Origin of the sequence: Bacillus cereus group sp. N11 (assembly GCF_016483605.1) — a bacterium.
GTDB classification, from domain to species: Bacteria; Bacillota; Bacilli; order Bacillales; family Bacillaceae_G; genus Bacillus_A; species Bacillus_A toyonensis.
Window position 1 is genome coordinate 1 of record NZ_JAEHBN010000001.1, and the last position, 115343, is coordinate 115343.

The window sequence follows — 115343 nt, forward strand, 5'->3', positions numbered from 1 at the left end:
ATTGTTTTCATTTACTAAAATTAAAAAGGATTGCAGAATGTTGGGAACCCTAAAGGGTTTCCCAACACTCTGAAAAGGAATACTCTTTTTAAGAGTATTCCTTTTTGTATAGCTAAAAAAGATCTTATTTATTTTTATTGCAGTTACATCCTTTTTTCTTTACATAGCCTTGCTCGGCTAAATCTCTTTGTGATTGGGAATTGGAAGATTGAGAATTCGAAGACTGAGAGGATGTGGATGAACTACTATTTTTATTATGAGAGTAGTTTTTTCGATAGTTATAATTACTCATAGTACTATCACCTCCAATTAAATATATAACTATTATATGTATGTACTCTATTAATTGTTACGATAAAAAATCTCCTAGGTATTTTCCAAGGAGATAAATAATTGTTTTTTAATGAGATAAATTAATATCCCCAGTAAAGAGGGAAATAATATGAATCTTGGTAATATAAATTTTGTTGTGGATTAGGAGGCTGAGTTCCGCGGTTCTGATTACAGTTTGCTGGAGGACCAATTACTGTAGTAGATTGAATAGGGGATACCGCTTGTTTCCATTGTTGTTCATTGAGGCAATAAGTATGAGCCATCATATTGGCTGGAGTTAATCTTAAAATATCAGAACCAAAAATAACTTCTGGGGTTGGGGCATCGAAAATAGCTAATAAATGAGTATTATCCGCTGAAGCGATCTCGTAATGCCACCATGCTTGTGGAATGTTGGCAACTTGCCCTGGTTTAATCGGTAAGTTTAATATTTGATTTGTAAATGGATTAAGTAAAGAAACAACAGCAGATCCTGAAATGCAGTAAACAAGTTCAGCTGCATTTTGATGAATATGTGGTTCTACAACATTGCCTGTACTTAAATAAATATCTAGTAAAGAAGTGTTTTCTAAAGTATTTAATTGTTTTATGCCAAGTACGTTTATATAGTTTTGGGTATCTTTCTTAAAAAAATTACTTTTACTTACATCATGAGTGAAATTGGTTGAAGGAGAGGTGTAGTCAATATTGGAAGTCAATTGTATTACCTGCCTTTCTATTGGAAAGTATGGATACAAATTTAGGATATGTGCCTAGTGTTAGTTATGTGCATTTGTTTGTATCGTAATACATTCACTTATTTTATAAAGAATATAGCCTGTACTTCTTATTTCTCATAACGTTAATATGGATAAAAATTAGGGTGAACGAACGAAAGGCGGAATTCGTGATGTTAGGTAAGGAGTAAAAATATTAAAGTATATTTTAATGGTTACGTTATATGAAAAGACCAATGCCTTTTAGAAAGGAATTGGTCTTGTATTTAAGATAGGTTATTGCTGAATAATTAATTGTGCTTTAGCGGTATAGGCGTAATTTAGCCACAATAATGCCAAGTTTTGTTTTAAACCAAAATGGATTTATATGACGTCAAAATGAGATACCTTTGTTTTAAGTGGAACAGGTATGCCATTTACTTTTGCTTGTTTCATGTTATGTGAAAGTCTTGGAAATGCAGAGAAAGTAGAATCAATAATTGTAGCACCATCTGGTAAATAAATGGGTTGTAAATCTGAAGTATAAGCCGTTATGATATTTTCAAATAGTTCATACGATACTAGATTGTGGAAAGCGATCGGATCTGTAGTTAATAAATTGTTATTAAAATGGCTATTTTCAAGTGCTATATTGTCTTCGAAATCGTTTATAGTTGGTTTGTATAATTGATGAATCATTCCAAGGGTTTTATAGCAATCTAGCATACTTGTAGTGGTGATACATGATACGTTTTGAGATTCTTGTAGTTGTGAGTAGGCAGAGTAAATGGGGCTGAGTTCATAACTTATTTCAATAGAATAAATCCCGTTTAAAATTGTTTTAAATATGTAAAAAATAAAGGTGTTGAGATTAAACTATATTCGTATTCTCATTCATACTTTTGATTGATGGAAAAAAGTAATGAAAATGTTAATTTTAAATTACATCAATCATTTATAAGGAGTGAATGTTTATGTCATTTAGTGAAATGATTAGAAATGAAGTGCTCAGCTGGACGGGTGTTTCTGAAAAACCGCATCGATTTGGTGGTATTGAAATAAATTATGGTAAGAAGGAACTTGGTCATCTTCATGGTGATAAATTAGTTGATTTACCGTTTCCGAAGTTAAAGCGAGATGAATTAGTAAACCAAGGATTAGTGAAAGCACATCACATATTACCTGAATCAGGATGGATAAGTTATTATATAAAGAGTGAAGAGGATATTCCATTTGCAATTGAGTTATTTCGAATGCAATATGACCGAATAAAAAATAATGAAAGTAAGTAGATAAATAAAAATGTATTTTCATGTCACATCCCTCCTTAATCGTTCGTCTTGTATGTAGAACGATAAGGAGGGATTTTATTATGAAGAAATTTGATGTAGCAATTGTTGGTGGTGGGCTTGCTGGATTAACAGCATCTATATATTTAGCGAAAGCTGGAAAGAAAGTGATTGTATTAGAAAAGTCCAGTCGATTTGGTGGTCGAGGGATGACTATAAATAAAAATGGGATCTGCATGAATCTTGGTGCACATGCCTTATATAGAGGAGGAGCAGCATTTTTAACTTTTAATGAGCTCGGTATGAATCTTCCGGGTGGAATACCAACTACAAAAGCACATGGAATATGGAAAGGGGATATATTCACTATCCCAACAGATTTTCGCTCTATTTTATCAACGCCACTACTTTCGTGGTCTGCAAAAGTACAATTCTCACGTTTTATGATTCGTTTAGGGAATTTAGATGTAGGAGAAGTTCCAAAAATGAGCCTAACTGCATGGGCGGAAAATGAAATAAAAGATCCAATGGTTCGCAATATATTTTATGCCCTATGCCGAACAACAACATATACGTTTGCTCCTACAATACAATTAGCTTCTTCAGTACTAAAGCAAATACAACTATCTATGAAAGAAGGTGTACTTTATGTAGATGGTGGTTGGGAGACGATTATAACAAAATTAAGAGATATAGCCAATAATGTCGGGGTGCAATTTTTGGCTAAAAAGCATGTTTTGGAAATAGAGCATGATGAAGATAAACAAAGAATACATTGTTTTGACGATGAGGTATTTGAAGTAGGTACAGTCATCGTGACGACTCCACCGAAAGAGGCTTGTAAAATAATAAAAGGGACAGAAGGAACAAGTTTGCATAGATGGAGTGAACAATCGGTACTGGTTACCGCTGCTGCATTAGATATTGGTTTGAGACGATTACCCAATCCTACACATCAATTTGCATTAGGGTTAGATCAACCTATATTTTTCACGAATCAATCAAGAGCAGCTAAATTAAGTGAAGATGGATCCATTGCAGTGAGTCTAATTAAGTACCATAATCCTGTGCTAGAGATGAATCATATTCATGAAGATAAAGAACAGTTAGAAAGTGCGATGGAGTTGTTACATCCAAATTGGAAAAGAGAAGTTGTTGCGCAGCAATATTTACCGAAAATAACAGTAGCATATGATTTTCCTCATATTGAACGAGTTGAAACTCCAGGTCCTAATATCCCTGAAATGCCAGGTGTTTACGTTGCAGGTGATTGGACTGGGCAGGATGAATTATTAGCTGATGCTGCAGTAGCAAGCGGAAAACGTGCAGCGTTACACATTTTAAAGCAATTAGAAAGTGAAGGTGTTCATCATGGAAACGGAGCAATTATATGAAGCATATCAGCCATTATTATTTTCGTTAGCATATAGAATCCTTGGGAGTGTTATGGATGCTGAGGATATCGTTCAGGATGTATTTATCTCGCTTGATAATATAGAGGATATACAGTCTATCGAAAATATGAAAGCATATTTGTGTAAGATGGCGACAAATCGTTCAATCGATAAATTACGTTCGGCAGCGCATAAACGTAACGTGTACGTGGGGATGTGGTTACCAGAGCCACTTGTAGAAGAGAGTGATGAGCCATCAGAGTCATTTGTAATAAAAGAATCCCTTTCCACAGCATATTTATTACTTTTACAACAACTGTCTGAAGTGGAAAGGATTGTTTTCATATTAAGAGAGGTTTTCAGTTATGAATACGAAGAAATAGCTTCAATTGTTGATAAGAGTAGTGTGAACTGTAGGAAGATCTTTCAACGGGCACGAAAAAGTATTTTGGATAAACCGAAGCAATCAAAATTAAGTACGAAGAAAATGGCTGCTTATGTTGAAAAGTTTGTATCATCATTACAGTGTGGGGATGCGGAAGGCATGTTAGAAGTATTAAAAACAGATGCGATATTCAAAGCAGATGGTGGCGGTAAAGTGACAACTGCAATTCATCCGATTTATTCTGCAGATAGAATTATACGTTTATTTTTTGGAATTGCGAAAAAGTTCCCGGCAGAGTACAATGTTAATTTTAAAATGGTAAATGGTGCACCAGGAGTTATTGTTACTATAAATAATAAAGTGACTTATGTACTTTCATTTTCATTTGAGAATGAGAAAATTTCAAACATTTATATGATGGTTAATCCTGAAAAACTTATGCATTTAAATGTGAAAATATAAAATAAAGACGCATTTCAACAGAAATGCGTCTTTATTTTATTACTTTTCTAACATTTCAAGAGGTACATCTTTTTCACCGGCTACCTCAAATTTAATTTCCCCGTCTTCTTCATAAATACGTGTAATAATCGGTATTGTAATCATTAATTTTTTATGCTGCTTTCGCTTTCTTGCAGCATCTAAGCTAATCACGTTCATTGTAAGCATCCTTTCTTCGAAAAATATATAAACAAAAGAAAATGCGTCCAAAAAGGGCGCTTAATTGAATTTGAAATACCGATTCATTTAAATGGGGTTTATATAATTTAATAACTGCAATTTTAATATGAAATAATAAGAATGGAATAATTGCACGTAGAAATTAACTTTACCAAAAAACGAAACAATATGCTATAAAAAATTATAAATTTTTGTCATATAACGGGAAAAAGGTTTTCGTTTCGCATATAATGAAAAGTAGACGGGCAGCAAGAGCTTTTTCATCATATTGCTTGGAAAGGCGATGAAAAGAATGGATACGTTAAATTCATTATTATTTCAACTTGAACAATATGGAGAAGAGCATGATCAGAATAAAAAAACACGGGAAGAAAAATTACGGAATGTTTCTCGTGAAATGGGGCAATTTTTATCAGTTTTAGTAAAAGGGTGTAATGCAAAAAAAATTTTAGAAATTGGAACTTCTAATGGTTATTCTACATTGTGGTTAGCGAATGCGGTAGAAGAAACAAATGGAAATGTAACAACGGTAGAGCTTTCTTCAGAACGAGTGGGAGAGGCGCTTGTAAATTTTGAAAAGGCAAACCTATTACAAAGAATTGATGTTCATAATCAAGAAGCAGGGGCATTTTTAGATTCGCAACTCGATTATTCATTTGATTTTATTTTCCTAGATTCAGAGCGTACACAATACATGTGGTGGCTTGAGCATATAAAACGTATTTTACAACCAAAAGGATTTCTTGTTATTGATAATGCAACTTCCCATGCGAGTGAATTAGCTGATTTCATAAAAATGATTGAAGAGGATGATGTGTTTGAAACGGTGTTATTAGCGTTTCAAAAGGGAGCATTTGTAGCGCGCAAAAATAAATAGAAGTGAACGTAATATAATTATCACATTGAAAGCCGGCAAATGTCAAAAGATTGACTACAGCATGACAGAAAGAATGTAAATTATATAGATAACATACGAAGAATCCGCCTTCAGCATGTTCTTCTCTAGGTCTTAAGTCTGAGGAAAATAATGTGGATAACAGGTATACTTATACTAAGAAACAGGGAATGACTGCATAAGCAGATATTTCTTGAAAAATCGATTTCAAACAGACTGATTGTACATGAAATACGATAAATGAAATGAAAAATAGTGCATATAAATTCGCACATATAAATAAAGGAGCGATTTTGTTGACTGAACTCGAGAAAAAAGAACCCGTATCAATTGTGAAAGATAATAATGTAGGAGTAGTAGTTGATACAGTTATAAAAGATGAAGAACTTGATGAATTGAATAAAGAAGCTGATCTTTATGTACAAAAGTTAAATAGCGAGCAAAATACAGATTTATCAAAAGTATTGTCTCAGCTAGGAGATTTAGGGGATAAAGAGCAACAAGCAGCAGGACAAACGTTATCGGCGTTAAAACGTCCTGTAACAGCGATGATGAATGGGAAAAATGAAGAAATTCCAAATACATTGTTAGAGTTACGAAAAGTGGTATCAGAGCTTGATCCGAATTCATTAAAAGCAAGTGGTATGAAGAAAATAATGTTTAAAGTATTCAAAAAAAATCCACTTGAAACATATGTGCATAAATACCAATCTATAGATAAGCAAATCGAGGAGATTATTAGATCCCTTCTAATTGGCCGTGACAATTTGCAAGAAGATACGGTTGGCCTTGAAATGTTAAAAGAGCAATCGCATGATAAAATTCATGCTCTTGATAAACAAGTATACTTAGGGAAAAAACTTGCTGGGATGCTTGAAGCTGAGAAGCAAAACCCAGAGCGTCAAAGAGATATTCCATTAATAAACGATGCATTAGAAAAGATACTTGTACGTACACGTAATATGCAGCAAGCGAAAAGTGTACTATTACAATCGATTGCATCTGTAGATATCATCAAGAAAAATAATGAAAAGTTAACAGAGGCAATTCGTAATGCAATTACGATGACGCAAAACGTTGTAACAGTTTCAGCTGCTATTCAGCTAGCATTAACGAATCAACGTAAAACAATTGATGCTGTTAATGCGACAAATGAAGCAATTGAATCAATGGTATTAAGTAACTCTCAAGCATTGAAACAAAATACAGAAGAAACAACAAAGTTGCTTGAAAATCCTGCTATTAGCATGGATAAATTACGTGAATCATTCCAAAATGTATTCGCAGCGATTGAAGCTTCTGAGAAATCGTCAGAACGTATTATTGAGTCTAGTAAGAAATTTGTCATTGAATTAGACACATTTAATGATGAGATGAAGCAGAAACTCATTCAACGTCCAAGGAAATAACAGATTATTAGAGGAGGTGAAAAAATGAGTTTCATTCAAACAGTATTAGTACTATTAGGTACATTACTTTTAATCGCATTTACTGTCGTTGTTTTAGTAGTATATTTCGGACGTAAACTGTATTTTTCATGGACGAAACCATATAAGAGGGCGCAAGATTCTATAGAAAAGTTATCGAATAAATCGACACCGTTTTTACAAGAGTTTACGCAACATCCACTCTTTTATCGATGGATTCGTACAGAAGGAAAGAAAGAACAACATACATTGAATACTCTTTTCTGTACATCAAGTCAACGTACGAGAGAGCAAGTATTTTCAATGTTACCGAAAGAAAAACAGAAAAAAGTGCATGTAATGGCAAAAACAACGAAAAAGCTTACAAATGAAGATATCGATGTGGCCGCGATGAAAGTGAAAGATTTCTTAAGACAAGAAACGCAGCAAACTGTAAAACCGTCAGACCTATCGTTTTATAAATTGTATTTTTATGATCGATATCCAGATGCATTGAATACAATTCAAACGTATAAACGCTCGATAAATCCTTCATTACAAAGAACAGTTGATGATATTACAATTTCAGTATTAAATGCATTGCCGTATTATCAAGAGCAGCGTATGTTTGAACAACAACATAAACTTGAAACGTTCTTAATGAAAGATTTAACTGCGATGTTATCTTTAGTGGTGCAATTACCTCCGTCACAACGACCAGAAAAAGAAGAAGAGTTAAAAGTCTACTTGCAAAATTTCAAAAAAGAAATGGAAGTAGTAGAGCGTGATATTCGGGACTCCATTGATCATGATTTGAATGTGAAGATGAGAGCAGCGACTGAGAAGTTTAAGAATAAATAGAAAAAGCGCCTTAAAAGCTAAGTGTTTCACAGCTTTAAGGCGTTTTTTTGAGATTTTATTTTGCCTTAACGGTAGTATAACTAGAAGCAACACTTTCGTTATGCAATCGATCAACTGCAGTTACCACATACGTATACGTTTCTCCAGAAATAGTCGTTTTATCTACGTAAATTTCTCCAAGTTTTGTTTTTCTTACAGTGGTAAGTAAATGTTTTGGGTTGTGTATATCCACTTCATTTTTTCCATTCACACGGTAAATGGCGTAATAAGCAGAGTCATTATCTCTATTGTCAATTATTCCTACAGCAATACCGTCATCTCTTGGAATGGCACCTTTTAAAGTAGGTTGTTTTGGTGGATCATGATCAAGCCAAGGCATGGGCGGGATTAATGCAGGATGTATATATATGTCTTTGGAGAGTCTATCTTTTATTCCAAGTGGATTGTTATTTATATCTTTTAAACTGAAATGCATACTACCTTTTATTTGTGGATATTGATGGTTTAATGCGATTTGTTTCGGATATTCTTCTGGATTAGACCAAGCAGGGACAGAGTTGTTATTAATTTTATAAGCCGCTTGACCGATGTAAAGGTGAATCGGTTTGTTATTTGTTTCTTTTACCCACCAATCTACTAATATGTCATATGCAGCAGGTGTGAAACCGATATTCCAATATATTTGCGGTGTAATGTAATCAATGTACCCTTTTTGTATCCACTCACGTGTGTCAGCATAAAGATCATCGTAGTTTCTTTGACCTGCGGTTGTATTAGAGCCAGTTGGATCGTCAGCTATATTTCGCCATACGCCGAACGGACTAATGCCAAACTTTACGTATGATTTTTCTTGTTTTATAGCAGTATTTAAACCTTTTACGAGTTCATTTACATTATTGCGACGCCAATCTTCGATAGTTGAAAAATTTCCGTTATTATATAATTCAAATGTTTTTTGATCAGGAAATTCTTCGCCAACTACTTTATAAGGATAAAAATAATCGTCCATATGAATTGCATCAACATCATAATTTTTTACGATTTCTAAAGCGCCTTCTGTTATAAAGTTTTTCACTTCTGGAATACCAGGGTTGTAATATAGCTTCCCGCCGTAAGGTACAACCCAATCGGGATGTTGTCTTGCAGGGTGATTTTCTGATAGTCGATTTATATCAGTGTGATTCATCGTTATTCGGTATGGATTAATCCATGCGTGGAATTCTATATTTCTTTTATGTGCTTCTTCAATCATAAATGCGAGCGGGTCGTATCCAGGGTCTTTTCCTTGTGAACCTGTAATGTATTCAGACCAAGGACCGTAATTTGAAGGATAAAAAGCATCAGCGGTTGGTTTTATTTGTACAACGACTGCATTCATACCAGTGTTTTTTACATCGTCTAATAATTTTATAAATTCTTGTTTCTGCTTTTCGATAGGTAAGCCAGTTTTTGAGGGCCAATCAATATTAAGAACAGATGCTATCCATACAGCGCGTAATTCATGCTTTTTGTAAGTAGTATTTACCTCAGCATAGGTAGAGTGAGGGGAAATGAAAGAGAAAGGAGTAAACAAGATGATGATACAACACATCATTAATAAACGTTTCATAATCATTTATACGCCTCCCTATTATACGATTATTTAAAATAATATATGATGTGAGGTTGGCCTTGCAATTGAGAAAAATAAATATTGAAACATTAATTTAATAGGAAAAATATTTTTAGTGAAATTTACTTTCAGTATAACTAAATCGTTTCATGTCTTCATATGCTTGTTAGTAAAGTGAAACTTTCTTTCATTTGAAGGAAATAATTTATAAGTATAGGAGGCTTCAATAATGAAAGTTTTATTCGTTTGTTCTGGAGGAATGTCCAGCGCAATTGTTGTAAACGCTTTAAAAAAAGAAGCGGAGAAAAAAGGTGTGAGCATGGAAGTGCATGCAATTGGAACGAATGAGGTAGAGGAAGAAGTAAAGAATGGTTGGGATGTTGTAATGGTTGCACCTCAAATAAGACACCGATTTGCCTCTGTAAAAAAATTTGCAGAAGAGGAATCCATTCCGTGCGGTATTATTCCACCGCAAGCATACACACCGCTTGGTGGACCGACTTTGTTGAAAACTGTAAATGAATTAATTAGTTAGGGGGAAGCGTTATGAATAAGTTTGTCACGTTTCTTGATAAAAACTTATCTGGACCGATGGCAAGGCTTTCTGAACAGAGGCATTTACAAGCAATCCGTGATGGAGTTATTTCGGCGTTACCATTTATTATCGTAGGGAGTTTCTTTTTAATAGTAGCATTTCCACCATTACCGAAAGATAGTTTCATATCAGTATGGGCATTGAAAAATCAAACAAGTATATTAATACCATATCGGTTAACGATGTTTATTATGTCTTTATATATAGCATTTGGAATAGGATATAATTTAGCAAAAAGTTATAAGCTAGATGCTTTATCAGGAGCACAGCTTGCGGTATGTTCACTGCTATTAACGTTAACCCCTGAATTAATTGATAAAAAAGGATTTATGCTTCCGATGACAAATCTCGGAGGTCATGGATTATTTGTGACGATGATTGTTTCTATTTTATCCGTAGAGATATTAAGGTTTTGTAAGACGAAAAATGTAATGATTAAAATGCCAGAACAAGTACCGCCATCTGTATCACGTTCATTTGAAGCACTTATACCTGCTGCATTCGTTATTATTATAATGAGTCTAGTAACTGTCGTTTTTAGCATTGATTTACACCACGTTGTTGATAAATTAGCAGCACCATTAGTAAAAGCTGGTGATAGTTACTTCGGTGTAATCATTCCAGTGTTTTTAATTACATTTTTTTGGTCATTCGGAATCCATGGTGTGTCGGTTGTTGGAACTGTTGCTCGGCCATTATGGGAAGTTTACTTAGGGAAAAATGGTGAAGCAGTTGCCAGTGGAGCAGATCAGTTGCCATTCATATCACCAGAGCCGTTATATCAATGGTTTATATGGATTGGCGGTTCTGGTGCGACGTTAGGGCTTGTATTAGCTATGATTGTATTTGGTCGATCAAAATATTCGAAAGCATTATCAAGAACTTGTATTGTTCCTGGTATTTTTAATATTAATGAACCTGTTATTTTCGGATTACCGATTGTACTAAATCCAATTTTAATTATCCCGTTTATCATTACACCACTCGTAACAGCAACTGTTGCATACTCAGCAACTGCGATGGGATTTGTAACGCCAACACATATTATGCCGCCGTGGACATTACCAGCTCCAATTGGCGCGTATTTAGCCACAGGTGGGGATTGGCGCGCAGTAGTATTAGTTTTTATAAATATAGCAATATCATTTCTTATTTACCTACCATTCTTTAAAATGTATGACAAAAATATGCTTGAAATTGAAAAGAATGGTGACGGGGAATCTGTTAGTCCTTAAACTTTATACGGTTATTTTGAGTGATAGACTTTTTGTCTATCACTTCTTTCGTATTAAACTGAGAGAAGGTGTAAAGGAATGAATATAAAATTTAGTTATAAAGGTGTATTTATATTATTGTTTGGAGTAATATGTGCAAATTTACTCTTAGTACCTGTATTAAGAATGCTAAATCTATCACAAATGCATAGTATATGGCTCGTTACAAGTATTGCGGCAAGTGTTTTGCTTACGATCGTTGTTTCTTTCATTGATGGCACCTTTGTATCGAAAGGCCAGTTGTTTATTAGATTTATATTGTTTTCTGTAGGTTGTACGTTGTTTACTTACATAATTGTTTTTTAGTGAATGGGGGGCATGCATAGTATGTATATTGCAGGGATAATGTCTGGTACATCGTTAGACGGAATAGATGTAGCGCTCGTTCATATTGAAGGAAACGGTGTAGATTCTAAAGTTGAACTCATTCATTTTATTACTGTTCCGTTTTGTAAGGATATAAAAAATGAGATACAGCAGGCTTTATCAAATGATACATCTAATGTTCAATTGATATGCAGTTTGAACTTTAAGCTTGGTTTATGTTTTGCTAATGCTGTAAAGGAAATTTGTAAAAAGGCTAATTGGTCATTGGAGCGATTAGATTTAATAGGTTCTCACGGACAAACGATTTATCATCAGCCCAAGCAAGAAGGCAATTTTATTTCTTCGACATTACAAATTGGAGAACCAGCAGTTATAGCATATGAAACGGAAACAACAGTAATCTCTAATTTTCGAACGATGGATATGGCAGCAGGAGGACAAGGCGCACCACTTGTACCATATTCAGAGATTATTTTATACCAGCATCGAACTAAAAATAGGATACTGCAAAATATTGGTGGGATTGGTAATGTTACAGTCATACCAAGTAAACGAAGTAATAAAAGTGTTATTGCTTTTGATACTGGTCCAGGAAATATGGTAATTGATGAATTGTGTCAAAGATTATTTCATTTACCATATGATCGAAAGGGTGAAATTGCAAAACAGGGGGTAGTTGTAGATGAAATATTAACATACTGTATGAACCATCCATTCTTAAAAATGAAACCACCAAAATCAACAGGTAGAGAACAATTTGGAAAAGAGTTTGTGAGTGAATTATTAAAGCGATTTGAAAAGTATAGTAAAGAAAGTATATTGACGACTGTCACGATGTTTACAGCAAGTTCAATTGTTCATCATTATAAGGAGTTTATTTTTCCATTGTATGAAATTGATGAGGTAGTTCTAGGTGGAGGCGGAAGCTATAATGACACACTTGTCGAAATGATACAGAATAAATTAAGAGAAGAAAGATGCAGAATATGTATTCAAGAAGATATTGGGTATTCTTCAGCGGCGAAAGAAGCAATCGCATTTGCAGTTTTAGCAAACGAAACGTACCATCGTAATCCGAGTAATGTGCCGAGTGCTACAGGTGCTAAGGAACCGGTTGTTTTAGGGAATATAACTTTCCATACGACTAGAAGATGAAAGTAGGGCAAGTAAATGAAGTATATGATTGGAGTAGATGGTGGGGGGACGAAGACAGAAGCAATTGCATTTGATCAAGACGGAAATGAGCTTGCGAGAGGTACGAGTGGATTTGGAAATATAGTAATAAATTATGAGAATGCACTCACACATATTATAGATGCGATTAATCAATGTTGGGAACGTTTAATAAATGAGCATTGCGTTTGTATTTGTTTAGGATTAGCAGGTATAAGTGGAGCAAATACAAATGAATTAACAATACGTCTAAAAAAGAAGTACGGAACACAAATTGAAGTTTTTAATGACGCAATGATTGCACATGCAGCTGCTTTAAAAGGGAAGGAAGGAATTTTAACAATTGGCGGTACAGGTGCGATTTGCCTAGGAAAGAAAGGGACAGTATACGAGTATAGCGGTGGATGGGGACATATTTTAGGGGATGAAGGAAGCGGATATTGGATTGCATTACAAGCTTTAAAGAAAATGGCATTACAATTCGATCAAGGAGTTAGCCTTTGTCCATTAAGCTTGAATATTCAAAGGCAGTTTCAACTTTTGACACCGTCTCATATAAAAAGCCTAGTATATACTTCTTCAAAAGATAAAGTTGCAGCAATCGCACCATTAGTTATTCAGGAAGCGAGAAATGGGAATGAGGGTGCACATGAAATTATGATGCAAGCTGGTAAGGAATTAGCGAGAATTACAGTAGATGTTTATAATAAGATGCAATGTAAGTTTTCAACTCCAATTGCAGTAAGTGGTAGCATATTACGTTTAGTTCCTGAAATATATGATGTATTTAAGAAGTGCTGTGAGGAAAGGATTGAAGAACTTACATTTGTATCACAATCAGAAATGGCAGTGAAAGGAACATATTATTTAATGAAGGATGTATATTTTAAAGTGTAAATAGATAAATGAGAATTTTTGTATGATTTGTAAAAATATGATGTTAAAATGTACAAAGGGATGTAGATTGAAAAATGTACAATATACGTAGTAATTGAATAGTGTATATGTATTCCCATGTAGAAAGTGAATGATTACATGATTAATAGTATGCAGTTTTTGTATTTGGTGGCTTCTTATTTATTTGGTAACATCTTGACCGCTTATATAGTAACAAAGTTGAGACATAACGTTGATATTAGGGATGAAGGAAGCGGAAATCCTGGCGCAAGAAATATGGGGCGTGTATATGGAAAATGGTATTTCGTCGCTACATTTTTAGGTGATGCGATTAAAGGTGCAATTGTAGTTTGTATAGCAAAATATCTTTTTGAAGATGCTACATTCGTAATGTTAACATTATTGACCGTTATTATTGGACATATTTACCCAATGTTGTTTAAAGGTAAGGGCGGAAAGGGAATTTCGACATTTATCGGAGGACTCATCGCATTTGATTATTTGATAGCGCTTACCCTCATAGGTATTTTTATTGTTTTTTATTTAATATTTAAAGGATTTACAAAGCCAGGGTTAATTACAATTGCTTGTTTACCAATTTGTATGGTTTTTTATTCTTACTCTATTGGTACGACTATATTAAGTGTACTTATTATTGTGCTTATTTTATATGTAAATCGAGAATAAAGTGAACCTTTTATCCCGCTATTTGCCGGGCAGTAAGACCCCCACCTCAAAATTCAGCGGAAGCAAAGAAGTTAGGTGGGGGGCGGGCTGCCCGTAAAAGCCCGATTGGTGAAGGCTAATAATCAGTGGAGGATGAACAAAACCCTCACTGATTAAAGTTTCACTTTATAAGTGGGGGTATCTCCACTTATAATTTTTATGAATTAAACAACGAGCAATAAGTAGAGAGAAAGGGGATAGGACATGGGGATAATTTATAAAATTGCTGATCAAGCTTGGGAATTTGAAAGTATACATAAATTGAACTATAAAACATTTGTAGAAGAAATTCCGCAACATGAAGAAACGGAGGAACGTTTTCGTATAGATCGATTTCATGAAGAAAATACATATTTAATTTGTTTAGACGGTGAGAAGTTAGTAGGTATGGTCGCGGTAAGAGGAAAACGCCCATTCTCATTACATAATAAAATCTCAAATTTAGATGTATATTTAAACAAACATGGTGAAAACGTATATGAAATTCGTTTGCTTTCAGTAGAACGTGAATATAGAAATGGTAGAGCGTTGTTAGGATTAATTCGCTTTTTACATCGTTATTTGCTTCTAAATGGATATGAATTGGCACTCATTTCAGCTACAACACGTGAGCTGCCTTTATATGAGCATATGGGGTTCAAATCTTTCCATACGTTAGTTGGAACAGAAGAAGCAGCTTTTCAGCCAATGTATGTTACACCTACTATGTTCGAAGAATCGAGTGTTGGAGGTATTATGACGAAAGAATTTACGTTTTTACCTGGTCCAGTAGACATGGAAGAGAATGTTCAAAAGGCGTTTTCTACTAAGCCTATTTCGCATCGTTCTAAGTCATTTCAAGTGACAATGGACAATGTAAAGAAACGATTACTTCAAATGACAAAAGCAAAACATGTACAAATTATGTTAGGAACAGGGACGTTAGCGAATGATGCGATTGCTTTACAGATACGTTCTTTAAAAGGTAAAGGGTTAGTTTTAGCGAATGGAGAGTTTGGTAATAGATTAATTGAGCAGGCAAAACGAGCACATTTAAATTTTGATACGTATAAAAAACAAATGGGAGAGCCGTTTAAACAAATCGAATTAGAAAAAATAATTGTAAGTGGAAATTATGAATGGCTTTGGTTTGTTCATCATGAAACATCAACTGGAATGTTAAATAATTTGGACGAGCTAAATGTTTTTTGTAAAAAATATCATATGAAACTATGTGTAGATTGTATTAGTTCAATTGGAGCAATACCGATAGATTTGAAGGATGTATATTTTGCAAGTGGCGTTAGCGGGAAAGCGATTAAATCATTTACAGGACTATCTTTCGTTTTTCATAATCACAATATAGAGAAAAACGAAGCAATACCTGCGTATATGGACATTGGTATGTATGAAATGAATGACAGTATTCCATATTCTCATTCATGGAATTTAATTTACGCACTGCAAGAAGCATTGAAGAAATTTGAGGATGAAACGGCGTTTGTAAAAATAAAAGAGACATATGCTTATATGGAAGAAGCTATTACTAATATGGGTTTAAAGCTTGTTTCACCTAAAGAGCACACCGCGCAAATTATACTCACCATTCAGTTAAATGAAGGGTATTCTTCTAAAGCAGTAGGCGATGCATTAGCATTGCAAGGATACATTGTTCATTATGAGTCATCTTATTTGCAAAAAAATAATTGGATCCAAATTGCATGTTTAAATCATTATAAAGAACGTGATAGGAAGAGGATGTTGAATTGTTTGCAGGTGTATGTTACAGAAAGTCCTTTTAGCGTAAATCATTATATATAAATTTTATAAAGTTATAATTTACACTTGCTAAGCGAATAGAAGTACATGTATTGACAACAGTCTAAAAGAGAGCGAAAGCCCTCTTTTAAACTTACTTAAATGGACTACTCACAGATTGGAATACCGAGAACTCTCAAAGCTAGTGCTACTTGAAGAGTAATTTCCAATCTAGCAATTTCGATGCCAGCAACTGTGAGTACTAAAAAAGGTTGGCCGTTTACGAACACAATACAACTTTCCATATATACGCCTCCTTTCTAGTAATCTACTACAGTATATGAATAAAACTATAATACGTTATAGTCAGATTCATGAATTTTATGAAAAATAATAGATTTAACCTATGTTCACGAAATAAATGGGCTCATAGTGTCAATCATATAATAAAAAGCATCTAAAATAAGATGCTTTTTATTATATGTACGTTTTCAGCGTGACAATAAATAAAGCGAATCAATAATCAATAGAGAGGGAAAAATATTGATAAATATTTGTATGAGGTAAACTAAGAAGGTTTTAGAAAAACAAAAAGGAATTTTTATACTTGTAACATAAAAATTCTAGGGGGATGTTAATATGGAAAAAACTATGATGGTAGAAACAACAAACATGATGATGTCTATGGAAAAAATGATGTGTGAAATGAAGTGTATGAAAATGATGATGAATAACATGATGCAAATGGATGTAGAAATGGATAAGGCAATGATGGTAAAAATGAACGAATGTGATGAAATGATGAAGACAACTATGTCTATGATGAAAGCGATGAAAGAGAAATGTTGTTGAAGTAACAAAGTATAGCGTAAAATGATGCGGATTTTGCAAATTTGAATTAGAAAAGAGCCTGTATTAGTTGGTACACTAAAATAGGCTCTTTTTAAAGATTTTTCAAAAATAAATTGATTTGATAAAAAAAGAACTAAAGATTATTTTAGTTCTTTTTTCTGTTTTAACACTGTTCAAATCATTGGATTAAAAGCTATAGAAGATGGATAAGTAGTGAACAAAGACAAGTGAGAGCCTATCTTTCTTCGTTAAATGTGTGCTGAAGTAAACAAGGACTCCATTTTAATTTTACTCTTTTCACGAATTTCAGCGTCTGCATGCCTCATAACGTATTTATGCGCTACAGCAATTGCTAAAACATCATCTAATAAGCCAATACCGATAATAGCAGCTATATCTGGAATGAAATCGATTGTTAATACGTAATAGGATAAAGCAGCTAATATTATGAGTTTTGCTTTAATAGGTAACGTTTTCTTTTTCATTGTGTAAAATAAAATAATACTTTCATATACGCTGGATTTTCCAAGGTTTGCGGAGCTTTTTTTGAATTTTTTCCAAAGCGTCTGTTTCTCCATATAAACACTCCTTTTACAAAAACATATATTTTTTAAAAGGATGGACAAAGAAGTGAGGGAATAATCCATTTTATTTTTGTTTCTTAATTTATAATTCCATAAGAATAGGAAATTACCTGTTCAAAATAATATAATGTTTATGATGCAACGACCTACAGTGTTTCATTACATAGTATGGATAATAAAATTTATGTAGTCAAAAATGGTGAGGTTGCTGATATTGTAAGAAAGGCTATTTTCCATGGGCATGGATTTGATCCGGTTCATTGTTTAGGAGAAGAGAACGGCAATACTTATAGGTTAGCTTTAGAATTGGGTGACATTATGTACTATAATCTCTATCACGGCTCATGAGGTGGAATATACGTTAGATGACATCGCTCAAATGAATATATCTAAATTAGCAATAAGATACCCAGACGGATTTAATCGAGAAGCTTGTCGGAAATCTGTTAATGGGAAGTGAGACCAAGTTTGAATTTTGTACAGAAACTAAAGAAGCCCATACTTCAATTCGTGATATGTATAGTAAAATGTATGTGGATGATGCAGTTATTATTAAACATTTAATAAACGGTATGGGGGAAGGGAAATGAAGATAATAGAATTACCAATTGAATTTGAATGTAACGGGCGAAAACAATGGATTTATCCGAGCTTAATTGTATTAAACAATGAATTAACTTTAGTAGATACAGGTTATAAAAATTTTTTACCTTTAATTGAAAATGAAATTTTAAAACATGGATATGAGATGAAAAACTTAAAAAATATAATTATTACTCATTATGATGATGATCATATAGGGTCTTTATACGATTTCAAAGTGAAATATCCTCAACTTCATGTTATTGCTAGTGAAATAGAATCCAACTACATTAATGGTGAAATAAAATCAGAGAGACTAGTTCAAGCTGAAGAAATGTTAGAACATATGCCAATTGAAGAGAAAGAATTTAGTGAATGGTTTATACAACAGTTAAAAAATATAAGACATATTTCCGTCGATGAAAAAGTATATGATGGTCAAATGATTTTGAATGATAAATGTCAAATAGTAGCGACGCCAGGACATACTTCGGGGCATATTTCATTATATTTTCCGGACTTAGACTGTGTAATTACAGGGGATGCGGCCGTTCAAGATAATAATGAATTAGTAATAGCTAATCCAAATTTTTGCTTAGATATAGAAAAAGCAGAAGAGTCATTAAAAAGGATTAAAAGCCTTAAAGCCGTAAAGTATTATTGCTATCATGGAGGAAAACTCATTATATAAAATATATAAAAAAACCGATCTTTCTTATATTGAAAAGATCGGTTTTTTAATTCATAGATTCCGCAATTCTTATTAAATCAGTAACATTGTATTTTCTTTTTATGTATAGTTTGTTACCAAGGGCGATTTTATATTGAAAACCGTCCTTCTGAAAGATAAGTTCGTATGCTAAATCAAAATGAGGATTATATACTGCCTTTATATTATGTTTTAAAATGTAAAATTTAGTGCCCTTATGTAAATATTGATCTAATTTATGTTGAACTGGTGAAACAGTGATTTTAAAAATCCCATTACTATCTTTATTGTAGTATCGTAGTTCTAAGTAATCGTTATAGATGTACCCTTGAAATTCATGAATTTCGAACGGGAATTTTGTAGGAGTAAGTATATGTTTCTTACACTTCATTTCATATTTTTTTACAATAGTAGCTTCTTTCATTAGAGGATTAGTTCCATCGTAAATTTGATTAATTTGAGATATTTTATTGTTTTTTGTTATTATTTCTAAAATGTAACCGATAGTAAATTCATCATCAGTGTCTTTGAAATAGGAAATAAGAATTGTAGTATCTTCTTTTGGAGATGGTATTATTTTAATTTCATGAATAGGTTTTTCCTTTTGGAATGTAGGTAGTTCAATCCCTTCTGTTACATATGACCGCATTAATTTTTTATCATTTTGGAGTAAAGCTTGTTTAAATTCACTTATCACATTTGTTTGAGATTTCGCCATAATAATTGAGGTCGATTGAAAATATAGTAAGAACAATATACAAAATATCTTTATGAATGTATTGGTCAATTTTATCACCTTGTACCTATGTTTCCTTAACATTGAAATATATATGTATAGGAGGGGAAAAGATGAGTTTATTGCTTGATGTAATAATGGCTATAATTACATTTTATCCTCGAAATGATATGAAATTAAAACATCACATTGCAAAGTTAAGTGAATTCGAGTGGTTTCGAAAGCTACACGAAGATACAAAGTATACAAGACTAATTTGGAGTAATAGAAAAATTAAAAAGTTCATTTTGTCTACTACTAACATGGAAGTATTAATAAATTCCGAGACAAAACAAAAAGAATTTGTCCACCTAGTACATGATGAATATAAAAAAAGAAGGTAAGAATTTTTTTATTTTTCATATTTGGCGAAACAAATGGTACAATGAAAGCTAATGTGAAAAATAAGGAAAAGAAGTGGTCTATTTGAAAAACTTTTTAGAATTAGGAATTAGTGAAACTTTTAATCATACATTACGTGAAAATGGAATTACGGAAGCAACACCAATTCAGGAAAAAGCAATTCCTGTTATTATGTCAGGAAAAGATATTATTGGGCAAGCGAAAACAGGAACGGGTAAAACATTAGCATTTGTTTTACCGATTTTAGAAAAAATCGATCCAGAGTCTAGTGATGTTCAGGCATTAATTGTTGCACCAACAAGGGAACTAGCATTGCAAATTACAACTGAAATTAAAAAAATGCTTGTTCAAAGAGAAGATATTAATGTACTAGCGATTTATGGCGGGCAAGATGTAGCACAACAATTGAGAAAGTTAAAAGGTAATACACATATTGTTGTAGCAACACCAGGACGATTATTAGATCATATACGACGTGAAACAATTGATCTAAGTAATCTTTCAACGATTGTACTAGATGAAGCGGATCAAATGCTTTATTTCGGTTTCTTATATGATATTGAAGATATTTTAGATGAGACACCTGGTAGCAAACAAACGATGTTATTCTCAGCAACGATGCCAAAAGATATTAAGAAATTGGCGAAACGTTATATGGATGAGCCGCAAATGATTCAAGTACAAAGTGAAGAAGTAACGGTAGATACAATTGAACAGCGTGTCATTGAGACGACAGATCGTGCAAAGCCAGATGCACTTCGTTTTGTTATGGATCGTGATCAGCCATTTTTAGCAGTTATTTTCTGTCGTACAAAGGTTAGAGCAAGTAAGCTTTATGATAATTTAAAAGGACTAGGTTATAATTGTGCTGAACTTCATGGTGATATACCTCAAGCGAAACGTGAAAGGGTTATGAAGAGTTTCCGCGAAGCTAAAATTCAGTACTTAATCGCAACGGATGTAGCAGCTCGTGGACTTGATGTAGATGGTGTAACGCACGTATTTAACTATGATATCCCTGAAGATGTAGAAAGTTATATTCACCGCATTGGCCGAACAGGACGTGCAGGTGGATCAGGTCTTGCAATTACGTTCGTTGCAGCGAAAGATGAAAAACATTTAGAAGAAATTGAAAAAATGCTTGGTGCACCAATACAAAGAGAAATAATCGAACAACCGAAGATAAAACGTGTAGATGAAAATGGAAAACCGGTACCAAAGCCGGCTCCAAAGAAATCAGGTCAAAATCGTCAAAGAGATAGCCGTGAAGGTTCCAGACGTGATTCGAGAAATGAAAATAATCGATCATTTAATAAGCCAAGCAATAAGAAAAGTAGTACAAATCAAGGTCAGAAAAGACGTGGGCGTTAAAATATGAAGTGGTAATTGGGATGAAGAGATATATTGTTTGTTAATAGAGAAATCGATATATAATAAAAAATCCTGATACAATTATGAATGCAGAAGGAGTCACAAATTTTTGTGGCTCTTTTTGTATTTTAAGATTAGGTTGGTATGCATTTGCTCAATGAGAGTAAAGTTGATAATTTCATTTACCGTATTTTAAGTGAATTGAAAAATAAAGAAAGAATAAAATGTGGAGTTTTATTTGTCTGAATGTTCAGTAGGTTATATAATAATTTTCTGACTATTAAAATATGGATGAGTGCAAATGAAAAATGAAACGTTACACACACAAGAAGACATTTTAAAAATGCTTGATTCATTATTAAGACCTGCAGAACCATTTTGGAATGAATTTTATGCCAATAGAGAAAAGGATGTTCCGTTTTTTGAAAATATTCCAGATGAGAATCTAGTTTCGTATATACAAAAAGAGAGAGTTTCAAAAGGGAAAGTATTAGAACTTGGATGTGGTCCAGGTAGAAATGCCATTTATTTAGCGAATGAAGGATTTGATGTTACAGCAGTGGATTTATCTGCAGAAGGCATTCAGTGGGCAAAAGAGAGGGCGTTGGCAAAAGGGGTACAAATTCACTTCATTTGTGATTCAATTTTCAATTTAGAGGTTCAAAATGAATTTGATTTTATATATGATTCTGGTTGCCTTCATCATATTCCACCACATAGAAGAATGAATTATATAGAGTTAATTGATAGATATTTAAAATCAGGTGGTTATTTCGGATTAACATGTTTTGCAGCAGGTGATTTGGATGAACGAAATGGATCAGAAATAACAGATTGGGACGTATATAGAGGATGGAGTCTACAAGGTGGTCTTGCATACTCGGAAGAAAAGTTAAGAGAGATATTTAAAGAATTTGAGGTAATTGAGATTAGAAGGATGAAACAAATGAAACAACCGAATGATATGTTTGGGGAATCATTTATTTGGACAGCATTGTTTAAGAAGAAATGAAAATTAGATAATTGACAAATTCATCGTTTTTATAGACAATACATTTATAAGAATGTACGTTCGGTTTCGTTGACCGATGTATGTTTTGCATAAATACATAACAAGGGGCTGTCTCTATATGAGTAACACAAATCAAAAAATTACTACATTTTTAATGTTTGAAGGAAAAGCTGAAGAAGCGATGAATTTTTACACATCCCTATTTGATCAATCAGAAATTGTAAGTATTTCTCGCTACGATGAAAATGGACCTGGTAAAGAGGGAACTGTAATTCATGCAACTTTTACGCTAAATGGCCAAGAGTTTATGTGTATTGATAGTTATGTAAATCATAATTTTACATTCACTCCAGCTATGTCTCTTTATGTAACTTGTGAGACAGAAGAAGAAATTGAAACGGTCTTTCATAAACTAGCGCAGGATGGAGCAATTCTTATGCCTTTAGGTGCCTATCCATTTAGTAAAAAGTTTGGTTGGTTAAATGATAAGTATGGTGTGTCTTGGCAGTTAACGCTTGCTGAATAAAAAAGAAGCATCGCTTATTTGTATAATGTGTTTAGTTAAGAGTTTGAAAAATTAAATAACTTTAAAAAGCGTTCCAACTGTCAACAGGTTTGGAACGCCTTTTTTGTTGGTATATCATTTTTGAGGAATTGTTAATTAATATCGTTTATTTTAAATGAATTGAATAGTTGTCTAATTTCATGTTTATTTAGAATTTTTTTATATTTACGGTCGATTATTTGTTAAGATAAATATATACAACTAAGTATTTACTATCTGGTAGGTTAATAAAAAAAGGAATGTATAAATAGTTAATAATCTTACAATTAAATTGCAACTAGGTAGTTAGGAGGAAAAATCGCAATGGATACTACACAACAAAACAGTAATGCATGGGATAAGAAGGTGGAAGAAGGTTCTAGATACACGCAGCCTGTAAGTAGCGAGGTTATTGAGAAAAGCAAATCAGGTGAATGGGAGATTACAGTCACTACGGAAAAATCAGTTCCTAGAGAGTGGTTTCCAAAGTCATTAGATGGATTAAAGATACTTTGCTTAGCATCAGGTGGCGGACAACAAGCACCAGTTCTAGCTGCTGCTGGAGCAGATGTAACAGTTACTGATATATCTAAGAAGCAATTGGAACAAGATGAAAAGGTAGCAAAACGGGATGGTTTGAATTTGAAAACAGTACAAGGAGATATGTCAGACCTTGGTGATTTTGAGGATGAATATTTTGATATTGTTATAAATCCTGTTTCTAATTTGTTTATAAAAAATGTTCATCTTGTATGGAATGAAGTTTCTAGGGTTTTAAAGAATAAAGGTATTCTTATTGCTGGATTTACAAATCCGTTACTATGGATTTTTGATGATAACCAAGAACAAAAAGGTATTCTTGATGTTAAACATTCAATTCCTTCATCAACATTGGATTATTTACCAGAGGATGAAGTTCAAGATTACATCGATTCAAATCAAACAATAGAATATGCGCATACTTTAGAAGACCAAATCCAAGGCCAAATTGAAGCTGGTTTTGTTATAACAGGTTTTTACGAGGATGGTTTTGGTGGAACAAGGATATTAGATAAGCATATTAAAACCTTTATTGCCACTAAAGCTATAAAGTTAAAGGTTGATTAAAAATTTTAGCTAGTTACACAGGGTGTTAGTCGAAGAAGGGGTTTATAAATAGTAAAAGTTCAATATATGTCAAAAAGGATGGCACTTACCATCCTTTTTGACATATATTTTGAGTGGCAAAACAAGTTTTACAACTTTTAGCTGAACCCGTTATGATTTATAGCGATGCTTTTACTTTTTAAGAATTTTGGCTGCCGAATCTTTTTCCAAGTTTAGCTAATAATTCAGGCTGATCCCCTTGGCTCATTACAACTTCAATAAAGATAAGTCGATTCATATTAAAACTTATTTTATTTAAGACTTCTGCTAACTCTATTTCATCTTTTACTTTAAATGTGAGACTTTTTTCTTCTGATCCGAATACATTTGGCAGTTTATTATAATCCCACATTTGTATGTCATTATATGGTTGGTCTCGTCCATGAATCGCTCGTTCAACAGTATATCCGTTGTTATTAATTAAAAATATGATTGGTTTTAAATTATGACGTAACATAGTGGATAATTCTTGAACAGTTAACTGGAAAGAACCATCACCAATAATTAAAATGTTACGCCGTGTTACATTAGCGAGTTGTGTTCCTAATAGAGCGGGAAGTGTATATCCGATAGATCCCCATAACGGTTGTCCTACATATGCAGTGTTATTAGGTAGAGGGATAGCAGCACTACCAAAGAAAGGTGTTCCTTGCTCTACAATTAAGACGTCGTTTTCTTGTAAGAAATGGTACATTTGCTGCCAAAAACGTTTTTGTGTGACCATTTGTGCTTTTGGATTGAACTCTTCAGTAAAAGGTGATGATTCTAAAATAAATGGCTTAACGTCAAGAGTATCTTTATTACGATGCTCAATTGAATCACTTAAATGTTGTAAAACATCCTGCATTACAACTGGACCGTATTTTTTATCTATAATTTTCACAGTGTAGGGATGGATTTCTATAACTTGTTCTTTCGTAAAACCTTGTGTAAAGCCACCGGTAATAGTATCAGTTAATTTCACACCGATACTAATGATACAGTCAGATTCATCAACTCTTTTTCGCAAGTATGGAGGACTAACATCGCCAGTGTAAATTCCTATAAATTGAGGATGTTTTTCTCGGAATATGCCCTTTCCCATACTTAGTGATGCGATAGGGAAGCCAGTTTTTTCTACGAATTGATGTAAATCTTCTTCAGCATAAAAACGATTCACTTCAAAATCAGCTAATATAACCGGTTTTTTGGCGCTATTTATTTTTGAAATGGCATGTAGAAGCATTTTATCTAATGCGTCTTTATTACTTACTATGGGATGATTTAAGATTGGCTCCGTAGGTTTATTAATTGGTTTATTATATACATCGATCGGTAAATTAATATGAACTGGACGTTTTTCATTCCAACATGTACGTAATACACGATCAATTTCATCAGCGGCATGCTCAGGGATTAAATTTGTTTGTGCTACCGTAATTTCTCGATACATATTGGAAAAGTGATCGAACTTTCCATCACCTAATGTATGATGAACGAGTCCTCCATTTTCCATTACAGTTGTTGTTGGTGTACCGGTGATTTTTATAACTGGTACGTTTTCGGCATATGAGCCGGCAATGCCGTTTATGGCGCTCAATTCCCCGACACCAAAAGTGGTAATAAGAGCAGCGACGCCTTTTATGCGAGCATATCCATCTGCTGCATATGCCGCATTTAATTCATTACAGTTACCAATCCATTCTAAATTTTCATGTGCAATCACATCATCTAAAAAGGCAAGATTATAATCACCAGGAACACCAAATATATGCTCAATTCCTAATTCATGTAATCGATCTAATAAATATGTACTTACAGTGTATTGCGTTTTCAAGAGAATCATCTCCTAATTATTTTAGTTCGTGTAGTGAATGCTTCAATGGACTACAGAAGTTCAAGTGCGTTGATTAAAATATTCATTACTGGATTGTGGTATAATTTACATACAGGGGGAAAGTAGATGACACGACATAAAGAAGAACAGATGAATGAGGCATTGGCATTATTTTATTTTGCATATAAAACATTTACTGAAAAGCCAGATGAAATTATAAAAGAGTATGGTATACAACGAGTACATCACCGAATTTTATTTTTTATCGCACGTTTTCCAGGGATAAGTGTAAATGAGTTACTATCGCTATTAGAAATAAGTAAACAAGCTCTTCACGGACCACTGCGTCAACTTGTTGAAAAAGGACTAATTGAAAGTAATGAAGCTACTCATGATCGTCGAGTAAAACAATTATCCTTAACAGAAGAAGGTACAGATTTAGAGAAAAAACTAAGTGATGTTCAAAGAAAGCAAATGGGTGCTATTTTTTCAAAATTTGGTGAATCATGTGAAGAGAATTGGCATCAAGTTATGAACGAAATGGCAAATAGCCGTTCAGGTCATGATGCATGGATAGCGAAAAGAGAAATTCCAGTTGATCAAAAATAATGAGAAATAGGCCTTTCTTTATAGTTTGAAAAAGAAAGAATTTTATCCATGCATGTGGCAACTATGGGTAAATCATAGAGTGAATGGATAAAAAAATACATTACTAGATACTTTATACGTGTACGCGATGGAACAATAAAATTCACATTTCCGAGAGGGGAATTATAATGATAAAACTTGTACTTATTCGTCACGGACAAAGTTTATGGAACCTTGAAAATCGCTTTACTGGATGGACGGATGTAGATCTATCAGAGAATGGATTAAGTGAAGCAAGAGAAGCAGGAGCAATATTAAAGGAAAACGGTTATACTTTCGATGTTGCTTACACATCGGTATTAAAACGAGCAATCCGGACTGTATGGATTGTTCTGCATGAAATGGATCTTACTTGGGTGCCTATACATAAATCATGGAAACTAAATGAAAGGCATTATGGAGCGCTACAAGGATTGAATAAAGAAGAAACTGCAAAAAAATACGGTGAAGAACAAGTTCATATTTGGAGAAGAAGTGTCAATGTAAGACCACCGGCTCTTACTGAAGAAGATCCTAGATATGAAGCGAACGATCCGAGATATAAAACGCTCAAAAAAGGTGAATTTCCATTGACAGAATGTTTAGAGGATACGGAGAAGAGAGTGCTGGAGTATTGGCATTCAGAAATTGCATCATCATTAAAAAGTGGTGAGAAAGTAATTATTTCATCACATGGTAATACAATTCGATCGCTAGTGAAATACTTAGACAACCTTTCAAATGATGGTGTGGTTTCATTAAATATTCCAACTAGCATTCCGCTCGTTTATGAATTAGACGAAAATTTACGTCCGATTCGCCATTATTACTTAAGTATGGATGGAGAAGTACCTGAAGGGGAAATTCCGAAACATATTTCTTTTTAACATGAAAATTTGAAATGCATGCTTGTCTACATATACAATGTAGACTCATGATAAAAGACATGGCCTCCTTCTAATGTATATGCGATGTAGCTAAATTTAGAAGCTTGTCCACGTCTTTTGTCATAAAGAGAACTACTTGCGCATGTAATGATATCGTGAGTAGTTTTTGAATGGAGGGTGATGTAATTGACGATCTCTAACATTCGAATTGGCTTATTTATTTTAGCAATCGTTTTTGTAGTTCTTGTTTTCTTTTATTGGAGAAATGAAGAGTTATATGAAGAGAAAAAGCAGCGAATTCGAAAAACTTGGTATGGATTATTCATAACATCAGTCACAGTTTATTTCATGATTAAAGGAATCGATTTAACCCTCTGGAAAAACTTATTAATGTTCACTGCGATGGTCATTTTTGTTGATATTTCATTTATTTTAACACCTAATATTTCCGAAATATGGGGAGCGAAATTTAGCGATATCGGTAAAACTGTTCAATCCATAAAGCGGTCATTAATCGCTTCAAAAGCAAGAGGAGAAATATATACGAACATTATCCAAAATATTAATCCAGCAGCATTTGGGACGATGGAATGGCATACGGAAGAGGAATATACAAAAAGCTTAAACGCATTTTTAGATTCATACGGGGAAAAAATTGGAGCGAAAATTGTTGTATTTGAAGCAGCGAATGAATTAAATACGGGCTTTCGTGGTATTCGTTCTCAATTTAGTATTACAATACCTATAGAGCATATAGAGCAATTGAATGAACAAAAAGCAGTGCAAGTAGAAAACGTGGGAATTATACCAGCAAAAATAATGAATGATGTTTTTATCGTGATTGATGGGAAGAAGAATAGCCTGCAGGATCGAGATTTTGAAAATGTATATAATTTAACAATACATCATAGTTATTTTAGTAAGTAGGACAGAATTGTTTTTCTGTCCTTTTCTTCTATACATAAATTCAAAACAAAATTCGACAAAGTTGAATAAAATGGGACAATCATTCCTACACTAGCACGTAGAGGTGATTGTAGTGATAAAAGATTATGACAATGATTTTTTCAAAGAAGAAAATGAAGATACAACAGATTTCTCTTTAATCAAAGGAGATACGTTGCAGCAAGTAGAAAAGTTAGAAGAAGAATTAAAAAGAAAATGATTCGTGTACACTCTGTCTTTATTTGCTATATAATATAAATAGAAGATTGTATCTTTTTGAAAAGGGGGAGAAGAGATGGCTGAAATAAATGTACAAAAGTCTTCGTTTTTTAAAGAAAAAAAAGAAGAATCAAATACAGATTTCTCTCTTGTGAAAGGTGCATTAACGGAAAATATAAATCGGTTAGAAAAACTTATGAATAATAGCAGTTCAAAATATATACGAGTACAAAAAACAAAAGAAAATGCATAGAGCATTTTCTTTTGTTTTTTATTCCGTTATTTTCCGATTAGTTTCAAATTAGTTAACATTTAATTTTTCTTTTACTTTTCCAGGTAAATCTACTTTTTGAATTTCTACATAGGACTTCATTTCAATAGATGATATTTCATTTTTATCTGTATCATCTTGATATACATAAAGGCGTAAAAACGCATTATCATTTCATTTATGGTCCTTTTCTTTTTTTGTACTTCTAAATGTAATTTGTTTTTTTACTCCGTCTTCATCATATGCGGGTCACGTATAGTTCCGTAAGCTTCTGCCTTCTACTTTTTCGATAGCGCCTTCACCTTTTATCTGTACGTAATATACACCCTTACCAATTCTATTTAGTGATGCTCTCTCACATCCAATAGTAATGCTTGAAAATAATAAACATAGTGTCATAACAGCAAAAAGCTTTTTCATATTATTTATCTCCTTCAATTTGTTTCTTTAAAAAGTATACAACTATTGTTAAATTAGAAAAATCGATATAGATTACAACATTCTAATAATGATGTAAGAGTATAAGGTATAGAGCGCAGAAGGATTAAATTGAACTGTTCATAATAAATTTTTAATATGTTTAAAGAAAGGTAAAATAATGAATCATGGTATAATGATAAAAGACTTACATACTATTTTTTCATTTTGAGAGGAGCTTGAAAAATGTATTCTACTTTAGAAAAATTAACAAAGCACCCTGTATTTTATCATTTTGCAGAAATTTCAAAGATTCCTAGAGGATCAGGTAATGAAAAGGAAATTAGTGATTATTTAGTGGGCTTTGCAAAAGAGCGTAACTTAGAAGTGATTCAAGATGAAGCATTAAATGTCATTATTAAAAAAGATGCAACTGCTGGCTATGAGAGTGTACCAGCTATTATCATTCAAGGTCACATGGATATGGTTTGTGAAAAAAATCAAGCAACAGTACATGATTTTGAAAAAGATCCAATCGAGTTACGAATTATTGGAGACATGCTATATGCGAATCAAACAACTTTAGGTGCTGATAACGGTATTGCTGTTGCATATGCATTAGCTTTATTAGATTCAAAAGATATTCCGCATCCAGCACTTGAAGTAGTAATCACTACTGAAGAAGAAACGACAATGGGCGGAGCTTTTGCTGTTGATGCAGACCACTTTGACGGAAAGATTTTTATAAATATTGATTCTGAAGAAGATCATAAATTACTTGTAAGTAGCGCAGGTGGTGCGAAAGCAGTTGAAACAATTCCAGTAATTTGGGATGAGGCACCAGTTGATATGGATACATACCGTCTATATGTTGGTGGACTTAAGGGCGGACATTCTGGTATGGAAATTGATAAACAACGTGGGAATGCGAACAAAGTACTAGGACGAGTTTTACGTGATTTATCAATAAATATTCAATTTGATATAAGTGAGGCTCATGGCGGATTAAAAACGAATGCAATTCCACGTGAAAGTATAGCTACAATTTTATTACGTCAAGAAGATGTAGAGAAAGTTGAAGAAAAGTTAAAATCATGGACACGAGTATTACAAGAAGAAATGCGTGCTGTTGATCCAGATGTTCATGTTACACTTACAAAATTAGATGAGAAAGTAGAAAAAGTATTTGCTAAAGAAACACAAAAACAGCTTATTTCATCATTATTCTTAATTCCAAATGGCATTCAAAGTATGAGCATGGATATTAAAGGACTTGTAGAAAGTTCAACAAATTTAGGAGTTATTGAAACGCTGCAAGATGAAATTAAATTGCGAAACGAAGTAAGAAGTTCTGTAAGTAGTTTAAAACGACATATTGCCGATGAAATTAAATATATTGCTGAATTAGTTGGAGCAACATTTGAATTAGAGTCAGAATATCCGGAGTGGCCATACAATCCAAACTCACAAATTCGTAATTTGTTTGAAAAAGTACATCAAGAAAAATACAATAAAAATGTTGAAATCTTTGCTGTACATGCAGGGATTGAATGCAGTGTATTCGTTCAAAAGATGCCTGAATTAGATGCAATTTCATTCGGGCCAGATATATTCAACGTTCACACTCCAGATGAGCATATTAGTATTTCTTCTGTTGTGAACAACTGGGGATTCTTCGTTGATGTAATGCAGGGAACGAAAGAATTAGCTAAGTAATAACGATAAAATGAAAAGTAGCCTATAAAAATTTATAGGCTACTTTTTTGTATTGGAATTTATCCCGATATTTGCCGGGCAGTAAGACCCCCACCTCAACATTCAGCGAGAGCAAAGAAGTTAGGTGGGGGTCGGGCTACCTGTAAAAGCCCGATTGGTTTAACTAATAATCAGTGGGGGATGAATAAAACCCCCACTGATTAAAGTTTCACTTTATGAGAAGTCTTTTTTCGTTAGTATGTAATATTAAGCTTGAACAATTAATAAGGATGAATTGTTGATGTTTTTTAGTACTTATGAAGGGGTGAAGAAATGAAGGGAAGAAAGCAATGTATTGTTTGTATATTTTTATTGTTCTTCACAATTAGTTTCACTGGTGTTCACAAAGTAATAGCAGAAGAAGTTGAATTTTCAGGAACAACTGCTCCATTGAATGTAAATGTTAGAGAAGAAAAAAGTTTGAATGCAAATATTATAGATGTGATTCCCGGAAATACAAAAGTATCTTTTAAAGGATGGGAGTATGGTGAAGCGGTTAAAGATTATTGGACAGGAAATTTAGATAATCGTTGGTTTTATTATTTTAAAGATGGGAAAAAAGTATATGTAACGTCAGCTTATATTAATGGAAATCCTCCAAATACATCAACAGATCGTAAATTATCTGTTCCTAACATATTACAAGAAAGATCAAATTGGTGTTGGGCGGGCACTTCGGTTTCAGTTTTAAATTATTTTGGGAAAACTCCTTCACAAGACCAGTATGTTAGATATGTCAAAGGTGGATCATATAATAATCCTGCAACTTCACGTGAAATACAATATGGATTATCGGGATATGGTGTTAGCTCAGCTATAAGTTCTGGAGCAAAATCGTATGATTGGTTCAAAAATCAAATTAATAGTAATCAACCGATGATTGCACTTATTATGTGGCAAAATGGAGCTAACATCGGACACTTTCTAGTACTTGATGGATTCTATAAAGGTACAAATGGAACAGACTATATAACTTACATGGACCCTTGGTATGGTGATCATTATAATCATAATTTCAGTACGTTCCATAACAATAATAATTTTTGGTGGAATGAAACTGTTTATAATATCCGTGCAAACTAATAATATTAAAAGTGTGGGGGTTCATGAATGGGAAAACTACTTAAGCTTGTGATACCATGCATTTGTTTAATGACTGTTATTATTTTCGCTAGTAAAATTAGTTATGCATCAAAAAATAAAAGTGAACCAGTACAATCGATCGCATTAAAAGATTATCAATATAGTAAGAGTAGTTCTTCTGAAAATGTAAGTTTTGAAAAAATAACAACCTCTTCATTTTCGTTACCAATCTATGAAACAATTCCAGCACAGCAAATTTTAAATAGCTCTGAATTTAAGCATATACTATTACCAACAAATGAAAAGCTGTGGTTTATTATGAAGGGTGAGCAGCCAGAAGGACTAATAGTTGCGAATGATGCTGAACCGATTCGAATGGGTGGAGAAAATAGAAGTAAAGATTTATATGAGTTATATAAAGCAATAACAAATAATACAAATGAAACAAAAAATCTTAGTTATTTTGAATTTGAAGGGCAAGGAATATTGATAGTAAATCAAAATAATGACCAAGAAATATACCTTAGTAAGGGGGCTGCTGCTATATTAAAACTTCCCGCTGGTCAAAAAATAGTAAGCAGTGAAGTAATACAGAAAATGAAAGAGAGAATCGTAACTGCTTTTGAATAGTTAATTATAAACTGAATAAATAAATACGTATGTAATATAAAATTTCATGTACTGTATTAGTTTTAGAAATGAATACATTCATAAAAAATACAGTAGAAAGAATAGAAAAGATAATAAGTGAAAAAAGCGCGAGATGTTATAGGGGTCAATGGTGATTATAGTAGGAATTGTTGATTCTTATTTGTTATTTATATGAGGTTGAACATGGAACAGGCAAAAGGATTGATGTTAGAGGTATAAACATAATAGTGCATATAAAAAGGTTAGAGAAGCTAATTCTCCAACCTTTTTATATGCATTCCAAAATTTTTATAAATGGTGGAGTTACACATGCTCATCAAGTTAACATTTCATACCACCCCCGGAGTGGATTTTTTGCATTTTGCACAGAAAGATATTGTTCGATTTAAATCGTGCTTCATACGTAATGATTTAATTAAAAAAGCTTGACCTTAACACTATGTAAAGGTTTACAGTGGAACAGAAAAGGAGGTTAAGAAATGCAAAAAATAACGAAATTTTGTATGAGTGCTGTACTAACCACATCTATTATTAGTGGTTATGCTCAAATTAAGGGAATTGAGAAAGTCCAGGCGAAGGAAATTGAAAAACCGCAGAGAGAAGATAGGAAGAAAGTAGAGGCGCAAAAAATAGTAGGAAAGTATACAATGCCAGATGAAAAAAGCAAACATGAAGGAACATGGCTACAATGGCCTCATGAACTTACATACGGGTCAAAATATCAGCAAGAAGTAGAACCGATTTGGATTCAAATGACAGAATCTTTAAGTAAAGGCGAAAAAATTCATATTGTTGCATATGATCAAGAAGAGAAAGAAAGAATTATTGAAGTTCTAACGGATCAAGGGGTAAATATGGAGAAAATTGATTTCTTTATCGCACCTACTGACGATGTATGGGCTAGAGATACTGGTCCAATTTTTGTTTACGATAATGACAAAAATTTAAAAATATTAGATCCAGGCTTTAACGGATGGGGAAAGAAAACGCCATATAAGAAAGATGCTCGTCTTCGTGAGAATCTTAGCAATCAGTTAGGCATTGAAAGAATAAATTGGAATAAATTTGTTCTTGAAGGTGGCGCATTTGAATTGGATGGTAATGGAACTGTTTTATTAACTAGAAGTGCTGTGACGAATCAAAATAGGAACGCTAAATTGTCAGAAAAGGATATTGAAAAATATTTTAGTGAACTTGGGGTAACAAATTTTATTTGGTTAGATGGAGCACCTAACTTAGATATTACTGATTTTCATATTGATGGATTTGCCAAATTCCACGATAAATCTACTATTATAACGTTAAAAGAAAAAGATTTGGCTGAATGGGGAGCGTCTGGCAAAGATATTAACAAGTTGCTGCAGGCAAAAGATGCTACAGGTAATAAGTACAAGTATGTATATCTACCGCTAAGTAAGAATAATGTTACATTAAAAAATGGGAAGAAGCTTGATTATAAAGGTTCCTATATTAATTATTATATAGCGAATGAAGTCATCTTAGTTCCAAACTATAATGATCCTAATGATAAAATAGCAAATGAGATGATTCAAAAACTTTATCCTGATCGTAAAGTGTTGGGGATAGATGTAAGAGAGCTGTATAAAAATGGTGGTATGATTCATTGTATTACTCAACAACAACCAATTAATTTAAAATAATATATTTATAATTCTTTGGGAAGTTGTCTATTTCTTATGAGAATCTGTTTATCCATAGGATAGGTAAAGACGCGATAGCATTTTTACCTATTTTATTGTATTTTTTTATGAGTTTAGTATAACTTTCCTATAAACTGAAGAAACCTACCCTTTTTGAAAAAATCTTAATCAAAATGGATAGGTTTTTTAAATGAAAAGCTATACTTGCTGTTGCGGAAGAAACATTGTTTAAAGGTATGTTTTCACCTTTTAAAAGTTTCTAGTACAATCATTCTTACTAAAATATCTATAAGAATAAGATTTATATGTTTTTTTAACAATCCATACATGCCCATCAACTTCAGAATGCAGAATTACCATAAATAATAAAAGTTCAGCGGTTTTTCTGTTTATATTTGTAACTTAAACGAATTATACTTGGCCAATTATTGTGCAATCTTTTCAAATAAATGACTTTCTTTATTTGAAAATAAGGGTGCATCTATAAACCCAAAATGATAAACTAAAATACCTAATTCCACTCTAGAATGAATACGCCATTTTTCTTTAATATGATTAATTATCGTTGAAATTCTTCTAGGGCTAATATATATCTTTTTGGAAATTTCTGCATCTGTTAATCCTTTTGCTACATAAATAGCCACTTCTAACTCTCTTTCGGTTAACATTCTTTTCATAAAATAAGCTCCTTCGAAATTATTCATATAAAAATCAAAAGAAACTATTATTTGAAATAAAGCTGAAAAATCATATCCAATACTCTTTATTCCCTTTAATTGTAATAATTTCTCTCATTTTAATACAAGTTTGTAAAAGAAACTATAAATCAATATAATTAGTAATTGTAACTATATTAATTTTACATCACATTAAAAGTTGGAAAATATTCTTATACTCATAAATTGTTACATTTGAGGGGGAGAAATGGAATTCTATAATCTCGGTATTATTATTAAAGAACTTAGAAAGAAAAAAAATATATCACAATCTGAACTATGTCGGGGAATATGTTCACAAAGTCAGATTAGTAAGATAGAAAAAGGTATTATTTATCCATCTAGCATATTGTTGTATCAATTATCTGAAAGACTTGGTGTTGATCCGAATTATATATTTGCGCTAACTCAAAATAAAAAATTAAAATATGTAGAAAACGTAAAATATGTAATAAGAGATTGCATAAAACAAAAACAATATGAAGAACTTTATGAAATAGTGAAAAAAGAGAAAAACGAAAATAATTTCGAGTCAAAAGAAAATAAACAATTTCTACTATGGCATGAAGCAATTGCTATATTTATGGTGAACAAATCAACAAAAACTGCTTTAAATCTTTTAAATCATGCATTAAAACTAACTGTAACCAATGCTGATTTTTTATCAGAAAGAGAAATAGATATTATGCATACAATGGCAGTAATCTATGCGGAAAATGGAGAATATGAAAAAAGTATAGGCATATTAAAGAAATGTTTAAGTAATTTTAATAAGATAGAATTTCCTAGAAATAAAGAAATTAAATTAAGAATTATTTATAACTTAACAAAATGTTTACATCTTACATATGAACATGTAGAAGCAATAAAGTACAGTGATATAGGTATTAAATTAGCCATTAATATAAATAGTTTATACTTATTAGGGGAACTAAATTTCGAAAAAGGTTCAAATTTATTAGAACTTCAGCAATCTAGTGAAGATGGTTTTAACTATATTAATAAGGCATTATTTATTTTTGAACTAACAGAAAGAAAACAATATATAAAGATAATCAAGGATAAATATTTTAAAAACCAGAAATAAACAAGAGAAAGCTTTAATATGAGCTATTCCTTATTGGAATTTCCTGTTAAAATAAGTGCTGTAATACGAACTATTCCTTATTGCTGTTTATTGCTAAAATAAGTCCTGTAATAGTAGATAAAAATAAAGGGTGACATTTTATGAAATCAAGAGGGAGTACTCGTAAAGCAGATAGTATGGGGCGTATTGTTATTCCAATGGAAATAAGACGGAGTTTAGGAATTGTAGAAAAAGATGCGCTAGAAATGTTTGTGGAAGATGATCAGATTATTTTGCGGAAATATCAATCTTCACAAGCTTGTGCAATTACAGGTGATATTTCAGATAAGAATATTTCGTTAGCGAATGGGAAGATTATTATAAGTCCAGAGGGAACAGAACTGTTAATAAAGAAGTTACAGCAATATCTTTTAAAATAAAAGATAAGTAAGAACTTTAAAATAAAATATACTTGTAAAGAAGGTCCTCTATCATTCAGGGGACTTTTTTTATTGCAAAGACAGGCTGTTTAATTGTTATAAATAAAATAGAGGGGAATAGCTGGTCCAATGAAATGCGAATTATCCTAAAAGTAGTCTGACTATTTTTTATAAAAAATCCTAACTATTTACATTTTTTGGTTTCGTGTTATATTTTTACTGTTAGTATGAAGAAAATTCTGATTTCGATTTTCGGAAAGTTTTAGAAAATGAATTAGATTTTTAAATTAAATATGCTAATTCAAGGGGAATTCGTTGGAGAAATGTAACTAAGAGGAAATCTCGTATCATTCACGTTTAGTATCTGTAAATTGGTGGTTCTAATAGTTCTGACGAAAAGCAAAGGAGCAAAAAAGAAGTGGGTAGTTCATTTAACAGGAGATATGGTGTAGAAAAATAAAATAACGGAGGTTTTATAATGAATAAAGGAATACTGCAGATTACGGAAATTGAAGAAATTACTATTCCTAATGTATTAAAGGATAAAATCAAGAATCTGATAGACAATGAATTAAAAACTCATAATCCTTATACTTGTGATCAAGAAATAGCTGCAAGCTTTTCAAAAGAGTGGCTCATTTGTTTGATTGACTATTCAAAGAAAACTCCGAATTCAGATGTAAAAAAACTACTTCATATGATAAAAGAAGCGAATTGTGGTGGAAACGTACCGCCTATCCTTATTAAAAATATTCCGTGTGATCCTATGGAAACCCTATTACCTGGAGAAAATCGCAAAGGCTTTAATTATGGTGAAAACGAACACGATAGAATGAAAAAATATTTTTATGCTGAATGGGTCACATGGCTTTTTGCCACACTTTTTAATTATGATGCTTTGATTCATCCGTCCGAACATGCAGGGAAAAATAGATTTCATCTCATTTCCCCTTTAAACAATGATGAAGTTTTGCGAAATGTCGGTGCAAGCACTGGTGGCGGAAACTTTTATCAACATAACGATGCGACAGTGTATACAGATATGAAAGATCAATTACATATTGAAGAAAGATTGAAATCGTTCAATACGAATTTAGACATTGTATCGAATAGACTTAATAAATCCGTCGAACTAATAGTTTCGGAAATTACTTGCGGCAAATTTACGAGGGTTGATGCTCTTTTATTAAAAGGAGTGTTAAATTTAAAAACCAATACTCATATTGGAACACCAAAATTACTTCAAAAGCATCTTGAAGAAAATCACTTCAGTAAAGATGATATATTGGCGATAAGTAAAATGCCTATTGCTCATATCGCAGGAATGGCGGATGGTGAAATATCGGGATTCGTAGGGGAAATAAACCAAATTATATTTTTGGATGATAATGGTGATATTATTGCAACTTGTTTGAATGGAGCAGAAAATAGATTGATTTATGTGGGAGGAAGTGAAGAAGAAAAGTTAAAATTCGACATGTTTTTGGAACTGTTACGGACAATGCCTACTTATAAAGTCCCGCTTACATCTGAAGATTTATTGATTATGCCAAATTCATACTATGGTAAGCAAACAAATGTAACCCATGGTAGAGAAAGGTTATCGGAGGAAGAATATAAAATTCCGATTGGTGATAATAAGTATGGACGTAGAATTGTTTGCAGGCAATACGTTTCCAGCCGATTACGCGACCAGAAAGAGAGTTACTTTACAGATATCATAAACTAGTTTAAAGAGAGGAGGGAGAATGGGAAGGTTTGGGCTGTAATAGCTCAAACCTTCCCATTTCCTTTATATGGATTTTACTATTGAATTACTCATATTACTATTTTTAGTAGCTATTTTAGCAGGATGGATAGATACAATTGCTGGGGGCGGTGGTATGATAACTATCCCAGTAATGTTATTAGTAGGTATGTCTCCTTCTGTAGCGATAGCAACTAATAAACTACAAGGGAGTAGCGGAACCCTCATGGCAACTGTGATTTTTATTAAGAAGAAAGAAATTAATCTCAAAGAAATGCGTTTGTCCATCTTAATGACCTTTTTTGGATCTATTTTGGGTGGATGGCTTATTTTACAGATACGAGCAGAATATTTAATCATGATATTACCTTTCTTACTTATTATTATTGGTCTTTATTTTCTATTATCTCCAAATATAGCAAACGAAGATCGACCGAGAAAAATAAGTATGTTGTTATTTGCGTTAACAGTGGCTCCATTCCTTGGATTTTATGATGGTTTCTTCGGCCCAGGAACAGGTAGCTTAATTGCTTTAGCTTTCATTCTTTTATGTGGATATAGTGCTACAAGAGCAACTGCAAATGCTAAGATTTTGAATTTTACTAGTAATTTCGCTGCTTTGTTATATTTTATTATTTTTGGCCAAATTGATTGGACAATTGGGCTGATTATGATGCTTGGTCAAATTATAGGGTCATATATTGGGGCAAAGATGGTGCTTACAAAAGGGACGTCATTAATACGACCAATAGTGGTTATTGTTTGCTTTGTCATGGCAATTAAAATTTTTTTACAAAATATGAACTAAATGTAATCAATATATTATTTGTATCAAAGTCAGAGTGTTTTAATGTTCTTCTTGCAGTATTACGCTGTTTAAGATGTGTTCAAAATTAAACAATTTGACTAGTGTAATTTATTGCGTTATGCTTTTTTTAGTATAAAAGAAAGGCTTGAAGATAATGATTCGTCGTTTGAAAAAGTTTAAAAATGTAGCTGTCGTATTAAGCTTCTAAGTAAATTATTAAATCTACCATACTTAGAAGCGAGGAATGTAATTATGAAGCATCCATTATATAATCATTGGTCTGAAACGAAGTATTTAAAAGATATAGTAACAAATCCACTTATTGAAGTAGGAGAGTACTCCTATTATTCAGGATATTATGGCGATCAAAATTTTGAAGATGGTTGCGTTAGATATTTATGGGGCGATGCTAAGTCTCGAGTACTTTTCAATCCAATTGAACAGATGGGTTGGCAACTTGATAAACTCATTATTGGAAATTATGTTTGTATTGCAAGTGGAGTTGTCATTTTAATGGGTGGGAATCATAATCATCACCCTGAATGGATTACAGTTTATCCATTCATTGAGCAAATAGAACAATCATATGAACCGAAGGGTGATACAGTCATTAAAAGCGATGCCTGGATTGGTATGAATGCTATTATAATGCCTGGCGTTACTATTGGTGAAGGTGCAATTATTGCAGCTGGATCTGTCGTATGTAAAGATGTTCCACCTTATACAATAGTAGGTGGAAATCCTGCTAAGGAAATAAAGAAACGGTTCACTGATACAGAAATTAATATGCTAATGGAAATGCGTTGGTTTGATTGGGATAGAGAATTGATTGAGAAGGCAATTCCTCTTTTATCTAGTCCAGCCATTGAACCATTGTTTGCTTTTTATAAAAATGAAGTGAAAAATAAATAAATCAGCTAGAAAAACTACATTCAATATAGGATGTAGTTTTTTTCTTATTTAGTATGAGTCTAGCAAATAGCTGCATTGAATAAGTAAAAACCTTGATAGCTAATAAACGAATGCTAAGCTACCAGTGTGTCTCGATATTTAATCGGAACACACTGTTTTTTTGTAAACATGGAACAAATGTATTACTTACACTGTCTATTAAGTGTAATCCTAAAAAATATGAAAGTACGGATCATTTTGAAAAATACGAAGGTATTAAAAAGAGGGATGTGTGTGGGAATACGAAGTGTCATTGTCCTAAAAGGGTTTGATGAGATGGTCTATATGAAAGTTATCCTAACGTCTTATATGTATATAGAATTTGATAACACTGTCTATTTTTTGAGGATTATGTTAGAAGAACGTTTTTTGAGTACAAAGATATTGGAGGTAACAGAAGTGAAAGGTATGTTTTGCAAGAGATTTATTGCAATAGTAACAGTGATTACACTATTTTGTAGCATTGTTGTTACATTTGGAAGAGCAGCAGCGGAAACAGTTTCTGCTATAGACGTTGAAGCGGGATCAGCAATTTTAATAGAAGAAAATTCCGGGAAAATTTTATATGAAAAAAATGCAGATGAATCATTGGCAATTGCTAGTATGACAAAAATGATGAGTGAATACTTAGTTCATGAAGCGATGGATAAAGGAAAACTTAAATGGGATCAAAAAGTTAATATCTCTGAATATGCACATAAGATTTCGCAAGATCGCTCATTATCAAACGTTCCATTAGAAAATGGTGGCTCTTATACGGTTAAAGAGTTATATGAGGCAATGGCAATTTACTCTGCAAACGGTGCAACAATTGCTTTAGTTGAAGAGATTGCTGGTAAAGAAGTCAATTTTGTAAAAATGATGAACGATAAGTCGAAAGAGTTTGGAATGAAACATTATAAATTTGTAAACGCTACAGGCTTAACAAACCAAGATTTAAAAGGATATCACCCAGAAGGGACAACTCTAGACGAGAAAAATAAAATGTCTGCAAGGGATTGTGCAATCTTAGCGCAACGTCTTATTCAAGATTTTCCTAAAATATTAGATACTGCAAAAATTCCTAAAAAAACATTCCAAGAGGGTGGTAAATATCCAATTGATATGGCGAATTTTAACTGGATGTTAAAAGGCTTAATTAAGCAATACGAAGGTGTAGATGGTTTGAAAACGGGAACTACTCCAGAAGCGGGAGATTGTTTCACTGGTACAGTAGAAAGAAACGGTATGCGCCTAATCTCTGTAGTGATAAAAGCAAACTCTCATACGGCACGTTTTGATGAAACAAAGAAATTATACGATTATGGATTTGCGAATTTTGAAGTGAAGAAAGTCTATGGGAAAGATGCAGTAGTAAAAGGGCATGAAACAGTGCGAGTAGCAAATGCAAAAGACAAAGATGTAGTTGTTCAAACGAAGCAAGCTGTTTCACTTCCAATGCCAAAAGGCAACAAAGACATTTATAAAAAAGAATTTAAAGTACCGAATACGGAACAAGAAGCGCCTATTAAAAAAGGTGTAACAATTAGTAAAATGATTATCTCGCCTAAAGATAATACAGATCCTGGGTTCTTATCAGGTAATTCATTACAAATAGACCTTGTAACAAAATCTGATGTTGAACAAGCAAATTGGTTTACACGTTTTATGCGCCAAATCGGAACTTTCTTTAGCGGTATGTGGGATAGTGTGGTTGGTATAGTAAAAAGCTAACTTCATAGGATAAAACTACATATTAATCTGAAACAAAAAGTTTCAAAGTATTATAGATTTTTATGTGGATAGCTTGGAATGGAAGATTGCATTAATTCTCAAATTGGGTTCTTCGAAACTTTTCGTATTGCTACCAAGGTAAATTAAATTTGTATCTATATAACCAAAAAACGCTATTCTTTTTGTAGAAAAATACAGAAAGGATGGCGTTTATTATGAATATTTCGATTCAAAGGATTTTGGTGCAGGATTCGTTTAATAAAGTTACATGATGAAAAAACATTTATTATTCCATCATGTGACAATAAAAAATATTTGGTAACTTATTTCTGTTATTAAGTTTTATAAAAATTTAATAAAATCTTTTCTTTGTATTAAATATTTTGTTTTAAATTATGTATATAAAGAAATGGAGGTCAAATTAACTTTATACTGCTTATATTAGGAATTTAAAGAAACAATATGTACAATTCTCCCACTACATTCGTATAGTGGCCTTTATGAACAGCAAAATTTATAATTTACAAGGAGAACATTTTATGAGTAAGAGAATAAAAGAATTAGATTCGATACGAGGGTTAGCGGCACTTACTGTGGTATTTGGACATTTTTGTTTAATGCTACCATCGTTGCCTAATTCTATTAAATTTTCCCCGCTTAGGTTTTTATGGGCGGGTGGGGAAGCTGTTATCGTTTTTTATGTACTAAGTGGTTTTGTGTTATCTATGGCACTTTATCATTCAAAAACAAATTATTGGGGATATTTAATTAAGAGATTTGTAAGAATCTATATCCCTTATTATTTTTGGATAATCGTTACCTTTGCTTTATTTATTTTATTTTCGCCGTATGAAGTGGTAGGGCTACGGGATTGGTTCTATGATAGATGGCAAGGGTCTATAACAAAATTAGATATTCTAAACCACTTTGTGCTTCTTAATAACTTTTTTACGGAAAATTATAATCCAGTTATTTGGTCATTGGCTCAAGAAATGCGTATATCTATTGTATTTCCTTTGTTATTCCTTCTGTTCTATAAACTGAATTGGAAGAAATCGATACTATTTGCTTTGAGCTTTTCTTTAATTAGTGTTTTTCTTAATATGTTGCATATTGGGAAAGCTGAAGGATTTTATAATGGTTATGCTGACACACTGCATTTTACATCTATGTTTATGGTTGGAATGTTACTTTTTAAGTATCAGGAAAAACTTATCTACTCATATAGGAATATGAAAAAATTTAAAAAAGGATTTCTTATTGCATTAGGGATTATTCTATATTTATATTCCATTTTAATTTATGGTCTTTCCCGTAATGATACTACTTTCTTATTAAAAGATTGGGGTGTCGTAATGGGGGTTAGTATATTTATTATAATGGCTATGAGTAACCTAAAAGTAAAAGCATTTTTAAATAAGAGTGTATTTGTATATTTAGGAGAAATTTCATACAGTATCTATTTGTGTCATTTTCCAATCATGATGGTACTATTTAAACTTTTGTATACAAAGATACCTATCTTTTTCCTTCTTACTTTGTGCATTGCAATGACACTACTTTTTTCTATAGTTTCGTATTATTTAATCGAAAAGAAATGTATCAACTGGGCAAAACAAAGAACAACAAATTTTTTGAAAAAAATATAATTCCTGGAGAGATTTTATTTCTTTAGTAAATATATGAATATGACCGATTCCTAAGTATACTTAGGAATCGGTCATATTTGGATTCTAAATGTAAATATAGTAAAGTGGAATATAATTGAAATTGAAAACCACTTAGAAATAACAATTACGGTGTGAGCTATTGTATAGTATAGATATGGTTAATAATAAAGGGGGAATACATATGTGGAAGCGATTTGTAGCAATTGGTGATAGTTTTACAGAGGGGATAGGGGATGAAGTTGAGGGAATTGCATTAAAAAGCTGGGTAGATCATTTTGTTCAACTATGTGTAAACGATATAGAATATGCTAATTTTGCAAAGCGTGGGTTAGTAACTAAAGAAATTCGCTCACAGCAATTGGAAAAGGCATTAACTTTTAATCCAGAGTTGGTTAGTCTCATTGCAGGTGCAAATGATGTTCTAAAAGGACGTTGGAATCATGATGCATATAAGAACGATATGGAATTTATGATAGATACATTAAGTAAAACAGGTGCTGATATTATGATAGCAAACCTTCCAGATTTTACTGTTAGGCTTCCATTTCCTTCTGAAAAAAAACAAGTAATAAAAGAACAATTATTAGAGGCAAATGAAGTTATACTTTCACTGAGTAGAGAGTATAAGCTTCATCATGTTGACTTTTGGAATCATCATTTAGTTAATGACAATACGCTTTGGTCTACGGATTTCATTCATCCAAACTCAAAAGGATATGTAAAAGTTGCTGAATTGATTTTTAGTAGTTTGCCTGTACAGAAGACAAAATAATAGTTTGCAATTTAACGAATATAATATTAATTGTATGAAGCTATGTTTTTTAGTAAATGGAAAGAACTAAAAATTTAGCAAACAAAGCGTATCTACGATATATTTCTACAGTAGTGCACAAATGCAGAATCACAAAGAAAGATCACTTATCGAAATAGGTGGTCTTTAAACGTTTTTATAACTAAATTAAAATATATACTGTATTACTAACAATTTCGTACTACATAAAGATTAAGTTCTCTTATAGAAAAACTGATTTTATATTATCTTAAAATATAATAACATGTTCAAATCATATTTTGGGTATGTATCCTAATTGTGAATAATGTGTAATTTTTTGAATTATAAATGTCCAATAAATAAAATAGATAGTAGGTACAGAAGTATTAATGCTATATTATTCAATTCTTGTTATGAGTACATTAGTGAAGAGAAGTTATTGCAATGGGAGGTACACCATCTGGGGTACTTCAATCAGAAGAATTAATGGAGATTTTTCTCCCTATTTTAAGAGCAGATTTTAAGATTGTCGAGACATATATTCATGATAATAATATACAACCATGTGATATTGATTTTCTTATATTTAATGGGAAAAATGATGAATTTACTACATACGATCAAGTAATAAAATGGAAGCAATATACAAGTAAAACGTGTACTTTTCATTCTTTTGAAGGTAGTCATTTTTTTTAAAATGAAAATATTGAAGAAATAGCAAAGAGTATTATAGGAAAGTTAGATTCTAAAAGATTATTAACTAGTTTTTAGAGGTTTTCTAAGTATACTCATGGCTAAGAAACAAAAATATTAAAGAGGAAGAATACAGGCACTGCTGAAATATCTTTGAATAGAGGCAGGGCATTTTAAACTAACTGTTCAAAGGTAGGTATTGATGGAATTTTAAGTAAAATATATGAAGTGACTTTAGTTTAAGTTGACTTTACCTGAAGGTGAGGTTTTCTTTCATCATCAGATAGTCGTTGGATAACTGGTGAGTTAATTGATGCAAGTGGTGGATCTTGCATATAATGTTAATTGTAAGTACTATGTACTTTAAAACCAAAAATTTCTCAATTTAATGTTGAGAAATTTTTGGTTTTATTATTCTAGTAGTAATCGCTTTTTTAAAATTATAGAAATTTAAAGATAAAGTATTGTATACATGTAAGTATGATTAAAAATGAAAAATTGTAAATGCTGAATTTGATTAAATACGCCTTGGTCTCTTTACTATTTGCCTGAATGAATAATTTATAGGAGATTACACTGGCTAAAGATGCGATAATTGTTCCAAGCCCTCCAATATTTACCCCGAGTAATAAAGGTTTCCAATCAGAAGTAAAGTTTGATAGAAGAATTGAAGTAGGAAAATTGCTAATCAGTTGACTCAAAAATATGGAACTAAAGAAGACTGAAGTATCTCCTCTTAAATTAGCACGAGCAAATGTATCCAGCGCATCGGAATGGGAAATGTTTCCGATAAAAATAAAAAAACAGACAAAGGTTATTAGAAGAAAATAATCGATCTTAAATAGTAATTTTCTATCTAAAGTAAATGCTGCCATCAATGTGACTATTAGCGCAATGTAATAATTAATGACACCAAAAATAGATGCAATGATAGTGATAAGTATCAAAATCCAGACGGTAGCTTTTTTTCGATTCTTCACGGTAATAACAGATAGTTCTATTTTCAAATCTGTTTTTTGAAGTTTTTGAGTAAATATAAATAACAAACTAATCCCAAGTACAGCTAAAAGCAGGATTGAACCTAAAAATGGGATGAGCTTAATTCCATAGTAAGAATATAGGTATAAATTTTGGGGGTTTCCCATAGGCATCAAGCTACTACCGATGTTTGCCGCAATTGTCTGCAGGATGATTGTATCCATCATGTTCATTTGTGTTTTTTTACTAATGACAAGTGTTATTGGTACAAAAGTGAGGAGAGCGACATCATTTGTTACAAACATGGAGCAAATAAAGCATAACAAAATTAGAATAATAGATATTGACCTGCTGTTATTGCATTTATTTAAAATCGCAACGGCAAGTTTGTCTAATATTTTTAGCTGTTCAAAGGCCTTAATGGCCACCATTAGATTAAATAAGCTAATTAACACTTCAAAGTTAATATATTCGATCTTTGGCGAATGTATTAAGCAGCTTACAATTGCTAGTATCAGTGAAATGGTAAGTACTAAATCCTTTTTTAAAAATTCGAATTTCATAAGAAGTCTTTTTTTATTTTGAACGAATACTATTTCTTTCACAATACACCACCTATAATCTATGTTAGTAAATATACATTTTTTGGATAACTCGATATTGCTAGAAAAGAGGATGGCATAAGGTCCTAAATAAGAGTTTTGTAATGTTTCATCCCTTCAACAAAATCCTTTTTTGCTTAGTGTCTTTAATGTTGTAAATATGTGCAATATAGATGAATCCAACTAGGGAGATTAATTGAGAAAACAAATGTTTTTTGTATGATACCATAAATAAATTAAAAGTATTATTTTTTTAATATTCTTACAACATTTTATTGATTCTTGATTTCAAATACTTTATATGAAGCTCTAAAAGAGAAAAAGTATGCATGATTATATGAAGAAAATAGAGGCTTGTCAAAGATTAGGTAGAAGAGAATCCGCGACGTTTGGATACTGTATAAAATTCACAAAATTTCAGTGTTTTTTTAGATGAAAAAACCTTAAAATATTTTTTGTTTTTATAAAAATCTGTACTTTTTCGTAACATTCTGTACTTTTAATTATAAATTAAAGACAAGGTTCTCTTAGTTGAAGATTGAAAGCGCTTTATAGATTTTTCGTGAAGTTTTTACCTAGCCTATTTTTGAGATTAGTAGTGAGAAAGGAGATATTTCCATGTTCTTGATAAAATTAACAAAAAACCAGTTAATCACTATTGATTATTATGATTTAAATGTAAATCACCAGTAAACGAAACAAACATAATAGTACAACAACATTAGTGGATAAGAATATTAGTTTTGCAGAAAGGGGTAGAGCATCCGTTTGTATAAGCGTTAAGTTCTTCAAAATTTCAGTTTTACGGTTACATGTTGTGATGTTTGCTTAAACAGGCCAATCCGATTAATATAGAAAATTTTTATCCTTGTTGTATTTGAATATGAAAGAGGTATTTATACCAGGAAATATAGGTGATTTTATATAAATTATGATATATAAATTTTGACATGGAGTGATGATATGGAAAGGTTTTTTGTAGAGTTAGTCGGATCAACAAATGATTTTTTATGGTCTAAATTGTTAATTATTATGCTTGTTATTTGCGGAATTTATTTTACATTTAAATTGAATTTTGTACAGTTTCGAATGTTAAAAGAGATGGTCCGTGTATTAATGGAGGGGAAAAGTGGTTCTAAAGATCAAATCTCTCCTTTTCAAGCGTTTTGTATTGGTATGGCAGCCCGCGTTGGAACAGGGAATATCACAGGAATTGCGATTGCAATTGCATTAGGTGGTCCTGGAGCTGTATTTTGGATGTGGATTATTTCTATTATTAGCTCGGCCTCCAGTTTTGTCGAAAGCACATTAGCACAGATATATAAAGTAAAAGATAAAACTGGTTTCCGCGGTGGTCCATCCTATTATATGGAAAAAGGGTTGAATAAACGTTGGATGGGAGTATTATTCTCTATTTTAATCACAATTACTTTTGGTCTTGTATTCAATTCAGTACAATCAAATACAGTTACAATTGCTTTTCAAAACTCATTTGGTACAGATCGTCTAACAGTTGGGATAATCATGGCCATTGCTTTCGCTGCGATTATCTTTGGTGGTGTACAACGTATTGCAAAAATGGCTGAATACAAGGTGGTATTTTTAGCGGTATTATACATTGGAGTTGCATTATTTGTTGTAGTTACCAACATATCAAAAATGCCGGAAGTGCTTTCTCTTATTGTTCAAAACGCATTTGGTTTTAAACAAATAGCAGGCGGTTCAATTGGTGCAGCACTTATGAATGGAGTTAAACGTGGTTTATTTTCAAATGAAGCTGGTATGGGAAGTGCACCAAACGTTGCCGCAACAGCAACAACAAGTCATCCGGTGAAACAAGGACTGATTCAAGCATTTGGTGTATTAACGGATACACTGATCATTTGTACTAGCACTGCCTTTATTATTTTGCTGTCTGATGCATATAAACAACCGGGGTTAAATGGTATTGCACTTACACAAGCAGCATTAAGTGAACACATAGGTCCTTGGGCATCGGGTTGTCTTGCTATCTTTGTTTTTTTATTTGGATTTGGTGCGTTAATTGGCAACTATTATTATGGTGAAACAAATATTCGCTTCTTACATACAAGTAAAGTGTGGTTAATGATATACAGAATAAGTGTGTTGGCTATGATTGTATTTGGTTCTGTTGCAAAGATTCAAATTGTATGGGATTTAGCGGACTTATTTATGGGCTTTATGGTTATTATTAATTTAATTGCTATTACCTTACTTTCAAAAGTAGCATTTGCGGCGTTACAAGATTATATAAACCAGAAAAAAGCTGGTAAAGATCCTATTTTTTATAAAGAAAACATTAAAGGGCTTGAAAATATTGAATGTTGGGATAGTTATGAGAAAACTTCAAAAAAGAAAAGTGTGTAATAAGAAGGATATTCAGACTGCAATATGTCTGAATATTTTTCTTGGTTCTAGTGCAAATATTATTGATTATAGTAAAGAAAAAATCATTCTATATAAAGTTAATAGTACGGGGGAATATTATTAAATGATAAAGGATTCTAGCGTTCAAGTTGAGGGTCAAGAAAAAGTTTGCTTAGATCAATGGGTAGCTCATTATCGAACGTATGCAGCTAAGGGACGAAGCGCCAGTTATATTCCCGCTTTGGGGGAAATAAATGTATCGCAGTTAGGTATTTGTATAGTAAAGCCAGATGGAACAATGATAAAATCAGGAGATTGGGAGATACCTTTCACATTACAAAGTATATCAAAAGTAATCGGTTTTATAGCTGCTTGTTTAAGTCGCGGTATTTCTTATGTATTAGAACGAGTTGACGTAGAGCCAACTGGAGATGCCTTTAATTCAATTATTCGTTTAGAGATACATAAACCAGGAAAACCTTTTAATCCTATGATTAATGCTGGAGCAATTACGATAGCTTCACTTTTGCCAGGGACATCGGTGCAAGAAAAATTAGAATCTCTATACGTATTAATTGAAAAAATGATAGAGAAGCGTCCCGCTATTAATGAAATAGTATTTCAATCAGAATGGGAAACAGCTCATCGTAATAGAGCATTAGCATACTATTTAAAGGAGAATGGTTTTCTAGAATCAGATGTGGAGGAGACACTAGAGGTTTACCTAAAACAATGTTCGATTGAAATAAATACAGAAGATATTGCCTTAATAGGGCTTATACTAGCACATGATGGATATCATCCTATTCGCAAAGAACAAGTACTCCCTAAAGAAGTAGCTAGGTTAACAAAAGCTTTAATGCTTACTTGTGGAATGTACAATGCTTCTGGAAAATTTGCTGCTTTCATTGGATTACCAGCTAAGAGTGGGGTATCCGGTGGAATTATGACACTTGTTCCCTCAAAATCTAGGAAGGATTTATCGTTCCAAGATGGATGTGGTATTGGTATTTACGGACCAGCCATTGATGAATATGGGAATAGTTTACCAGGAATTATGTTGTTAGAACATATTGCAAAAGAATGGGATTTAAGTATATTTTAAAAAGGAGCACAGATATTTTGGTGTTAGAGCGAGTCCAAAAGTGTTCAGACCTTATATTGTGTCTGAACATTTTTGAGTTCTAAAGTATCTTTCTAAAGTAGAAGAGTGTAATGAATACTCACAATCTATAATGCTTTCGTTTATATCTTATTTATCAGTTCTTGAAAAAAATAGAGTAAGTATTGTATTAATACAAATAGGTTTGTATACTGACTGTTAGGCGAAAGTGAGAAGTGATTATTTTGAATCTTAGTAATTTAGTAAAGAAAGACATCTATATTCTCGTTTTAATGATACTTACAGTACCCTTAGTAGGTGAAATAAAGTCATTTCCCTTAAATGAAACATTTAGAATGAGCTTTGGTGCACCAACATTTTTCTTTTTTTTGTTGTTATTTCGACGAGTTCCAGCATTTTTACCGGGTTTTTTAACAGCAATAGTCGTGGTAGTATTTCGTATCTCAATGGATGTCATTATAAAGGAAAATATGGATTGGCTAGCCGCTTTTCATACTCACTATCCTAGTTTTTTCTTTTATTTTACTTATTCGTATCTTTTTCATTTAGCAAAAATCAAACGTTTTTATCATCAACCACTAATGATTGGTTTTATTGGTTGCATGATTGAAATACTGTCAGACTGTGTGGAATTAATGGTTCAATATTTCGTATTAAAAACATCAATCACATCCGAGGCAATAAATGAGATCATTGTTATCGCATGTTCCCATAGTTTTATAGTTCTAAGCTTTTTCAATATGATGAAATTGTATGAAGCGCAATCAAGGGAGAGACACATAAAGAAACAAAATGAACACATGCTCATGCTCATCTCTAATTTATATGAAGATGCTGTTCATTTAAAAAAAACCTTACAAGATGCTGAGAATATAACAAAAAAATCCTATGATTTATATAAAACCTTAGACTCTTTTGAGCACAAACAGATGGATTTTCAGTTTGGGGATTTAAGGCAACAGGCATTACAAATTGCTGGTGAGGTCCATGACGTTAAAAAGGATAACCAACGTATTTTTGCGGGACTTTCAAAACTAATTTCTGATGAAAGTTTTACAGATTATATGTCTGTACATGAACTAGTAAATATCATTATGCGGGCAAATACGAAATATGCACGGTTGCTAGAGAAAGACATCCAATTTGTGTATAAAATTGAGGGTGTGCATCCTCATTATCATATTTACACAATCTTATCTATTATAAATAATATCGTTACAAACGCTGTAGAAGCTATCCAAGGTATGGGAACCATCACAATTGACATTAATAAAGACCACCATTTTGTTGAATTTCAAATAGGCGATAATGGTCCCGGTATTTCTTCAAAATATAAAGATTCAATTTTTGAGCCTGGGTTTACTTCTAAATATGATGATTTAGGCAACCCATCGACAGGTATCGGATTATCGTATGTTAAAGAAATGGTCGAACAACTTGAAGGTGATGTTACGCTTGAGGACAGAACCGAAGGAAAAGGATCAATTTTTATAATTAGATTAGGGATTGATCATATAATTTCGAAAGGGTGATTCTATGTATTTTTATATAGTAGATGATGAAAAAGCGGTTCGCTCAATGTTGGCTCAAATTATCGAGGATGAAGATCTTGGAGAGGTTATAGGAGAAGCTGAGGATGGTTTATCTTTAGAGCAACAAATGGTAATCCTTAAAAATATAGACATTTTATTTATCGATTTGTTAATGCCGATTCAAGATGGAATAAAAACAATTCGTCAAATAAAACCTTCGTTTAAAGGGAAAATCATCATGGTCTCTCAAGTAGAATCAAAAGAATTAATTGCTGAAGCTTATTCGCTTGGTGTTGAATACTATATTATTAAGCCGATTAACCGGATTGAAGTATTAACAGTTGTTCGGAAAGTCATTGAACGAATTCGTTTGGAAAAATCGATAAAAAACATTCAAGAATCGCTTAATATGGTCCTAAAATTGGATAGTAATTCAAGTGTGCAAGAAAAATACCGTAATGAAAAACATTTAAATACTTTCAATCATTTTCAAAATTCCATTCATTTTCTTTTGTCTGAATTAGGAATAGCCAGTGAAAGTGGAAGTAAAGATTTAATGGATATGCTGGATTATTTATATAAATATGAACAAGATAACACGTTGGAACAAGGCTTTCCCTCACTAAAAGAGATTTTTATGAATTTGGCTCAAAAAAAACTTGGGGATTCAGCTGAAGATGCCGAATTAAAAAGGTTCATAGAAGCTTCCAAACAAAGGATTCGGAGAGCTATTTATCAATCATTAAACCATTTAGCATCCCTTGGACTTACTGATTTTTTAAACCCGAAGTTCGAAAATTATGCTTCTAGATTTTTTGATTTTACTACCGTAAGGAGAAAGATGACAGAATTGAATAATGAACCAACATTACCTGCTCGTATCGATACGAAAAAATTTATTCAAGTTCTTTATTTTGAAGCAAAACGAATACACTTGGAGTTAAGATGATAAACTTTTGCTAATTATTATTTTCAATTGATAGATTGATAATTGTTTTCATGTTATTTGTTTTATATAGTTTTTCTAAGAGAGGACTTTCCTTTATTTCATATTGGTTTTAAAGTCAGAAAATTCCGTATCGATTCGGTAGAAGTGTATGAACTTAGAACAAAAGAATATGTATTTTTTATTTTTTAAACATTAATATTCATTAAAAAAAACGAGTATTTTCAAAATAAAATATAAATACATAATAAGTTGAATTTAAAAAAGATGCTATCTTCTAGCATCTTTTTTTCTTTAAGAGGAAATATCATCGATCCTTATATTATTTAAAATTCAAATGTGGGCATATAAATAAGGGAAAAGGAGATAATATCTAACAAATTATAATTGGAAATGGTATTTTAGGTCAGAAATGTTTTTATACTAACTGGTTATTGGTACTAAATAAGCATAATGTCTCGCTTTTCTGCTCTTTAATCTTATCGTTATTTTTTATTAAGTACATATCGTTTTTTAGAAATCTCAATCCTAGCAGAGTATATAAATTGGGTGATAAAAATGTGGAACATAATTACTTCTTATCTTCCAGATTGGAAAGTCTTTGTACAAGCTTTTATCTTGTTTTTAATTCCGTATACTATCTCAAGATTTTTTCATTGGGTTCGTATGTCAGAGAAAGAGTGGGAAGAATGAGTTGGTGGAAGTCAAGAGACAAACAAGTGAAAAAAAATAATATTCAAAGTAAAACGAAACAAGAATATAAACCTTCTCAAAATACAATCGTTCATTTCACAAATGATTTTGCCTCTAACTTAGAACTTATAAAGCAACAAATCGGACATAATTCTGATGTTCGCTTTCGGAAGTTTAATATTGGACGCACAGATATTCAGGCTGGGATCGTTTTTGTTGATGGTCTATCAGATAAAGAGATAATTGACAAACATATTATGAAATTACTAATGGATGATTTTTCTGATGAATATAAAAATGAATCTTCTTATGTGGAGGGGACTGTTTCAAAAGAATATATTAAAAATAAAGTTCTTACAATTAGTGAAGTAGCAGAAGTCCATTACATAAAAGATTTAATACCCAAAGTATTGATAGGTTCAACAGCTCTTTTAATTGATGGTTTAGCAGATGTGTTTATTCTTGGTACAACAAAAGCAAATAAACGAAACATTGAAGAACCAGTATCGGAGGCATTAGTCAGAGGGCCACGGGTCGGTTTTACTGAAGTATTAAGTGATAATACCTCACTTTTGCGACGACATTGTGCGGATGAGAGCTTATCATTAGTAAAGCTACCAGTAGGAGAACGTGCAAAGAAAGAGTTAGTTGTCGCATTTATTAACGATCTTGCTAGTACAGAATTGGTGGAAGAAATAAAAAATAGAATTCAGAAAATTGACATAGACAGTGTACTCGAATCTGGTTATATAGAGCAACTTATTGAAGATAATTATCTCAGTCCTTTTCCGCAGATTCAAAATACAGAACGACCTGATCGTGTTATTAGTGCTTTGATGGAAGGTCGAGTAGCTATTTTGTTAGATGGAACACCATTTGTTTTAATTGCTCCAGTTACATTTAGTATGCTGCTGCAATCACCAGAAGATTATTATGAAAGGTGGCTTCCTGGTACGCTTCTCCGCTTATTACGCTTCATGACAGCTTTTGTTTCATTATTTGCTCCAGCATTGTATATTTCTTTCATTTCATTTCATCCAGGATTAATTCCCACTAAGCTCGCTATTTCTATTCTCGGATCGCGAGAAGGAGTTCCTTTTCCCGCTTTAATAGAAGCGTTAATTATGGAAGTAGCTATCGAAGTTTTGCGAGAAGCAGGTTTACGTCTGCCTAAACCGATTGGACCTGCAATGGGAATTGTGGGCGGTTTAATAATTGGTCAGGCTGCCGTAGAAGCAGGAATTGTTAGTCCAATAATGGTTATCGTTGTTGCGGTAACAGCTATTTCTTCTTTTACTATTCCGCAATATAGTGTGGGAATTACGTTACGCATTCTTCGTTTTGTAGCTATGTTTTGTGCTGCGATATTTGGATTGTATGGAGTTATTCTCTTCTTTCTTTTACTTTGCAGTCATTTAGTGAAACTGAAAAGTTTTGGCGTTCCTTATACTAGCCCTGCTGTTCCATATCGATTCAGTGACTGGAAAGATTTTATGGTTCGCATGCCATTAAAAATAATGAGACGTCGACCGAAAATAATGCATACCAAAAAAACTATCCGCAAAAGGTAGCTGATGACGAAAGGAAGTGGCCTTCAGTGATTACTATACCTAAAGACCGAATAACAACTTCACAAGCAGTTGTTATTATTGTAAATTACATACTTGGGACAGGAATTCTCACTTTGCCCAGAGCATCTGTGGAAAAAGTGAAAACACCAGATGTATGGTTAAGTGTGATATTAGGTGGGATACTCGCAATGGTTTCAGGAGTAATTATGGTCAAATTAAGTCAGCAGTTTCCAGAAAAAACATTTTACCAATACAGTCAAGATATTGTAGGGAAATGGATAGGCAGATTGCTTAGTTTTCTTATTATAGGGTATTTTCTTACAACTTCAGCATTTCAAATTCGTTCAATGGCAGAAGTAATAAGCTTTTTTTTGCTAGAAGGAACTCCTACATGGGCTATTGTTATGCCTTTTATGTGGATAGGTCTCTATTTGATTATGGGTGGTATTAATTCAATTGCACGGATGTTTGAAATAATATTTCCTATTACTGTTTTTATTTTTTTAATCATTTCCTTTATGAGTATCGGAATATTCGAGATAGATAATCTCCGTCCCGTATTAGGTTTGGGAATTAAACCAGTGCTAGATGGGATAAAAACAACGTCTCTCGCATATACAGGTCCTGAAATTATGTTAATTCTTTTGGTATTTATGGAACAACGAAAGAAAGCAGTAAAAGCTATTTTAGTTGGAATTTCTATTCCGTTAATCTTTTATGTAATAACTGTTGTAATGGTCATTGGTGCATTATCAATTGATGGGGTTGTAACAAGAACATGGCCGACAATTGACCTTATGCGCAGTTTTGAAATTTCTGGTTTGATATTTGAACGTTTTGAATCTTTACTGCTTGTAATATGGATTATGCAAATATTTGCTACCTATACGATTAGTTACTATGCAGCTGCATTAGGATTAGCGCAACTCTTTAAAAAGAGTATTCATCCGTTTATTTTTGCTTTGATTCCAATCATTTACATCATTGCTATGACTTCGAAAAATATAAATGATTTGCTTAAATTGGGGGATATGCTCGGTAATGCTGCTTTATTTTTGTTTGCTTTACTGCCACTGCTTCTTCTTATTATTACGCGATTAAAAGGAGGAGTAGTGTGAAAAATAAATTTTATTATATGCGGCTCTATTTGGCTTTGTTATGGACGCTTTTGCTTCTATTTTTAACAGGATGTTGGAGCAGTAAAGAAGTAGAAGAGTTGAGCTTAACTGCAGGTATAGCACTAGATAAAGGGAAGGATTCAACAATTGAGAAAGAGGATGAGGAAGGAGGTTATCCTAAAAGAAATCTTATAAAAGCAACTTATCAAATTGTCAGTTCGCAAGCACAAAGTAAAGGAAACGGACAACAAAAACGTTATATAAATGTTTCTGAGACCGGTGATTCCATTCATCAAATTGTTCGTGAGTTTTCATTGAAAAGAGAGAGCGCAATGTTCAGCCCACATTTAAAAAACATTGTTATTAGTGATAGTCTTGTACGTACATACAGTTTAGAACAATTACTTGAACAGTATCTCCGCGACAATGAAGTTCGGCTTAGCTGTATGATCTTAATTAGCAAGGGTCTAGCGAAGGAGGTACTGGAATCAAACAAAAAAGGAGAAATCCCAGCATTTCGTTTGTCTGGAATTGCAGATAATCGAAATAGAACAACAAGGATTTTACCTCCTGTATCGCTCGCTAAATTGGAAGGAAAGATGCGGTCAGGTTCCAGTTTTCTTTTGCAAAATGTAATCTCGATAAATGGGGAAACAAAATTTGCAGGAGCTGCTGTAATTAAAGGGAAAACAAAAAAGTTGATGGGCTTTTTAAATGAGCAGGAATTGGAAGGAGTAGTATGGATAAACGGAAAAAGGAATGGTGGTGTGGTAAAAACTTTTGATAAAGAATCAAAGAAACTCATTATATACGAAATAAAGTCAATAAAAAGCAAAATCATACCACATGTTAAAGGAAATAATATTTCCTTTGATGTAAACATTGAATCAGAAGGGCGTTTGTCTGAAAATTGGATGCAATCAGGAAAGGATTTTGAAAATGAATTTTTAAAAAGAGAAGAAAAAGCTATTGAAAAAGAAGTAAAGCACTTAGTACATCATGTTACAAAAAAAATACAAAAAGAATATCAAGTCGATATTGCGGGTTTTGGCAACCAATTAAGAATTAAACACCCGAGAACATGGGAGAAAGTCAAAAAAGATTGGGATCAAACATTTAGTAAGGTACCGATTAAATATCATATAAATGTAACTATACAAGATTATGGAGCATCAAGTTTAAAACGGTGAGACGTCTCAATTGACCTTATATTTACACAAAAACAAAAAGTTACAAAAATTTTAATTTAAAAATTTTTGTAACTTTTTGTTTTTTTATGTCCTTCTTATTATAGATTAAAGAAATGATTTTATCCCGCTATTTGCCGGGCAGTAAAACCCCCACCTCAAAATTCAGCGAAAGCAAAGAAGTTATTAGAGGTATATGTAAGCTTTAAATAGGAAGGAGAATGTTTAAATTCTATTGATAAACCCAGTAATTGTAATAGCCCTTATTTAGAATAATAATTTCAAAATTAATAAAACTTAGAGTAGAAGGAGCAAGAGCAAATTATTATGAATAAACAAATAGGATTCATCGGATGTGGAAACATGGGTATTGCTATGATAGGTGGGATGATTAAAAAAAATATAGTTCCTCCAGATCAAATAATTTGTTCAGATTTAAACGTCATTAATTTAAAAAATGCTAGTAATGAATATGGCATAACTATAACTACTAACAACAATGAAGTCGCTAACAGTGCTGACATTTTAATTTTATCAATCAAACCAGATTTATACTCATCAGTAATTAACCAAATAAAAGATCAAATAAAAAATGATGTAATCGTTGTAACTATTGCTGCAGGAAAAAGTATTAAGAGCACTGAGAATGAATTTGGTAGAAAGTTAAAAGTTGTTAGAGTAATGCCTAATACACCGGCACTTGTTGGAGAAGGAATGTCTGCGTTATGTTTTAATGAAATGGTTACAGAAAAAGATATAAAAGAGGTACTGAACATATTTAATATTTTCGGCCAGACGGAGGTCGTAAATGAAAAACTAATGGATGTTGTTACATCTATTAGTGGTTCTTCTCCAGCATATGTGTATATGTTTATAGAAGCCATGGCAGATGCTGCTGTACTTGGCGGTATGCCGAGAAAACAAGCTTATAAATTTGCGGCTCAGGCTGTATTAGGTTCTGCAAAAATGGTATTGGAAACAGGAATACATCCAGGTGAATTGAAGGATATGGTTTGTTCTCCAGGTGGAACGACGATAGAAGCTGTAGTAACGCTAGAAGAAAAAGGTTTAAGAACAGCTATCATTTCAGCTATGAAACGTTGTACGCAAAAATCTATGGAAATGTCTAGTTTAACTAGTAAGTGAGAAGCGAATTTATATAATATTTCAAATCTATTTAATGTAAAAGAAATATTATGAGGCTAGTTAATAACTAAGTAAATTTATATACAACACTAACGAGAAGAACAAACCTTATTTTAAAGGGGATACAGAAAATATGAGTAATTTACTAAAAAAGAAATCCGTTACACAATTGTTAGAGCATAATCAAAGCAAGACCTTAACGAAAACATTAGGAGCATTTGATTTAATTATGTTAGGGGTAGGCTCGATAATTGGAACGGGGGTTCTTGTGTTAACTGGATTAGTAGCAGCAAGAGATGCTGGTCCAGCAGTTATCTTTTCATTTGTACTTGCAGCAATTATATGTGGATTTATAGCATTATGTTACGCAGAAATTTCTTCTGCGCTCCCGGCATCTGGTAGTGTATATACGTACTCATATGCAACAATTGGTGAGTTTGTTGCTCATCTAGTAGGTTGGTCTTTACTGTTAATATATATTGTGGCAACAGCGGCTGTCGCTGCTGGATGGACAGGCTATTTCCACAATTTAATAAAAGGATTTGGATTAGAGATACCTAAAGCTCTAGTAACGATTCCTTCGCATGGTGGTATTGTGAATCTACCAGCAGTAATCATTACATTGATATTAGCATGGATGTTATCCCGTGGTACGAGGGAAAGTAAACGAATCAATAATACAATGGTATTGATTAAAATTGGAATGATTTTGTTGTTTATTACAGTTGGTATATTCTATGTAAAACCAATGAACTGGGTACCAATTGCACCATACGGCTTAAGTGGAGTTTTTACGGGTGGAGCAGCTATTTTATTCGCTTTTACGGGTTTTGATATATTAGCAACTTCAGCAGAAGAAGTAAAAGATCCGAAACGTAATCTTCCCATCGGTATTATCGCATCATTAATCATATGTACAATTATTTATGTTATGGTATGTCTTGTTATGACAGGAATGGTTTCCTATAAAGAATTAAATGTTCCTGAGGCGATGGCTTATGTAATGGAAGTTGTAGGACAAGGAAAAGTCGCTGGTGCAATTGCTGCAGGTGCTGTAATTGGCCTTATGGCTGTTATTTTTTCCAATATGTATGCGGCAACACGAGTATTCTTTGCAATGAGTCGTGATGGATTGTTACCGAAATCATTTGCGAAAGTTAATAAGAAAACTGGAGCACCCACTTTTATCACTGGATTGGCAGGAATAGGGAGCTCTATAATAGCTGGGTTTATTGACTTGAAAGAATTAGTTAATTTAGTTAATATCGGTAGTTTGGTGACGTTTGCGTTAGTTTGTCTATCAGTTATTATCCTCCGTAAATCACACCCAAATTTAAAACGTGGATTTATGGTACCTTTTGTACCTGTATTACCAAGCGTTTCAATTGTATGTTGTGTGTTTTTAATGCTAAATTTACCGTTAAGGACATGGGTGTACTTTAGTATTTGGATTACTATTGGGGTAGTAATATATTTCCTTTACTCAATAAAACACAGTAATTTAAATGAGGAAACGATCTCGAAATTACATGATAAAATTGCGAGATAATAACGATCGAAAATTTTATTAATAATCATATTGATAGTTGAGTAACATAGAAACAGTTTTTTGAAATTTAGCAAGAGATAAAATAAGAGATGCTAGGGCAGCTAAGTACTTTTTTAGAAACCTTGCTTGTTTTTTACGATTTAAAACTGCTAAGGAGAGGGAGAAGTATGAGTGAATTGCATTTTATGAGTCTAGAAGAACTGGATAATGAATTGAAAAAATCTGACAGTGGTATTTATTTCATTAAAGATTATAATGACAATATTATTTATGTAGGCAAGGCTTTTAGTATAAAAAGTAGAGTGTTAGCTCATTTTAATAGTTATTCCAATATTAAGGAATATGTACATTTATTTAATAAAGTAGCGTATCTCATTGAAGATAGTTTGTTAAAACGCTCATTGTTACAAGTTACGTATATGATTAAATATAAACCAGTATTAAACAAAGAAGTCCAAAAAGAATTCCCAGAGTTATATAATCAATATATTAAGCAAACAAATAAAAAATCTATGTTGTTAGAAATTGATGAAGCTAAAGAAAAAAGGGATGAGTTAAAGAATAGATTAGTAAAATTAGTGGGTGGAAAAACTATGTTTTATGACATAATTTCTCTGTTAAACAATGGATATAACTATCATGTTCTCGCAAAAGTATTGAGCATAGAACTTCAAACTTTAATTATAATGAAAGAACGCCAAAATAAATTCCCGATACCACATAATTATAAGAGGACAATAAAACATCAAGATATAATGTATGCTTTATCTGGAAAAAAGAATTTAAGTACTTCAAGGTTAAACACTTAAATTTAAAATAGTAAATTCGTTGCTTTTAGCACTTCAACTAGACTGTGCCCCCGAAAGTTAGAGGAGTCGGTTTATTAGATAGCCTCTGGGATATGAGCCTAGTACAATGCTGGGTTCATACCTTTTAATTTTCCCTTGATTCTTTCATGCTTATAGCACTCTATATACTTTGCTAGTTCTTGTTTGAAATCTGTTATACTTTCAAATTCTTTCGATACAGAAATAGACATACAAAAACGCCATCCTTTCCTATGAATCTACAGAAAGAATAGCGATTTTTTCAAAAATGAGTTCTTTTATTGAAAAGCTTTGGTTCTATATGACAGATAAAAGGGCAAGCAGCGCTAAAATAGCGGGGAGTCCTTGTTTCACGATAATTGATTTATTGGATGTGAAACCTCCGAAAATAGCTGCTACCACCACACAAATGATGAAAAATAATTGAATCATATAACCAATGGGATTGTTTCCAAGTATAAGTCCCCAAATGAGGCCAGCTGCTAAGAACCCATTATATAAACCTTGATTTGCAAACATAATGGCTACGTTTCGATCTCCTTCTAAATGCTTCGGCAATTTGAAAGCGCGTTGTGCTACTTTTGAATTAATAAAAAACATTTCGAGAATCATGATAAATAAATGCTCTAATGCTACGATTCCTACTAAAAGAGCTGCGATTATTTCCATGCTATTCTGTCTCCTTTAATCCTTAATATAAATTTTATACTATTTCCATTTTGCAATTCTATCAACAGGGAGAAGATATGAAGCATATCCTTCGTCGGCTACTATATCAAAAGATAGAAGTAGAACTGATGCATAGCGCTCTTTTTCCAAACGAAAGAATGCATTGCTATTTTCCTTGTCATGTCCTCTGATTGGATTTGGATTATACATATGTGCACGTGCTGCCAGCATGAACTGCATGGAGAGAAGTACTAGATCAATCAGTGTAGTTCCGCGATTTTTCTTGGCATGGAAGTTTTTGGGGAAGAATATTTTTCATATGTAAAATAATAAAATGTAATTTATAAATATGAAGTTGATAAAATGAATTCGGATTAATAATATTCCCCAAGCTAATCCTATATAAACCGTTTACAAATTAATTATCTAAGTATTTCTAAGTTTAAAGAGTGCAGTGTCTTCGTTCTTTATTTAATCAATTTTCAAATGTTGATTCAATATTTTCTATTCTCTTGGAACTTAGTTCTCGTTTACTTCTCACAAAAGCAATAAAATCAATTATCTCTTCTGTTGAAAGTACTTCTCCATCTATTAAAAGTGTTGAATCTGGATCGTTTAGGAGTCTTGTAATATCAATTACATCTTTGTTTTGATGTGAATGTTCAATTCGACCTAATATATAATCTACAGACGTATCAAATAAATCTGCTATTTTAGATAAAGATTGTAATGAAGGTAATCTATAACCATTTTCATAACCAGCATAGGTGCTTTTCGCAATCCCAAGTCGATCTGCTGTCTCTTGTAAGGACCATCTTTGATTTTTTCTTAATTCAGATAAACGTTCCAGCATTCGTCTCATACCCCATCTAATTTTATTAAATTAATTATAACATAGAAAAAGAATCAAGAACAGAAAAAAAGTACGCGTATTGAATACGAAAACTTGATTAATTCAAATTAAGTTCTATAATGATAAGTATAAATACGCATTTCGCGAACGATATATCGTTGTTTATTTTATGGAGGGGTTGTGTATGAAGAGAATTTTATTACTTGCAACTGGTGGGACAATTGCATCTGTGGAGGGGAATGAAGGGCTTGTTCCAGGATTGTCCGCTGAGGAATTATTGAATTATTTTTCGAGGTCATCCCGAAACTTAGAAATAGATTGCAAAATCTTAATGAATATTGATAGTACCAATATGCAACCTGAGCATTGGAAAGAAATAGCTAATGCTGTTTTTAATCACTATGATGACTATGACGGGTTTGTGATTACACATGGAACGGATACGTTAGCTTATACATCTTCTGCGTTATCTTATATGCTTCAAGGTTTAAGAAAACCAGTTGTTTTAACAGGCTCACAAGTACCTATTAGTTTTAAAAAGACAGATGCAAAGAAAAATGTAGCTGATGCTCTTAGATTTGCCTGTGAGGATGTTGGCGGTGTGTTTATTGTTTTTGATAGTAGGGTGATTATTGGAACGAGAGCAGTAAAAATGCGAACAAAAAGTTATGATGCATTTGAAAGTGTGAATTATCCATATGTTGCTGAGGTAAATGAAGATGAAGTGAAATATCATTGGAAGCCAACTTCCTCACATAATGAACTTTCAATAGATACTAATTTATGTACGGACGTTTTTCTTATGAAATTGTATCCAGGTACAAAGTTAGAGATATTTGATTGTTTAAAATATTTGTATAAAGGGATTATTATTGAAAGTTTTGGTAACGGTGGATTACCTTTTGAAGGAAGGAACTTGCTTTCGAAAATTCAAGAGTTGACTGAAATGGGGATTGCTGTAGTGATTACTACTCAATGCCTGGAAGAAGGAGAAGACATACTTCTCTATGAAGTAGGACGGAAAGTGGCGCAACATCAAGTAATATTATCTGGAGATATGAATACGGAAGCCATCATAGCAAAGTTGATGTGGACGCTTGGAAAAACTAATAAATTAGAAGAGATTAAAAAAATTATTGAAGAGCCTTTAGCCTACGATTTAACAATAAAATCTGATAAGGATTGGTAATAACTTCATATGATTTATTTAGGTTTTACATTTAATATGGGGGAGAAATTAAAATGTCAATAACAAACAAGAACATGCGAGTGGAGAAGGATTTTTTGGGAGCAAAGGAATTACCCATTAAGGCATATTACGGAATTCAAACTTTACGCGCTGTTGAAAATTTCCCGATTACAGGGTACAAAATTCATGAAAGTTTAATTAGAGCATTCGCAATTGTAAAAAAAGCAGCAGCGCTTGCAAATACAGATGTAGGTAGATTGGAATTGAATAAAGGCGGCGCGATCGCAGAAGCTGCTCAAGAAATTCTAGATGGAAAATGGCACGATCATTTCATCGTCGACCCAATTCAGGGCGGTGCAGGTACTTCAATGAACATGAATGCAAATGAAGTCATTGCCAATCGTGCTCTTGAATTATTAGGAATGGAAAAGGGAGACTATCATTATATTAGTCCAAATAGCCATGTGAATATGGCACAATCAACAAACGATGCATTCCCAACGGCGATTCATATCGCGACATTAAATGCATTAGAAGGCTTATTACAAACGATGGGTTATATGCATGATGTATTTGAATTAAAAGCAGAACAATTCGACCATGTTATTAAAATGGGTCGTACGCATTTACAAGATGCTGTACCAATTCGTCTTGGACAAGAGTTTAAAGCGTATTCTCGCGTACTTGAACGTGATATGAAACGTATTAAGCAATCACGTCAACATTTATATGAAGTAAATATGGGGGCAACTGCAGTTGGTACAGGCCTAAATGCAGATCCAGAGTATATTGAAGCAGTTGTAAAACATCTTGCTACAATTAGTGAATTACCGCTTGTTGGTGCAGAAGACTTAGTAGATGCAACGCAAAATACGGATGCATACACAGAAGTATCAGCAGCACTAAAAGTATGTATGATGAACATGTCTAAAATTGCGAATGACCTTCGCTTAATGGCATCAGGTCCACGTGTTGGTTTAGCAGAAATTATGTTACCAGCTCGTCAACCAGGTTCTTCTATTATGCCAGGGAAAGTAAACCCTGTTATGCCAGAAGTTATTAACCAAATTGCGTTCCAAGTTATTGGTAACGATCATACAATTTGCCTTGCTTCAGAAGCAGGACAATTAGAATTAAATGTTATGGAACCAGTACTTGTTTTCAACTTACTTCAATCTATTAGCATTATGAATAACGGTTTCCGTGCCTTTACAGATAATTGCTTAAAAGGAATTGAAGCGAATGAAGATCGTTTAAAAGAGTACGTTGAGAAAAGTGTAGGAATTATTACAGCCGTGAACCCTCATATCGGTTATGAAGCAGCAGCTCGTGTTGCGAAAGAAGCAATTGCAACAGGTCAATCCGTTCGAGAACTTTGTGTGAAAAATGGTGTATTGTCACAAGAAGACTTAGAGTTAATTCTAGATCCATTCGAAATGACACACCCAGGGATTGCAGGAGCAACTCTTTTAAAGAAAAAATAAATAATGAAGAAACGAAAAGAATCAAAAAAAATCAAAAAAGGATTAGAAATGGTCTTATATGTTGCTCGTTTAGAAACATTTGAACAGGATTTTCATGTGGACAGATTGCAGTTATTTGGAATGATTGATTCTGCTATTCATGAAAATAAACATCTATTTATACGTAGTTATGTGTATCCAGAGGTAAAAGTAGAGCCGAATCTTATTGTAGAAACAGATAAGAAATGGTTTTGATTTATACTCAATCAAGTACTGTCAAATGCAATTAAATATTCATCAAGTAAGAAAGAAAAAGTATTAGTATCGGCGTGTTCAAAAGGACGAGCAATTATTTTGGAAATAAAAGATTATGGGGGTGGTATTCCTACTGCTGATTTACCACGTGTTTTCAATCCATTTTATACTGGAGAAAATGGTAGGAAATTTAAAGAGTCTACGGGAATGGGATTATATCTTGTTAAAGAAGTATGTGAAAAATTAAATCATAAGATTGAGCTAGAATCTGAGGTAGGTAAGGGAACAAAAGTTAGAATCATATTCCCGTATGCATCTCGTTAACCGATGAAAGGTATACTTTTCATCGGTTTTTCTTTTGAATCTTACAAACTTCTCTCTTCAAATGCAACTTAAGCGTAAATTAATTTTTTTGTAAATATGGAACAATGTCATTACTTACACTGTCTATTAAGCGTTGAAACATTTTTTATTTAATAAATTAAGAAAGGAATCATCATTTTTAACTAAGGGAGAAGATTGAATTGAAAAAATTATGGATGCTGTTTTTCATTTGTTTCGCGGTTATGTTAGTAGGGTGTAATAAAAACGAACCGCCCAAACAAGCATTTGAAGAATATGTTAATTTATGGAATGATAAAAAGTTTGCAAATATGTATGATCATTTATCAGATCATGCCAAAAAAACGATTTCTAAAAAAGAATTCACAGAAAAATATCAAAAAATCTATGAGGGGATTGGAGCTAAGAATTTAAAAGTTAAAACGAAAGGAGAGAATACGAAAGATAAAGAACGTTTTCTTTTTGAAGTTAAAATGGATACGGATGGAGGAACAGTTTCATTCATCCATGAAGTAAAACTTGTGAAAGAAAAGGAATCTTGGAAAATAGATTGGACGCCAGACTTCATTTTCCCAGGTATGAAAAAAGATTACAAAGTACGTATGCAAATAGAACAAGGAAAACGCGGAGAAATATACGATCGAAATGGAAAAGGGCTTGCAACGAACGGTAAAGCGTCTGAGGTTGGAATTATTCCAGAGAAACTAGGTGAAACAGCAGCGCAAACGAAAGAAATAGTAGCACAATTACTTGATATGTCTACAGAAGAGGTTGAACAAAAGCTCACAGCGAAATGGATAAAACCAGACTCCTTTGTACCAATTGGCATTTTAAAAGAGGGAACCAGACAGAATGATTATATTGAATTAGAAGGAGTTTCATCTCGCCCAATAAATATTCGTACGTATCCATTAGGAGAAGCAGCGGCACACTTAACAGGATATATAGGAAAGGTGAACGCAGAGGAGTTAAAATCGCTTCAAAAAAAAGGATATCAAGCAGATGATTTAGTGGGTAAGACAGGTTTAGAAAAAGTATTAGAGAATAAATTGCGTGGTGAAAAGGGTGGACGCGTATTTATGGAAGATGAAAACGGGAAAGAGATTAAAAACGTAGCAAAAAAAGAAGCAAAAGAAGGGGAAAATGTTACGTTAACAATTGATGCTGCAATTCAAGAAAAAATCTTTAATGAGATGAAAAATGAAGCAGGATCTAGTGCAGCGGTCAATCCTAAAACGGGTGAAACAATCGCACTTGTAAGTAGCCCTGCTTATAATCCAAATATAATAGTTAGAGGAGCGTCAAAAGTCCAAAGAGAAGCATGGAATAACGACTCTAAACTGCCAATGATGAATCGCTTCACAAAAGCATTTGTACCAGGTTCTGTATTTAAAACGATTACAGGTGCAATTGGTTTGGAAACGAAAACATTAAATCCTAAAGAAGAATTTAAAATTCAAGGATTGAAGTGGACAAAAGATTCATCGTGGGGAAATTATTATGTAACACGTGTGAAGGAAGCTAGTCCAATTGATTTTGAAAAGGCAATGAAGTACTCTGATAATATTTATTTTGCTCAACAAGCTTTGAAAATGGGGAAAGAACAGTATGTAAATGAATTTAAGAAGTACGGATTTCATGAAAAATTACCAATCGAATACGAATTTCCTATTTCAACAATTGCAAAAGATGGGATAAAAAATGATATTCAACTAGCAGACACGGGATATGGACAAGGACAAGTATTAATGACGCCACTTCATTTAGCATTAACATATGCACCGATTGTGAATGAAGGGAATATTCCGTTGCCTCATCTGTTAAAAGAAGCAAAAGTAGCGGGGAATTGGAAAGAAAACGTGGTCTCTAAAAAGAATCAAGAGATAGTAAAGAGTGCATTAATAAAAGTTATTAATGACCCTGACGGCGCTGGGAGAATTGCTAAGGTTGATGGTGTAACTCTTGCTGGTAAAACCGGTACAGCAGAACTGAAGGAGTCGAAAGAAGCAGACGGAAAAGAACTTGGATGGTTTGCAGCGTTTGATGCAAATGCGCCAGACATGATTGTTACCATGATGATTGAAGATGTAAAAGGAAGAGGGGGCAGTAATGTTCCAGGTGAAAAAGTAAAACATGTTTTTCAGAAATAACACTAGATTATAAGGTGAAATCTTTTACTATATATATTATATGTATGCTTAACTCAATAGTATAAATTGGGCAAAACAAAGAACAATTAAGTTTTAAAAAAAGCATTCTCCCTACTTGAGAATGCTTTTTCTATGTTATTGTGGTTCTAAAAAGTTGATATCTTATCATTTTCATTATTTAAATCAAATTCTATTGTTTCAAAAGTGATTTTTGAAATAGTATTTGCAAGTACGGGCTGAATATAGAGTCTGTCATCGAAGAGAATGTAAAGGTGATTATGTAATAAAATGTATTGCATACCTTTACATTTTTCAGGAGAATTCTTCTATCAAAAAAAGATAAACAATGGAACAAATGAAACTTGTATCATGTCTATATATTGAAACCATATTAAAAGTGAGGGCAGTTTTATGTTTATTCAAATAAGTTTGAGGTGTGGAAATGGAACAGAAGTTTATTGAAAAATGTAATCATGATGAGCTTGACTACGTTATTAAAGACTATTGGCAAGATGTATGGAATTATTCATTTATTATTACGAAAGATCCACACTTATCAGATGACATCACACAAGATGTCTTTATAAAGGTTTTTAAACATTGGCATTCGTTTCGAAAGGAGTCATCTATTAAAACGTGGATATTAAAAATTACAAGAAATACAGCGATAAACTATTTGAAATCCTCTTATTTTAAAAGGATATCTTTAGTGGGATTTTTTAGTGACGACAAGCAGTCTTCCTCGGCAGAACAAGAGTTTTTTAAGCAAGAGGAACTAAATGAACTGTGGGATGTTGTATTAAAATTACCTAAAAAACACCGTGAAATACTAATACTGGACGCGAAATATGAATTATCTTATGAAGAAATGGCTGAAACATTAGGTGTATCAATTGGAACAGTCAAATCTAGATTAAGCCGAGCGAGAAGCAAAGTTTCAAAACTAATAGGGGAGGGTAGTAGTGATGAACAGTAAAAAAAATCCTGACTGGTATAGTAAATTGAAAAAAGGCCCAATGGAGCATCGGAAAGATGAAGAAGAATTTATTTATAAAATAAAGCAATCGGTATATCAAAATAGTGAAGTAGATTCTGTAAAAAATAAGAGACCATTTCGTAAAAAAGCATTGCCTGTTGCAGTTGTTTTGGTTTGTACTATGTTATTTTTTATTGTTCAACAACCTTGGCTTGATGACAATAAATCACCGGTACAAAGTAGTACTCAAATTAAGCCGAAAACAAAAGATGAGTCTGCTCAAGATCCATCATTAAAACAATTTATGAATGATTTATATCAAAGCACAAATTCAAAAAATGAAAATGATTTGTATAGAGCATTAAATGATGAAGTTCTATTTAAAGGGAAGCGTTATAAGAAGGATGAATTGAAGTTTGATGAAGACATTTTTCATGAGTTGCAAGTCGCTCTTACAATGGGGGGAGAATTTGCAAATGATACAAAAAAAGTATACAAAGTACCAAGTGGTTTGACAGAAAGTAACCAACCAAAGCAAACGCATTTTATATATGCAACGGTTACTGGAAATAAAACAAAAATTTTAGCTGAACCAAAACGAGAATCACAGGTTGTATATGAAGTATCTAATGAAATGGTAAAAGCTTGGATTCCAGAAAAAGTGCAAAATGATGGATATATAAAAATATCGACAATTAACGGTAATACTGGATATGTACAAAAGGAGTATGTTTTAACTGATATTAAGTATTCATTCATGTTCGAAAAAAATGATAATGGTGAATGGAAAATAATAAATATAGATTCTATATGGTAAAAGAGGAAGGTTCACTTTAATGAACCTTCCTCTTTATTATTATTTTCTTTTTGAAGTGTATGCCAAGACTCTAAAATTTCTGATGTAACGAGAGCAGCGATGTTTTTTTCTGAATTACTACCAGGAATAACGACAGAAATGGCTATTTGTGGATCTTCGGTAGGAGCATATGCAATGAAAAGAGAATGATTTATCATTCTTTCTTGCTCGTTGGGAGAGCCTGTTATACCTGTTTTACCTGCGACTTGAAAGGGCAAGTTTTTAATCTCCTCTATATTTTGACTCATTCCACCTTGCACGACACTCCAAAACTTCATAGGATAACGATTTGAACTTTCTAAAATTGGTTTAAACGTTTTTGTTTCCTTACCGTCAGGACTCATAATAGCACTTACGATTTGAGGTTTATATTTATCACCTTTACTTGCCAAAGTTGCTGCATATTGAGCGAGTTGAAGAGGGGTATGCACTTCATTTCCTCCCCAAGAGGCATTTAATAAAGCGGAGATTCCATTTTCAAACTTATTAGATGGATGGAATTCATATTGTCCGTCTTCTTCAAAGGGTAAATCAATCCCGGTTTTAGAACGTAGACCGAATTGCATTAAATAATCTGTCCATATATGTGCCACTTTTTCTATATTCCCATTATTTTGGTTGAATAAAGGCAGAGCTACTTTTGCTGTCATAAATGTATTAGATGAATTAATGATAGCCTGCCTCGGTGTAATCTCACCTGTTGGCGTTCCAGGTGCATTCGTAATGTTATTTTGATTATCATATTGAAAAGTACCCTTATCTAAATAAGTATCTTCAGGTTGAAAAAGCTTTTCATTTAATCCAATTAAAATAGTAAGTGGCTTTATAGTAGAGGCCATATTTACATAAGATTCGCCATACTTTAATTTTTGAATTGCTTTATTTTGCGAAAGTGATTTAATGTTTTCATTTTTAGATGATACATGTGTATGTAATGTATTTGGATTAAAAACTGCCGAGTTGGCCATAGTTAAAATTGCGCCAGTTTTTATATCAGTCACTACGACATAACCAGCTTTAGCATCATGTATTTTCTTAATTTGAGATCGTAATGCTTCCTCTGTTTTTTGCTGCAATTTCGAGTCTAAAGCTAGCCGGACATCTTTTCCTCTTTGTACTTTTTGAATGTTCCATGAGAACTTTTTATTATTCATTTTAAAAATCAGAGTTTTTCCGGGTTTTCCTTTTAAATCATTTTCATATTGAAGCTCAACCCCACTTTTTCCCACAGGTCCATACTTAGAATTAAGGTCATTTTCTACATATCCAATTAGCTGTGAACCAATTTCGTGTTTTGGATAATATCGAATCCATTCATCTTTAATTATTACATTATTGGGTTTGTTCTTGTTTATGAATGTAAGTTCACTCTCATTTATGTCAGAGTATAACGGTATATCATTCATAGTCTGCTTTTTACAAGATTGTTGTAATTGTGATTTTATGTCCTCTGCAGAAATGTCATGTTGAAACTCGTTTGAAAATTGATTGAAAAAAGCTAATGTGTTTGATGTATCTTGATTCGATAGCTTTTCATCATTAGAAGTGCAATATATAGAATTAACTTTCTTATTTGTAGCTAGTATTACACCATTTTGATCGAAAATTTTTCCTCTTTCAGCTGAAGAAGTTGCGATAGTAATTGAAATGAAGTTGATTTTTACTAAAAGTAGTAAAATCAAACCTACAATAGAAAGAACCGCAAAAAATCTCCATCTTTTTATATGTAACATATAACCCTCCCTTATGTAGCCTATTTCATCTTATAGTTAATTATTTTTTTTGTAAATGTGGAACAACTTTATTACTTAGGTTGTCTATTAAGTATTACAGCATGAGGAAAGGAATAACCAGCATGAAAAGTTACTAGCAAGTCTATGTGTAAGCTTAATATGAGTCATTATACAGTTTAGCATTTCTAATGCAAGCAACAAAAAAATAGAGAGAAAGACAGGAAAGGAGATGTATCAGTTACGCGGCTAAACGAAAAGAAATTGACGCTTACAAGGATGTAGAAAAAAGATAAGACACTATTTATAACTGAATGGTGGTTTCTAATATATAGGGAACGTATTTATTTACTAAGTATTAGTGAGGAGTTCCGGAAGAATTATATGGAGGATTTATGAAAAAACAAAAAGAAAAGAAGCAGCAGACATATATATCTATTCGATTAAATATAATGTTCCTTTGCATATTTCTACTGTTTTCAGCTATTATTATGCAGCTAGGAAAAGTACAAATCGTTGAAGGAGAGGCTTATAAGAACCAAGTGGAAAGCAGTCAAAATGAAACAACTAGTATACCAGTTCCACGTGGACAAATTCTAGATCGAGAAGGAAAAGCAGTCGTTAATAATAAATCTCTTCGCACAATTACGTATACAAGGGTGAAGGGGATTACGAGTGAAGATATTTTAAAAACAGCAAAAGACTTGGCGAAAGTACTTGAAATGCCCGAACAAGATATAAATAAGTTAACCGATATCGATAAAAAAGATTTCTGGATGCAGTTGAATAAGAAACGTGCAGAGACAAAGATAACTAAAAAAGATATAGAAAAGTTTAAAGAAAAGGGAATTGAGGGAAAAGAGTTAGATAAAAAAATTGATGACTTAAGACGAAGTCGCGTTACAGAAGTAGAATTGGCAGAATTAACAGCACAAGATTTAAAGGTGTTAGCTATTAAAAGTAAAATGAGTGCAGGTTATCAACTGACACCACAAATTATCAAAAAAGACGTAACAGATGAAGAGTATGCGCGGATAAGTGAAAAGCTTGAGGAGTTTCCGGGAGTAGATGCAACGGTTGATTGGGAACGTAATTATGTAAATGGTAATTTATTTCGTTCCGTGTTAGGTAATATTACAAGCAGTGAAGAAGGATTACCGAAAGAAAACTTAGATTCTTATTTGGTACGTGGATATAACCGTAATGATCGTGTAGGAAAAAGTTATATTGAACAACGATATGAAGATGCATTACACGGTACAAAAGAAGAAGTGAAAAACATTACTGATAAATCCGGAAATATTGTTAGCACAGAAATAATCTCTAAAGGAAAAAGTGGTAATAGTTTAACATTAACGATTGATATGGAATTACAAAAAAAAGTGGAAGAAAGTATAGAGAAAAACTTGAGAGCTTTTAAGAGTTCAGAGCCACTGTTGGACCGAGCTTTTGTCGTCATGACGAATCCAAATAATGGACAGATTTTATCTATGGCAGGCAAAAAGATTGTAGAAAAAGAAGGGAAAATAGAGATTGAGGATTTGGCTTTAGGTAACATGACAACTTCGTATGAGCTAGGGTCAGCTGTAAAAGGTGCTACTTTATTAACTGGATATGAGACAGGGGCAATACATCCAGGAGATCAATTTTATGACGCGCCTATGAAATTTAAAGGTACACAAGCTAAGAAATCATGGAATGTATCTGGATTTGGTAATATTAATGATTTAAGAGCTTTACAAGTATCTTCGAATGTATACATGTTCCAAACGGCCTTACAAATCGCAGGGGTTAATTACGTACCAAATGGTACGTTGGATATTAAACAAGAAGCATTTGATACGATGCGCTATTATTTTAAACAATTTGGTTTAGGTGTCCCAACAGGTATTGATTTACCGAATGAAATAACCGGACAAACGAGAACGGTAGATAGTCAACCTGGGTTTTTACTAGATTTTTCTATCGGTCAGTATGATACGTATACGCCATTGCAATTGGCACAATATATTTCAACGATTGCGAATGGCGGTTATAGAATGCAACCTCAAATTGTACAAGAAATACGAGAACAATCAATAAAAGAAGAAGAGGTTGGCAAAGTTATACGCTCTATAGAGCCTGTCGTATTAAATCGAGTTGATATGAAGACAGAACATATTGATCGGATAAAAGAGGGGTTTAGATGGGTATTCCAAGAAGGTGATGGAACTGGCGTGAAACATTTCAAAAATGCTCCATATAAACCAGCAGGAAAGACAGGGACAGCTCAAACTGTATATGGAGGAGATGATCCAATTGGTAGAAATGCAAAAGGAGAACGTATGGAATGTTACAATTTAACATTAGTTGGATATGCTCCATATGATAATCCAGAAGTAGCATTTTCTATAGTAGTCCCATGGCTTCATGATGATAAAAGTGGAATTAATTCTATAATTGGAAAGGAAGTTTTAGATGTATACTTTGATTTAAAAAAGCAACGTATACATGGTGAAGCTACTAATACAGATAGTTCTAAGCAAAATTAGAGTACTTTTCTCAGGGAAGAGACCCTGTGTATATAAAAGTCTTTATAAGTTAAAGGAAGATTTAAAATAAGAGATAGCAACTATCACAGTTGCTATCTCTTACTTTTGTTAATATTTTGGCTACTAATTAAAAAGGTTTTAAATTTATGGAACAAACTTGTTTCTTAGATGGTCTATTATGTGTACGTATAAAAACAGGTTTTTAAATAGGATACAGTGTATTGAATTTACTACTTGTTTTCAGTATTGAAAATTTGAAAGGAATGATGATTTTGAAAAACAAGAGGATGCTAAAAATAGGAATATGCGTTGGTATATTAGGTTTAAGTGTTACAAGCCTAGAAGCTTTTACAGGAGGGTCACTGCAAGTTGAAGCGAAAGAAAAGACTGGACAAGTGAAACATAAAAATCAGGCGACGCATAAAGAGTTCTCTCAACTTGAGAAAAAATTTGATGCTCGATTAGGTGTATATGCGATTGATACTGGTACAAATCAAACAATCTCTTATCGACATAACGAAAGATTTGCCTTCGCATCAACCTACAAGGCTTTAGCGGCAGGAGTATTACTACAGCAAAACTCAATTGATACATTAAATGAAGTCATAAAATTTACGAAAGAAGACTTAGTGGATTATTCACCTGTTACAGAGAAACATGTAGATACTGGAATGAAACTAGGAGAAATTGCTGAGGCTGCTGTTCGTTCAAGTGATAATACTGCAGGGAACATTTTATTTCATAAAATAGGCGGACCTAAAGGATATGAAAAAGCGCTTAGACAGATCGGGGATCGGGTTACTATGTCTGATCGCTTTGAAACAGAATTAAACGAAGCTATTCCAGGAGACATTCGTGACACTAGTACAGCGAAAGCAATTGCTACGAATCTTAAAGCTTTTACGGTCGGAAATGCACTTCCTGCTGAAAAACGTAAAATTCTTACAGAGTGGATGAAAGGAAATGCTACAGGGGACAAACTTATTCGTGCAGGCGTACCAACTAACTGGGTAGTTGGAGATAAATCAGGTGCTGGCAGTTACGGGACAAGAAATGATATTGCTATCGTTTGGCCTCCAAATAGAGCACCAATTATCATCGCAATTTTATCTAGTAAAGATGAGAAAGAGGCTACCTATGATAATCAACTCATTGCAGAGGCAACTGAGGTTATAGTTAAGGCTCTTAGGTAATAGTATTTTAGTTTTCGCATTTTTAACATGAAAGTATTAAAAGTATAACGTTAGAAAACGACTTTTTTCGTGTGATAAGAGTCGTTTTTGTATTCTTATTATTAAAAAGGTAAAAGTAAAAATATAACGAATATATATGACGTATCTCATATGAAATTTCATGTACTGTATTATTTTATTAATTTAAATAAATTTCAAGAAAGTATAATATAATTCAGTTAGCATATAGAAGGGTTTGATGAGAATGTAAAGGAGAAAATATGAAAAAGAAGATCAATAGAATCGTAATGATTATTTGTATATTAGTAGGTTTTACAATCTTTTTATATTTACAGAACAATTTAATAAGTATAACTGAGGTTAAAATAACCTCTAGTAAAATACCATCCTCTTTTAAAGGGTATAAAATTCTACAAATTTCAGACTTACACAATAAGCAATTTGGCGATAATCAAGATGTGTTAATTCAAAAAATAAAAAGCATAGACCCAGATATTATTGCGATTACGGGTGATTTAATTGACAGTAAATCATACGATGCAGAAGTTAGTATGCAATTAATACGAGAAATGGTAAAGAAGTATCCTGTATATTTTGTGACAGGAAACCATGAACAATGGTCTGGAAAGTATAACAGTTTAGAAAAAGAGTTGAAGAAATATGATGTCAATGTTTTAAGGAATGAACATGTAGGCATTCGAAAGGGTGAGCAAGAAATAAACTTGCTAGGTATTGATGATCCAGAGTTTGTTACTGGAAACCGTGATGAAGGAAATATTATAATAGGTGAAATTAAAAAAGCGAAAATTGAAATGCAGCCAGATAGATATAATGTATTATTATCCCATAGGCCTGAATTTATTAAGGAATATACGAATGAGAGATTGGATTTGGTTTTATCGGGACATGCTCATGGAGGGCAAGTTAGATTGCCATTTATCGGAGGATTAGTTGCGCCAAATCAAGGTGTTTTACCTAAATATACAGCGGGTTTATATGTAGAACAAAATACATCAATGGTAGTTAGTAGAGGGTTAGGAAATAGTATCATTCCGCAAAGAATTTTGAATAGGCCAGAAATTGTAGTCGTGCAGCTAAATTAAGTTGTACGATTTTTTTATACAAAAATGAGTAAAGGGGCTTTATGTATTTTGCAGGAGTTAACATTACAATTTTGTTAAAAATTTTCTACGTTACATAAAGTAACAAAATTTGACCTGAAGAGTTTGTTATAGTGTAAATAATCAAAAAACTTAAAAATTAGTCGAGTGAAAAGTGTGATAAAGAATTTATGTAAAAAAACTTAAAGGGGTGTACACATGCATAAAGAATATGAAATTGAAGAGTATACGGCGATTGAGGAACAAATACATTATTATTGTCAATGTTTATTAGTGAGCCATCCTGAGCAAATTATAAAATACTTAGAAAAAAGATTAGAAAAATATGCAGAAACATTACAATATGCACATTTATATCCCGATACAGTTATTTTACCGTTACAGCAATTAGTTATCGAATATTCTTTAGATCTTGCTAGAATTAGGAAGTATATGAATTTAGAAACATAAAGTAAAATGCATAGTTTAAATGAAACAGAGTCGACTTTAAGAAATTATATTCTAATGTCGACTCTGTTTCATTGTTTAATATTGTTGATTGAAAATAAATACTAATCAATGAAGATTGACATATAATGACGCAAGAGTAAAATAAAAGTGAGTACTCACTCATTTTATAGAAAAGAGGGATAATACGTGCAAAAACCTTCAATTGTTTTACAGAATGTATCGAAAAGTTTTGGGAAAAAAGAAGTTTTACACGATCTTTCATTACAAATTGAAAAAGCAGAGATATTTGGTTTAGTTGGGCCTTCAGGATCAGGGAAAACGACGCTTATTAAATTGATTGCAGGTATTAATCAAGCAACTAAAGGTAATGTATTTGTATACAACATTAACATGCCAAATTTAAATGAGATGAAAAGAATTGGCTATATGGCTCAAGCTGATGCATTATACGAAGAACTATCAGCATATGAAAATGCAGATTTTATTGCAACGATGTATGGATTAAAGGGAAAACATAAAAAGGAAAGAATCAAAGAGGTTTTTGACCTTGTACAATTATCACAACATATGAAAAAGCAAGTACAGCATTTTTCAGGTGGGATGAAAAAGCGTCTATCATTAGCGATAGCACTTCTTCATGAACCTGAAATATTAATTTTAGATGAGCCAACAGTGGGGATAGATCCGTTGCTTAGAAAAACAATATGGGGGGAATTTTATGAACTTAAAAAGAAAGGAACAACTATTATTATAACGACGCACATTATGGATGAAGCAGAGTTTTGTGAGCGTCTAGGATTGATTAGAGAAGGGAACTTAGTTGCGGTTGGAACGCCAGAGGAATTGAAAAAACGTGTATCATCAAGACGAATTGAAGATGTCTTTTTGTTAGTAGAGGGGGTTGAATCGTGAGAGTTAATGGTGTAATCATTCGTATTATTCGTCAATTTTTCCGAGATAAACGTTCGTTAGCCATGATGTTTGGGGCACCAATGTTATTACTTTGGCTATTGTCTTTAATATTTACACAAAAAGATTATATACCACATATTGCTGTAGTGGATGTGCCCGCTCCTATAGTAAAAGTGATGAAAAATCAAGAAGCCTCAATTTATGAATATAGCAAAGAGAAAGCGATTTCTGAGTTGGAAAAACAAAAGATCGATGCAGTAATTCATTTAGAGAATGGAAAAATAAATCTTTTGTTAGAGGGCAGTGATTCGTCGAAAAACCGTGCTGTACTCCAAATATTGCAAAAGAGCACAGAGAAGAATGATGTATCGATAATGAAACCTGAAGTGAATTATTTACATGGCTCTAAAGACTTTACGATGTTTGATGGGCTCGGTCCCGTGTTAATTGGATTCTTTACATTTTTCTTTGTATTCATTTTGTCGGGAGTTTCTTTCGTAAGAGAACGTTTAAGTGGTACATTAGAGCGATTATTGTCCACACCAGTTAGACGATGGGAAATAGTTGTTGGGTATATAATTGGTTTTGGAATTTTTGCATTCATACAATCTGTTATAATTGTAAGTTTTTCAGTCTATGTTTTAGGTTTATATGTAGCAGGTTCTATATGGCTAACGCTACTTATTACATGTATGCTCTCTTTAACGGCACTAACATTAGGGACGTTTTTATCAGCATACGCAAATAATGAATTTCAAATGATCCAGTTTATACCACTTGTTATTGTGCCACAAATTTTCTTTTCTGGGTTGTTTCCAATTGAATCTATGAATAAGTGGCTCCAAATGTTAGGGAAATTATTTCCACTCACGTACGGCGCTGATGCAATGAGGCAAGTGATGATTCGAAATCAAGGATTTACAGAAATTGCATTGGATCTTACTGTATTACTACTTTTTTCACTATTATTTGCAGTAGGAAATGTATTTGCTTTAAAGAAACATCGCAAAATATAATAATGACAAAAAGGAGCTTTGTACATGAAGAAGGATTGGCTTGAGGAATTAATTGCTGCAACTAATACTGATAAACGAAATGAACGTCAAATGCGTATTTTAGAAGCAGCTGTTGATATGTTTGGAGAAAAAGGATATGCTTCAACTTCAACAAGTGAAATTGCAAAGCGTGCTGGTGTAGCGGAAGGAACAATCTTCCGCTACTATAAGACGAAAAAAGATTTATTGTTAGCGGTCGTAATGCCAACTTTAACAAAGTTTGCTGCACCATTTTTCGTACAAGCTTTTGCGAAAGAGATATTTAAAACTGATTATGAATCGTATGAAGGGCTTTTAAGAGTAGTCATTCATAATCGATTTGAATTTGCCAAAAAGCACTTTCCAATGATTAAAATATTAATTCAAGAAGTTCCGTTTCAGCCAGAGCTAAAAAGTGAAATACAACAATTAGTAGAAACAGAACTGCTTTCACATTTTAAAAAGTTAATTGTAAAGTTTCAAGAAGAAGGAGAAATTATTGAGATGCCACCACCTTCCGTATTACGGCTTACATTATCAGCTGTTTTAGGATTTCTATTAACTCGATTTTTATTATTGCCTGAAGAAAAATGGGATGATGAAGCGGAAATTGAAAATACGATTCAATTTATACTGTATGGATTAACACCACGAATTTAATCATAAGTAAAAATATGTTGAAGTGTAAAGTACATATATTACTTTTAAACAAATAATAAATCGCCTTTAAAAAGGCGATTTATATTCATTATATATTTTTGATAAATAAGTACTTGTTTACTAAAAACATTATAAATTAGCGTGTTTCTTTGTCTCTTCTTCTAAGACCTAATAATCCTGCTAGTCCTAATAAACCAAGCCAAGCCCAATTATTATTTTTATCACGATTATCATTAAAATCATTTGTCGTATTTACATTTCGAGTTCTCACATCATTATTAACTCTGTCTAAGTTATTGTCATTAACTCGAGTTGAAATGTCAGTGTTATTAACTCTATTCATATTATTTCCATCGTATTCAGCTTGCGCCGATGTACCTAAAAACATAATAGATAGTGCTAAAACACTTAAAATAGATGATAATTTCTTTTTCATAACAATCCCTCCTTTCTTAATCATTAATTTCTCCGAAGCATGTGTGTATTATTCATTTCACAATATCTAAACCCTCATTAATAGGGCGCACATTTATAGAAAATAGAGTTGAATGATTGTTAATATATCATTGGATATATATTTCTCATAAAAATAACTGAATCAAACTTTGCTTAAAATGTTAATCTTAGTACAATTTATATTATACGGACTAGCACTAAGGAGGTAATGAAATGCGACAATTTGCAAAACCTACAATCGTCGTAAGTAAATGTTTAGAATTTGATGCTTGTCGTTATAATGGAGAAATGATTCCGGATGTAACAATACGAAATTTGCAGCCATTTGTTACATTTATACCTGTTTGTCCAGAAGTCGAGATTGGATTGGGAATTCCTCGTGAAACGATACGAATCGTAGAAGAAAATGGTGTGAATAAACTTGTGCAACCGTCGACAAGAGAAGACGTTACTGAAAAAATGGAGCAGTTTTCAAATGACTTTTTACAAACGATATCGGATGTGGATGGTTTTATTTTAAAGAATCGTTCACCAAGTTGTGGTACGCGTGATGTGAAAATTTATTCTGGTTTTGAAAAAGCGCCAGCAAAGGGAAAAGGAGCTGGCTTATTTGGCGGAGCAGTAGTAAAAAAATTTTCGCATCTTCCTATTGAAGAGGAAGGTAGATTGTCGAATTTTATTATTAGAGAGCATTTCTTTACAAGGCTATTTACAATCGCATATTACAAAATGATTAAACACAATAAAAATATGAAAGAACTTGTATCGTTTCAGTCGGATAATAAATATTTATTTATGGCATATAATCAGGTGAAACAAAAGGAATTAGGGCGTATAATTGCAAATCACAAAAAAGAAAAGATTGAAGTGGTATTTGAAAACTATGAGAAGACTTTATATGAATTATTTATGCGCACACCCCGTTATACATCGAATGTAAATGTATGCGAGCACATTTTTGGATATTTTAAAACAAAGCTAAAAAAACAAGAAAAAGATCATTTTATAGAACTGTTACAAAAGTATGCAGAAAAGAAAATACCGCTTAGTAGTTTACTTACAATTTTAAAATCATGGGCCATTCGATTTGATGAAAAGTATTTATTAAGACAAACGTATTTCGAACCATACCCTGAAGCGTTAGTAGAAATTTCTGATTCGGGAAAAGGTAGAGATTATTAAACAATAAATTACATAATTCGACACAAAACCTCCTATGTTGTTGTAGAACAATGTAGGAATTTTTTTGTGCATTAGTACAGAATCTGTTTTAAAATTAAGTTATGACAGAATTGTAGCAATTGTCTAACTAATATTATTGTCTTTTAAGTTGTTATGTTTGTAGTAGAAACTCGCACGCTGTCGAAACTCAATATTCGATAAGGGGTGTGTAGCGGAATGGAATTTACTCTAACTCGCGAAAAACAAATGATTAAAGAAATGGTACGTGACTTTGCTGAAAAGGAAATCGCACCGAAAGCTGTGTATTATGACAAAACTGCAGAGTTTCCATATGAAACATTTCAAAAAATGGGCGAACTAGGATTATTAGGCATCCCATTCCCAGAAGAGTATGGAGGTTCAGGTGGCGATACAGTATCGTACGCGCTAGCAGTTGAAGAAATTGGTCGTGCTTGTGGTGGTACAGGATTAAGCTACGCTGCAACAATTTCATTAGGTGCTTCTCCAATTTATTATTTCGGTACAGAAGAACAAAAACAAAAATATTTAGTTCCAATGGCATCAGGTAAAACGTTAGGCGCTTTCGGATTAACGGAGCCAAACGCTGGATCAGATGCAGGAGGTACACAAACGAAAGCTGTATTAGATGGTGATGAGTATGTAATCAGTGGTGAAAAGTGCTGGATTACAAACGCAGAGTATGCAAATACAATTATTGTAACCGCTATCAACGGTGTTGAAGAGAATGGTAGAAAACGTATTTCTGCATTTATCGTACCGACTACAAGTGAAGGATTAACGATCTCAAGTCCTTACGATAAGATGGGTGTTCGCGCTTCTAATACTTGTGAAATCGTACTTGATGGTGTCCGTGTACCGAAAGAAAATATTCTTGGTGATGTTAATAAAGGATTTAAACAATTCTTATATACACTTGATGGAGGACGTATTTCAATTGCAGCATTAGCAGTAGGTATTGCACAATCTGCATTTGAACGTGCATTGCAATATGCGAAAGAACGTCAACAATTTGGAAAAACAATTTCTAATTTCCAAGCGATTCAATTTAAATTAGCGGATATGGCGACTGAAGTAGAGTTAGCACGTAATTTAGTACATAAAGCAGCTTGGTTAAAAGATAACGATAAACCTTTCGGTAAAGAAGCGGCTATGGCAAAACTATTTGCATCTGAAGCAGCTAGTCGTATTGCGAATCATGCAGTACAAATTCATGGTGGTTATGGCTATATGCGTGAATATGAAGTTGAAAGACATATTCGTGATGCAAAACTGTTAGAAATTGGTGAAGGAACTTCTGAAATTCAACGTCTCGTAATTGCTAGACATTTAGGATGTAGATAAAAAGGAGGAATCACTATGTTTCAAAAAATATTAATTGCCAATCGCGGGGAAATCGCAGTTCGCATTATGAAAACTTGTCAAAAACTTGGAATTCGTACCGTCGCTATTTATTCTGAGGCTGATGAAAATGCCCTTCATGTAAAAATGGCAAATGAAGCTTATCTAGTAGGTGGTCCACGAGTTCAAGAAAGCTATTTAAACCTTGAAAAAATTATTGAAATAGCTAAGAAGACAAATGTTGAAGCAATCCATCCGGGGTACGGATTATTATCAGAGAATCCATCTTTTCCGATTCGCTGTAAAGAAGAAGGAATCGTATTTATTGGTCCTTCAGAAGAAATCATTACGAAGATGGGAAGTAAAATTGAGTCACGTATAGCAATGCAAGCAGCAGATGTACCAGTAGTTCCAGGTATTACTACAAATATTGAAACTGTTGAAGAGGCAATTGAAATTGCAAAACAAATTGGTTATCCATTAATGCTTAAGGCATCCGCGGGCGGCGGAGGCATTGGAATGCAGTTGATGGAAACTGAGCAAACGCTCACCAAAGCATTTGAAAGTAACAAAACAAGGGCACAAAATTTCTTCGGTAATGGAGAAATGTATTTAGAGCGTTATATTGCAGACGCGCATCATATTGAAATTCAGCTTTTAGCAGATACACATGGTAACACAGTGTACTTATGGGAACGTGAATGTTCCGTACAGCGCCGAAATCAAAAAGTAATCGAAGAAGCACCTTCACCTTTTTTAGATGAAGGTACACGAAAAGCAATGGGAGAAGTGGCTGTACAAGCTGCTAAAGCTCTTGGGTATACAAATGCAGGTACAGTTGAGTTTCTTGTAGATGATCAGAAAAATTTCTATTTCTTAGAAATGAATACGAGATTACAAGTAGAGCATCCCGTTACAGAAGAAATTACGGGGTTAGATCTTGTAGAACAACAACTTCTTATCGCAAGTGGAGAGAAACTATCATTTACTCAGGATGATGTAAAACGTAGTGGTCATGCCATTGAAGCACGTATTTATGCAGAAGATCCGAAAACATTCTTCCCGTCACCTGGGAAAATTACAGATTTAACATTACCATCAAATATACGTATGGATCACTTTTTAGAGAATCATGTAACAATTACACCGTTTTATGATCCAATGATTGCAAAAGTCATTGCTCATGGTGAAACTCGTGAAGAGGCAATTTCAAAATTAGAAAATGCTCTAGAGGAGTTGAAAATTGAAGGTATTAAAACAAATACACCGATGCTACTGCAAGTGCTCGGAGACGATGTGTTCAAAAGTGGTATTTATACAACGGGTTTCGTAACGAAACAGCTTGTTAAAAAATAAGATTTATGAATATTAAGGGGGAAAAAATGATGACGAAAGTATATGCATCGATGGCAGGAAATGTTTGGAAGATAGTTGTAGGAGTAGGAGATACAGTAGAGGAAGAGCAGGATGTCGTCATTTTGGAATCTATGAAAATGGAAATTCCAATCATTTCAGAAGAAGCTGGCACAGTTATGAAAATTAATGTGCAAGAAGGCGATTTTGTAAATGAAGGAGATGTATTACTAGAAATTGAATAGGGAGATATAGGGGGAAGCGAATTGAAACTACCTAATTTTGCTGTCATTAAAGAAGTAGGGCCACGTGATGGCTTACAGAATGAAAAAAAGATTGTTGGCACAAAAGATAAAGTAAAATGGATTCAACTACTTACAGAAGCCGGATTGTCGTACGTTGAAGTTTCCTCATTCGTTCACCCAAAATGGGTTCCTGCCTTAGCGGATGCAAATGATGTCTTTTCTGAGCTAAAAAGGGATCCCAATGTTACATATGCTGCGCTTGTTCCAAATCAAAATGGTTTGGAACGAGCTTTTTTGCAAAATGTAGATGAGGTGAATGTTTTTTTATCAGCGAGTGAATCTCATAATAAAAGTAATATTAATAAATCAATTAAAGAAGCATTAACTGTTATTGAAGATATAACAAAACAGGCAATATTCGAAGGGAAAAAGGTTAGAGGTTATGTTTCTACTGTATTTGGATGTCCGTATGAGGGAGATATAAGTGCCACAGCAGTTGATGAAATATGTAATCAACTATTTTCATACGGCATTTATGAAGTTTCTCTCGGTGACACGATTGGTGTAGCGAATCCATTACAAGTAGAACAAGTATTAGAACATCTATTAAAGAAATATGATGCTTCGCAGTTTGCAATGCATTTTCATAATACGTATGGGATGGCACTTGCAAATGTAGTGAAGTCTTTAGAACACGGTATTACAACGTTTGATAGTTCTTGTGGTGGACTCGGGGGATGTCCATATGCACCGGGAGCATCAGGAAATGTTGCAACTGATGATTTAGTGCATATGCTCCATAAGTTAGGTGTCCAAACAAATATAGACGAAGAAAAGTTATGGAGAGCTAGTCAATTTATTCAAAGTAAGTTAAATATCCAATTACCCAGTCATGTGTATAGAGCGCTTCAACATAAAACGATAAGTAGGTGAGAAGATGCTACAATTACAAAATATTTCAGTTGACTATGTAACACCGCATGTTGTAAAGATTTCGTTATATCGTGAAAGACAAGCAAATTCTTTATCTTTAGCGTTATTAGAAGAATTGCAAACAATATTAACGGAAATAAGTGAAGAGTCAAATACACGTGTAGTTATTTTAACAGGGGCTGGTGAAAAAGCGTTTTGTGCTGGCGCAGATTTAAAAGAACGAGCTGGTATGAATGAAGAGCAAGTTCGCCATGCGGTTGGTATGATTCGTACTACTATGGAAATGGTGGAACAATTACCACAACCAGTTATTGCAGCTATTAATGGAATTGCTCTTGGTGGTGGTACGGAATTGAGTTTAGCCTGTGACTTTAGAATTGCTTCTGAAAATGCAAGCCTTGGTCTGACTGAAACTACCCTTGCAATTATACCTGGAGCAGGTGGTACGCAGCGTTTACCGAGATTAATTGGTGTTGGTAGAGCGAAAGAATTAATTTATACAGGAAGACGTATTTCGGCGCAAGAAGCGAAAGAATATGGTTTAGTAGAATTCGTCGTACCAGCTGATTTACTAGAAGAGAAAGCGATTGAAATTGCAAATCAAATTGCTAGTAATGGTCCTATTGCAGTTCGATTAGCAAAAGAAGCAATTTCTAATGGTGTTCAAGTAGATTTACATACCGGATTACAAATGGAAAAACAGGCGTACGAGGGTGTAATCCATACGGAAGATAGATTAGAAGGATTACAGGCATTTAAGGAAAAACGCAAACCGATGTATAAGGGGGAGTAAATGTGTTAGATCAAAAACAACAATCAAATAATTTTGAAGAACGAGTTGAAACGATTAAACAAGGTGGAGCACCGAAATATCATGAACAAAACAAAGCAAAAGGAAAACTATTTGTTCGAGATCGTTTAGCTCTTCTATTTGATAATGGCGAATATGTAGAAGATGCATTATTTGCAAATTGTGAGCAAACAGGGTTACCGGCTGATGGTGTTGTAACTGCAACTGGTAAAATACATGGGCGTACTGCGTGCGTAATGGCAAATGATTCAACTGTGAAAGCCGGATCATGGGGAGCTCGTACAGTTGAAAAGATTTTACGTATTCAAGAAACGGCTGAAAAGTTACGTGTTCCATTATTTTATTTAGTTGACTCTGCTGGAGCGCGTATTACAGATCAAGTAGAAATGTTCCCAGGGCGCCGCGGTGCGGGAAGAATCTTTTATAACCAAGTGAAATTATCAGGTAAAGTTCCGCAAATTTGTTTATTATTTGGTCCTTCTGCTGCTGGTGGTGCATATATTCCAGCTTTTTGTGACGTTGTTATGATGGTGGAAGGTAATGCATCTATGTATTTAGGATCTCCACGTATGGCTGAAATGGTTATCGGTGAGAAGGTAACTTTAGAAGAAATGGGCGGGGCTCGTATGCATTGCTCAGTATCAGGATGCGGAGACGTTTTATGTAAGACAGAAGAAGATGCAATTACACAGGCTAGACAATACATTTCATATTTTCCAAGCAACTACTTAGAAAAGACTCCATTGATGACACCTCAAGAACCGAAACAGTTCGATAAAACGTTAGAACAAATCATTCCAGAAAATCAAAATGCTCCTTTCAATATGAAAGATCTGATTAACAGAATTATAGATGACGGCTCATTCTTTGAAGTGAAAAAATTATTTGCTCAAGAACTCATTACAGGTTTAGCACGCATTGATGGTAAGCCAATAGGTATTATTGCAAATCAGCCGCGTATGAAAGGTGGCGTTTTATTCCACGATTCAGCTGATAAAGCAGCGAAGTTTATTAATTTATGCGATGCATACCATATTCCATTATTATTCCTTGCAGATGTACCAGGATTTATGATTGGTACGAAAGTAGAGCGCGCTGGTATTATTCGTCACGGTGCAAAAATGATTTCTGCAATGAGTGAAGCAACTGTACCGAAAATTTCTATCATTGTTCGAAAAGCATATGGAGCTGGTTTATATGCAATGGCAGGTCCGGCATTTGAACCAGATTGCTGCTTAGCATTACCGACAGCTTCTATTGCTGTAATGGGTCCAGAAGCAGCGGTCAATGCTGTATATGCAAATAAAATTGCGGCTTTACCAGAAGAAGAGCGTGCAAGCTTCATTGCTGAAAAACGTGAAGAGTATAAGAAAGATATTGATATTTATCATTTAGCATCAGAGATGGTGATTGATGGTATTGTTCATCCAAACAATTTACGTGAAGAGTTAAAAGGGCGTTTCGAAATGTATATGAGTAAATATCAAGTATTCACGGATCGTAAGCATCCTGTATATCCAGTTTAAAAGCCCTATTTAGGGCTTTCTTGCTCAAAAATTCAAGGAGGGGAAAACATTGAAACAAGCAGTTTGGTTTCCAACAGAAGAGTATAAGGAAAAAACACGTTTATATGGTTGGATGAAATCATTGGGATATGAAGACTATGAAACTTTTTATAATAAATCTATTGAGGAAACAGCTTGGTTTTGGGGAGAGGCAGAAAAAGCAGTTGGCTATCAATGGATGAAACCTTATACAGAAGTGTTAGATTTAGAAAATGGTACGCCATTTGCACAGTGGTATAATGGTGGAACATGTAACGTTGTAGAATCAGCTTTATCCCGCTGGATTGCGGATGAAGTGACAAGAAAACAGCCAGCACTTCAGTACGAAGGGGAAAATGGAACTTCAAAATCATTTACATATGAAGAGCTTGACAATTGGGTAAGCCGTGTTGCCAATGGTTTGAAACAAGCGGGTATTGAGAAGGGCGATCGTGTAACAATTTATATGCCGATGATTCCGGAAACAGTTGTTGCGATGCTAGCTGTAATGAAAATCGGAGCAATTATTTCACCAATATTTTCGGGATTTGCTTCGGATGCAGTTATGACACGCGTACAAGCAGCTGGTTCAAAAATGATTATTACCGCAGATGGATTTTCACGCCGCGGGAAAATTGTTTCTTTAAAGGATGAAGTAGATAAAGCTTGTGAACATTGCCCGACTGTTGAAAAGGTGGTAATTGTTCGTCATGCAGGAAATGATTTTACACCGCATCATTATGACTTTTCATGGAGTACGCTAGAAAAAGAAAAACCATTCATACATGCCGAAGAAATGCATAGTGATGATCCTTTAATGCTCATATATACATCAGGAACGACTGGTAAGCCGAAAGGAACGGTACACACGCATGCAGGATTTCCTTTGAAAGCAGCTTTTGATGCAGGATTTGGAATGAATATTAAACAAGGTGATCGTGTATTATGGGTAACTGATATGGGCTGGATGATGGGGCCATTTTTATTATTCGGTTCACTCATAAATGGTGCAACGATGGTTATGTACGAAGGTGTTCCAGACTTTCCAGAAGCAGATCGCTTATGGGAGACGGTTGATAAATATGAAATTACTCATCTCGGTATTTCGCCAACGTTAATCCGTGCATTAATGGCAAAAGGTGATGAGTATGTGAATAAACATTCTTTAAAGAGTTTAGAAGTATTCGCATCAACAGGAGAGCCTTGGAATCCTGATCCATGGATGTGGCTGTTTGAAACAGTTGGAAAAGGAAAAGTGCCAATCTGTAACTATTCAGGCGGAACTGAAATTTCTGGTGGGATTTTCGGTAATGTTCTGATTAAGCCAATCGCACCAATTAGTTTTAACGCATCGTTACCAGGTATGGCTGCGGTTGTACTTGATGATCAAGGTAAACCAATCCGTGATGAAGTTGGAGAATTATGTTTAGAGAAACCTTGGGTTGGAATGACGAAAAGTTTCTGGGAAGACGATGAGCGTTATGTGAACACATATTGGTCACGATTTGAAAATAAATGGGTTCATGGTGACTGGGTTATTTATGATGGTGAACAATATATCATTACAGGGCGTTCAGATGATACGCTAAATATTGCTGGTAAACGTATTGGGCCTGCTGAATATGAGTCTATTCTTGTGAAACATATTAATGTAATAGAAGCAGCTTCCATTGGTGTACCTGACGATGTAAAAGGTGAGGTTTGTCATTGCTTTGTAGTATTACGAGATGGTGTAATATTTACAGCAGAATTAAAGAAAGAATTAATGAGTTTAGTAAATTCTCATATCGGAAAAGCATTATGTCCAAAGGATATCCACGTTGTAGAGGATTTGCCAAAAACACGTAATTCTAAAGTAATGCGACGCGTCATCAAAGCGGCTTACTTAGGAAAAGAATTAGGAGATTTATCATCACTTGTAAATCCAGAAGTAGTTCCACATATTCAGGGTCTACAGTCTAGTAAATTATAAATGTAGGAATGAGCTCTATGTAAATGGAGCTCATTTTTCATGTTTATAAAAAGAGAAGAAGTAAATTTGAAGTAGTAAAATTCTACTTGTATTATTACGACGTATGTTTGTTTTATAGTTTTTATCAAAATAGGATTGTGGCATGTCTATTCATTGGAGTGATTGAATTGTGTTAAGGATGAAAATTTAGTGAAGCGAAAAGTAATGAATAAAAGGAGAAATCCCTGGGGGACAGGGATTCACTAAGGGAGATAGTATTGTCGTGCAATGTCGAAATTTGGCGTATTCGACAAATTAATATTATCACGAATTTTCAGGAGATTGTGATAGGGAATGTGTCAAAAATGTGTACGTATTTCCTATTAAAGTGTTATGTAATAGGAAAAGGGAAAAAATTAAGTTCACTCGTTCTTAAGAATTTTTCCCCTTAAAATTTAGTATTTGTTCGTTATTCTATATACGTCTTAATTTGGTAAATCTTCAACATGTAAAGATTGAGTATTGCCCTTTTTGTTTGAATTATGTGCCTGCTGAGATGTTTCTTGCATTTGCTCTTGGGCTTTACTAGGAGTATTCAGCGCATCAGATGATACATGATCAAGTTGTTGACTTAATAAATCTTTTTTATCCATGTTATGTAGCTCCTTTTTGAACTTTGATATAAAAACGAAGTGTTTTTAAATAGTTACGTGGGTATTATGCATCTTTGAATGGAATTATATACACAAACTACATTGAGAAGTTAACTACTTATAAAAATTCCCTGTGATGTCAAACGGTTGTATTTTAATGAAGTAAACAAAATAGTTATTTGATAGAAAGAGAGAGTAGTATGATTCCTTTAGAAATTAAATATAAAAAGGCGATTATCTTCAAATCGCCTTTTGGGTAATGCAGTGTAATTTTATTCAGTTATTTGAAATATAGTTTCATTCGGTTTAGAAAATCCATACAATTTCCTTGCGAATTTTAAAATTTCTTCTTCACTACTTGTTAAAGCTTTAACATCATTCTTAAGGGAATGGCCATCCTTCTTTACAGAAGATAATTTTTGTTGTTCCGTATTCAGCGTGATTTGTTTTTCTTTAATCATTTCTTGTTGGTTATTCAGAGAATATTGAAGGACAAAAATTATAGGTACCATAATAGCCAAAGTAGTTATAATACGGCGTCTTGTTTTTTTTCTATTACCTTGTTGTGTATTAGGGTTCACTTGCTGTGAGGGTATATTAGAATTTGATTGGTGTGATGATACTTTTGGGATGTTTCCCATTAAAATGCCTCCATTACTGATTGTAGAATTTAAACCGTTTAAAAGTATTATAAATGTTTAATGGGAATTTTAGAAGATATTTTAATATAGTTGCATATCGTAAAGTTTAAACAAAATCCTTATTTACATAAAAGAAACACCGATTGTCTGCGAGGCTCCTAAGGATAATCATCAAGTAATGAAGTACTCGACTAATTAACGATATCACGAATTTTTGGGTAAAAACATTGAAAAATCCGTTTAAATTAATAGGAGTATCATTTGAAATAAAAACGCTATTTTAAAAGGGAAGGGAATAATGATGATTCCATGGGATAAGCGAGTATACATTGTATCAAGGTGATCATTTTATTACAGAGGGGACAATTGTAGAGGTTAGTGAAAAGGCAAATAAATCATTATATTGGCTCCAGTGCATGATAGCTCCAAGTTATGAAAAAGTGTGCGGGAATAGTACAAAGCGACTTCGGTTGATTCGGATAGATAATGACGAAGAATGAGATGATTAAGGATAGGTATTGAATATGCCATATTTGTATGAATAAAGAGCAAAATATAGCCAATATATAGGTGTTGAAATTGTTCTAAAGGTAGCAATATCTGAAATATAAATAATTGAGGGGAGTGAACTAAAAATGGAAATTAGCACTTTTTTAGGATTATTTTGGGGATGGATCACGGTTATCGTATCGGGAATACTTTTCGTACGCCCATCGGTATTACGTGAATTGAAAAAATTAGTGGTTGAAGACAGAGGGTTTGGTATTATGTACGGTTTTTTATCGATTTTCCTAGGGCTAGGCACTGTAATCCTACATAATGTATGGGCATTCAACTGGCAGGGGTTCCTAACGGTTATTGCATGGCTTGCATTATTAAAGGGAATTTACATAATTGTATATCCTGAACCCTCCAAGAAAACTGATTTTGAATTAAGGATACTAACTACACGTATAGCGCTCGCTATCATTGGCGCTTTGGCTTTATGGATGCTTATAGTAATCTATATAAAATAATCTTTTTCTAATGAGAAATATACTAAAATATGAGAAAAGGCTATAATACTAATTATAAATTTAGTCCTACTGGAAGAATCCGTGGACATCAAACTAAAAAGGGCGTTATTATAGTGCTCTGTAGTTTGGTGTCCACTTTTTTATTTTTAATTAACAAAATAAATCAGTGGTGTTTTTATAAATGACGCAATTAACTTCCGAATTAAAATTGACCGAAAAGAAACGTATGTTTGTTCGGAAGGGGTGTTAAAGAAATTATTACAACTGTGTAAGGTTAATGTAATATTAATCGATAGTAAATCAAGATACTTAAGTGTATTTTTAATAGGATTTGAAAGTACTGTTTTTAACATATTGGGTTAAATAAAATTTAATTAGGAAGTGTAATACAATGATTGAGATTAAATCTATGATTTATTCGTACAAACTAAAAAGAAGAATAGCTAAAGATTTATATGGCAGCAGAGATGAGTTGACGATGTTATTAAATGAATTTAATAATATGAAAAGTAAAGTGAAGTCTGACAAAAAGAAAAATAATATGTTATCTCGTTTACAATTAATGTACCAAAATATGAAATTAGACAAGCAGTATTCTCTTCCGTTTGCTCTTAATAGTAGGTTATTGGAGCGATTAGAAGATGAATCTATTCAAACAACTGAAGAATGTGTATCATGTCTACACGTAATGTTAGAAATAAATTATGAGAAAATAAAACATTATGGATCTAATACAAGTAGGTCATTTGTTCCGTTATCACAGTCTTCCATTTGTCTTGCTGATTTTGTTTGTTTGACAGGATTTGTTTTATTAGGCTTACTAGGAACAATTACATTTGGAGGGATAATGTAATCTTTTTATTCACTTACATAAAGGACCACTCATTTAAGGTGTATTTTTTAGTTACATGGAAGAGCTCATGCGATAGACAGAGAAGAATGACACGGATGCTAATTTCTAGTTGCTCATTGTTAATGCATGTGTAACTAGAAAGATAAAATGTTATGATGCTAGGAATAACAAGGGATTTAGCGTTTGGGCTAGTTACACAAAATATAAGATATGGGTAACTCATAGTAAACGTGAAATGATAAACCCTATGTTGTCGCAGTGATTAAGTGAGTATGTTGAGGGTTTGTTATTGATGCAAAATTAAGTGTTACAGGACTTAATGCACCATAGCAAAAAGGAAAACTTACTACTGTAAATAAAGTGTATGTGAAATAATTACAAAGTCGATTTATAAGAGTCAGCTTATATTTCGACACTCCACTCAACTTGTAACTATAGATGCCAGTCTAAATCTCTACGTGTTAATATACAAAAAGCCGACTATACTCAGTCAGCTTTTTGTATATTATATTCTAGTATTTATCGATCCCAAAAGACATATTCTTTCCGTTAAGTTAACATTAAAATCTTACCAATGTTTTCTTTTACAATGACAACAAATAAAGAAACATTTACAACGACACTTATTTCGTTTAGAACTCCAATCATCATCACAATGATGCTTTTCTTTAGACTTCCACCAATCATCATTACAATGCTTTTCCTTAGAACTCCAATCATCATCACAATGATGCTTTTCTTTAGACTTCCACCAGTCATCACAACAATGCCGTTTCTTCGAACTCCAGCAATCATTATTCCAGGACATTTTTTTATACCTCCCTTCAAATAGGATTACTATCATTCTATGTTTTAGTGAAGAAATGGCTTGTTTATAAACCTATTATTTTATCTTTATATGATAGAGTGCTTTCTACTACATATAGAATTCATAAAAACTATGCTAATTTCCAAGAGATAGTGGAGAGAATTACTGGTTATGACATTTATCAATAAACACATGTTGAAGAAAACATTCTGATTATAAATAATATCTAATTTTGGAGTACGTTTTTCTGAATGTATATTTCAAAACAGCAGAGAAAAAATATATTATATTACTGCAAACAAAGCCTATGTATATGTAAAGTAATAGGAAAAACAGCTAACTCTTAAAGGAGCTGGCTTATTAAAAGAAAAAAAGATTCATTTGATAAAGAGGTTATCTAAACTTTAAATTCAGCAGAATTAAATCCAAGTCCCCTCATTAAACAAGCCGCTAACTGTTAAAGAATTGTTTTTATAATTAATAAAGAAAAAATGTTTAGTACAATTGTTTGTTTTTTTCTTTCTATGTGTTTGCCTCGTACACTTTTAAGCTAGTGGACATACTTTACTAATAGAAAGGATTAGGGGGTGAGGTTTTGGGTTCTCGATTTAATAATTGTAAAAAGAAGTGTACATGTAAACAGGATGATTGTTGGGAGATATTCGAAGAGTGTAACAAAGAAAAGCATGAGAAATGTGATAATTCTTGTGTGCAAGGAATTAGAGATGAGCTTAAGAAATTAATTAATCGCACAGTTCAAATTAATACAGAGGGACGTACTTATGTAGGTACTGTTTCGTCTGTAAGTTGTGATGTAGTTAAGCTTGCAGCTATTCCTGGATCTGTTGCAGTAATTATCTCCATTTGCAAAATTGAAGCAATTTTCCCTCCTGTTACAACGGTTACTGCAGAGTTTGATTTTAATGGTGTTGACGTAGCAAATAAAGCATAATTATGCTTTGTTTGTAAAGCCATTCTGATGAATGGCTTTATTTTAATTTCGTATAAAAGGAGAATATATTCTTTATATAGAAATAAGTTTGAGGCTATAAAGAGTGATGTACGAAAGGAGAATGAGAGTGATTAAATTAGTGCCCTTTAAAAGATCTGATTTCAAACAATTAATAAATTGGATTCATTCCGAACAATTTTTAATACAGTGGTCAGGAAATGCATTTACATATCCTTTAAACGAACAGCAATTAGAGAAATATATAGAAAGTGCAAATACACTCGCTTTCAAAGTAATAGATGAAAAGACTGAAGAAGTACTTGGTCATATTTCACTTGGTCAAATAGACGATATAAATAAGTCTGCGAGAATTGGAAAAGTGTTAGTTGGTAATACGAAAATGAGAGGACGTTCAATAGGAAAACATATGATGAAAGCAGTACTTCATATTGCGTTTGAAGAATTAAAACTACATAGAGTAACTCTTGGCGTGTATGATTTTAATACGTCGGCCATTTCTTGTTATGAAAAAATAGGATTTGTAAAAGAAGGTTTATTAAGAGATTCAAAAAAAGTAGGAGAAACGTATTGGAATTTATGGGAAATGAGTATGCTAGAATATGAATGGAATAATAAAAAATAATAGTTTCTTATAATTTTATTATGTTAATTAAAAGGGATTGGTGGGAAATTATGAATAGAAAGACTATAGTAATCACAATTGCAGCTGTTTCAGGGGGAGGTAAAACTACTATTACAGAAAGTTTAACTCATGAGTTAACAAATTCAAAAGCGCTATTTTTTGATAGTTATAACTTTGATAACTGTCCTGCTGATATTTGTAAATGGATTGATGATGGAGCGAATTATGACGAGTGGATACTTACACCATTAATTCATGATATTCAGCATCTTATACGAGATAGTAAATTAGACTATATTATTGTAGATTATCCTTTTGCATACTTAAATAGAGAAATGGGGCAGTTCATTGATGTAACTATATTTATTGACACACCTTTAGATATTGCAATGGCTAGAAGAATTTTACGAGATTTTAAAGAAGATACTATGAGTGAAATACATAATGATTTAAAACATTACATGGCACATGCGAGAAAAGCTTATTTAGAGGCAATTCATACTGTTAAACCGAATTCAGATATCGTATTGGATGGATCTTTTTCTGTAAGTGAAATAATTAATCATGTTGTTGAGGAACTTGACCGAAGAGAAGTGATTGTCGATGGTTAAATGTATAGAGGAATATGTACAAGTTGATGATTTTAAAATGTATACGAAAGTATTCCAAGGAAAGAAGTGGCAGCCTGTTATTATAATGGAATCAGGCTACGGGGATTATTCAAAGGCATGGGATTATATTGCTGAAAGACTGACGGAATTTGGGACGATACTTACATATGATCGAGCTGGATTAGGGAAAAGTGGGAAGAGTTCCAAGCAACGTATTAGTTCTGAAATGGTAAAAGATTTAAGAACATGTTTAAATCTTTTACAACTGAAGCCACCTTATATTTTTGTAGGGCATTCTTTTGGTGGTATAAATGCACGGTTATTTACGGTTTTTTATCCCGAGGAAATGTTGGGAACAGTTTTGGTTGATTCGACACCAGAAAATTATAAAGAAGTATTTTTGCCAATCATGTCTCCAGAATTTCAAGAAGCTTACTATAAACAATTTGCATATGAAAGTTCATATGAAGAGTTTATGTTTAGTCTAGGTGAAGCAGATAGACATTGTAAATCAATGAGCGATATTCCCCTTGTCGTGCTAGCTGCTGGTAAAAAAGCTTTTTATTCGCAAGCTGCACAACTGAAATGGTTACAATTACAAAGAGAATTATTACAATTATCCAGTAAAAATAAATTTATAATTTCAGAACATAGCGGTCACTATATACAAAAGGATGAGCCACATTATATTATAGGTGCTGTTAAGTGGATACTTGGGGTAGGGGAGAGATAAATGTGTACACTGTATTTCAATATAACTGGCAAGTAAGAGAAGATTGGTTTAAGTGGTGTGAACAACTTACAGTGGAAGAATTACTTCGCAAACGTGTTGGTGGTGTTGGAAGTATATTAGAAACATTATTTCATATTGTAGATGTTGAGTATAGCTGGATTTGTGATTTGAAAGGAAAAGAAGTAGATGAGCAGCAATTTAAGGATTATCAATCTATTCAAAAAGTGAAAGCATTATCTCATTTGTATAATAAGGATTTAGAGGGATTTTTACAATCGTGGACAGAAGACTTAGAGAATAAAATATTAAAAGTTTCATGGACGGATAAAGAGTACAAGTATGGTGAAGTGTTACGACATGTTATCGTACATGAAATTCATCATATAGGTCAGCTATCAATATGGGCAAGAGAGTTAAATCTTCAGCCCGTTTCAGCGAATTTAATTGGAAGAGGATTATAGACGTAAAAACCGACTTGTACTGTAAACGCAAGTCGGTTTTTATATGTAAGAAGATTTCTTAGTTGAAATCCTCGGATTTTCTTTGACGTAAATGTAAAAACATTAAAATTGTAATAATGAAAAAGATCATCATTGTTTGTATGATTAAATTTTTAAACTGTAGCAATATTGCCCAAGATGTAAGAGTATCTTTAAAAGCTTGGAGTGCAGAGTACGAGGAAGGTTCAAAACCGTACTGAAGTAATTTTTTTGTTTCAATAAAAGTAGTGTTTTCTTCATCGGATTCTAATATTACTGAAATAAGCCTAGTATCTCCTAGTTTTGCAGTACCGACAAAACTATTATTACCGTTAGTTGAAAAACTAGTTTGCAAGCCATCAACACCTTGGAGTTTAATGTTTTCATTGAGGGAATAAATCATTTTATTTGTGTTGAAAACTTGAAAATTTTTGAAGGTAAATTGGTAAGAGGTTAGTTTCGTCATATTCAGTACATTAGGGAAATCTTTTACTAAATGCGTTGCTAGTTTAGCTGCATCTTTCGCTGTTGTATTCGATTGTTTATTTGTATCTTGATTAGCTCCAGTAGAGTTTAGAAAAGGAGATGGCTGTGATAACTGTAGCTGTTTTGCTTTTTCATTCATTAACGTTGTAAAGTTATCTTCATTTCCACCAATGTGTTCTGCCAGTGCGAGTGCAGAACGATTATTTCCTGTTAAAAGCAATGCATGAAGTAAATCACGAACCGTCGTTTTATCCTTTGCTGTTACTTGTATAGGAGTCGTTTCCGCTTGGAATAATTCGTTACTTATTTTTACGGATTCGTCTAACTGTATTTTGCCGTCATTCAGTTGTTCCAATACGATATACTCTGTCATTAATTTAGACAAAGTAGCTGATTGTATAGGGGTTTCTTCATTTTTTTATAAATAACTTCACCTGAATTAGCATCTATTAAAATAGCTGATTTAGCTTGAATAATTGGACCATTTACATAAAGATAAAAATATAAAACGATAAGTGCAGTAATAATAAAAGATAATAATAAAATTGTGAATTTTTTCAAGAATTGCATAAGCGATCCTCCTACTATGACATCAATAATAATATTGTAAAAAGGAATGCTTAATTAGGAAGAAAGAAAAGGTAAAGAATTTCTAAAGAATTATAAAAGATTATTAAATTTTGGATATTAATGGAAAATAAAAGGTTCAATTTCTTATCATATTAGAAATTGAACCTAAAATTATGGTGTATTAATTTTTATATGGTAGTAGTTTTACAGTGAAAGTTGTTTTCTTGTCATCACTATATACTTCAATCGTTCCTTTATGCAGTTCGACAATACTTTTTGCAATTGCTAATCCGAGTCCTGATCCACCAGTGTTTGTTGAACGTGATTTTTCAACACGATAAAAACGTTCAAAAATATGAGGTAAATCTGTACTAGGAATAGGTTGTCCATAATTTGTTATATCAATTGTAATCATATTATTGCTTTCATAAGCGGTAAGGTCAATATAACCACCTTCGTTTCCATAAGCGATAGCGTTTATAATAAGATTTTCAAATACACGCACTAATTTGTCTCCATCAGCTAATACCATGAGTTTTTGAGAGGGGAAAGAAGGGCGGCATTCGATATTTGCTTCTTGCACTTGTATTCGGAATTGAACAGTTAATTGTCCAAGTAGCTCTACAATATCAATGGGAGCAGAATATAAACTTAACTCTTTATTTTGAACACGGGTGTATTCAAACAAGTCATTCATTAATGCATTTAGACGTGTTACTTTACCATAAATGACTTGTATGTAATGACGTAATTCCACTTCATCTCTATAATTATCATGATGGATTAAATTCACGTATCCAACTATTGATGTAAGGGGAGTACGTAAATCATGTGATACATTTGTAATTAGTTCGCTTTTTGCTTGTTCTGCCTGTCTTTCTTCGTCAATTGACTCTTTTAATTGTTCAACAATTTGATTGACCCCAGTCGCTAACTCTTCTAAATAATTATGATTTACGATGGAAACTTTATGATTGAAATTTCCATTTGCAATATAACGAATCTCTTCTATCATTTTTTTAATACAAGTTTCATAGTAAAGCTTTCTCTCGTGACGATAAAAAATATATAGATAGGATGAAAAAATAGAAAATAAAAATAAATAAGAAACAATCATCATCCATAAAGATTCTTTAATCCCTTTATACTTTTCATAACCAAAAATCCGAATGAATTCTTTACCGAGTTCGGTTAGAGTAAGTGAACTCTCGATTACACTCGTAATGAGGCGATATATAATTAATTCAGTAATAGGTGTAAGAGTGATAGCTAATAAAAACCAAAAAATTATCTTCCATTTTGGGATATCTTTTAAAATATCAAATGCTTCATTTCTCAATTTTATAGCCTACTCCCCAAACAGTATGAATAAATTTTTCTCCATTCATTACTGTTTCAAGTTTATCCCGTAAATTACTAATATGAACCATTACAGTTTTATTTGAGCCATAACCATCTTCATTCCAAACACGTTCGAATATTTCTTCGGAACTAAATACTCTTCCTGTATTGCTCGCTAGTAAATATAAAATATCAAATTCAATAGATGTAAGTTTAATATATTCATTATTTACTTTAACAGTATGATTATGCTTATGGATTTCAGCTGTTCGAATACGGATGATACCATCGTCTTTCTTTTGAGTAGCAGCGTTTTGGAAAGTGGATCTTCTCAGCAAAGCTTTCACTCTAGCGACTAATTCTAGTGGATTAAACGGTTTAATCATATAATCATCTGCACCTGTCATAAGCCCTAATATTTTGTCCATGTCTTCAGCCTTTGCACTCAGCATAAGGATAGGTACAGTATTATTTTCACGCACTTCCTGACAAACTTCTAATCCATTTCGCTTTGGCATCATAATGTCCAAAATCATGAGGTCAACTTCATATGCAGATATCATTTGTATTGCTTCATCACCGTCATAAGCTTTAAAAATGTTATATCCTTCATTTCGTAAATAAACAGCGAGTAACTCTACAATATCTTTATCATCATCAATAATTAATATGCTTTTATTCATTATATAGTTAGTTCCTTTCCTTACAAATCATCAACACTACTATAATAACAAACATTTATGTACTTTGTAGCAATGATTTTACATAAAATTTCATGTAACGTATTAAAAAGGAATTAAAGCATTCATAACGAATTAACAATAGAAGAATTATTTGAATTTCCTATTATATTGAAGGGACGTAATAAGGAGGAGATTAACGTGTTATATAATAAAATATGTTCATTTACTCCAACTGGGAAAATAGAACACTCTATAAAAGAGTTTCTATTAAAGTACGATAAAGAATTTACATATCATCATTCAATTCGTGTGGCAAATGAAGCGCGAAAAATAGCGATAATGTTTCATGAAAATGAAGAAAAAGCAGAAATTGCAGGGTATTTACATGATATAAGTGCAATCTTTCCGAATGAGGACCGGATTAAAGTTGCCGAAGCAGTTGGAATCGAAATATTACAAGAAGAACGGAAATTTCCAATGATTATTCATCAAAAACTATCGAAAGTAATCGCAAGAGAGATATTTAAAGTGGAAGATGAAGAGATTTTAGGTGCAATTTGTTGCCATACAACATTGCGTAAACATGCAACGAAGATGGATTTAGTGTTATTTGTTGCAGATAAAATAGAGTGGGATCAAAATGGGACACCATCATACTTAGTAGATATAAAAAATGGATTAGAAAAATCTTTAGAACATGCTGCTTTTGTATATATTTCATATTTGTGGGAAAGAAAAGATACATTGAAAGTTATACATCCGTGGCTAGAAGAAGCTTATTGGTATTTAAAAGAACTTGTAGAGTAGAAAGGATATGAAAATGCAGTTAAAAGAATATATGAATCAAACATTTCCAGGAGTTACGTTAGTACCGTCCATATACTCTCAGTGGGAAAATCATCTACATTTTGATTTTGGGAAAGATAAATATCAAATTGTAGAAGGAACCGACGATTTAAATATGGAATACTTCTCTCAACTATATACATATAATAAATACTTATTTGAAGATATATTTTTAAAAGAAGATGTAGTGTTTGTAGTAGCAAATGTTTATCGGTTTAAAAAGGAAAATATAAAAACTCCACAGAAAATAAATATATACAATAAATATATTAAAAAGAGAGATTTAAAGTTTCGTATAAGACAAGAAACGTTACCTTTTCTATTTAAAGATGAAGAAGCAGATTTATATTGTACATCTCAATTTTCTTTAAAATGTCTTGCGGAAGATATTAAATATGAACCACTTATTCAAGCTGTTAATCATGAGGATTTTCCAAATCTTTATCCTCGTTTTGGAAGCAAAAAAGAGATTTTTTATCCAGACGTATTTCTCATTAACGCAACGAAAGATATTGTCATGTTTATTTATGATGATAGAGGATGTGAAGTCATTGCGAAGAATAAAGAAATAATACGAGGCTTATATGAAAAATACAAAGAGTGGATTCCAGATTATGAACGAGAAAGTATAGATAGCTTATTTAAATGACAGTAGGGGAAGTGAAGTGTGTAATGAAACGTATCGCAATCGTATCCGCATGGGAACCAGAACTTACGTATTTGCATCAACATTATCCGAGTGAACGCATCGAAAAAAGAGCAGCTTGGGAATTTCATTTTCATTATATAAATGACCTGGAAATTATTTCAGCAATAACTGGTGTTGGCAAAGTAAGTTGTGCTAGTTGTGTACAATTATTAATAAGTGAGTTTCAGCCGGACGAGCTATTTATGACAGGAATATGCGGAAGTTTATCAAATAAGGTAAAAAATGGTCACATTGTAGTAGCACTTAATGCAATACAACACGATGTTACTGCTGCTGGTTCAGGGGAAGATGTTTTTAATTTATATGATGGTAGAACAACACCTATTGAAACAACAAAGTCAATTGTAAGAAAAATAAAAAAAATACGATCTTATGATCCAGTTCACTTCGGTACGTTCTTATCTGGAGATCAGCGTATTCGTAGTTCCGAAATGAGATATTTACTGCATACTGTATACGGAGCATTGGCGGTTGATCAAGAAGTCGCTGCTTTCGCTTACGTATGTCATATAAATAAAAAACCATTTTTATGTTTAAAAGCTGCTTCAGATCAAGCGAATGATAAAACGAAAGAAGAACAAAAGGTTTTTAAAATGTTAGCATGTGAACGAGCATGTGAGCATTTAATTGCTTTTTTACGTGTTTATGAGATTACTGTAGTAAATAATAAATAGTTAAAAGATCCTGGTGAAAGGAATTCATTTCATGTATTTGAATGTAGTATATAACAAGCCAAAGTGGAGGATTATATTTATATGATTCAATATAAAAGATGTAGTGAAGTAAGTATAGATTTAGTGTATGGAGCTTTTAAGGATGGATTTTCAGATTACATCATTAAAATGGATGTTTCAAAAGAAGATTTTATACAAAGATTTTTTGGACCAGAAGGTAACTCGCTAGAACACTCTTTTCTTGCTTTAGATGGTGACAAATCTGTTGGCATAATACTTGGTGGTATAAAGGTTTATGAAACTATAAAAACAATGCGTTGTGGAACATTAGCTGTTCATCCAGAGTTTCGCGGCATTGGAGTAAGTCAAAAGTTATTTGAGCTACATAAAGAAGAAGCGATACAAAATGAATGCCAGCAACTTTTTCTTGAAGTTATTGTAGGTAATGATAGGGCGATTCAATTTTATAACAAATTAGGTTATGAAAAAGTGTATGATCTTTCTTATTATAATTTAAATGATGTAACTAAATTAACAAATAAAGATAATAAAAATATTGAAGTACAAAGATTAGAATTTCAAACATTTAAACTTGAAATTCAGAAATGGCTTAACTTCCATATAAATTGGCAAAATGATATTGATTACATTGAAAAAACAAATAATACGTATTACGGTGCATATGTTGATAATGATTTAAAAGGCTCTGTATGTGTAAATGAACAAGGTAAAATTAGTTATATTTTCGTAGATAAAGATTATAGAAATATTGGGATTGGGATGAAATTATTACAAGTAGCAAGAGTAGAATCGAATTTATCAAGTTTATCTATTAGTTTTCCAAACAACAGTTTACTGGAAGGGTTTTTAAAGAAATCTGGGTTTAAAAAGAATTCTTTAGCACAATATGAAATGTATTTATTGTTATAAAAAGCGGAAGGAATTATTCTTTGCGCTTTTTATTTTTTCACTATGAGCGTAAAATATTTCTCATATATAATCCGTGAATAAGTCCCAACATACTATATGTGGAGGTCTTTTTATTAGAAGGTTATTTATAAAGTGACAGTAAAATAACGAGAGATTACATATTGAATTAGAAACGAGGAAGCAGGTTAGAAATTATAAAACTGTTCCAGAAAGCAGTGGATAGTTTTTTGGAAATTAGATTTTTTTGAAAATAAAAAGGCGGTTGTTTCCGCAACCACCTTTCAGTAAAACAAAGCACTTTTTCAGAAATAAATTATGGATGATTCTAAAAAAAATTATAGGATATAATCCCATTTTTATAACCGAAGTGACGAGCTTAATTTATAAGAAAGGAATGACTATATTATATGAAAATTTGTGTATAATGGTTAGAAAGAAAAGAGCAGCTAGCAAAAGGTAGCTGCTCCATTAAAGACATATGCTTAAGAAATGAGTTGTTTACAGTATTGATTGAATAGTAAGGTTTATCGAGAGGAGAGGGATTATATAAATTAAATTATGATAGTCGATATTCTCCATATTGACCAGAAAAAAACTAAAAATTCTAGTGAAATTCCAAGCGTTCTTTTCTTAGGTTTTTGAATTTCTTTTATTAGATAACCTACAGCACTAATTGCTATAAGTATGAAAAGAATGAGTTCTAATGTTTCTGGCATTATATCTACTCCTAATTATATATTTAATTTATTATATAACAATTAAAAGATTATTTGAAGATTAAAAGTAAGGATTGAAAAGTTTGAATTTGTTTCTTCTTTCGTTATCTTTTTAAATGTCACTTTCATAATAATATTTTATTTTGTAAAATATTATTATTTTATGTAGAATAGATAGGATGGGAGGGAATGAAATGAATTATGGTTTAAAGTTTAAGATTCTTGAATTACAATGTTTTATTCAAAAGACTTATTCTGATATTAAAACAGCATGTGATATTGCTATTTATCAAGAAAACACTTCTAAATATTTAATTTCATTAGGATTTTTAAATAAATCATATATGACTTATATAGAAGCAAAAAGATTTTATCGTGAAAATGACGAGCTTGTAAGTGTAGAATTTGATAATTTCTTTGATGCGTATGATAAATTAGAGCACGAATTAAAACAAGTTATTTCAAGAGAAGATAAAAATCCTTCATTGCTACATAGCAAATTTGATCAGTTTCAACAGAAAATTGAAAATATAAATGACCTAATAAAAGTTTTGGAAAATGCTCGTTAATAAATTATTTTTCTTTGTTACATAGAAATTATACATTATAAACATTTTTGGGATAATATGTATTGCGAATCTATTGTAAGAAGGTGACTTTTGTTGATTACAGAAGTCACCTTTTTATAATATGCTTTATATCTGTAATTAATATATTGTGTTACACAATTCACTTTTATATGACTTCATTTATTGATGAAAATTAAAATAGAAAGATCTGAAAATAGAAACCTACTAGGGCTTATTTGCTATGATAACCTTAGAAAACTCAAACTGGATCTTTAAAAAAAAGAGAATTTACACGTGAAATTTAATTTATCGAACCTTATATATATCTATAAAAAAGTTCATTAAAAGCAGTGATTTTCTCTAGAATAATTATATTTAAATAATGAATTAACGTCATTAAATTATGCGATTTTGTTTAATTTTATATGCTTTTTATTTTCTTTTTTTGATACGAATGAATAGTATAATTTTTAACAGTTTTATATTTTAGGAAATTATAAGAGGTAAATATCATGAAAAATAAAAAAGAAATAGCTATAGTTGCATTAACAACAGGATTGGCTTTAACAGCTGTAGCGCCATACGGAATAGGTCATGCAGAGGAAACAGATCAACTACAAGTTCAAATGAAGGAGGAATCGTTCCGCTCAGGTGAACTTACTCAACCGTCACAAAAGACACCAGAAAATGTAGTAAAGGATGCACTTAAGGAGAAAACAGAACAAGCGCTTTCTCCAAAGCAAGTCAATGGAGAAACAGGAGTAGATTATAAAGTCTTTCAAAAACGTGGTTCGTATGATGGGACTACACTCGTACGTATGCAGCAAACATACGAAGGAAAAGAAGTATATGGCCATCAATTAACTGCACACGTAGATAATAAGGGTGTTATTAAAAGTGTTTCAGGCGATAGCGCGCAAAATTTAAAACAAGAAGATTTGAAAAAGCCTATTAAGCTATCAAAAGAAGAAGCCAAACAATATATTTATACGAAGTACGGGAGCGATATCAAGTTCATTTCTGAACCAGAAGTTAAGGAAGTTATTTTTGTGGATGAAAATAATGGACAAGCTTCAAATGCATATCAAGTTACATTTGCTGCTGCAACACCAAGCTATGTATCTGGAACTTATTTAGTGAATGCCGATAATGGTGAAATGTTGAAAAATATGGTACAAGAATCAGGTTTAAAAGTAAGTGAAGAGCATGTTGAACCTTTAAAGGAAAGTAGAAAAAACAATTTCGTATCACTAACTGGAACAGGAAAAGATGATTTAGGTATAACTCGCACTTTTGGTATTTCTGAACAAAGTAATGGGAAATATGCTCTTGCTGATTACACAAGAGGGCAAGGAATTGAGACATATGATGTAAATTATAGAGATATTACAAATGAAGAAAAATATTATCCTGGTATATTAGTAACTAGCACTTCACCAACATTTACTGATCCAAAGGCGGTAAGTGCTCATTTTTTAGCAACAAAGGTATATGATTTTTATAAAGATAAATACAAGCGTAATAGTTTTGATAATAAGGGAAAAAAAGTAGTATCAGTTGTACATGCATGGGATTCTGGAGGAACAAATAACCCTAAAAATTGGGAGAATGCATTTAGTGCAAATATTAATAATATTAGTATGCTTATATATGGTGACCCCATGGTGAAAGCGTTCGATATAGTGGGCCATGAATTTACACATGCGGTTACCTCTAGCGAATCTAACCTTGAATTTTTCGGAGAATCTGGTGCAATTAACGAAGCGTTATCTGATATTATGGGAACGGCTATTGAGAAATACATAAATAACGGGGAATTTAACTGGACAACAGGAGAACAAACTGGATCGGTTTTCCGTAATATGAAAAATCCATCTTCAATCAATTATTCAAATGGAGTACCATATCCAGATGATTATAGTAAATATAATGATTTAAATGGAGAGGATAATGGAGGCATTCATTTCAACTCAAGTATTATTAATAAAGTTGCGTATTTAATTGCTCAAGGTGGTACTCATAATGGTGTAACTGTAAATGGTATTGGTGAAGATAAAATGTTTGATATTTTCTACTATGCAAATACTGATGAATTGAACATGACTTCTAATTTCTCAGAATTGAGATTAGCGTGCCTTAAAGTTGCAACAAACAAATATGGAGCGAACTCAATTGAGGTTCAAGCGGTCCAAAAAGCTTTTGATTCAGCAAAAATTAAGGGAGCAGTGAAAGAAAACGAAAAAACTGCCGAAAACCAAGTCCCAGAGTTAACTGTACCGTCTACAATTACACTACGTGTAGGTGATACGTTTGACCCGATGAGAAATGTAACAGCTGCTGATAAAGAAGATGGTGATTTAACAAATAGAGTACAGCATAAAGGCGATGTAGATACATCTAAACCAGGTAAATACATTGTGAACTACTTGGTTGTCGATTCCCAAGGGGGGAATGCAACGGATACGCAGACTGTAATTGTAGAGAAAAATGAAGAAATATTAGATATAGAGCCTAAATTAACAGCGCCTATTGGAGTGACTATTAATGTAGGAGATTCATTTGTTCCGATGACAGAAGTATTAGCTATTGATAAAGAAGATGGCGATCTTACTTCTAAAGTAAAAGTTGATGGTAAAGTAGATACATCTAAAGCTGGTACTTACGCATTAACATACACAGTTACAGACTCTAAAGGTCATGAAGTAACTGCGAAACAAACTGTAACGGTTAAAGTTAGAGAAGAAGTTAAAAATGACAACCCAATACTAAAAGTACCTGCTACAACTACAATTAATGAGAATGATCAATTTGACCCAATGGTAGGAGTATCAGCTACTAATAAAAAGAACGATGACCTTACTTCTAAAGTAAAAGTTGATGGTAAAGTAGATACATCTAAAGCTGATACTTATGAAATAATATATAGTGTCAAAGATTCCGTAGGTAATGAGGTAAAGGCAATACAAAAAGTACTAGTGAAAGATAAAGAGACTAGCAAAGCTAATGGTCTTGCTAGTAATAGTAATATATCAAACAATAGTAATTATGATAAAAAAGAATATACATATAAAGAGCTTCCAAAAACGGGTGCAAGTACAACTAACAGTGCAATAATGGGCATGTTGATGGTTATTGCAGCAACAGTACTCACTTTGGTTCGTAAATGTAGAAAGATACAAAAATAATGGCAGGCATAGGCATCATTCGTTTGAAGAAAAGAATTCATAATCCAGAAAAAATAAAGTGAAAAATAAGTAAAACAAAAAAGGCAGTTTGTCTTAAGTGTAAATTATATTATCGGTACCGAAGGGCGAATGTCACTAACTGAAAAATAGTTTGGCTTTTTTTTACACACAATAATGTTTAGATGAAGTTATTACTTACTAAGATGTTAGTAGTTAAGTGGTACATTTGGCTTCCATAAAACTTTGCACTTGGATGTGATTCTGTCTACAGAAATATATTACGTAAAAAACACGTTACTATTCTCATTAAAAATAGTAACGTGTTTTTGTTGTTTAAAAATAGCCTGAATCGTAAAGTTCATGAATGTTAGAGTAGTTTTAAATAGCCATTCATTAATTACTGAAAACACTTTGTATTCTCCTGATTTACCACTTACTGAGCTATACGGGAAAGTGATTTTGTTTTTTCCTAATGCGAAAGAAATTACAACAGAGGGGTATGGTGTTGTTGGAAGTGTATTACACATTAAATTAATATTTAGCTGCCATATAGATTTCTTTTATGCATAAATTCGTGTAAAATAAGAACATACATTCTACGCGAGAGTGAGGGGAATAAATATGTTAGCTGAGATAGAGAAACAATCTAATGGGTATATTGTAAAATTTCAACGCCAATTTCCTTATACGATAGAGGAAGTTTGGTCTGTGTTAACTGAAAACAGTAAGCTTAAAAAATGGATGTCTAATTTGCAGATTGAAAACCTTAAAACAGGTGGAATGATAAAGTTCGATATGATGGATGGTTCATTTTTAAATATCGATATTTTAGAGTGTCAACTAAATGCAGTACTTGAATTCAAATGGGATAAAGATCGTGTCCGATTTGAAATACATAAAGCAGGAAATGGATCCCTATTACTTCTTAAAGAATTCATTCATGAATTAACAGATCATACACCGAAAGATATTGCTGGTTGGCATATTTGTTTAGAACTTTTTTCTTCCGTGTTAGAAGGAAAAGAGAAAGAATTTCCAAAAGATGAGTGGCAACAATGGTTTGAAAAATACAAGGTTAAGATTCATGAACTGAAAGGATAATTACATAATAGGTAATATTCATTATGTAATTATTATATTATGAAAATGATTTTTCAAGAAAATAAGAATAGAGGTTAATATGAAAGTAAATCAATTAATTGCAAATAACATAAATAAATTAGATGCTATCATTCCGTTTAATAAATCACTTGGTATTGCTGGTTTATCTGGATCTGGAAAAACAACTCTTTGTCAAACAATTGGTGAAGAATCAAAGAAGCGTCTAGTTTCCTTATTGCCAAAGGCTGAATATCAATATTTATTTCCTAATATAATGGAGACTAATTTTAGTGCTATTAAGATGGAAGAAATGCCTTTAGTCCTTTTTCTAGGGAAATCATCGATTTCTTCCAATCCGCGCTCGACAATTGGTACTCATACAGGTGTTTTTAAAGAGATTCGTGAAAAACTTGCTGAAGAATTTAATCTATCTCCTGAGGTTTTTTCATTTAATAATCCGCTAGGTTGGTGTGCTGCTTGTAAAGGGCGTGGTACTACTAAAAATATTGAGTGTAAAAAATGTAAAGGAAAACGTTTTAGTGAAGAAGTTGAACAACATACTATTGAGTTATTTGCTACACCACATACAATTTCGGATATTAACGATTTAAGTGTTGAATCTATTCTTTCATTAGCAGAAGAATTAAATATTAGTGAAGCAAAACAACACATTTTACAAAATATTATTAATATGAACATTAGCTATTTAACATTAAATCGAATTATGGGTACGTTGTCAGGTGGAGAATTAACACGACTTTACTTAGCTGAATTCATGGCAGTAAGTGAAAATGCAGTAATTATTATTGATGAGATTTCTGTGGGGCTTGATCACGTAACATTATTACAAATATTAGAAGAAATCAAAAAATTAGGGTGCAAAAATCAAATTTGGCTCATTGATCATTCAGATACAGTACTGGATACAACTGATGAGCAATTATTCTTTGGACCTGGTAGTGGAAAATATGGCGGGAAAATTGTGAAAGAATCACCAAGGCCAAAGCCATTACTATCAGAACGAAATAACGAAATGCCAACAGAATATTATACATTCCATGAATTATATTGTCGAAATATCCAAATGACTAAGTTTCAGATTCCTAAAAATAGACTTGTAACTGTTACAGGGGAATCAGGATGTGGAAAATCTACACTTGTTAATGAATGTATCGCTAAAGATTTTCAAAAGCGATATCCAAAAGACAAACTTGTTATGGTAGGACAAGATCGCAATCAGTCAATTACAAGTCGATCAACCGTTGCTACTTTCCTTGATATTAAAAAGAAACTGACAAAGTATAGTGAAGAAATTGATGATATTTTTGAACGTTCAATTGAGGATATTATTGATGACCTTCCAAATGAAGATATCGCATATAAGCGCTTGAGTTTACTAATCAAATTAGGACTCGGCTATTTAACATTAGAAAGAAAAACACAAACATTATCAACAGGTGAGTTTCAATGTGTTCATTTAGTGTCGGAGTTATTTGCCAACACAAGAAACCCACATACTTTATTTATTTTTGATGAGCCTTCAAAAGGTTTATCACAAAATATTTTAAATCAATTTATAGATAGTGTCAGAGGGATTTTACAAGATGAATCAGTCTCAATCATAATGATTGAACATAATAGTTACATGCTAGAAAGTTCGGATTATATTGTTGATTTTGGGAAAAGACAGCTTGAATCTGTAGAACATCTTGATGTTATTAGTCATAATGATTATTATCGTCAAAAGAGTAGTGTGAAAAAGGCTGCGCAAATACATATTTCTTCAACGCTAAAGCGTAAAGAAGGAATTCACTATGTAAAAGAAAATCATATTAACTATTTTAAAAATGCTGAAAACGTTTATAAGGGTGGTATTTTAAAAAGTTTATCATCAATGGCCCGATTAATTTATGGCGAATATGAATCTGATACAATTGCACCAATAATTGCTATTGATCTTGAAAGACATTTGTATAGTCAATATAGTTTTTTATATGAGATTGGTGGATTAATTAATCAAATTATAGCTTCCCATCCAACCAATAAAGATACGAGAAGTTTTGATTTTTATTCACAGGATAATCACTGTCCGTCTTGTTCAGGTCGCCTTAAGATTGAAATCTTTAATAAAGACATTACAATACAAGATAAAAATGTTCCATTTTGGGATGGTTTATTCGATCCGGAAATCATGAAAGTATTGAAATTTTATCAATATGAAAAAATAGAATTTTTATTTGAAGAAATTAAAAATGAACTCGGTCATGATTTATCAAAGAGCTATAATGATATGTCAGAAGAGGAAAAACATACATTTTGGTACGGGTATTTTGAAAAATCATTTTATGATAAGAAAGGTAAGACACGTAGAACATGGGTAGGATTTAATACGATCATTGGTGGATATATTGTGATTTCTAAAGCAGCTATTAAAGAACAAATTAAGGAATCTAAAGAAATCATGACATGTCCAATTTGTGAGGGGACGGTTTTAAATCATCATAAATCGCTTAAGTTTGGAAACTCAGATATTCGTGAAATAATTAATCAGCCTATGGATGAAGTGTTGAACACAGTTGGTAATTTACCGGCACTCGTTAAATTGAAGTCTATAATAGGGGGAGATATGAGATTGACGGAAGATGTTTCTTTATTGCCAAGAAAAGTACAAGTTGCACTGAAAATGTTCGAATTAGGACAAGCAAGTTTTTCAAATTATGAAATAGTGTTACAAAATGTTTTACCATTCTGGGACGAAATTAAAGGGAATATAGAATCCATTAGTGCCAATAATCAAGTAACTATTTGTGATTTTTCTAATGTTTATGAAACAAGAGAAACCATTATAGATCAGTATTTCACAAATGGAAAATATAAAAAACTAACATATGTTTACGAAGCATTTGGTTACAAAAAATTAGTTACACAAATTAATAAAATTAAAAAAAGCAACCCATGTCCATTCTGTAACGGAAAGAAAGTTATAACTGAAGATAACCTACATGATGGCGTGTTTAAATTAACAATTCCATGTGTCACTTGTAATGCAAGTGGTATTAATGATGAAGGGCTTAAAGAAATTGTTGATGGCATAGATGTGCAAACATGGTTAACTGGAACAGTTAGTGATGTTGTGGATGAAAGTTTATTAACGGAGGCTGTTGCAGAAATACCGATTTTTAATCGTATTCGTGAGTTGGATAAACGAGATATGATGGCTGTTTATGAATGTTTAGAGATTAATAAGTAAACTTTTATTAGTTTATGTGTTATTAAAACCACTAACTCAATTAATATTTAGCGTGTATTCTTAATGGTAAATGTAATAGCACAGTATGATTATTACGAAATAACGAAAGAAGATCCAACTTCTTAATGTCAAAATTAAGAAGTTGGATTTTTTAGTATTTTTATGTCCCACATACAATATTTCTCACTATGGAAAGAAGTATAAGTGGAAGGGAGAATGAAAACTAAAAGGGATAAAAGGTTGATATATTATGTAATAATTATGTTATAAAAATGAAAATTAGAGATAAATATAGGTCATGAGTGCTAATTTTGGGTGTTTATAAACCTTTTTGTTTTATTGTCTGATTTTTTAAATTTAACAGAAATATATACTTGAATGAAGTATATATTTCTGTTAAATTTATCCTATGGACAGAACGAGTTTAATTAAAGGTCATTTAGAAATGTGTGTATTATCGATTTTATCGAGAAAGAAAAGTTATGGATATGAAATTATGAAAGAGCTTGAAGTACACAATTTAAAATTGAAAGGAGTAGGAAGTATTTATCCCATTTTAACTAAGTTGAAAAATCAAGAATGGGTTAATACATATCAAGAAGTAACAGCCAGTGGCAAAGTTAGAATTTATTATGAAATTAATGACAGCGGGAAAATACGACTTGAGAAGAAAATTAATGAGTGGCTAGAATTGCAATCTGATATTCAAACATTATTAAAAAGCGGTTTGAAAGGAGACCTTTTGAAATGAGGAATGAACTAAAAGGTAAAGAACAGCAATTTTTAACTGACGTACTTAAAGAATTAAAGCAATACGATATAAGTATAGAAGAAAGGGAAAATATTAAACGACAATTATTAGAACATTTTCAGGAATGTCATGAAGATGGTGAGGATAGTCTAAACGATCTAGGAACTCCTCAATTATTTGTTCAAGATTTTTTGGAAATAAATGAAATTGATATACGAGTAAAAATGAAACAATTTCAAAATGAAAATGGAAAATCAAATTCACTACTATTAAGTGGCATATTCATCGCATTTATTACTTACCTCATCTCACAAACTACACTTTCAATATTTTTAGCTGAATCATATAATTCAACTCATAGTAAAAATTCATTTAATTATAATCTTTTATATCGTATAGCAGAGAATCAGTGGTGGAACTATGTATTAATAATGATTAGTTTTACACTCTCTGTATTAGTATTTATTAGCCTAGTAATTTATAAAAAAAGAAAGCTATCTAAAGTATAATGAAGAAAATTATCTATAAATTATTTCAAATTTGTATTCTTTGTAATGTATTAATATTATGTATCGTACATCCAAAAGTTTATGCTGAGCAAAATATTAAAGTTACTTTAGATAAGTACATTGAAAAATTTATAAAGGAGCAGAACATTCCAGGAGCTTCTGTTGCAATTGTACATCATAAAGATGTATTCTTCGCAAAATCGTGGGGAATTACTGGAGAGTCTGAAAAAAAGGTAACTAGTAAAACACCGTTTGCAATCGGTTCAATAAGTAAATCTTTAACAGCTTTAGCTATAGTAAAGTTAATAGAAGACAAAAAGATAAAATTAGAGGATTCAGTTCAACAACATCTCCCTTGGCTTAAACTAAAAAATCCTCAATTAACCTCGAATATAACAATTCAACATCTACTAACTCATACGAGTGGAATAAATACATATGAAGGTTTAGCGCTATCAGATAAGCAATTAAAAAGTTCTACATCAATAAAAGATAATGTAATGAAACTTTCAAATGTAAAATTAACTGCTCCACCAGGGGAAATATATCAATATAGTAATGCGAATTATATTGTTTTAGGTGCACTTATTGAGGAAGTAACAAATGAAACATATTCTTCATATATGGAAAAGCATGTTTTTCAGCCATTAGAAATGAATGGTGCGGCAGCAAATAAAGATAGTGCATATGAAAAAGGATATTTAACAGGCTATCAATCTTGGTTTGGTATACCAAGAAAAAGTGTAGTGTCCTATGATAATGCTGGGGCACCATATGGTTATATTACCGCGAATTTGGAAGACATGATTCAATATATTATGTTTTTAACTCGCCAAGAGCACAATCAATTTTTAAAGAGAGAAAATATTGACCTTTATTTATCACCACTTTATAAAATAAATCCAGAAAAAAGTTATGGGTTTGGATTAAGAACAACGAATTTAAATGACAACGAAACGATGATTTGGCATTCAGGATCTACCCCCGATGCTCATGCAGAAATGTTTACTTTCAATAATAGCGGCTGGGGTGGTGTGATTTTAACGAATAAAAATCATGTATTAGAAGAGGCGGCACTAGTGGTGTTGAAAAAGGGGATTATTAGTATTTTGAATGGTGAAGAACCTAATGAAGTCCCTAAAAATATCCCAATCACACAAATTGTAATGTCGTTAATTATACTCATACTTTTCATTACATCGATTATGTTAATTAAAAAATATAAACATAAGAAAAATCGTAAAAAATCCAATTGGTTTTTCGTAGGGAGTCTATTTCTAATATTATCAATTATTTTAATCCCACTTCTTACTTATAGTACAAATTCACCGTGGCATACGATTGAAGTATTTTCAGCAGATGTAGCTTTACTAACTAGAATTATAATAATCTTATTTGCTGTAAACGGACTAATATCAATCTTAATTGCCTTAAGAAGGCAGAAAGAAGGTAATTAATTAAAGAATTATAATTCAAGTTGTTATAAACAGTTGACTCTCACACGATGTCATTGTTTAAAATAAAGTTGAGCTTCGAAGTAGACAGAATTTTTAGGGGGAAACCATGTTTAAAATTGGAGATTTTTCAAAATTATCTTCCATTAGTATACGTATGTTGAGACACTACGATAAAGTGGAGCTATTACAGCCAGTAAAAGTCGATGAGCAAAGTGGTTATCGATATTATTCAGCGGCTCAACTAAAGAAAGTAAATCAAATTCAAACGTTTAAAGATATGGGGTTTAATATCGCTACCATTAAAAAAATAATAGAATGCGATAATATAGATAGTATAAAGGAGCAATTTCTAAATCGTAGTACTCAAATTAAAGAAGAATAACCTTCAAAAACAATTACGTCTCCTCGAAAACTCAATGAAAACGATGAGAGAGGATGTTGTTGAGATGAACTATCATGTTTCAATAAAAGAAATTCCAGAAAGAAATGTAGCTACTGTTAGAAAGGTTATTCCATCGTATAATTGTGAAGGCGATTTATGGAGTATATTAATGCAAGAAATTCATATGAAAAATATTAGTATGGCTCACCCGAGTTATAGTATCGCTGTCTTCCATGATCAAGAATACAAAGAAAATGATGTGGATATAGAAATACAGCTAAATATCTTAGGAAAGCATGAAAATACAAAAGATGTTCATTTTCAAAAAATAGAGCCAATCAAAGTAGCTTCTATAACAGTAAGCGGAAGTTATGAACAAATGACAAACGTAAATGAAGCAGCCGCAAAATGGATTGAGACGGAAGGTTACGAATTAGCAGGCCCGATGTTTAATATTTATCATGTGAGCCCAGCGATGGAACCGGATCCTAATAAGTGGGTTACAGAGGTTTGTTATCCAATCAACAAATAAGCAAAAAAAGGCATATTTTATGCCTTTTTTATTTTATTGTACTCAAAAGTGTATAGAAAAATGGTGTGTCTGTTGGATTCATTCACTATAAGTTTGAATGTGAGAATAAATGAGGTACTTAAAATTTTTTTTCATCTAATTGAAATTGTGTTTTAAGTAAAGCCCTTAAGATAATATACAGGTGAATAAAATTAATTTAATGATATGTGTATCCTCCATCAGGAAATAATACACTACCCGTAGTAAACTCATTTTGCAT

Annotated in this window: 106 protein-coding genes and 10 pseudogenes (1 of these 116 running past the window's edge); 91 read left to right on the forward strand and 25 right to left on the reverse strand. The window is 32.6% G+C overall.

Annotated features, from left to right (window positions below; all coding sequences use genetic code 11):
* Window positions 1-413 precede the first annotated feature (413 nt).
* Window positions 414-1031: a cupin domain-containing protein gene (locus JDS98_RS00005; protein WP_199633412.1), complete on the reverse strand. Its 618-nt coding sequence runs from the start codon at window positions 1029-1031 to the stop codon at window positions 414-416.
* A gap of 294 nt (window positions 1032-1325) precedes the next feature.
* A pseudogene (locus JDS98_RS00010) lies at window positions 1326-1847 on the reverse strand (TGS domain-containing protein); the annotation flags it as partial.
* 155 nt (window positions 1848-2002) lie between these two features.
* Between JDS98_RS00010 and JDS98_RS00015 the strand changes: the two are divergent.
* The 3 genes from JDS98_RS00015 to JDS98_RS00025 all read left to right on the forward strand — a co-directional run bounded on the left by JDS98_RS00015 (window position 2003) and on the right by JDS98_RS00025 (window position 4558).
* Window positions 2003-2320, forward strand: a complete 318-nt coding sequence (locus JDS98_RS00015; RefSeq protein WP_000010331.1) for a luciferase domain-containing protein — start codon at window positions 2003-2005, stop codon at window positions 2318-2320.
* 80 nt (window positions 2321-2400) lie between these two features.
* On the forward strand, window positions 2401-3711 hold the full coding sequence (locus JDS98_RS00020) for a phytoene desaturase family protein (RefSeq protein WP_087968934.1): 1311 nt from the start codon (window positions 2401-2403) through the stop codon (window positions 3709-3711).
* On the forward strand, window positions 3689-4558 hold the full coding sequence (locus JDS98_RS00025) for a sigma-70 family RNA polymerase sigma factor (protein WP_087968935.1): 870 nt from the start codon (window positions 3689-3691) through the stop codon (window positions 4556-4558). Before JDS98_RS00020 ends, JDS98_RS00025 begins: the two co-directional genes overlap by 23 nt.
* 39 nt (window positions 4559-4597) lie before the next feature.
* Here the strand turns inward: JDS98_RS00025 and JDS98_RS00030 are convergent, their stop codons facing one another.
* Window positions 4598-4756 (reverse strand): hypothetical protein, encoded by a 159-nt coding sequence (locus tag JDS98_RS00030; RefSeq protein WP_001100984.1) that lies wholly within the window; start codon window positions 4754-4756, stop codon window positions 4598-4600.
* Window positions 4757-5060: 304 nt separating this feature from the next.
* Between JDS98_RS00030 and JDS98_RS00035 the strand changes: the two genes are divergently transcribed.
* The 3 genes from JDS98_RS00035 (at window position 5061) to JDS98_RS00045 (ending at window position 7939) form a co-directional block, all read left to right on the forward strand.
* Window positions 5061-5654 carry an O-methyltransferase gene (locus tag JDS98_RS00035; RefSeq protein WP_033663278.1) on the forward strand — a complete coding sequence of 198 codons (594 nt, stop codon included), beginning with the start codon at window positions 5061-5063 and terminating at the stop codon, window positions 5652-5654.
* 314 nt (window positions 5655-5968) lie between these two features.
* Window positions 5969-7081 carry a toxic anion resistance protein gene (locus JDS98_RS00040; RefSeq protein WP_000137414.1) on the forward strand — a complete coding sequence of 371 codons (1113 nt, stop codon included), beginning with the start codon at window positions 5969-5971 and terminating at the stop codon, window positions 7079-7081.
* 24 nt (window positions 7082-7105) lie between these two features.
* Window positions 7106-7939, forward strand: a complete 834-nt coding sequence (locus tag JDS98_RS00045; protein ID WP_000008388.1) for a DUF3974 domain-containing protein — start codon at window positions 7106-7108, stop codon at window positions 7937-7939.
* Between the two features lie 55 nt (window positions 7940-7994).
* Here the strand turns inward: JDS98_RS00045 and JDS98_RS00050 are convergent, their stop codons facing one another.
* Window positions 7995-9554 (reverse strand): glycoside hydrolase family 10-like protein, encoded by a 1560-nt coding sequence (locus JDS98_RS00050; protein ID WP_087968936.1) that lies wholly within the window; start codon window positions 9552-9554, stop codon window positions 7995-7997.
* 226 nt (window positions 9555-9780) lie between these two features.
* On the opposite strand from JDS98_RS00050, the gene JDS98_RS00055 reads away from it, so the two are divergent.
* From JDS98_RS00055 to JDS98_RS00085, 7 genes are all read left to right on the forward strand, one after another.
* The gene (locus JDS98_RS00055) at window positions 9781-10086 is read left to right on the forward strand and encodes a PTS sugar transporter subunit IIB (RefSeq protein ID WP_087968937.1); all 306 of its coding nucleotides are present in this window, start codon (window positions 9781-9783) and stop codon (window positions 10084-10086) included.
* An 11-nt stretch (window positions 10087-10097) separates the two neighbouring features.
* Complete coding sequence (locus JDS98_RS00060) at window positions 10098-11381, forward strand: PTS sugar transporter subunit IIC (protein ID WP_098711216.1); 1284 nt, start codon at window positions 10098-10100, stop codon at window positions 11379-11381.
* A gap of 78 nt (window positions 11382-11459) precedes the next feature.
* Entirely contained in the window at window positions 11460-11726 is a 267-nt protein-coding gene (locus tag JDS98_RS00065; protein WP_087968939.1) for a hypothetical protein, read from the forward strand.
* Between the two features lie 21 nt (window positions 11727-11747).
* Window positions 11748-12902 carry an anhydro-N-acetylmuramic acid kinase AnmK gene (gene anmK / locus JDS98_RS00070; protein WP_087968940.1) on the forward strand — a complete coding sequence of 385 codons (1155 nt, stop codon included), beginning with the start codon at window positions 11748-11750 and terminating at the stop codon, window positions 12900-12902.
* Window positions 12903-12917: 15 nt separating this feature from the next.
* Window positions 12918-13817 carry a BadF/BadG/BcrA/BcrD ATPase family protein gene (locus JDS98_RS00075; protein WP_087968941.1) on the forward strand — a complete coding sequence of 300 codons (900 nt, stop codon included), beginning with the start codon at window positions 12918-12920 and terminating at the stop codon, window positions 13815-13817.
* A gap of 138 nt (window positions 13818-13955) precedes the next feature.
* Complete coding sequence (gene plsY / locus JDS98_RS00080; RefSeq protein WP_000610841.1) at window positions 13956-14504, forward strand: glycerol-3-phosphate 1-O-acyltransferase PlsY; 549 nt, start codon at window positions 13956-13958, stop codon at window positions 14502-14504.
* A 243-nt stretch (window positions 14505-14747) separates the two neighbouring features.
* A complete protein-coding gene (locus tag JDS98_RS00085) occupies window positions 14748-16343 on the forward strand; it encodes an aminotransferase class V-fold PLP-dependent enzyme (RefSeq protein ID WP_098711217.1) in 1596 nt (531 codons plus the stop codon).
* Window positions 16344-16447: 104 nt separating this feature from the next.
* Here JDS98_RS00085 and JDS98_RS00090 read toward each other — a convergent pair whose 3' ends face one another.
* Window positions 16448-16585, reverse strand: coding sequence for a DUF3956 domain-containing protein (locus JDS98_RS00090; protein WP_000443202.1), 138 nt, complete (start codon window positions 16583-16585; stop codon window positions 16448-16450).
* A 334-nt stretch (window positions 16586-16919) separates the two neighbouring features.
* On the opposite strand from JDS98_RS00090, the gene JDS98_RS00095 reads away from it, so the two are divergent.
* Window positions 16920-17132 (forward strand): hypothetical protein, encoded by a 213-nt coding sequence (locus JDS98_RS00095; protein WP_000416118.1) that lies wholly within the window; start codon window positions 16920-16922, stop codon window positions 17130-17132.
* A 248-nt stretch (window positions 17133-17380) separates the two neighbouring features.
* On the opposite strand, the gene JDS98_RS00100 is transcribed toward JDS98_RS00095, so the two are convergent.
* A complete protein-coding gene (locus JDS98_RS00100) occupies window positions 17381-17710 on the reverse strand; it encodes a YkvA family protein (protein WP_087968943.1) in 330 nt (109 codons plus the stop codon).
* A gap of 204 nt (window positions 17711-17914) precedes the next feature.
* Between JDS98_RS00100 and JDS98_RS30035 the strand changes: the two are divergent.
* Both JDS98_RS30035 and JDS98_RS00105 read left to right on the forward strand, forming a co-directional pair.
* Window positions 17915-18176, forward strand: a pseudogene (locus JDS98_RS30035) (MazG nucleotide pyrophosphohydrolase domain-containing protein); the annotation flags it as partial.
* A gap of 126 nt (window positions 18177-18302) precedes the next feature.
* A complete protein-coding gene (locus JDS98_RS00105; RefSeq protein ID WP_087968944.1) occupies window positions 18303-18989 on the forward strand; it encodes an MBL fold metallo-hydrolase in 687 nt (228 codons plus the stop codon).
* 46 nt (window positions 18990-19035) lie between these two features.
* Here JDS98_RS00105 and JDS98_RS00110 read toward each other — a convergent pair whose 3' ends face one another.
* Window positions 19036-19794: a hypothetical protein gene (locus JDS98_RS00110; RefSeq protein ID WP_140158435.1), complete on the reverse strand. Its 759-nt coding sequence runs from the start codon at window positions 19792-19794 to the stop codon at window positions 19036-19038.
* A gap of 62 nt (window positions 19795-19856) precedes the next feature.
* Here JDS98_RS00110 and JDS98_RS00115 point away from each other — a divergent pair, with 62 nt between their 5' ends.
* The 5 genes from JDS98_RS00115 (at window position 19857) to JDS98_RS00135 (ending at window position 24179) form a co-directional block, all read left to right on the forward strand.
* Complete coding sequence (locus JDS98_RS00115) at window positions 19857-20126, forward strand: hypothetical protein (protein ID WP_087968946.1); 270 nt, start codon at window positions 19857-19859, stop codon at window positions 20124-20126.
* A gap of 73 nt (window positions 20127-20199) precedes the next feature.
* Window positions 20200-21516, forward strand: coding sequence for a DEAD/DEAH box helicase (locus JDS98_RS00120; protein ID WP_098711218.1), 1317 nt, complete (start codon window positions 20200-20202; stop codon window positions 21514-21516).
* 301 nt (window positions 21517-21817) lie between these two features.
* Window positions 21818-22528 carry a class I SAM-dependent methyltransferase gene (locus JDS98_RS00125; protein WP_199633413.1) on the forward strand — a complete coding sequence of 237 codons (711 nt, stop codon included), beginning with the start codon at window positions 21818-21820 and terminating at the stop codon, window positions 22526-22528.
* A gap of 118 nt (window positions 22529-22646) precedes the next feature.
* Window positions 22647-23054, forward strand: coding sequence for a VOC family protein (locus JDS98_RS00130; RefSeq protein ID WP_000072494.1), 408 nt, complete (start codon window positions 22647-22649; stop codon window positions 23052-23054).
* Between the two features lie 342 nt (window positions 23055-23396).
* A complete protein-coding gene (locus tag JDS98_RS00135; protein WP_097959729.1) occupies window positions 23397-24179 on the forward strand; it encodes a class I SAM-dependent methyltransferase in 783 nt (260 codons plus the stop codon).
* Window positions 24180-24357: 178 nt separating this feature from the next.
* On the opposite strand, the gene JDS98_RS00140 is transcribed toward JDS98_RS00135, so the two are convergent.
* Window positions 24358-26034, reverse strand: coding sequence for an alpha-keto acid decarboxylase family protein (locus JDS98_RS00140; protein WP_199633414.1), 1677 nt, complete (start codon window positions 26032-26034; stop codon window positions 24358-24360).
* A gap of 126 nt (window positions 26035-26160) precedes the next feature.
* Here JDS98_RS00140 and JDS98_RS00145 point away from each other — a divergent pair, with 126 nt between their 5' ends.
* The 5 genes from JDS98_RS00145 to spoIISB all read left to right on the forward strand — a co-directional run bounded on the left by JDS98_RS00145 (window position 26161) and on the right by spoIISB (window position 28965).
* Window positions 26161-26643, forward strand: coding sequence for a MarR family winged helix-turn-helix transcriptional regulator (locus JDS98_RS00145; protein WP_097959728.1), 483 nt, complete (start codon window positions 26161-26163; stop codon window positions 26641-26643).
* Window positions 26644-26810: 167 nt separating this feature from the next.
* The gene (gpmA, locus tag JDS98_RS00150; protein ID WP_097954107.1) at window positions 26811-27548 is read left to right on the forward strand and encodes a 2,3-diphosphoglycerate-dependent phosphoglycerate mutase; all 738 of its coding nucleotides are present in this window, start codon (window positions 26811-26813) and stop codon (window positions 27546-27548) included.
* A 186-nt stretch (window positions 27549-27734) separates the two neighbouring features.
* A complete protein-coding gene (locus JDS98_RS00155) occupies window positions 27735-28475 on the forward strand; it encodes a type II toxin-antitoxin system SpoIISA family toxin (protein ID WP_000155915.1) in 741 nt (246 codons plus the stop codon).
* A 112-nt stretch (window positions 28476-28587) separates the two neighbouring features.
* A complete protein-coding gene (locus tag JDS98_RS00160) occupies window positions 28588-28713 on the forward strand; it encodes a hypothetical protein (protein ID WP_000588713.1) in 126 nt (41 codons plus the stop codon).
* Window positions 28714-28788: 75 nt separating this feature from the next.
* Entirely contained in the window at window positions 28789-28965 is a 177-nt protein-coding gene (spoIISB, locus tag JDS98_RS00165) for a stage II sporulation protein SB (protein ID WP_000808012.1), read from the forward strand.
* A 48-nt stretch (window positions 28966-29013) separates the two neighbouring features.
* On the opposite strand, the pseudogene JDS98_RS00170 reads toward spoIISB, so the two are convergent.
* A pseudogene (locus JDS98_RS00170) lies at window positions 29014-29403 on the reverse strand (YxeA family protein).
* A gap of 243 nt (window positions 29404-29646) precedes the next feature.
* On the opposite strand from JDS98_RS00170, the gene pepD reads away from it, so the two are divergent.
* The 4 genes from pepD to JDS98_RS00190 all read left to right on the forward strand — a co-directional run bounded on the left by pepD (window position 29647) and on the right by JDS98_RS00190 (window position 34550).
* Entirely contained in the window at window positions 29647-31116 is a 1470-nt protein-coding gene (gene pepD / locus JDS98_RS00175) for a beta-Ala-His dipeptidase (RefSeq protein WP_000287513.1), read from the forward strand.
* A 312-nt stretch (window positions 31117-31428) separates the two neighbouring features.
* Window positions 31429-32238, forward strand: a complete 810-nt coding sequence (locus tag JDS98_RS00180) for a papain-like cysteine protease family protein (RefSeq protein WP_097959726.1) — start codon at window positions 31429-31431, stop codon at window positions 32236-32238.
* 27 nt (window positions 32239-32265) lie between these two features.
* Window positions 32266-32868: a hypothetical protein gene (locus JDS98_RS00185; protein ID WP_000517264.1), complete on the forward strand. Its 603-nt coding sequence runs from the start codon at window positions 32266-32268 to the stop codon at window positions 32866-32868.
* A gap of 500 nt (window positions 32869-33368) precedes the next feature.
* Entirely contained in the window at window positions 33369-34550 is a 1182-nt protein-coding gene (locus JDS98_RS00190; protein ID WP_142307106.1) for an agmatine deiminase family protein, read from the forward strand.
* Window positions 34551-34975: 425 nt separating this feature from the next.
* Here JDS98_RS00190 and JDS98_RS00195 read toward each other — a convergent pair whose 3' ends face one another.
* A complete protein-coding gene (locus JDS98_RS00195; protein ID WP_000827556.1) occupies window positions 34976-35227 on the reverse strand; it encodes a response regulator transcription factor in 252 nt (83 codons plus the stop codon).
* A gap of 247 nt (window positions 35228-35474) precedes the next feature.
* Between JDS98_RS00195 and JDS98_RS00200 the strand changes: the two genes are divergently transcribed.
* The 10 genes and pseudogenes from JDS98_RS00200 to JDS98_RS30525 all read left to right on the forward strand — a co-directional run.
* On the forward strand, window positions 35475-36353 hold the full coding sequence (locus JDS98_RS00200) for a helix-turn-helix domain-containing protein (RefSeq protein WP_097959725.1): 879 nt from the start codon (window positions 35475-35477) through the stop codon (window positions 36351-36353).
* 140 nt (window positions 36354-36493) lie between these two features.
* On the forward strand, window positions 36494-36772 hold the full coding sequence (locus JDS98_RS00205; protein ID WP_000842218.1) for an AbrB/MazE/SpoVT family DNA-binding domain-containing protein: 279 nt from the start codon (window positions 36494-36496) through the stop codon (window positions 36770-36772).
* A gap of 478 nt (window positions 36773-37250) precedes the next feature.
* On the forward strand, window positions 37251-38501 hold the full coding sequence (locus JDS98_RS00210) for a hypothetical protein (RefSeq protein WP_001032371.1): 1251 nt from the start codon (window positions 37251-37253) through the stop codon (window positions 38499-38501).
* A gap of 67 nt (window positions 38502-38568) precedes the next feature.
* Complete coding sequence (locus JDS98_RS00215) at window positions 38569-39327, forward strand: TSUP family transporter (protein WP_000347979.1); 759 nt, start codon at window positions 38569-38571, stop codon at window positions 39325-39327.
* A 252-nt stretch (window positions 39328-39579) separates the two neighbouring features.
* Entirely contained in the window at window positions 39580-40239 is a 660-nt protein-coding gene (locus tag JDS98_RS00220) for a CatB-related O-acetyltransferase (RefSeq protein WP_000682551.1), read from the forward strand.
* 438 nt (window positions 40240-40677) lie between these two features.
* Entirely contained in the window at window positions 40678-41991 is a 1314-nt protein-coding gene (locus JDS98_RS00225) for a D-alanyl-D-alanine carboxypeptidase family protein (RefSeq protein ID WP_307838279.1), read from the forward strand.
* 500 nt (window positions 41992-42491) lie between these two features.
* Window positions 42492-43640, forward strand: a complete 1149-nt coding sequence (locus tag JDS98_RS00230) for an acyltransferase family protein (protein WP_098711702.1) — start codon at window positions 42492-42494, stop codon at window positions 43638-43640.
* A gap of 175 nt (window positions 43641-43815) precedes the next feature.
* On the forward strand, window positions 43816-44433 hold the full coding sequence (locus JDS98_RS00235) for an SGNH/GDSL hydrolase family protein (RefSeq protein WP_142307110.1): 618 nt from the start codon (window positions 43816-43818) through the stop codon (window positions 44431-44433).
* A gap of 429 nt (window positions 44434-44862) precedes the next feature.
* Window positions 44863-45204: pseudogene (locus JDS98_RS00240) on the forward strand (thioesterase II family protein); the annotation flags it as partial.
* Between the two features lie 186 nt (window positions 45205-45390).
* Window positions 45391-45465: pseudogene (locus tag JDS98_RS30525) on the forward strand (short-chain dehydrogenase); the annotation flags it as partial.
* 101 nt (window positions 45466-45566) lie between these two features.
* Here the strand turns inward: JDS98_RS30525 and JDS98_RS00245 are convergent.
* Complete coding sequence (locus JDS98_RS00245) at window positions 45567-46709, reverse strand: anion transporter (RefSeq protein ID WP_097959722.1); 1143 nt, start codon at window positions 46707-46709, stop codon at window positions 45567-45569.
* Between the two features lie 960 nt (window positions 46710-47669).
* On the opposite strand from JDS98_RS00245, the gene JDS98_RS00250 reads away from it, so the two are divergent.
* From JDS98_RS00250 to JDS98_RS00295, 10 genes are all read left to right on the forward strand, one after another.
* Window positions 47670-49094 carry an alanine/glycine:cation symporter family protein gene (locus JDS98_RS00250; protein ID WP_000439283.1) on the forward strand — a complete coding sequence of 475 codons (1425 nt, stop codon included), beginning with the start codon at window positions 47670-47672 and terminating at the stop codon, window positions 49092-49094.
* Between the two features lie 124 nt (window positions 49095-49218).
* Window positions 49219-50199, forward strand: a complete 981-nt coding sequence (gene glsA / locus JDS98_RS00255) for a glutaminase GlsA (protein WP_000588656.1) — start codon at window positions 49219-49221, stop codon at window positions 50197-50199.
* 233 nt (window positions 50200-50432) lie between these two features.
* On the forward strand, window positions 50433-51749 hold the full coding sequence (locus JDS98_RS00260; protein WP_097959721.1) for a sensor histidine kinase: 1317 nt from the start codon (window positions 50433-50435) through the stop codon (window positions 51747-51749).
* A 4-nt stretch (window positions 51750-51753) separates the two neighbouring features.
* Window positions 51754-52698 (forward strand): response regulator, encoded by a 945-nt coding sequence (locus tag JDS98_RS00265; protein ID WP_000274083.1) that lies wholly within the window; start codon window positions 51754-51756, stop codon window positions 52696-52698.
* A 686-nt stretch (window positions 52699-53384) separates the two neighbouring features.
* Window positions 53385-54959 carry a spore germination protein gene (locus tag JDS98_RS00270; protein WP_106081067.1) on the forward strand — a complete coding sequence of 525 codons (1575 nt, stop codon included), beginning with the start codon at window positions 53385-53387 and terminating at the stop codon, window positions 54957-54959.
* Window positions 54960-54985: 26 nt separating this feature from the next.
* The gene (locus JDS98_RS00275) at window positions 54986-56077 is read left to right on the forward strand and encodes a spore germination protein (RefSeq protein WP_098711705.1); all 1092 of its coding nucleotides are present in this window, start codon (window positions 54986-54988) and stop codon (window positions 56075-56077) included.
* Window positions 56074-57267 carry a Ger(x)C family spore germination protein gene (locus JDS98_RS00280; protein WP_097959938.1) on the forward strand — a complete coding sequence of 398 codons (1194 nt, stop codon included), beginning with the start codon at window positions 56074-56076 and terminating at the stop codon, window positions 57265-57267. The genes JDS98_RS00275 and JDS98_RS00280 overlap by 4 nt, the downstream gene beginning before the upstream one ends.
* A gap of 324 nt (window positions 57268-57591) precedes the next feature.
* Entirely contained in the window at window positions 57592-58410 is an 819-nt protein-coding gene (gene proC, locus JDS98_RS00285) for a pyrroline-5-carboxylate reductase (RefSeq protein WP_199633415.1), read from the forward strand.
* Between the two features lie 133 nt (window positions 58411-58543).
* Window positions 58544-59959, forward strand: a complete 1416-nt coding sequence (locus JDS98_RS00290; protein ID WP_097959939.1) for an amino acid permease — start codon at window positions 58544-58546, stop codon at window positions 59957-59959.
* A gap of 167 nt (window positions 59960-60126) precedes the next feature.
* Entirely contained in the window at window positions 60127-60768 is a 642-nt protein-coding gene (locus tag JDS98_RS00295; RefSeq protein ID WP_199633416.1) for a nucleotide excision repair endonuclease, read from the forward strand.
* A gap of 98 nt (window positions 60769-60866) precedes the next feature.
* Here JDS98_RS00295 and JDS98_RS00300 read toward each other — a convergent pair.
* The 4 genes and pseudogenes from JDS98_RS00300 to ansR all read right to left on the reverse strand — a co-directional run.
* Window positions 60867-60980: pseudogene (locus JDS98_RS00300) on the reverse strand (IS3 family transposase); the annotation flags it as partial.
* Window positions 60981-61083: 103 nt separating this feature from the next.
* Entirely contained in the window at window positions 61084-61455 is a 372-nt protein-coding gene (locus tag JDS98_RS00305) for a DUF1304 domain-containing protein (RefSeq protein WP_000402496.1), read from the reverse strand.
* A 39-nt stretch (window positions 61456-61494) separates the two neighbouring features.
* Window positions 61495-61743: pseudogene (locus tag JDS98_RS30530) on the reverse strand (nitroreductase family protein); the annotation flags it as partial.
* A 187-nt stretch (window positions 61744-61930) separates the two neighbouring features.
* Window positions 61931-62308: an HTH-type transcriptional regulator AnsR gene (ansR, locus tag JDS98_RS00310; RefSeq protein ID WP_000893561.1), complete on the reverse strand. Its 378-nt coding sequence runs from the start codon at window positions 62306-62308 to the stop codon at window positions 61931-61933.
* A gap of 184 nt (window positions 62309-62492) precedes the next feature.
* Between ansR and ansA the strand changes: the two genes are divergently transcribed.
* The 6 genes and pseudogenes from ansA to JDS98_RS00340 all read left to right on the forward strand — a co-directional run bounded on the left by ansA (window position 62493) and on the right by JDS98_RS00340 (window position 69500).
* Window positions 62493-63497: an asparaginase gene (ansA, locus tag JDS98_RS00315; protein ID WP_097959941.1), complete on the forward strand. Its 1005-nt coding sequence runs from the start codon at window positions 62493-62495 to the stop codon at window positions 63495-63497.
* Window positions 63498-63550: 53 nt separating this feature from the next.
* The gene (gene aspA, locus JDS98_RS00320) at window positions 63551-64981 is read left to right on the forward strand and encodes an aspartate ammonia-lyase (RefSeq protein ID WP_000028978.1); all 1431 of its coding nucleotides are present in this window, start codon (window positions 63551-63553) and stop codon (window positions 64979-64981) included.
* A gap of 15 nt (window positions 64982-64996) precedes the next feature.
* Window positions 64997-65539: pseudogene (locus JDS98_RS00325) on the forward strand (ATP-binding protein); the annotation flags it as partial.
* Between the two features lie 200 nt (window positions 65540-65739).
* Window positions 65740-67707 (forward strand): penicillin-binding transpeptidase domain-containing protein, encoded by a 1968-nt coding sequence (locus JDS98_RS00330; protein ID WP_098912006.1) that lies wholly within the window; start codon window positions 65740-65742, stop codon window positions 67705-67707.
* 442 nt (window positions 67708-68149) lie between these two features.
* Complete coding sequence (locus JDS98_RS00335; RefSeq protein WP_000435492.1) at window positions 68150-68683, forward strand: RNA polymerase sigma factor; 534 nt, start codon at window positions 68150-68152, stop codon at window positions 68681-68683.
* Complete coding sequence (locus tag JDS98_RS00340; RefSeq protein ID WP_098710994.1) at window positions 68673-69500, forward strand: SH3 domain-containing protein; 828 nt, start codon at window positions 68673-68675, stop codon at window positions 69498-69500. Before JDS98_RS00335 ends, JDS98_RS00340 begins: the two co-directional genes overlap by 11 nt.
* A gap of 11 nt (window positions 69501-69511) precedes the next feature.
* Here the strand turns inward: JDS98_RS00340 and JDS98_RS00345 are convergent, their stop codons facing one another.
* Window positions 69512-71272: a peptidoglycan D,D-transpeptidase FtsI family protein gene (locus JDS98_RS00345; RefSeq protein WP_199633417.1), complete on the reverse strand. Its 1761-nt coding sequence runs from the start codon at window positions 71270-71272 to the stop codon at window positions 69512-69514.
* Window positions 71273-71664: 392 nt separating this feature from the next.
* Between JDS98_RS00345 and JDS98_RS00350 the strand changes: the two genes are divergently transcribed.
* The 7 genes from JDS98_RS00350 to JDS98_RS00380 all read left to right on the forward strand — a co-directional run bounded on the left by JDS98_RS00350 (window position 71665) and on the right by JDS98_RS00380 (window position 79170).
* Window positions 71665-73800 (forward strand): peptidoglycan D,D-transpeptidase FtsI family protein, encoded by a 2136-nt coding sequence (locus JDS98_RS00350; RefSeq protein WP_000744256.1) that lies wholly within the window; start codon window positions 71665-71667, stop codon window positions 73798-73800.
* Window positions 73801-74066: 266 nt separating this feature from the next.
* Window positions 74067-74993: a class A beta-lactamase Bla1 gene (gene bla / locus JDS98_RS00355; protein ID WP_141555967.1), complete on the forward strand. Its 927-nt coding sequence runs from the start codon at window positions 74067-74069 to the stop codon at window positions 74991-74993.
* 260 nt (window positions 74994-75253) lie between these two features.
* The gene (locus tag JDS98_RS00360; RefSeq protein ID WP_098711569.1) at window positions 75254-76096 is read left to right on the forward strand and encodes a metallophosphoesterase; all 843 of its coding nucleotides are present in this window, start codon (window positions 75254-75256) and stop codon (window positions 76094-76096) included.
* Window positions 76097-76312: 216 nt separating this feature from the next.
* On the forward strand, window positions 76313-76564 hold the full coding sequence (locus JDS98_RS00365; RefSeq protein ID WP_000548627.1) for a hypothetical protein: 252 nt from the start codon (window positions 76313-76315) through the stop codon (window positions 76562-76564).
* Window positions 76565-76750: 186 nt separating this feature from the next.
* Window positions 76751-77476, forward strand: coding sequence for an ABC transporter ATP-binding protein (locus JDS98_RS00370; RefSeq protein WP_098711570.1), 726 nt, complete (start codon window positions 76751-76753; stop codon window positions 77474-77476).
* On the forward strand, window positions 77473-78492 hold the full coding sequence (locus JDS98_RS00375; RefSeq protein WP_199633418.1) for an ABC transporter permease: 1020 nt from the start codon (window positions 77473-77475) through the stop codon (window positions 78490-78492). The genes JDS98_RS00370 and JDS98_RS00375 overlap by 4 nt, the downstream gene beginning before the upstream one ends.
* A gap of 24 nt (window positions 78493-78516) precedes the next feature.
* A complete protein-coding gene (locus JDS98_RS00380; protein ID WP_000711175.1) occupies window positions 78517-79170 on the forward strand; it encodes a TetR/AcrR family transcriptional regulator in 654 nt (217 codons plus the stop codon).
* Window positions 79171-79306: 136 nt separating this feature from the next.
* Here JDS98_RS00380 and JDS98_RS00385 read toward each other — a convergent pair whose 3' ends face one another.
* Entirely contained in the window at window positions 79307-79606 is a 300-nt protein-coding gene (locus JDS98_RS00385; protein WP_199633572.1) for a WGxxGxxG family protein, read from the reverse strand.
* A gap of 233 nt (window positions 79607-79839) precedes the next feature.
* On the opposite strand from JDS98_RS00385, the gene JDS98_RS00390 reads away from it, so the two are divergent.
* The 8 genes from JDS98_RS00390 (at window position 79840) to JDS98_RS00425 (ending at window position 89025) form a co-directional block, all read left to right on the forward strand.
* The gene (locus tag JDS98_RS00390) at window positions 79840-80808 is read left to right on the forward strand and encodes a YbgA family protein (RefSeq protein WP_087969225.1); all 969 of its coding nucleotides are present in this window, start codon (window positions 79840-79842) and stop codon (window positions 80806-80808) included.
* A 216-nt stretch (window positions 80809-81024) separates the two neighbouring features.
* Window positions 81025-82170, forward strand: a complete 1146-nt coding sequence (locus tag JDS98_RS00395) for an acyl-CoA dehydrogenase (RefSeq protein WP_000397277.1) — start codon at window positions 81025-81027, stop codon at window positions 82168-82170.
* Between the two features lie 15 nt (window positions 82171-82185).
* Window positions 82186-83523, forward strand: a complete 1338-nt coding sequence (locus tag JDS98_RS00400; protein WP_199633419.1) for an acetyl-CoA carboxylase biotin carboxylase subunit — start codon at window positions 82186-82188, stop codon at window positions 83521-83523.
* A 26-nt stretch (window positions 83524-83549) separates the two neighbouring features.
* Complete coding sequence (locus tag JDS98_RS00405) at window positions 83550-83765, forward strand: acetyl-CoA carboxylase biotin carboxyl carrier protein subunit (RefSeq protein WP_001987345.1); 216 nt, start codon at window positions 83550-83552, stop codon at window positions 83763-83765.
* Window positions 83766-83786: 21 nt separating this feature from the next.
* Window positions 83787-84698 carry a hydroxymethylglutaryl-CoA lyase gene (mvaB, locus tag JDS98_RS00410; RefSeq protein ID WP_000775420.1) on the forward strand — a complete coding sequence of 304 codons (912 nt, stop codon included), beginning with the start codon at window positions 83787-83789 and terminating at the stop codon, window positions 84696-84698.
* Between the two features lie 4 nt (window positions 84699-84702).
* The gene (locus JDS98_RS00415; RefSeq protein WP_000939822.1) at window positions 84703-85491 is read left to right on the forward strand and encodes an enoyl-CoA hydratase; all 789 of its coding nucleotides are present in this window, start codon (window positions 84703-84705) and stop codon (window positions 85489-85491) included.
* 2 nt (window positions 85492-85493) lie between these two features.
* A complete protein-coding gene (locus JDS98_RS00420) occupies window positions 85494-87035 on the forward strand; it encodes an acyl-CoA carboxylase subunit beta (RefSeq protein ID WP_000886736.1) in 1542 nt (513 codons plus the stop codon).
* 49 nt (window positions 87036-87084) lie between these two features.
* On the forward strand, window positions 87085-89025 hold the full coding sequence (locus JDS98_RS00425) for an AMP-binding protein (protein ID WP_000806477.1): 1941 nt from the start codon (window positions 87085-87087) through the stop codon (window positions 89023-89025).
* Between the two features lie 464 nt (window positions 89026-89489).
* Here the strand turns inward: JDS98_RS00425 and JDS98_RS00430 are convergent, their stop codons facing one another.
* Together JDS98_RS00430 and JDS98_RS00435 are read right to left on the reverse strand one after the other, a co-directional pair.
* Window positions 89490-89657 carry a hypothetical protein gene (locus JDS98_RS00430; RefSeq protein WP_000358201.1) on the reverse strand — a complete coding sequence of 56 codons (168 nt, stop codon included), beginning with the start codon at window positions 89655-89657 and terminating at the stop codon, window positions 89490-89492.
* Between the two features lie 272 nt (window positions 89658-89929).
* The gene (locus JDS98_RS00435) at window positions 89930-90298 is read right to left on the reverse strand and encodes an FtsB family cell division protein (protein ID WP_000526888.1); all 369 of its coding nucleotides are present in this window, start codon (window positions 90296-90298) and stop codon (window positions 89930-89932) included.
* Window positions 90299-90933: 635 nt separating this feature from the next.
* Here JDS98_RS00435 and JDS98_RS00440 point away from each other — a divergent pair.
* Both JDS98_RS00440 and JDS98_RS00445 read left to right on the forward strand, forming a co-directional pair.
* On the forward strand, window positions 90934-91314 hold the full coding sequence (locus JDS98_RS00440; RefSeq protein WP_199633420.1) for a hypothetical protein: 381 nt from the start codon (window positions 90934-90936) through the stop codon (window positions 91312-91314).
* Window positions 91315-91705: 391 nt separating this feature from the next.
* Entirely contained in the window at window positions 91706-92167 is a 462-nt protein-coding gene (locus JDS98_RS00445; RefSeq protein WP_000569865.1) for a hypothetical protein, read from the forward strand.
* A gap of 549 nt (window positions 92168-92716) precedes the next feature.
* Here the strand turns inward: JDS98_RS00445 and JDS98_RS00450 are convergent.
* Complete coding sequence (locus JDS98_RS00450; RefSeq protein ID WP_199633421.1) at window positions 92717-92962, reverse strand: hypothetical protein; 246 nt, start codon at window positions 92960-92962, stop codon at window positions 92717-92719.
* Between the two features lie 608 nt (window positions 92963-93570).
* Between JDS98_RS00450 and JDS98_RS00455 the strand changes: the two genes are divergently transcribed.
* From JDS98_RS00455 to JDS98_RS00475, 5 genes are all read left to right on the forward strand, one after another.
* Entirely contained in the window at window positions 93571-93927 is a 357-nt protein-coding gene (locus tag JDS98_RS00455) for a hypothetical protein (protein ID WP_000535571.1), read from the forward strand.
* A 103-nt stretch (window positions 93928-94030) separates the two neighbouring features.
* Entirely contained in the window at window positions 94031-94570 is a 540-nt protein-coding gene (locus tag JDS98_RS00460; protein ID WP_073990635.1) for a GNAT family N-acetyltransferase, read from the forward strand.
* A gap of 50 nt (window positions 94571-94620) precedes the next feature.
* Window positions 94621-95181 carry a nucleoside/nucleotide kinase family protein gene (locus JDS98_RS00465; RefSeq protein WP_001080626.1) on the forward strand — a complete coding sequence of 187 codons (561 nt, stop codon included), beginning with the start codon at window positions 94621-94623 and terminating at the stop codon, window positions 95179-95181.
* Entirely contained in the window at window positions 95174-95914 is a 741-nt protein-coding gene (locus JDS98_RS00470; RefSeq protein ID WP_199633422.1) for an alpha/beta fold hydrolase, read from the forward strand. The genes JDS98_RS00465 and JDS98_RS00470 overlap by 8 nt, the downstream gene beginning before the upstream one ends.
* 2 nt (window positions 95915-95916) lie before the next feature.
* The gene (locus JDS98_RS00475) at window positions 95917-96375 is read left to right on the forward strand and encodes a DinB family protein (RefSeq protein WP_087969220.1); all 459 of its coding nucleotides are present in this window, start codon (window positions 95917-95919) and stop codon (window positions 96373-96375) included.
* Between the two features lie 58 nt (window positions 96376-96433).
* On the opposite strand, the pseudogene JDS98_RS00480 reads toward JDS98_RS00475, so the two are convergent.
* The 3 genes and pseudogenes from JDS98_RS00480 to JDS98_RS00490 all read right to left on the reverse strand — a co-directional run bounded on the left by JDS98_RS00480 (window position 96434) and on the right by JDS98_RS00490 (window position 99473).
* Window positions 96434-97449: pseudogene (locus tag JDS98_RS00480) on the reverse strand (D-alanyl-D-alanine carboxypeptidase family protein).
* Window positions 97450-97630: 181 nt separating this feature from the next.
* Complete coding sequence (locus tag JDS98_RS00485) at window positions 97631-98788, reverse strand: sensor histidine kinase (RefSeq protein WP_001243279.1); 1158 nt, start codon at window positions 98786-98788, stop codon at window positions 97631-97633.
* Window positions 98778-99473 carry a response regulator transcription factor gene (locus JDS98_RS00490; protein ID WP_001043192.1) on the reverse strand — a complete coding sequence of 232 codons (696 nt, stop codon included), beginning with the start codon at window positions 99471-99473 and terminating at the stop codon, window positions 98778-98780. Before JDS98_RS00490 ends, JDS98_RS00485 begins: the two co-directional genes overlap by 11 nt.
* Before the next feature lie 198 nt (window positions 99474-99671).
* Here JDS98_RS00490 and yqeK point away from each other — a divergent pair, with 198 nt between their 5' ends.
* The 4 genes from yqeK to JDS98_RS00510 all read left to right on the forward strand — a co-directional run bounded on the left by yqeK (window position 99672) and on the right by JDS98_RS00510 (window position 102632).
* Complete coding sequence (yqeK, locus tag JDS98_RS00495; protein ID WP_199633423.1) at window positions 99672-100280, forward strand: bis(5'-nucleosyl)-tetraphosphatase (symmetrical) YqeK; 609 nt, start codon at window positions 99672-99674, stop codon at window positions 100278-100280.
* Between the two features lie 13 nt (window positions 100281-100293).
* Window positions 100294-100968 (forward strand): DUF3885 domain-containing protein, encoded by a 675-nt coding sequence (locus JDS98_RS00500; protein WP_002156408.1) that lies wholly within the window; start codon window positions 100294-100296, stop codon window positions 100966-100968.
* The gene (gene mtnN, locus JDS98_RS00505; RefSeq protein ID WP_140158459.1) at window positions 100965-101702 is read left to right on the forward strand and encodes a 5'-methylthioadenosine/S-adenosylhomocysteine nucleosidase; all 738 of its coding nucleotides are present in this window, start codon (window positions 100965-100967) and stop codon (window positions 101700-101702) included. The genes JDS98_RS00500 and mtnN overlap by 4 nt, the downstream gene beginning before the upstream one ends.
* 81 nt (window positions 101703-101783) lie before the next feature.
* Window positions 101784-102632, forward strand: coding sequence for a GNAT family N-acetyltransferase (locus JDS98_RS00510; protein WP_087969219.1), 849 nt, complete (start codon window positions 101784-101786; stop codon window positions 102630-102632).
* Window positions 102633-103183: 551 nt separating this feature from the next.
* On the opposite strand, the gene JDS98_RS00515 is transcribed toward JDS98_RS00510, so the two are convergent.
* A complete protein-coding gene (locus tag JDS98_RS00515) occupies window positions 103184-103348 on the reverse strand; it encodes a hypothetical protein (protein WP_001115306.1) in 165 nt (54 codons plus the stop codon).
* A gap of 194 nt (window positions 103349-103542) precedes the next feature.
* Between JDS98_RS00515 and JDS98_RS00520 the strand changes: the two genes are divergently transcribed.
* The 9 genes and pseudogenes from JDS98_RS00520 to JDS98_RS00560 all read left to right on the forward strand — a co-directional run bounded on the left by JDS98_RS00520 (window position 103543) and on the right by JDS98_RS00560 (window position 115084).
* Window positions 103543-103917 carry a hypothetical protein gene (locus JDS98_RS00520; RefSeq protein ID WP_001106151.1) on the forward strand — a complete coding sequence of 125 codons (375 nt, stop codon included), beginning with the start codon at window positions 103543-103545 and terminating at the stop codon, window positions 103915-103917.
* Between the two features lie 512 nt (window positions 103918-104429).
* On the forward strand, window positions 104430-107102 hold the full coding sequence (locus JDS98_RS00525) for an immunoglobulin-like domain-containing protein (RefSeq protein WP_199633424.1): 2673 nt from the start codon (window positions 104430-104432) through the stop codon (window positions 107100-107102).
* A 360-nt stretch (window positions 107103-107462) separates the two neighbouring features.
* Window positions 107463-107672: a hypothetical protein gene (locus JDS98_RS30665; RefSeq protein ID WP_371399767.1), complete on the forward strand. Its 210-nt coding sequence runs from the start codon at window positions 107463-107465 to the stop codon at window positions 107670-107672.
* Window positions 107673-107723: 51 nt separating this feature from the next.
* Entirely contained in the window at window positions 107724-108203 is a 480-nt protein-coding gene (locus JDS98_RS00535) for an SRPBCC family protein (RefSeq protein WP_000879008.1), read from the forward strand.
* 79 nt (window positions 108204-108282) lie between these two features.
* Window positions 108283-111453, forward strand: a complete 3171-nt coding sequence (locus tag JDS98_RS00540) for an ATP-binding cassette domain-containing protein (RefSeq protein WP_098711576.1) — start codon at window positions 108283-108285, stop codon at window positions 111451-111453.
* Between the two features lie 409 nt (window positions 111454-111862).
* Window positions 111863-112204 (forward strand): PadR family transcriptional regulator, encoded by a 342-nt coding sequence (locus JDS98_RS00545; protein ID WP_000376294.1) that lies wholly within the window; start codon window positions 111863-111865, stop codon window positions 112202-112204.
* Window positions 112201-112713, forward strand: a complete 513-nt coding sequence (locus tag JDS98_RS00550; protein WP_199633425.1) for a DUF1700 domain-containing protein — start codon at window positions 112201-112203, stop codon at window positions 112711-112713. Before JDS98_RS00545 ends, JDS98_RS00550 begins: the two co-directional genes overlap by 4 nt.
* Entirely contained in the window at window positions 112713-114170 is a 1458-nt protein-coding gene (locus tag JDS98_RS00555) for a serine hydrolase domain-containing protein (RefSeq protein ID WP_199631803.1), read from the forward strand. The genes JDS98_RS00550 and JDS98_RS00555 overlap by 1 nt, the downstream gene beginning before the upstream one ends.
* 106 nt (window positions 114171-114276) lie before the next feature.
* Window positions 114277-115084 (forward strand): annotated as a pseudogene (locus JDS98_RS00560) (MerR family transcriptional regulator).
* Between the two features lie 196 nt (window positions 115085-115280).
* On the opposite strand, the gene JDS98_RS00565 reads toward JDS98_RS00560, so the two are convergent.
* Window positions 115281-115343: the final stretch of an SDR family oxidoreductase gene (locus JDS98_RS00565; RefSeq protein ID WP_000011251.1), read on the reverse strand. The gene runs 654 nt beyond the window's last position; only the last 63 of its 717 coding nucleotides appear in the window; its start codon lies beyond the right edge, outside the window; the stop codon is at window positions 115281-115283.

Bases quoted from the DNA above. Each gene is read 5' to 3' on its own strand.
- JDS98_RS00190 (WP_142307106.1), top strand. From the start codon at position 33,369: ATGCAAAAAATAACGAAATTTTGTATGAGTGCTGTACTAACCACATCT.
- JDS98_RS00270 (WP_106081067.1), top strand. From the start codon at position 53,385: ATGAGTTGGTGGAAGTCAAGAGACAAACAAGTGAAAAAAAATAATATT.
- plsY (WP_000610841.1), top strand. From the start codon at position 13,956: ATGATTAATAGTATGCAGTTTTTGTATTTGGTGGCTTCTTATTTATTT.
- JDS98_RS00295 (WP_199633416.1), top strand. From the start codon at position 60,127: ATGAGTGAATTGCATTTTATGAGTCTAGAAGAACTGGATAATGAATTG.
- JDS98_RS00535 (WP_000879008.1), top strand. From the start codon at position 107,724: ATGTTAGCTGAGATAGAGAAACAATCTAATGGGTATATTGTAAAATTT.
- JDS98_RS00340 (WP_098710994.1), top strand. From the start codon at position 68,673: ATGAACAGTAAAAAAAATCCTGACTGGTATAGTAAATTGAAAAAAGGC.
- JDS98_RS00350 (WP_000744256.1), top strand. From the start codon at position 71,665: ATGAAAAAACAAAAAGAAAAGAAGCAGCAGACATATATATCTATTCGA.
- JDS98_RS00470 (WP_199633422.1), top strand. From the start codon at position 95,174: ATGGTTAAATGTATAGAGGAATATGTACAAGTTGATGATTTTAAAATG.
- JDS98_RS00500 (WP_002156408.1), top strand. From the start codon at position 100,294: ATGCAGTTAAAAGAATATATGAATCAAACATTTCCAGGAGTTACGTTA.
- JDS98_RS00090 (WP_000443202.1), bottom strand. From the start codon at position 16,585: ATGGAAAGTTGTATTGTGTTCGTAAACGGCCAACCTTTTTTAGTACTC.
- ansR (WP_000893561.1), bottom strand. From the start codon at position 62,308: ATGCTGGAACGTTTATCTGAATTAAGAAAAAATCAAAGATGGTCCTTA.
- JDS98_RS00400 (WP_199633419.1), top strand. From the start codon at position 82,186: ATGTTTCAAAAAATATTAATTGCCAATCGCGGGGAAATCGCAGTTCGC.
- JDS98_RS00290 (WP_097959939.1), top strand. From the start codon at position 58,544: ATGAGTAATTTACTAAAAAAGAAATCCGTTACACAATTGTTAGAGCAT.
- JDS98_RS00200 (WP_097959725.1), top strand. From the start codon at position 35,475: ATGGAATTCTATAATCTCGGTATTATTATTAAAGAACTTAGAAAGAAA.
- JDS98_RS00210 (WP_001032371.1), top strand. From the start codon at position 37,251: ATGAATAAAGGAATACTGCAGATTACGGAAATTGAAGAAATTACTATT.
- JDS98_RS00390 (WP_087969225.1), top strand. From the start codon at position 79,840: ATGCGACAATTTGCAAAACCTACAATCGTCGTAAGTAAATGTTTAGAA.
- JDS98_RS00020 (WP_087968934.1), top strand. From the start codon at position 2,401: ATGAAGAAATTTGATGTAGCAATTGTTGGTGGTGGGCTTGCTGGATTA.
- JDS98_RS00130 (WP_000072494.1), top strand. From the start codon at position 22,647: ATGAGTAACACAAATCAAAAAATTACTACATTTTTAATGTTTGAAGGA.
- JDS98_RS00540 (WP_098711576.1), top strand. From the start codon at position 108,283: ATGAAAGTAAATCAATTAATTGCAAATAACATAAATAAATTAGATGCT.
- JDS98_RS00430 (WP_000358201.1), bottom strand. From the start codon at position 89,657: ATGGATAAAAAAGATTTATTAAGTCAACAACTTGATCATGTATCATCT.
- JDS98_RS00025 (WP_087968935.1), top strand. From the start codon at position 3,689: ATGGAAACGGAGCAATTATATGAAGCATATCAGCCATTATTATTTTCG.
- JDS98_RS00085 (WP_098711217.1), top strand. From the start codon at position 14,748: ATGGGGATAATTTATAAAATTGCTGATCAAGCTTGGGAATTTGAAAGT.
- JDS98_RS00135 (WP_097959729.1), top strand. From the start codon at position 23,397: ATGGATACTACACAACAAAACAGTAATGCATGGGATAAGAAGGTGGAA.
- JDS98_RS00100 (WP_087968943.1), bottom strand. From the start codon at position 17,710: ATGGAGAAACAGACGCTTTGGAAAAAATTCAAAAAAAGCTCCGCAAAC.
- anmK (WP_087968940.1), top strand. From the start codon at position 11,748: ATGTATATTGCAGGGATAATGTCTGGTACATCGTTAGACGGAATAGAT.
- JDS98_RS00395 (WP_000397277.1), top strand. From the start codon at position 81,025: ATGGAATTTACTCTAACTCGCGAAAAACAAATGATTAAAGAAATGGTA.
- JDS98_RS00060 (WP_098711216.1), top strand. From the start codon at position 10,098: ATGAATAAGTTTGTCACGTTTCTTGATAAAAACTTATCTGGACCGATG.
- JDS98_RS00145 (WP_097959728.1), top strand. From the start codon at position 26,161: ATGACACGACATAAAGAAGAACAGATGAATGAGGCATTGGCATTATTT.
- JDS98_RS00550 (WP_199633425.1), top strand. From the start codon at position 112,201: ATGAGGAATGAACTAAAAGGTAAAGAACAGCAATTTTTAACTGACGTA.
- JDS98_RS00345 (WP_199633417.1), bottom strand. From the start codon at position 71,272: ATGTTACATATAAAAAGATGGAGATTTTTTGCGGTTCTTTCTATTGTA.
- JDS98_RS00335 (WP_000435492.1), top strand. From the start codon at position 68,150: ATGGAACAGAAGTTTATTGAAAAATGTAATCATGATGAGCTTGACTAC.
- JDS98_RS00115 (WP_087968946.1), top strand. From the start codon at position 19,857: ATGAGTTTATTGCTTGATGTAATAATGGCTATAATTACATTTTATCCT.
- JDS98_RS00105 (WP_087968944.1), top strand. From the start codon at position 18,303: ATGAAGATAATAGAATTACCAATTGAATTTGAATGTAACGGGCGAAAA.
- proC (WP_199633415.1), top strand. From the start codon at position 57,592: ATGAATAAACAAATAGGATTCATCGGATGTGGAAACATGGGTATTGCT.
- JDS98_RS00385 (WP_199633572.1), bottom strand. From the start codon at position 79,606: ATGAAAAAGAAATTATCATCTATTTTAAGTGTTTTAGCACTATCTATT.
- glsA (WP_000588656.1), top strand. From the start codon at position 49,219: ATGATAAAGGATTCTAGCGTTCAAGTTGAGGGTCAAGAAAAAGTTTGC.
- JDS98_RS00365 (WP_000548627.1), top strand. From the start codon at position 76,313: ATGCATAAAGAATATGAAATTGAAGAGTATACGGCGATTGAGGAACAA.
- JDS98_RS00435 (WP_000526888.1), bottom strand. From the start codon at position 90,298: ATGGGAAACATCCCAAAAGTATCATCACACCAATCAAATTCTAATATA.
- JDS98_RS00185 (WP_000517264.1), top strand. From the start codon at position 32,266: ATGGGAAAACTACTTAAGCTTGTGATACCATGCATTTGTTTAATGACT.
- gpmA (WP_097954107.1), top strand. From the start codon at position 26,811: ATGATAAAACTTGTACTTATTCGTCACGGACAAAGTTTATGGAACCTT.
- JDS98_RS00055 (WP_087968937.1), top strand. From the start codon at position 9,781: ATGAAAGTTTTATTCGTTTGTTCTGGAGGAATGTCCAGCGCAATTGTT.
- JDS98_RS00235 (WP_142307110.1), top strand. From the start codon at position 43,816: ATGGTTAATAATAAAGGGGGAATACATATGTGGAAGCGATTTGTAGCA.
- JDS98_RS00465 (WP_001080626.1), top strand. From the start codon at position 94,621: ATGAATAGAAAGACTATAGTAATCACAATTGCAGCTGTTTCAGGGGGA.
- JDS98_RS00125 (WP_199633413.1), top strand. From the start codon at position 21,818: ATGAAAAATGAAACGTTACACACACAAGAAGACATTTTAAAAATGCTT.
- JDS98_RS00490 (WP_001043192.1), bottom strand. From the start codon at position 99,473: ATGAATAAAAGCATATTAATTATTGATGATGATAAAGATATTGTAGAG.
- JDS98_RS00415 (WP_000939822.1), top strand. From the start codon at position 84,703: ATGCTACAATTACAAAATATTTCAGTTGACTATGTAACACCGCATGTT.
- JDS98_RS00440 (WP_199633420.1), top strand. From the start codon at position 90,934: ATGGAAATTAGCACTTTTTTAGGATTATTTTGGGGATGGATCACGGTT.
- JDS98_RS00230 (WP_098711702.1), top strand. From the start codon at position 42,492: ATGAACAGCAAAATTTATAATTTACAAGGAGAACATTTTATGAGTAAG.
- JDS98_RS00305 (WP_000402496.1), bottom strand. From the start codon at position 61,455: ATGGAAATAATCGCAGCTCTTTTAGTAGGAATCGTAGCATTAGAGCAT.
- ansA (WP_097959941.1), top strand. From the start codon at position 62,493: ATGAAGAGAATTTTATTACTTGCAACTGGTGGGACAATTGCATCTGTG.
- JDS98_RS00215 (WP_000347979.1), top strand. From the start codon at position 38,569: ATGGATTTTACTATTGAATTACTCATATTACTATTTTTAGTAGCTATT.
- JDS98_RS00015 (WP_000010331.1), top strand. From the start codon at position 2,003: ATGTCATTTAGTGAAATGATTAGAAATGAAGTGCTCAGCTGGACGGGT.
- JDS98_RS00405 (WP_001987345.1), top strand. From the start codon at position 83,550: ATGATGACGAAAGTATATGCATCGATGGCAGGAAATGTTTGGAAGATA.
- JDS98_RS00450 (WP_199633421.1), bottom strand. From the start codon at position 92,962: ATGATTGCTGGAGTTCGAAGAAACGGCATTGTTGTGATGACTGGTGGA.
- JDS98_RS00195 (WP_000827556.1), bottom strand. From the start codon at position 35,227: ATGAAAAGAATGTTAACCGAAAGAGAGTTAGAAGTGGCTATTTATGTA.
- pepD (WP_000287513.1), top strand. From the start codon at position 29,647: ATGTATTCTACTTTAGAAAAATTAACAAAGCACCCTGTATTTTATCAT.
- JDS98_RS00065 (WP_087968939.1), top strand. From the start codon at position 11,460: ATGAATATAAAATTTAGTTATAAAGGTGTATTTATATTATTGTTTGGA.
- bla (WP_141555967.1), top strand. From the start codon at position 74,067: ATGATTTTGAAAAACAAGAGGATGCTAAAAATAGGAATATGCGTTGGT.
- JDS98_RS00265 (WP_000274083.1), top strand. From the start codon at position 51,754: ATGTATTTTTATATAGTAGATGATGAAAAAGCGGTTCGCTCAATGTTG.
- JDS98_RS00075 (WP_087968941.1), top strand. From the start codon at position 12,918: ATGAAGTATATGATTGGAGTAGATGGTGGGGGGACGAAGACAGAAGCA.
- spoIISB (WP_000808012.1), top strand. From the start codon at position 28,789: ATGGCTGAAATAAATGTACAAAAGTCTTCGTTTTTTAAAGAAAAAAAA.
- JDS98_RS30665 (WP_371399767.1), top strand. From the start codon at position 107,463: ATGAATGTTAGAGTAGTTTTAAATAGCCATTCATTAATTACTGAAAAC.
- JDS98_RS00445 (WP_000569865.1), top strand. From the start codon at position 91,706: ATGATTGAGATTAAATCTATGATTTATTCGTACAAACTAAAAAGAAGA.
- JDS98_RS00205 (WP_000842218.1), top strand. From the start codon at position 36,494: ATGAAATCAAGAGGGAGTACTCGTAAAGCAGATAGTATGGGGCGTATT.
- JDS98_RS00510 (WP_087969219.1), top strand. From the start codon at position 101,784: ATGATTCAATATAAAAGATGTAGTGAAGTAAGTATAGATTTAGTGTAT.
- JDS98_RS00180 (WP_097959726.1), top strand. From the start codon at position 31,429: ATGAAGGGAAGAAAGCAATGTATTGTTTGTATATTTTTATTGTTCTTC.
- JDS98_RS00050 (WP_087968936.1), bottom strand. From the start codon at position 9,554: ATGATTATGAAACGTTTATTAATGATGTGTTGTATCATCATCTTGTTT.
- JDS98_RS00360 (WP_098711569.1), top strand. From the start codon at position 75,254: ATGAAAAAGAAGATCAATAGAATCGTAATGATTATTTGTATATTAGTA.
- JDS98_RS00545 (WP_000376294.1), top strand. From the start codon at position 111,863: ATGGACAGAACGAGTTTAATTAAAGGTCATTTAGAAATGTGTGTATTA.
- JDS98_RS00515 (WP_001115306.1), bottom strand. From the start codon at position 103,348: ATGCCAGAAACATTAGAACTCATTCTTTTCATACTTATAGCAATTAGT.
- JDS98_RS00045 (WP_000008388.1), top strand. From the start codon at position 7,106: ATGAGTTTCATTCAAACAGTATTAGTACTATTAGGTACATTACTTTTA.
- JDS98_RS00380 (WP_000711175.1), top strand. From the start codon at position 78,517: ATGAAGAAGGATTGGCTTGAGGAATTAATTGCTGCAACTAATACTGAT.
- JDS98_RS00030 (WP_001100984.1), bottom strand. From the start codon at position 4,756: ATGAACGTGATTAGCTTAGATGCTGCAAGAAAGCGAAAGCAGCATAAA.
- JDS98_RS00095 (WP_000416118.1), top strand. From the start codon at position 16,920: ATGGAAAAAACTATGATGGTAGAAACAACAAACATGATGATGTCTATG.
- JDS98_RS00220 (WP_000682551.1), top strand. From the start codon at position 39,580: ATGAAGCATCCATTATATAATCATTGGTCTGAAACGAAGTATTTAAAA.
- JDS98_RS00555 (WP_199631803.1), top strand. From the start codon at position 112,713: ATGAAGAAAATTATCTATAAATTATTTCAAATTTGTATTCTTTGTAAT.
- aspA (WP_000028978.1), top strand. From the start codon at position 63,551: ATGTCAATAACAAACAAGAACATGCGAGTGGAGAAGGATTTTTTGGGA.
- JDS98_RS00035 (WP_033663278.1), top strand. From the start codon at position 5,061: ATGAAAAGAATGGATACGTTAAATTCATTATTATTTCAACTTGAACAA.
- JDS98_RS00250 (WP_000439283.1), top strand. From the start codon at position 47,670: ATGGAAAGGTTTTTTGTAGAGTTAGTCGGATCAACAAATGATTTTTTA.
- mtnN (WP_140158459.1), top strand. From the start codon at position 100,965: ATGACAGTAGGGGAAGTGAAGTGTGTAATGAAACGTATCGCAATCGTA.
- JDS98_RS00525 (WP_199633424.1), top strand. From the start codon at position 104,430: ATGAAAAATAAAAAAGAAATAGCTATAGTTGCATTAACAACAGGATTG.
- JDS98_RS00520 (WP_001106151.1), top strand. From the start codon at position 103,543: ATGAATTATGGTTTAAAGTTTAAGATTCTTGAATTACAATGTTTTATT.